The sequence below is a fragment of the Streptomyces chryseus genome, from assembly GCF_014650755.1.
Classification (GTDB): Bacteria; Actinomycetota; Actinomycetes; order Streptomycetales; family Streptomycetaceae; genus Streptomyces; species Streptomyces chryseus.
The window spans coordinates 57672-173014 of sequence record NZ_BMVO01000003.1; the positions used below are offsets into that span (position 1 = coordinate 57672).

Annotated in this window: 97 protein-coding genes, 1 pseudogene and 2 riboswitches (2 of these 100 cut by a window edge); of the genes and pseudogenes, 64 read left to right on the forward strand and 34 right to left on the reverse strand. The window is 71.3% G+C overall.

What is annotated here, in order from left to right; translation table 11 throughout:
• From IE185_RS06940 to IE185_RS06960, 5 genes are all read left to right on the forward strand, one after another.
• Positions 1–1195: the 3' portion of a L,D-transpeptidase gene (locus tag IE185_RS06940; protein WP_189714813.1), read on the forward strand. It extends 59 nt beyond the left edge of the window; the window shows 1195 of its 1254 coding nt (coding positions 60–1254); the start codon falls outside the window, past its left edge; its stop codon occupies positions 1193–1195.
• Between the two features lie 92 nt (positions 1196–1287).
• Positions 1288–2055 carry an enoyl-CoA hydratase/isomerase family protein gene (locus IE185_RS06945; RefSeq protein ID WP_138899269.1) on the forward strand — a complete coding sequence of 256 codons (768 nt, stop codon included), beginning with the start codon at positions 1288–1290 and terminating at the stop codon, positions 2053–2055.
• A gap of 248 nt (positions 2056–2303) precedes the next feature.
• Positions 2304–2831, forward strand: a complete 528-nt coding sequence (locus IE185_RS06950; protein WP_138899270.1) for an ATP-binding protein — start codon at positions 2304–2306, stop codon at positions 2829–2831.
• A 392-nt stretch (positions 2832–3223) separates the two neighbouring features.
• Entirely contained in the window at positions 3224–4000 is a 777-nt protein-coding gene (locus IE185_RS06955) for a polysaccharide deacetylase family protein (protein WP_189714815.1), read from the forward strand.
• A complete protein-coding gene (locus IE185_RS06960) occupies positions 3997–5181 on the forward strand; it encodes a YncE family protein (RefSeq protein ID WP_138896147.1) in 1185 nt (394 codons plus the stop codon). Before IE185_RS06955 ends, IE185_RS06960 begins: the two co-directional genes overlap by 4 nt.
• A gap of 53 nt (positions 5182–5234) precedes the next feature.
• On the opposite strand, the gene IE185_RS06965 is transcribed toward IE185_RS06960, so the two are convergent.
• Positions 5235–6404, reverse strand: a complete 1170-nt coding sequence (locus IE185_RS06965; protein ID WP_138896146.1) for a cytochrome P450 — start codon at positions 6402–6404, stop codon at positions 5235–5237.
• 425 nt (positions 6405–6829) lie between these two features.
• Positions 6830–7540: an N-acetyltransferase gene (locus tag IE185_RS06970; RefSeq protein ID WP_229843385.1), complete on the reverse strand. Its 711-nt coding sequence runs from the start codon at positions 7538–7540 to the stop codon at positions 6830–6832.
• A 121-nt stretch (positions 7541–7661) separates the two neighbouring features.
• Between IE185_RS06970 and IE185_RS06975 the strand changes: the two genes are divergently transcribed.
• The gene (locus tag IE185_RS06975) at positions 7662–7877 is read left to right on the forward strand and encodes an EF-hand domain-containing protein (protein WP_138896145.1); all 216 of its coding nucleotides are present in this window, start codon (positions 7662–7664) and stop codon (positions 7875–7877) included.
• Between the two features lie 30 nt (positions 7878–7907).
• Here the strand turns inward: IE185_RS06975 and IE185_RS06980 are convergent, their stop codons facing one another.
• Both IE185_RS06980 and IE185_RS06985 read right to left on the reverse strand, forming a co-directional pair.
• Complete coding sequence (locus IE185_RS06980) at positions 7908–8492, reverse strand: PadR family transcriptional regulator (protein ID WP_138896144.1); 585 nt, start codon at positions 8490–8492, stop codon at positions 7908–7910.
• A 26-nt stretch (positions 8493–8518) separates the two neighbouring features.
• On the reverse strand, positions 8519–10561 hold the full coding sequence (locus IE185_RS06985; RefSeq protein ID WP_138896143.1) for an NADPH-dependent 2,4-dienoyl-CoA reductase: 2043 nt from the start codon (positions 10559–10561) through the stop codon (positions 8519–8521).
• 172 nt (positions 10562–10733) lie between these two features.
• Between IE185_RS06985 and IE185_RS06990 the strand changes: the two are divergent.
• Positions 10734–12191: pseudogene (locus IE185_RS06990) on the forward strand (SulP family inorganic anion transporter); the annotation flags it as partial.
• A 42-nt stretch (positions 12192–12233) separates the two neighbouring features.
• Here the strand turns inward: IE185_RS06990 and IE185_RS06995 are convergent.
• From IE185_RS06995 to IE185_RS07010, 4 genes are all read right to left on the reverse strand, one after another.
• Positions 12234–13448 carry a serine hydrolase domain-containing protein gene (locus tag IE185_RS06995; RefSeq protein ID WP_138896141.1) on the reverse strand — a complete coding sequence of 405 codons (1215 nt, stop codon included), beginning with the start codon at positions 13446–13448 and terminating at the stop codon, positions 12234–12236.
• Between the two features lie 161 nt (positions 13449–13609).
• On the reverse strand, positions 13610–14185 hold the full coding sequence (locus IE185_RS07000) for a TerD family protein (protein WP_093798945.1): 576 nt from the start codon (positions 14183–14185) through the stop codon (positions 13610–13612).
• A gap of 100 nt (positions 14186–14285) precedes the next feature.
• Complete coding sequence (locus tag IE185_RS07005) at positions 14286–14756, reverse strand: GNAT family N-acetyltransferase (protein WP_138896140.1); 471 nt, start codon at positions 14754–14756, stop codon at positions 14286–14288.
• A gap of 65 nt (positions 14757–14821) precedes the next feature.
• Positions 14822–15454, reverse strand: coding sequence for a TetR/AcrR family transcriptional regulator (locus IE185_RS07010; RefSeq protein WP_138896139.1), 633 nt, complete (start codon positions 15452–15454; stop codon positions 14822–14824).
• A gap of 173 nt (positions 15455–15627) precedes the next feature.
• Between IE185_RS07010 and IE185_RS07015 the strand changes: the two genes are divergently transcribed.
• Together IE185_RS07015 and IE185_RS07020 are read left to right on the forward strand one after the other, a co-directional pair.
• Positions 15628–17166 (forward strand): APC family permease, encoded by a 1539-nt coding sequence (locus tag IE185_RS07015; RefSeq protein WP_189714817.1) that lies wholly within the window; start codon positions 15628–15630, stop codon positions 17164–17166.
• A gap of 89 nt (positions 17167–17255) precedes the next feature.
• Positions 17256–18395, forward strand: coding sequence for an agmatine deiminase family protein (locus IE185_RS07020; protein WP_138897844.1), 1140 nt, complete (start codon positions 17256–17258; stop codon positions 18393–18395).
• A gap of 83 nt (positions 18396–18478) precedes the next feature.
• On the opposite strand, the gene IE185_RS07025 is transcribed toward IE185_RS07020, so the two are convergent.
• The 4 genes from IE185_RS07025 to gcvT all read right to left on the reverse strand — a co-directional run bounded on the left by IE185_RS07025 (position 18479) and on the right by gcvT (position 22826).
• A complete protein-coding gene (locus IE185_RS07025) occupies positions 18479–19846 on the reverse strand; it encodes an L-serine ammonia-lyase (protein ID WP_138897843.1) in 1368 nt (455 codons plus the stop codon).
• 142 nt (positions 19847–19988) lie between these two features.
• A complete protein-coding gene (gene glyA, locus IE185_RS07030) occupies positions 19989–21251 on the reverse strand; it encodes a serine hydroxymethyltransferase (RefSeq protein ID WP_138897842.1) in 1263 nt (420 codons plus the stop codon).
• Positions 21252–21271: 20 nt separating this feature from the next.
• Complete coding sequence (gcvH, locus tag IE185_RS07035; RefSeq protein WP_138897841.1) at positions 21272–21652, reverse strand: glycine cleavage system protein GcvH; 381 nt, start codon at positions 21650–21652, stop codon at positions 21272–21274.
• Positions 21653–21710: 58 nt separating this feature from the next.
• Complete coding sequence (gcvT, locus tag IE185_RS07040) at positions 21711–22826, reverse strand: glycine cleavage system aminomethyltransferase GcvT (RefSeq protein ID WP_138897840.1); 1116 nt, start codon at positions 22824–22826, stop codon at positions 21711–21713.
• 35 nt (positions 22827–22861) lie between these two features.
• Positions 22862–22961: riboswitch (glycine riboswitch) on the reverse strand.
• A riboswitch (glycine riboswitch) is annotated at positions 22962–23059 on the reverse strand.
• 149 nt (positions 23060–23208) lie between these two features.
• On the opposite strand from gcvT, the gene IE185_RS07045 reads away from it, so the two are divergent.
• The 10 genes from IE185_RS07045 to IE185_RS07090 all read left to right on the forward strand — a co-directional run bounded on the left by IE185_RS07045 (position 23209) and on the right by IE185_RS07090 (position 33827).
• Complete coding sequence (locus IE185_RS07045; RefSeq protein ID WP_189714819.1) at positions 23209–23910, forward strand: AAA family ATPase; 702 nt, start codon at positions 23209–23211, stop codon at positions 23908–23910.
• 56 nt (positions 23911–23966) lie between these two features.
• A complete protein-coding gene (locus tag IE185_RS07050) occupies positions 23967–24740 on the forward strand; it encodes an enhanced serine sensitivity protein SseB (RefSeq protein ID WP_229843386.1) in 774 nt (257 codons plus the stop codon).
• 89 nt (positions 24741–24829) lie between these two features.
• A complete protein-coding gene (locus IE185_RS07055; RefSeq protein WP_189714821.1) occupies positions 24830–25630 on the forward strand; it encodes an enhanced serine sensitivity protein SseB C-terminal domain-containing protein in 801 nt (266 codons plus the stop codon).
• 380 nt (positions 25631–26010) lie between these two features.
• A complete protein-coding gene (locus tag IE185_RS07060; protein ID WP_138896755.1) occupies positions 26011–27009 on the forward strand; it encodes an ABC transporter permease in 999 nt (332 codons plus the stop codon).
• A gap of 112 nt (positions 27010–27121) precedes the next feature.
• The gene (locus IE185_RS07065; RefSeq protein ID WP_138896756.1) at positions 27122–28897 is read left to right on the forward strand and encodes an ABC transporter substrate-binding protein; all 1776 of its coding nucleotides are present in this window, start codon (positions 27122–27124) and stop codon (positions 28895–28897) included.
• Between the two features lie 116 nt (positions 28898–29013).
• The gene (locus IE185_RS07070) at positions 29014–30012 is read left to right on the forward strand and encodes an ABC transporter permease (protein ID WP_138896754.1); all 999 of its coding nucleotides are present in this window, start codon (positions 29014–29016) and stop codon (positions 30010–30012) included.
• A gap of 38 nt (positions 30013–30050) precedes the next feature.
• Positions 30051–31151 carry an ABC transporter ATP-binding protein gene (locus IE185_RS07075; protein ID WP_138896753.1) on the forward strand — a complete coding sequence of 367 codons (1101 nt, stop codon included), beginning with the start codon at positions 30051–30053 and terminating at the stop codon, positions 31149–31151.
• A gap of 20 nt (positions 31152–31171) precedes the next feature.
• The gene (locus tag IE185_RS07080) at positions 31172–32260 is read left to right on the forward strand and encodes an ABC transporter ATP-binding protein (RefSeq protein ID WP_167519048.1); all 1089 of its coding nucleotides are present in this window, start codon (positions 31172–31174) and stop codon (positions 32258–32260) included.
• A gap of 18 nt (positions 32261–32278) precedes the next feature.
• Positions 32279–32953 (forward strand): trimeric intracellular cation channel family protein, encoded by a 675-nt coding sequence (locus tag IE185_RS07085; protein ID WP_138896751.1) that lies wholly within the window; start codon positions 32279–32281, stop codon positions 32951–32953.
• A gap of 37 nt (positions 32954–32990) precedes the next feature.
• Positions 32991–33827 (forward strand): thioesterase family protein, encoded by an 837-nt coding sequence (locus IE185_RS07090; protein ID WP_138896750.1) that lies wholly within the window; start codon positions 32991–32993, stop codon positions 33825–33827.
• A gap of 79 nt (positions 33828–33906) precedes the next feature.
• On the opposite strand, the gene IE185_RS07095 is transcribed toward IE185_RS07090, so the two are convergent.
• On the reverse strand, positions 33907–34533 hold the full coding sequence (locus IE185_RS07095; RefSeq protein WP_138896749.1) for a TetR family transcriptional regulator: 627 nt from the start codon (positions 34531–34533) through the stop codon (positions 33907–33909).
• A gap of 98 nt (positions 34534–34631) precedes the next feature.
• Here IE185_RS07095 and IE185_RS07100 point away from each other — a divergent pair, with 98 nt between their 5' ends.
• The 3 genes from IE185_RS07100 to IE185_RS07110 all read left to right on the forward strand — a co-directional run bounded on the left by IE185_RS07100 (position 34632) and on the right by IE185_RS07110 (position 36319).
• Positions 34632–34796: a hypothetical protein gene (locus IE185_RS07100; protein WP_167518326.1), complete on the forward strand. Its 165-nt coding sequence runs from the start codon at positions 34632–34634 to the stop codon at positions 34794–34796.
• A gap of 7 nt (positions 34797–34803) precedes the next feature.
• Positions 34804–35076, forward strand: a complete 273-nt coding sequence (locus tag IE185_RS07105; RefSeq protein ID WP_138908524.1) for a DUF4190 domain-containing protein — start codon at positions 34804–34806, stop codon at positions 35074–35076.
• A 73-nt stretch (positions 35077–35149) separates the two neighbouring features.
• Positions 35150–36319, forward strand: coding sequence for a cysteine desulfurase family protein (locus IE185_RS07110; RefSeq protein ID WP_138898891.1), 1170 nt, complete (start codon positions 35150–35152; stop codon positions 36317–36319).
• Positions 36320–36331: 12 nt separating this feature from the next.
• Here the strand turns inward: IE185_RS07110 and IE185_RS07115 are convergent, their stop codons facing one another.
• Positions 36332–37000: an N-acetylmuramoyl-L-alanine amidase gene (locus IE185_RS07115; RefSeq protein WP_138898890.1), complete on the reverse strand. Its 669-nt coding sequence runs from the start codon at positions 36998–37000 to the stop codon at positions 36332–36334.
• 54 nt (positions 37001–37054) lie between these two features.
• On the opposite strand from IE185_RS07115, the gene mnmA reads away from it, so the two are divergent.
• A complete protein-coding gene (gene mnmA, locus IE185_RS07120; protein WP_138898889.1) occupies positions 37055–38179 on the forward strand; it encodes a tRNA 2-thiouridine(34) synthase MnmA in 1125 nt (374 codons plus the stop codon).
• A 379-nt stretch (positions 38180–38558) separates the two neighbouring features.
• Here mnmA and IE185_RS07125 read toward each other — a convergent pair whose 3' ends face one another.
• Positions 38559–39338 (reverse strand): alpha/beta fold hydrolase, encoded by a 780-nt coding sequence (locus IE185_RS07125; protein WP_138894628.1) that lies wholly within the window; start codon positions 39336–39338, stop codon positions 38559–38561.
• Between the two features lie 52 nt (positions 39339–39390).
• Positions 39391–39723, reverse strand: coding sequence for a DUF427 domain-containing protein (locus IE185_RS07130; protein WP_138894614.1), 333 nt, complete (start codon positions 39721–39723; stop codon positions 39391–39393).
• Between the two features lie 83 nt (positions 39724–39806).
• Between IE185_RS07130 and IE185_RS07135 the strand changes: the two genes are divergently transcribed.
• The 15 genes from IE185_RS07135 (at position 39807) to IE185_RS07205 (ending at position 59976) form a co-directional block, all read left to right on the forward strand.
• Positions 39807–40346 (forward strand): LOG family protein, encoded by a 540-nt coding sequence (locus IE185_RS07135; RefSeq protein WP_138894629.1) that lies wholly within the window; start codon positions 39807–39809, stop codon positions 40344–40346.
• 16 nt (positions 40347–40362) lie between these two features.
• A complete protein-coding gene (locus tag IE185_RS07140) occupies positions 40363–41052 on the forward strand; it encodes an SDR family oxidoreductase (RefSeq protein ID WP_138894615.1) in 690 nt (229 codons plus the stop codon).
• A complete protein-coding gene (locus IE185_RS07145; RefSeq protein WP_138894616.1) occupies positions 41049–42056 on the forward strand; it encodes a methionine synthase in 1008 nt (335 codons plus the stop codon). Before IE185_RS07140 ends, IE185_RS07145 begins: the two co-directional genes overlap by 4 nt.
• 33 nt (positions 42057–42089) lie before the next feature.
• Positions 42090–44273, forward strand: a complete 2184-nt coding sequence (ligA, locus tag IE185_RS07150; RefSeq protein ID WP_138894617.1) for an NAD-dependent DNA ligase LigA — start codon at positions 42090–42092, stop codon at positions 44271–44273.
• A gap of 294 nt (positions 44274–44567) precedes the next feature.
• Positions 44568–46703 carry a putative bifunctional diguanylate cyclase/phosphodiesterase gene (locus IE185_RS07155; protein WP_138894618.1) on the forward strand — a complete coding sequence of 712 codons (2136 nt, stop codon included), beginning with the start codon at positions 44568–44570 and terminating at the stop codon, positions 46701–46703.
• A 108-nt stretch (positions 46704–46811) separates the two neighbouring features.
• A complete protein-coding gene (gene gatC / locus IE185_RS07160; RefSeq protein WP_015036350.1) occupies positions 46812–47108 on the forward strand; it encodes an Asp-tRNA(Asn)/Glu-tRNA(Gln) amidotransferase subunit GatC in 297 nt (98 codons plus the stop codon).
• Positions 47109–47113: 5 nt separating this feature from the next.
• Complete coding sequence (gatA, locus tag IE185_RS07165; RefSeq protein WP_138894619.1) at positions 47114–48613, forward strand: Asp-tRNA(Asn)/Glu-tRNA(Gln) amidotransferase subunit GatA; 1500 nt, start codon at positions 47114–47116, stop codon at positions 48611–48613.
• 5 nt (positions 48614–48618) lie between these two features.
• Positions 48619–48852, forward strand: a complete 234-nt coding sequence (locus tag IE185_RS07170; RefSeq protein ID WP_138894630.1) for a hypothetical protein — start codon at positions 48619–48621, stop codon at positions 48850–48852.
• 16 nt (positions 48853–48868) lie between these two features.
• Positions 48869–50380 (forward strand): Asp-tRNA(Asn)/Glu-tRNA(Gln) amidotransferase subunit GatB, encoded by a 1512-nt coding sequence (gene gatB / locus IE185_RS07175; protein WP_138894620.1) that lies wholly within the window; start codon positions 48869–48871, stop codon positions 50378–50380.
• 243 nt (positions 50381–50623) lie between these two features.
• The gene (locus IE185_RS07180; protein WP_138894621.1) at positions 50624–52723 is read left to right on the forward strand and encodes a phosphocholine-specific phospholipase C; all 2100 of its coding nucleotides are present in this window, start codon (positions 50624–50626) and stop codon (positions 52721–52723) included.
• Between the two features lie 180 nt (positions 52724–52903).
• Positions 52904–55123: an MMPL family transporter gene (locus IE185_RS07185; protein WP_138894622.1), complete on the forward strand. Its 2220-nt coding sequence runs from the start codon at positions 52904–52906 to the stop codon at positions 55121–55123.
• Positions 55124–55138: 15 nt separating this feature from the next.
• Positions 55139–55696, forward strand: coding sequence for a GNAT family N-acetyltransferase (locus tag IE185_RS07190; protein ID WP_138894623.1), 558 nt, complete (start codon positions 55139–55141; stop codon positions 55694–55696).
• Positions 55697–55731: 35 nt separating this feature from the next.
• Positions 55732–56421 carry a hypothetical protein gene (locus IE185_RS07195; protein WP_138894624.1) on the forward strand — a complete coding sequence of 230 codons (690 nt, stop codon included), beginning with the start codon at positions 55732–55734 and terminating at the stop codon, positions 56419–56421.
• A 173-nt stretch (positions 56422–56594) separates the two neighbouring features.
• On the forward strand, positions 56595–56780 hold the full coding sequence (locus IE185_RS07200; protein ID WP_138894625.1) for a hypothetical protein: 186 nt from the start codon (positions 56595–56597) through the stop codon (positions 56778–56780).
• A 91-nt stretch (positions 56781–56871) separates the two neighbouring features.
• Positions 56872–59976 (forward strand): helix-turn-helix transcriptional regulator, encoded by a 3105-nt coding sequence (locus IE185_RS07205; RefSeq protein ID WP_138894631.1) that lies wholly within the window; start codon positions 56872–56874, stop codon positions 59974–59976.
• A 94-nt stretch (positions 59977–60070) separates the two neighbouring features.
• On the opposite strand, the gene IE185_RS07210 is transcribed toward IE185_RS07205, so the two are convergent.
• A complete protein-coding gene (locus IE185_RS07210; protein WP_189714823.1) occupies positions 60071–61258 on the reverse strand; it encodes a PQQ-dependent sugar dehydrogenase in 1188 nt (395 codons plus the stop codon).
• A 196-nt stretch (positions 61259–61454) separates the two neighbouring features.
• Positions 61455–62447, reverse strand: a complete 993-nt coding sequence (locus tag IE185_RS07215; protein WP_138906521.1) for an aldo/keto reductase — start codon at positions 62445–62447, stop codon at positions 61455–61457.
• 75 nt (positions 62448–62522) lie between these two features.
• Here IE185_RS07215 and IE185_RS07220 point away from each other — a divergent pair, with 75 nt between their 5' ends.
• From IE185_RS07220 to serA, 6 genes are all read left to right on the forward strand, one after another.
• On the forward strand, positions 62523–63461 hold the full coding sequence (locus IE185_RS07220; protein ID WP_138896393.1) for a 2-hydroxyacid dehydrogenase: 939 nt from the start codon (positions 62523–62525) through the stop codon (positions 63459–63461).
• A gap of 365 nt (positions 63462–63826) precedes the next feature.
• Positions 63827–66715: a putative bifunctional diguanylate cyclase/phosphodiesterase gene (locus IE185_RS07225; RefSeq protein ID WP_170198328.1), complete on the forward strand. Its 2889-nt coding sequence runs from the start codon at positions 63827–63829 to the stop codon at positions 66713–66715.
• 205 nt (positions 66716–66920) lie between these two features.
• Positions 66921–68780 carry an acetolactate synthase large subunit gene (locus IE185_RS07230; protein WP_138896395.1) on the forward strand — a complete coding sequence of 620 codons (1860 nt, stop codon included), beginning with the start codon at positions 66921–66923 and terminating at the stop codon, positions 68778–68780.
• A gap of 26 nt (positions 68781–68806) precedes the next feature.
• Positions 68807–69334, forward strand: coding sequence for an acetolactate synthase small subunit (gene ilvN / locus IE185_RS07235; RefSeq protein ID WP_138896396.1), 528 nt, complete (start codon positions 68807–68809; stop codon positions 69332–69334).
• A gap of 170 nt (positions 69335–69504) precedes the next feature.
• Positions 69505–70506 carry a ketol-acid reductoisomerase gene (gene ilvC, locus IE185_RS07240; RefSeq protein WP_138896397.1) on the forward strand — a complete coding sequence of 334 codons (1002 nt, stop codon included), beginning with the start codon at positions 69505–69507 and terminating at the stop codon, positions 70504–70506.
• A 240-nt stretch (positions 70507–70746) separates the two neighbouring features.
• On the forward strand, positions 70747–72339 hold the full coding sequence (gene serA, locus IE185_RS07245; protein WP_138896398.1) for a phosphoglycerate dehydrogenase: 1593 nt from the start codon (positions 70747–70749) through the stop codon (positions 72337–72339).
• Between the two features lie 151 nt (positions 72340–72490).
• On the opposite strand, the gene IE185_RS07250 is transcribed toward serA, so the two are convergent.
• A complete protein-coding gene (locus IE185_RS07250) occupies positions 72491–73645 on the reverse strand; it encodes a PucR family transcriptional regulator (protein WP_138906523.1) in 1155 nt (384 codons plus the stop codon).
• Between the two features lie 164 nt (positions 73646–73809).
• On the opposite strand from IE185_RS07250, the gene IE185_RS07255 reads away from it, so the two are divergent.
• Together IE185_RS07255 and pruA are read left to right on the forward strand one after the other, a co-directional pair.
• Positions 73810–74736 carry a proline dehydrogenase family protein gene (locus tag IE185_RS07255; RefSeq protein WP_138898843.1) on the forward strand — a complete coding sequence of 309 codons (927 nt, stop codon included), beginning with the start codon at positions 73810–73812 and terminating at the stop codon, positions 74734–74736.
• A 57-nt stretch (positions 74737–74793) separates the two neighbouring features.
• On the forward strand, positions 74794–76425 hold the full coding sequence (pruA, locus tag IE185_RS07260) for an L-glutamate gamma-semialdehyde dehydrogenase (RefSeq protein WP_138898842.1): 1632 nt from the start codon (positions 74794–74796) through the stop codon (positions 76423–76425).
• Between the two features lie 97 nt (positions 76426–76522).
• Here pruA and IE185_RS07265 read toward each other — a convergent pair whose 3' ends face one another.
• Complete coding sequence (locus IE185_RS07265; protein WP_138910029.1) at positions 76523–77362, reverse strand: DUF1206 domain-containing protein; 840 nt, start codon at positions 77360–77362, stop codon at positions 76523–76525.
• Between the two features lie 161 nt (positions 77363–77523).
• On the opposite strand from IE185_RS07265, the gene IE185_RS07270 reads away from it, so the two are divergent.
• From IE185_RS07270 to IE185_RS33615, 4 genes are all read left to right on the forward strand, one after another.
• Positions 77524–78579, forward strand: a complete 1056-nt coding sequence (locus tag IE185_RS07270) for a S1 family peptidase (RefSeq protein WP_138897390.1) — start codon at positions 77524–77526, stop codon at positions 78577–78579.
• Between the two features lie 54 nt (positions 78580–78633).
• Complete coding sequence (locus IE185_RS07275; RefSeq protein ID WP_138897389.1) at positions 78634–79173, forward strand: GNAT family N-acetyltransferase; 540 nt, start codon at positions 78634–78636, stop codon at positions 79171–79173.
• A gap of 186 nt (positions 79174–79359) precedes the next feature.
• A complete protein-coding gene (locus IE185_RS07280) occupies positions 79360–80556 on the forward strand; it encodes a GDSL-type esterase/lipase family protein (RefSeq protein WP_229843387.1) in 1197 nt (398 codons plus the stop codon).
• 240 nt (positions 80557–80796) lie between these two features.
• A complete protein-coding gene (locus tag IE185_RS33615; RefSeq protein ID WP_138897388.1) occupies positions 80797–80922 on the forward strand; it encodes a hypothetical protein in 126 nt (41 codons plus the stop codon).
• Between the two features lie 28 nt (positions 80923–80950).
• Here IE185_RS33615 and IE185_RS07285 read toward each other — a convergent pair whose 3' ends face one another.
• Positions 80951–82522, reverse strand: coding sequence for a purple acid phosphatase family protein (locus IE185_RS07285; protein WP_189714825.1), 1572 nt, complete (start codon positions 82520–82522; stop codon positions 80951–80953).
• A gap of 127 nt (positions 82523–82649) precedes the next feature.
• Between IE185_RS07285 and IE185_RS07290 the strand changes: the two genes are divergently transcribed.
• Entirely contained in the window at positions 82650–83693 is a 1044-nt protein-coding gene (locus IE185_RS07290) for a 3-isopropylmalate dehydrogenase (RefSeq protein WP_138897387.1), read from the forward strand.
• Between the two features lie 224 nt (positions 83694–83917).
• Positions 83918–85006, forward strand: coding sequence for a branched-chain amino acid aminotransferase (locus IE185_RS07295; RefSeq protein WP_138897386.1), 1089 nt, complete (start codon positions 83918–83920; stop codon positions 85004–85006).
• 58 nt (positions 85007–85064) lie between these two features.
• On the opposite strand, the gene IE185_RS07300 is transcribed toward IE185_RS07295, so the two are convergent.
• Both IE185_RS07300 and IE185_RS07305 read right to left on the reverse strand, forming a co-directional pair.
• Positions 85065–85451, reverse strand: a complete 387-nt coding sequence (locus IE185_RS07300; protein ID WP_189714827.1) for a hypothetical protein — start codon at positions 85449–85451, stop codon at positions 85065–85067.
• 32 nt (positions 85452–85483) lie between these two features.
• Positions 85484–86926 (reverse strand): cytosine permease, encoded by a 1443-nt coding sequence (locus IE185_RS07305; RefSeq protein ID WP_138896253.1) that lies wholly within the window; start codon positions 86924–86926, stop codon positions 85484–85486.
• 141 nt (positions 86927–87067) lie between these two features.
• Between IE185_RS07305 and ureA the strand changes: the two genes are divergently transcribed.
• From ureA to IE185_RS07335, 6 genes are all read left to right on the forward strand, one after another.
• Entirely contained in the window at positions 87068–87772 is a 705-nt protein-coding gene (gene ureA / locus IE185_RS07310; protein ID WP_138896252.1) for an urease subunit gamma, read from the forward strand.
• Complete coding sequence (locus IE185_RS07315; RefSeq protein ID WP_138896251.1) at positions 87769–89457, forward strand: urease subunit alpha; 1689 nt, start codon at positions 87769–87771, stop codon at positions 89455–89457. The genes ureA and IE185_RS07315 overlap by 4 nt, the downstream gene beginning before the upstream one ends.
• 9 nt (positions 89458–89466) lie before the next feature.
• A complete protein-coding gene (locus IE185_RS07320; RefSeq protein ID WP_138896250.1) occupies positions 89467–90498 on the forward strand; it encodes an agmatine deiminase family protein in 1032 nt (343 codons plus the stop codon).
• 43 nt (positions 90499–90541) lie between these two features.
• Positions 90542–91174, forward strand: coding sequence for a TetR/AcrR family transcriptional regulator (locus IE185_RS07325; RefSeq protein WP_138896249.1), 633 nt, complete (start codon positions 90542–90544; stop codon positions 91172–91174).
• 368 nt (positions 91175–91542) lie between these two features.
• Entirely contained in the window at positions 91543–93159 is a 1617-nt protein-coding gene (gene cimA / locus IE185_RS07330; RefSeq protein WP_138896248.1) for a citramalate synthase, read from the forward strand.
• A 115-nt stretch (positions 93160–93274) separates the two neighbouring features.
• Entirely contained in the window at positions 93275–94597 is a 1323-nt protein-coding gene (locus IE185_RS07335; RefSeq protein ID WP_138896247.1) for a hypothetical protein, read from the forward strand.
• Positions 94598–94852: 255 nt separating this feature from the next.
• Here IE185_RS07335 and IE185_RS07340 read toward each other — a convergent pair whose 3' ends face one another.
• On the reverse strand, positions 94853–95473 hold the full coding sequence (locus IE185_RS07340; protein ID WP_138896246.1) for a YceI family protein: 621 nt from the start codon (positions 95471–95473) through the stop codon (positions 94853–94855).
• 128 nt (positions 95474–95601) lie between these two features.
• Positions 95602–96828, reverse strand: coding sequence for a beta-1,3-glucanase family protein (locus IE185_RS07345; protein WP_189714829.1), 1227 nt, complete (start codon positions 96826–96828; stop codon positions 95602–95604).
• Between the two features lie 315 nt (positions 96829–97143).
• On the opposite strand from IE185_RS07345, the gene IE185_RS07350 reads away from it, so the two are divergent.
• From IE185_RS07350 to IE185_RS07360, 3 genes are all read left to right on the forward strand, one after another.
• Complete coding sequence (locus IE185_RS07350) at positions 97144–99534, forward strand: polysaccharide lyase 8 family protein (protein WP_189714830.1); 2391 nt, start codon at positions 97144–97146, stop codon at positions 99532–99534.
• A 164-nt stretch (positions 99535–99698) separates the two neighbouring features.
• The gene (locus IE185_RS07355) at positions 99699–101282 is read left to right on the forward strand and encodes an acyl-CoA carboxylase subunit beta (protein ID WP_138894014.1); all 1584 of its coding nucleotides are present in this window, start codon (positions 99699–99701) and stop codon (positions 101280–101282) included.
• A 25-nt stretch (positions 101283–101307) separates the two neighbouring features.
• Positions 101308–101502, forward strand: coding sequence for an acyl-CoA carboxylase subunit epsilon (locus IE185_RS07360; protein WP_138894013.1), 195 nt, complete (start codon positions 101308–101310; stop codon positions 101500–101502).
• 90 nt (positions 101503–101592) lie between these two features.
• On the opposite strand, the gene IE185_RS07365 is transcribed toward IE185_RS07360, so the two are convergent.
• The 8 genes from IE185_RS07365 to IE185_RS07400 form a co-directional block, all read right to left on the reverse strand.
• Positions 101593–102174 carry a GTP-binding protein gene (locus IE185_RS07365; RefSeq protein WP_028813754.1) on the reverse strand — a complete coding sequence of 194 codons (582 nt, stop codon included), beginning with the start codon at positions 102172–102174 and terminating at the stop codon, positions 101593–101595.
• Complete coding sequence (locus IE185_RS07370) at positions 102155–102709, reverse strand: DUF742 domain-containing protein (protein WP_138894012.1); 555 nt, start codon at positions 102707–102709, stop codon at positions 102155–102157. Before IE185_RS07370 ends, IE185_RS07365 begins: the two co-directional genes overlap by 20 nt.
• A 96-nt stretch (positions 102710–102805) precedes the next feature.
• Positions 102806–103219 (reverse strand): roadblock/LC7 domain-containing protein, encoded by a 414-nt coding sequence (locus IE185_RS07375; RefSeq protein ID WP_138894018.1) that lies wholly within the window; start codon positions 103217–103219, stop codon positions 102806–102808.
• Positions 103220–103229: 10 nt separating this feature from the next.
• A complete protein-coding gene (locus tag IE185_RS07380) occupies positions 103230–106397 on the reverse strand; it encodes a sensor histidine kinase (protein WP_138894011.1) in 3168 nt (1055 codons plus the stop codon).
• 351 nt (positions 106398–106748) lie between these two features.
• Positions 106749–107330, reverse strand: a complete 582-nt coding sequence (locus tag IE185_RS07385) for a GTP-binding protein (protein WP_138894010.1) — start codon at positions 107328–107330, stop codon at positions 106749–106751.
• Entirely contained in the window at positions 107311–107718 is a 408-nt protein-coding gene (locus IE185_RS07390) for a DUF742 domain-containing protein (protein ID WP_069926761.1), read from the reverse strand. The genes IE185_RS07385 and IE185_RS07390 overlap by 20 nt, the downstream gene beginning before the upstream one ends.
• Positions 107719–107831: 113 nt before the next feature.
• Positions 107832–108245, reverse strand: a complete 414-nt coding sequence (locus tag IE185_RS07395; protein ID WP_037649408.1) for a roadblock/LC7 domain-containing protein — start codon at positions 108243–108245, stop codon at positions 107832–107834.
• Positions 108246–108254: 9 nt separating this feature from the next.
• Complete coding sequence (locus IE185_RS07400; RefSeq protein ID WP_138894009.1) at positions 108255–112022, reverse strand: sensor histidine kinase; 3768 nt, start codon at positions 112020–112022, stop codon at positions 108255–108257.
• A gap of 572 nt (positions 112023–112594) precedes the next feature.
• Here IE185_RS07400 and IE185_RS07405 point away from each other — a divergent pair.
• The 3 genes from IE185_RS07405 (at position 112595) to gltX (ending at position 115135) form a co-directional block, all read left to right on the forward strand.
• A complete protein-coding gene (locus IE185_RS07405; protein WP_138894008.1) occupies positions 112595–112774 on the forward strand; it encodes a hypothetical protein in 180 nt (59 codons plus the stop codon).
• 95 nt (positions 112775–112869) lie between these two features.
• On the forward strand, positions 112870–113658 hold the full coding sequence (locus IE185_RS07410) for a fumarylacetoacetate hydrolase family protein (RefSeq protein WP_138894007.1): 789 nt from the start codon (positions 112870–112872) through the stop codon (positions 113656–113658).
• Positions 113651–115135 carry a glutamate--tRNA ligase gene (gltX, locus tag IE185_RS07415; RefSeq protein ID WP_138894006.1) on the forward strand — a complete coding sequence of 495 codons (1485 nt, stop codon included), beginning with the start codon at positions 113651–113653 and terminating at the stop codon, positions 115133–115135. The genes IE185_RS07410 and gltX overlap by 8 nt, the downstream gene beginning before the upstream one ends.
• Before the next feature lie 78 nt (positions 115136–115213).
• Here gltX and IE185_RS07420 read toward each other — a convergent pair whose 3' ends face one another.
• Positions 115214–115343 carry the final stretch of a hypothetical protein gene (locus IE185_RS07420; protein WP_189714832.1) on the reverse strand. It continues 764 nt past the right edge of the window, so 130 of the gene's 894 nt are visible here — the last part of the coding sequence; its start codon lies off the right edge, out of view; it ends in the stop codon at positions 115214–115216.

Sequence of the window (115343 nt, forward strand, 5' to 3'; positions counted from 1 at the left end):
CCGCGGGGGCCCGGGACTGCTGGCTCTGCTGCTGGGGGCGATGCTGCTGTTCGTCACGGCGTGCGCGGGAAGCGATTCCGGTGACGGCAAGGGCAAGAAGGACGGGGCGGGGAAGGCCGGCGACACCCAGGCGTCGCAGGCGGTGGTGACCATCGCGCCGAAGGACGACGCGAAGAACGTGGCCACCAGCGGGGCTCTGAAGATCGGCGCGGACAAGGGCAGGCTGACGTCCGTCAAGGTCGAGGACACCAAGGGCAACGAGGTCGAGGGCAAGATCACCGCGGACGGCACCTCCTGGGAGCCGGCGCACCACCTCGGCGCGGCCACCCGGTACAAGGTCCACGCGATCGCGAAAGACTCCGAGGGCCGCGAGTCCGCGAAGGACACCACCTTCACGACGCTCGTACCGAAGAACACGTTCGTCAGCTACTTCACGCCCGAGGACGGCTCCACCGTCGGCGTCGGCATGCCGGTCTCGCTGCGCTTCAGCCGTGGCATCACCGCGCCCGAGGACGTCGAGAAGGCCGTCAAGGTGACGGCCGAGCCGTCGGTGCCGATCGAGGGCCACTGGTTCGGCAACGACCGCCTCGACTTCCGTCCCGAGAAGTACTGGGCCGCGGGCACCAAGGTGACGCTGAAGCTGAACCTCGACGGCGTGGAGGGCCGGCCCGGCGTGTACGGCAAGCAGTCGAAGACGGTGAGGTTCACGGTCGGCCGCAGCCAGGTCAGCGTGGTGGACGCCAAGGCCTACACGATGACCGTCAAGCGCGACGGCAAGGTCTTCAAGACGATCCCGATCACCGCGGGCGCCCCGTCGACGACGACGTACAACGGCCAGATGGTCATCAGCGAGAAGTACAAGGTGACCCGCATGAACGGTGCCACCGTCGGCTTCGGCGGCGAGTACGACATCAAGGACGTACCGCACGCGATGCGCCTGTCGACCTCCGGCACCTTCATCCACGGCAACTACTGGGCGGGCGCCGGAACCTTCGGGTCGGCGAACGTCAGCCACGGGTGCGTGGGTCTGCGGGACGTGCGGGGCGGGTGGGACAAGGAAGCTCCGGCCGCCTGGTTCTTCAACAACTCGATCCTCGGTGACGTGGTCGTCGTGAAGAACTCCAACGACAAGCAGATCCAGCCCGACAACGGCCTCAACGGCTGGAACATGTCCTGGGCGGAGTGGAAGAAGTAGAAGTAACACACGCTGTACGGACGTACGGACCCGGTGCACTGTGATCGAGCGCACCGGGTCCGTTGTCGTTAACGCGGGCTAACCTCGCTCGTATGACTGTGAATCTCGAAGTCTCCGAGGGCGTCGGCACCATCCGGCTGGACCGCCCCCCGATGAACGCACTGGACATCGCCACCCAGGACCGGCTGCGCGAGCTCGCCGAGGAGGCGACCCGGCGCGACGACGTGCGCGCCGTGGTTCTCTACGGCGGCGAGAAGGTGTTCGCGGCCGGCGCGGACATCAAGGAGATGCAGGCGATGGACCACGCGGCGATGGTCGTACGCTCCCGGGCCCTCCAGGACTCCTTCACCGCCGTCGCCCGCATCCCCAAGCCCGTCGTCGCGGCGGTCACCGGTTACGCCCTGGGCGGCGGCTGCGAGCTCGCCCTGTGCGCCGACTTCCGCATCGCCGGCGACAACGCCAAGCTCGGCCAGCCCGAGATCCTCCTCGGCCTGATCCCCGGCGCGGGCGGCACGCAGCGGCTCGCGCGGCTGGTCGGCCCGTCCAAGGCCAAGGACCTCATCTTCACCGGACGTCACGTGCGCGCCGACGAGGCGCTGACGATCGGACTCGTCGACCGGGTCGTGCCGGCCGCCGAGGTGTACGAGCAGGCGCACGCCTGGGCCGCGAAGCTCGCCCAGGGCCCCGCGACGGCGCTGCGCGCGGCGAAGGAGTGCGTCGACGCGGGCCTCGAAACGGACCTGGACACCGGGCTCACCATCGAACGCAACTGGTTCGCCGGGCTGTTCGCCACCGAGGACCGCGAGCGCGGCATGCGCAGTTTCGTCGACGAGGGGCCCGGCAAGGCCAAGTTCCTCTGAGTCGAGGCAAGTTGGCGTGAATCCGGGGGGTCATCCTCTCGGGCGGATTAACGCCGCCTTAAGCCCGCCTGAAGCGAGCCTTGCTCCGGGCGCCGGGTGATCAGGCGTAAGCGCCACGTCACCGCAGGTCGCAGGGGGTGCGGCGGGGCATGTGCTGCCTCTGGCATATGTCAACCCGCACCCCTGAACGGGGTGGTCGCCAGGGACTGAATCCCCCGGAACGGCCCCGGGTGGCCTCCCGGGCGGCCATGATGGGGGGCATGGCGGGGCTGGAGGGTATGGAGCAACCGCGGCCGCGCGGCAGCGCGACGGCCGCGCGGTGGACGCCGGCGGTCGAGGACGAACAGGCGTTCAAAGCAGTGGAGTTGTTCGGGAATCCGGCAGACGAAGAAGTGCGTCTGCCGTCCCGTCCGGAGTCGGCGGCGACGGCGCGGCGGCTCACGCACTGCGTGGTGTTCCGCCAGTGGCAGCTCTCGCCGCAGACCGCGGAGTACGCGGTGCTGCTGGTCTCCGAGCTGGTGGGCAACGCGGTGCGGCACACCGGCGCTCGTGTCTTCGGGCTGCGCATGCTGCGCCGCAGGGGCTGGATGCGGATCGAGGTGCGCGACCCGTCGCGCGGTCTGCCCTGCCTGATGCCCGTGCACGAACTCGACACCAGCGGCCGAGGGCTCTTCCTCGTCGACAAGCTCTCCGACCGGTGGGGTGTGGACCTCCTGCCGCGCGGCAAGACCACCTGGTTCGAGATGCGGGTCAGCGACCGCACCTCCGAGCGCTAGGCGTCGCACCTGCCGAGCGGCATGCACAGAAGCCCCCTGTGGCCGGGGTGCGGCACGTCGGGGGCTTCTGTGGAGCGCCGTGGAACGGGGGGGTGTGATCCACGGCCGCTTGTGATGACGACCTGGCCCGGGTCAATGGGGGTCGTGGCACCGACTATGGCAGACAGGTGAGCACGGTGCCAAAAGACCACACCGGGACAATGTGTCGCAGAGTGGCAGATTGCATTGATGAATCACAGGTGAACTGTGCCACCTGCCTGGTAATGAGTGCATAGATATGAAGTGAGCTGCGTGATTCATTAGCGGGGGTCCCTGGGTGGCCCTCCAGGCCGGGCGACCCGCTCGGCCGCGAATTGGCTCAATCGTTACCTTTTGCTCGCATTACCCCTTAAATGGGGCGCGTGACTCAGACATGCCGCCGCAGCGTGCTGCGGGCCGGAGCCGGAGCGGCCGGGGCGGCCGTCGCGGGAGCGCTCGCCACCGGCTGCGACGCCGGCTCCGGGTCACCCGCCGCCGCCTCGTCCGCGCCGCCCCGCCCGGCTCCCGCCCCCCACCGCTTCGCAGGGCTGCCCGTCCAGATCACCCACGGCCCGCGCGACCGGCCCCGGGTCGCGCTCACCTTCCACGGTCAGGGCGACCCGGCCACCGCCCGCGCCGTACTCGCCGAGGCCGAGCGGCGCGGCGCCCGCGTCACCGTCCTCGCGGTCGGCGCATGGCTCGACGCCCACCCCGCGCTCGCCCGCCGGATCCTCGACGGCGGCCACGAACTCGGCAACCACACCCAGCGCCACCTCGCCATCTCCGCCATGGGGGAGCGGGAGGCGTACACCGAGATCACCGGCTGCGCGGACCGGCTGCGCCGGCTCACCGGATCCATCGGCACCTGGTTCCGGCCCTCGCGAAGCCAGTACGCCACACCGCTCGTGCAGCGGCTGGCGCGCCGTGCCGGATACCCGCACGTCCTCTCGTACGACGTCGACTCGCTCGACTTCACCTCGCCCGGCGCCCCGGCCGTCACCCGCACCGTCACCGGGGAGATCCGCAACGGATCCGTGGTGAGCCTGCACTTCGGCTACGCGGACACGGTCGCCGCGCTGCCCGCCCTCCTCGACGAACTCGACCGCCGCGGCCTGCGCGCGGTGACGACCACGGAGCTGCTGACCCGATGACGACGATCATTCGACGCACGACCGCGCTGCTCGCCGGCGCCCTCCTGGCCGCCCTCGCCGGTTGCGGCGGCCCCGACGACAAGAGCTCCGCCGAGGCGCGCGGCACCGAGGGCGCCGCGCCGCCCGGCGAGGTGAGGAACACCGCGCCGGCGGGGCTGCCGGGCATGCCGCCGGTGCTCGACCCCAAGGACGTGTACGCCGCCGACCGGCCGAACAAGCTGTCACCGGTGGTCAAGAACTTCCCGTCCCGGGTCTACGTCCCCAACACCAACTCCAACACGGTGTCGGTGATCGACCCCAAGACGTACAAGGTCGTCAAGACGATCCCGGTCGGCGTCCAGCCGCAGCACGTCGTCCCGTCCTGGGACCTGAAGACGCTGTGGGTCAACAACAACCGCGGCCACACCCTCACACCGATCAACCCGGCCACCGGCGCGGTGGGCAAACCGGTGGAGGTGCACGACCCGTACAACCTCTACTTCACGCCCAACGGCAGGTACGCCGTCGTCATGGCGTCGATGGACCGCGAACTGGTCTTCCGCGACCCGCACACCATGGACCGCGTCAAGACAGTGCCGGTGTCCTGCGCGGGCGTCAACCACGCCGACTTCTCCGCCGACGGCCGGTACTTCGTCGTCTCCTGCGAGTTCTCCGGCGAACTGCTCAAGGTCGACACCGAGAAGATGGAGGTCGTCGGCCAGCAGAAGCTCCCGTTCGAGGGCGCGATGCCGCAGGACGTGAAGATCTCGCCCGACGGCAGGACGATCTACATCGCCGACATGATGGCGCACGGCATGTGGGTGCTGGACGGCGAGAAGTTCACCACCCCCGAGCTGCTGCCGACGGGCAAGGGCTGCCACGGCCTCTACGTCTCCCGCGACTCCAAGGAGATGTACGTGTCCAACCGGGGCGAGGGCTCGATCTCCGTCTTCGACTTCACCCGGAACAAGCTGACGAAGAAGTGGCACCTGCCCGACGGCGGCAGCCCCGACATGGGCGGTGTCTCGGCCGACGGCAAGGTGCTGTGGCTGTCAGGCCGTTACGACTCGGAGGTGTACGCCGTCGACACCACCACCGGCAAGCAGCTCGCCCGTATCCCGGTCGGTGGCGGTCCGCACGGCCTCGCGGTCTACCCGCAGCCGGGCCGCTACTCCCTGGGGCACACCGGCATCTTCCGCTGACGCGTGGTCCGGGCGGGCGCACCGCGGCTCCGCCCGGAGCCCCGCCCGGCTTCCTACCAGAGCACCGGCAATCGCTCCGGCAACCGCTTGATGAGCCCCGTGCGCCACACCAGTCGCTCCTCCGGCACCGCGAGCCCCAGCCGCGGCATCCGTTCCAGCAGCGCCGTCAGCGCGGTCCGGGCGTGCGCGCGGCCCAGCGCCGACGCCGGGCAGAGGTGCCGGCCGCCGCCGAAGGCGAGGTGCGGGTTGTACGCCCGGTTCAGGTGCAGGATCTCGGGGTGCTCGAAGACCTCGGCGTCGAAGGTGGCGCCCTCGACGAGGACCAGGACCAGCTCCCCCTTGCGTACGAGCACGTCACCGAGGTGGACGTCGGCGAGCGCGAGGCGGGTCGGCCCGTCGCCGACCGACAGGTTCCCGCGCAGCAGTTCGTCGACGGCGCGGGCCATCCGGTCCGGACGGTCTTTCAGGTACGCGGTCAACTGCGGCCGTCGCAGGAGCGCGAGCATCGCGCGCGCCAGGAACGCCGACGTGGACACGGCGCCGGCGCCGAACAGCGAGGCGGCGACGGTGGCGAGCATCTCGTCCGTCAGATGCGAGGACCGCGGGTCCTCCCGCAGCGCGGCCAGCTCACCCAGCAGCCCCGAGCGCTCGGACGCGGGAGCGTTCAGCCGCTCCACCATGTAGCCGACGTCCTTGTACCAGTTGAGCTGGGAGCCCTCGAAGGGCTGCGCGCTGGTCATGAAGGCGACGTCCAGGCTCGCCATGAGGCGCGGCCAGTCCTCGAACGGCACCCCGAGGATCTTGCAGTGCAGGGCCGCCGAGAAGGGGTCGGCGAATCCCGCCCGCAGGTCCACCGGCGGCCCCCAGGCCATCAGGTCGTCGATGAGCCGGTCGGCCGTGATGCGCAGCCAGCCGTGCATTCCCTTGCCGGTGCGCGGGTTGAGCGCCTTCATCACCGCCCCGCGCAGTCCGGCGCCCGCGTCGCCGCCGGCCCGGGGGGCGACCGTGTGCGCGTACGGCCCCGGGGCGGCCGTGCCCCCGAGGGCGAACCGCTCGTCCTCCAGCACCTTCCTGGCCAGTGGACAGCTGGTGACCAGCCAGGCCATGTCACCGCTCAGGGTGCGCACGCGGGCCACCGGCTGCTGCCCGCGAAGCCAGGAGCCCTCTTCGGGAACCACGTCGCCCCGCCGCGAGAGCGGGAAATCAAGCAGCCTGTCGCTCATCGTCCGCGGTCCTTTCCGTAGGCATCGTGCGGCAGCTCGTACACGGCGTGTGCGGAGGATGCGCGGAGGCGGCCCGGCACCCGCGCCGGCGGGCCCGGTGGTCCGGCCGTCTCCACCCCGGCCAGAACGCGCCGGCGGACCGCTCTGAGCCTCTTGGCGGCGAGGCGGGCGCAGTGCTCGGGGGTTCGGCGGATGCGCCGGGCACGGAAGTCGCTCGTGAATGCGTCAGTCGTGAAGTCCACTGAAAGAACGCCCTCGGCGCCGCTAGTCCCGGGGAGCCCTGTGCTCCTGGTGTGGCGGCGACGCCATGAAGTTATCGCCCGGCGGCGGAGAGTGACGAAGTGGCCTCCGGTATTGGCCGGAACTGGGCACTCCGGGGCGGGAAACACGCTGTTCCCACGCGGGAGAAGTTCTGTCGTGAAGTACTAGGGGGCCACCATCAGCGCTTCCGAGCCCACCGGCCGGTACCCCGCCCCCTGGAAGGTGCGTACGCTGCGGGCGTTGCCCGGCGGCTGCTGCGCCCAGACCACCGGGCCCGGCGTCAGATGGCGGGCCGCCCGCGCGAGCCGCCGCCCCAGGCCCCGGCCGCGTGCCGGCTCGTCGACCTCGATCGCCGCCTCCCAGCGGCCGGCGACCCCCCGGCCGAGGATCAGTACGCCGCCGTCCGCCGCCCAGACCCGGACCTCGTGCCGGAACCGCATGGCCCGGGCCACCCTCGGGTGCTCCGGGTCGTCGAGGGCGCGCAGCTCGATCTCCGGGGCGCCCGGCAGGGCGTCGGCGTACGTCAGCAGGTCGATGGTGTCGTTCATCCTGCGGCCCGCGCGCCGCATCAGGGGCATGAGGAAGGCCGGGTTCATCGAAGCGGCCAGCGGATCGCACCGGGTGGCGGCCAGGGTGGACCGTACCCAGTCCGGGTCCTCGTCCGTGAAGACCACCGAGTGCGCGGTGAAGGCGAGGACGCCCGCGTCCCGGGCGTTCGGCTGCGGGACGACGGTGGTCGAGCCGTCCGCCGGGGGGAACTCGCCGCGCGCCGCCGCGGCCAGGATCCGTGCCAGCGCGCCGCTGTCGGTGGATCCGGTCGCGCCGGTCGGGTCGCTCGCGCCGGTCGGGCCGGCCGGATCGGTCAGGTCGCTCATGCCGAGATCCAAGCACCGCCGGGGCGGGCCCCCGCGGGCGGGTCCCCGGGCGCCTGCCGTGTCCGGCGGCCGGACCGATAATCTGTGCGGGTTCTGATCAGCACCAGAAGGGGTGGGTCCAGTGGCGGACATCGAGGCGGCGCGCAAGGCGTTCGAGCGGTACGACCTCAACGGGGACGGGACGATCTCGGCGGTCGAGTACAAGAGCGTCATGGCGCAGCTCGGTGACCCCTATGTCACCGAGACGGTGGCTCAGGCCGTGATCAACTCCCACGACGGCGACGGTGACGGCAAGCTCACCTTCGACGAGTTCTGGGCGTCCCAGAACAAGGGCTGACGCCGGCCGTACGGGCCCGGCGACCGCGGCTCAGGCCGTGGCCGCCGGGCCCGTACGCGCATCCGCCGCCGCACCGGCGCCCAGGTCCGCGAGCTCCGCCCGCGCCGTCTCCAGCCAGCCGATCCAGAACCGCTCCAGGTCGATGCCGGCCCGCAGGACGAGGTGCCGCAGCCGGTCGACCTCGCTCTTGCCGCCCTCGCCGAAGTCCCGTTCCTCGATCGCCCGGTACTCCGCCAACTGTGCCCGGTGCAGGGCCAGATGGCGCCGTACCTCCGCCTCCAGCCCCTCCGTTCCCACCACTCCCGCCGCGCGCAGGCGCAGCAGGAGGGCGTCACGGATGGGCTTGGGGTCCTCGATCCTCGCCACCCAGGCGGCCAGTTCGTCGCGCCCCGCCGGCAGGACCTCGTACTCCTTCTTCTGCCCGCGCGTCGGCTGCCGCGGCCCCGGCAGCGCCCGGATCGCCCCGGACTCCTCCAGCTTTCCCAGCTCGCGGTAGATCTGCTGGTGCGTCGCGGACCAGAAGTACCCGATGGACTTGTCGAACCTGCGGGTCAGCTCCAGCCCGGACGACGGCTTTTCGAGCAGTGCGGTGAGGATGGCGTACGGGAGGGACATGAACGCATCCTAAGGAGGGCCGGGCCTCACAGGGCGGCCGCGAGTTCCGTTCCCTGCCGGATCGCGCGCTTGGCGTCCAGTTCGGCCGCGACATCCGCGCCGCCGATGAGGTGCACGGGCAGCCCGGCGGCGAGCAGAGTGTCGTACAGCTCGCGGCGCGGCTCCTGCCCGGTGCACAGCACCACCGTGTCGACGGGGATCAGCCGCTGCTCGCCGTCGACCGTGACGTGCAGTCCCTCGTCGTCGATGCGGTCGTACGCCGCGCCCGCGACCATCGTGACGCCGCGGTGCTTGAGCTCGGTGCGGTGGATCCAGCCGGTGGTCTTGCCGAGTCCGGCGCCGACCTTGGTGGCCTTGCGCTGGATCAGGTGGACGGTGCGGGTCTGGGGGGCGCGGACCGGGGTCCGCAGGCCGCCGCGCGCGCCGTACTCCATGTCGACGCCCCACTGGGCGAAGAAGACCTCGGGGCTGAGGCTCGCCGCGTCGTCGGCGCCCGTGGACGTGTCCGTGAGGAACTCGGCCACGTCGAAGCCGATGCCGCCCGCTCCGATGACCGCGACGCGGTCGCCCGCCTTCGCCTCGTCGCGCAGGAGGTCGAGGTAGCTGATGACGCTCGGGTGGTCGATGCCCTCGATCTGCGGGATACGCGGGGTGACGCCGGTGGCCAGCACGATCTCGTCGTAGCCGGCGGCGGTGAGGGACTCGGCGGTGGCGGGGGTGCCCAGACGCAGCTCGACGCCGTGCTCGTCGAGCTGGTTGCGGAAGTACCGCAGCGTCTCGTTGAACTCCTCCTTGCCCGGCACCTTGCGCGCGATGTTGAGCTGGCCGCCGATCACGTCGGAGGCGTCGTACAGCGTCACACTGTGGCCGCGCTCGGCCGCCGTCACCGCGCAGGCGAGCCCGGCGGGTCCGGCGCCGACGACGGCGACGCGCTTGCCGCGGCGGGTGGGGGAGAGGACCAGCTCGGTCTCGTGGCAGGCGCGCGGGTTGACCAGGCAGGAGGTGATGAGCCCGCTGAAGGTGTGGTCGAGGCAGGCCTGGTTGCAGCCGATGCAGGTGTTGATGGAGTCGGCGCGGCCGGCCTCGGCCTTGGCGACGAAGTCGGGGTCGGCGAGGAAGGGACGGGCGAGCGAGACCAGGTCCGCGCAGCCTTCGGCGAGCAGTTCCTCGGCCAGTTCGGGGGTGTTGATGCGGTTGGTCGTCACCAGCGGGATGGTCACCGAGCCCATGACGCGCTTGGTCACCCAGGCGTACGCGCCGCGCGGCACGGATGTCGCGATGGTGGGGATGCGGGCCTCGTGCCAGCCGATGCCCGTGTTGATGATCGTCGCGCCGGCCGCCTCGATCGCCCGGGCGAGCGTGATGACCTCGTCGAGCGAGGAGCCGCCGGGGACCAGGTCGAGCATCGAGAGCCGGTAGATGAGGATGAAGTCCGGGCCCACGCGCTCGCGCACCCGGCGGACGATCTCGACGGGGAAGCGCATGCGGTTCTCGTACGAGCCGCCCCACCGGTCGTCGCGGTGGTTGGTGTGGGCGGCGATGAACTCGTTGATCAGGTAGCCCTCGGACCCCATGATCTCCACGCCGTCGTACCCCGCCGACTTGGCCAGGTCCGCCGCGCGGACGAAGTCCTCGACGGTCTCCTCGACCTCGGCGTCGGTCAGCGCGTTCGGGGTGTACGGGCTGATGGGGGCCTGAATAGCGCTGGGCGCCACGAGGTCGGGGTGGTAGGCGTACCGCCCGAAGTGCAGGATCTGCATGCAGATCCGGCCGCCCTCGCGGTGTACGGCGTCGGTGACCTGTCGGTGCTGCGCGGCCTCCTCGGCGTTGGTCAGCTTGGCGCCGCCGGGGTAGGGACGGCCGCGGTCGTTGGGGGCGATGCCGCCGGTGACCATGAGACCGACGCCGCCCCGGGCGCGGGTCGCGTAGAACTCGGCCATCCGCTCGAAGCCGCGCTCGGCCTCTTCGAGTCCGACGTGCATGGAACCCATCAGCACGCGGTTGGGGAGGGTCGTGAAGCCCAGGTCGAGGGGGCTGAGCAGGTGCGGGTACGCAGTCGTCGGACTCATGCCGCAATGTGTAGTCGACCCGGGGCGCCTTGTGCAACAAGTTGCATAAAGAATGCCGTGTTAGTTGGACGACACCCGGGGCTCGTACAGTTGACCGGCCGGCCCACAGTGCCGGTCCCCCCTCCGCGTACAACAGGCTCAGGTTCCTCTTGCCCACCCTTGCGATGTCCCGCCGGCCTGGCTCTCGCCCAAGGTCTTCCGCACCGAGTTCCTGGCCGGCCTGGTGGTCGCGCTGGCGCTGATCCCCGAGGCGATCTCGTTCTCCGTCATCGCCGGGGTCGATCCGAGCGTCGGTCTCTTCGCCTCCGTCACCATGGCCGTCACCATCGCGTTCGTCGGCGGGCGGCCGGCGATGATCTCGGCCGCCACCGGCGCGGTGGCGCTGGTCATCGCCCCGCTCAACCGGGAACACGGCCTCGGGTACCTGATCGCCTGCGTCATCCTCGCGGGCGTCTTCCAGATCGTCCTGGGCGCGCTCGGCGTGGCCCGACTGATGCGGTTCGTTCCCCGCTCGGTGATGGTCGGCTTCGTCAACTCGCTCGCCATCCTGGTCTTCATGGCGCAGGTCCCGGAACTCACCGGCGTGCCGTGGGCGGTGTATCCGCTGGTGGTCACGGGCCTCGTGCTGATGGTCCTGTTCCCGAGGATCACCAGGGCGGTGCCGGCTCCGCTGGTCTCCATCGTCATCCTGACGACGGTGACGCTGGCCGCCGGGATCGCCGTACCGGACGTGGGGGACAAGGGCGACCTGCCGTCCTCCCTGCCGGTCCCCGGGCTTCCGGACGTGCCCTTCACACCGGAGACGCTGAAGATCGTCGCTCCGTACGCGCTGGCGATGGCACTGGTGGGCCTCATGGAGTCGCTGATGACGGCCAAGCTCGTCGACGACATCACCGACACGCACTCCAGCAAGACCCGCGAGTCGATCGGCCAGGGCGTCGCCAACATCGTCACCGGGTTCCTCGGGGGCATGGGCGGCTGCGCGATGATCGGCCAGACCATGATCAACGTCAAGGCGTCGGGGGCCCGCACCCGGCTGTCGACGTTCCTCGCCGGCGTCCTGCTGCTCGTGCTGTGCATCGTCTTCGGGCCGGTCGTCTCGGACATCCCGATGGCGGCCCTGGTCGCGGTGATGATCCTGGTCTCGGCGGCCACCTTCGACTGGCACTCCGTCGCGCCGAAGACGCTCCGGCGGATGCCGCTGGGCGAGACCGTCGTCATGGCCGTCACCGTGCTGTGCGTGGTGGTGTCGCACAACCTCGCCGTCGGAGTGGTCGTCGGTTCCGTCACCGCGATGGTCATCTTCGCCAAGCGGGTCGCGCACCTGGTCGACGTCACGGCGGTCGCCGACGAGGACGGCGGGCGGGTCGTCTACACCGTCACCGGTGAGCTGTTCTTCGCCTCGTCCAATGAACTGGTCGAGCAGTTCGACTGCGGCCGCGGCGGCCCGCCGCACGTCGTCATCGACCTGGCGGCCGCGCACATCTGGGACGCCTCGTCCGTCGCCGCGCTCGACGCCGTCACCACGAAGTACGAGCACCGGGGCCGGACCGTGGAGATCGTCGGCCTGAACCGGTACAGCGCCCGGATGCACGGCGCTCTCAGCGGTGAGCTCGGCGGCGGTCACTGACTGCCGTCACCGACGGCGGTCACCGATCAGCGTCCACGCTGCTCACAGAGCGCTGTAGACCGCTTCCACCAGCGCCATCTTGCGCGGGTCGTCGGCGATGTTCGGACCCATCCGGTTCATCACGTACCCCATGCCGAGACCCGCCTCGGGGTCCGCGAGACCGCACGAACCGCCGAAGCCGTCGTGGCCGAACGCCCGCGGGTTCGGCCCGTACGAGCCGCGCGGGCCGCTCAGCCACAGGCCGAGCCCGATCTCCGTGTCGTGCCCGAACCCCGTGCCGAGCACCAGGTCCCGGCAGCTGCCCTGGCCCTCACGGGCCCGCTCGGCGGCCTCGGGGGAGAGCACGCGGTGCTCGCCCGCGCGGCCGCCGGTGGCGTAGATCCCGTACAGGGCGGCCACCGCGCGGGCCGTGCCGTGACCGTTGGCGGCCGGGATCTCGGCGGCCCGCCACTCGGGGGTGTTGGCCTGGGCCGCGCCGGGGCCGGGGTTGAGCAGGGCCGCGAGCGCGACCGGTTCCAGGGCGGCGAAGAGCGCCGCCTGTTCGCTGGTGGGCTCGGCCCGGGGGTGCACGAGCTCGGCGGCCCGCCCGGCCTCCCGCTCCGGCAGTCCCACGGTGAAGTCGATTGCGAGCGGCCCGGTGACCTCCTGGCGCAGGAACGCGCCGGGGAGCAGGCCCGTGACGCGTCGGACCACCTCGCCGACGAGGAAGCCGTACGTGATCGCGTGGTAGCCGGAGCGGGTGCCCGGCTCCCACCACGGCTCGGTCGCCGCCAGGCGCGCGCACGTCAGCTCCCAGTCGTAGAGCTCGGCGAAGGTGTGCGGCTCGCGCAGACCCGCGAGCCCGGCCCGGTGCGACAGGAGGTGGCGTACGGCAACGGCCTCCTTGCCGGCGGCCGCGAACTCCGGCCAGTACGACGCCACCGGGGCGTCGAGGTCCAGCAGCCCCCGGTCGGCCAGCAGATGGGCGCAGAGCGCCGTCGGGCCCTTGGTCGTCGACCAGACGTTGACCACGGTGTCCCGCTCCCACGGCCGGCTGCGGGCGGCGTCGGCCCAGCCGCCCCACAGGTCGACCACGGTCTCGCCGCCGGCCAGGACGGTGACGGCCGCGCCCAGCTCGCCGCGCTCCCTGAAGTTCTGCTCGAACGCGTCGCGCACGGCGGCGAACCGGTCGTCGCAGTGGCCGTGGATCCGCGGCGCGGGCTGGGGCGTGGTGTGCGGATCAGGCTGGTGCGCGGGCTGGGGCGTGGGCTGGCTCATCGGGCCCTCCGGTCGCGGTCGTCGACGTACTGAGGAACGTACCGACTGGTCGGCCTGGCGGGAAGGCGGCGCACACGCCGAGCCGGCGCGGCGGGGCCGCGCAGGGCGAACCGGGCTGTCCCGGCCGGGCGCGCCGGCCCGGACAGCCCTGCGGCGGCTCGTCAGATGTTGACGCCGAAGTCCGTCGCGATACCGCGCAGACCCGAGGCGTAGCCCTGGCCGACGGCGCGGAACTTCCACTCCGCGCCGTTGCGGTACAGCTCGCCGAAGACCATGGCGGTCTCGGTCGAGGCGTCCTCGGAGAGGTCGTACCGCGCGAGCTCGTTGTTGTCCGCCTGGTTGACGACCCGGATGAAGGCGTTGCGGACCTGGCCGAAGCTCTGGCCGCGGCTCTCGCCCTCGTGGATCGAGACCGGGAAGACGATCTTGTCGACCTCGGCGGGCACCGTCGAGAGGCTCACCTTGATCTGCTCGTCGTCGCCCTCGCCCTCACCGGTGAGGTTGTCACCGGTGTGCTCGACGGAGCCGTCGGGGCTCTTGAGGTTGTTGAAGAAGACGAAGTGCTGGTCGGACACGACCTTGTTGTTGACATCGAGCAGCAGGGCGCTGGCATCGAGGTCGAAGTCGGTCCCGGTCGTGCTGCGTACGTCCCAGCCCAGGCCCACCGTGACAGCGGTCAGGCCGGGGGCCTCCTTGGAGAGCGAGACGTTGCCGCCCTTGGAGAGACTGACACCCATGAAGATCCCTGCTCAATCCGGCGCGGGCCGCGCCCTTTGACGATCTCTTTGCCCAACCCGCCAACGCTTGCGCGCCCCGCTCAGTTCCCGCCCGTTGCCGTCAGTCCTCCGAATGGCCGACCGGGAGAACGAGTTCCGGCCGGTCCCACATCACGGCGGGCGGGTTGGCGCGCTCGGTACCGGTCCGCTCGCCGCCCACGCTGAGGTAGAACCCCTCGGCGGGCGGGTGCGCGACCACGCGCACGCCGGTGATCCCCGCCTCGCGCGCCTGCTCCCGCAGGTGCGCCACGAGCAGCCGGCCGATGCCGAGTCCCTGCGCCGAGTCGGCGACGAACATCAGGTCGAGCTCCGGCGGCTCCAGCACGAGGGAGTAGAAGCCCAGAGGCCGGTCGTCCGCGGCGTCGACCGCCACGAAGACCCGGTGCGCCTCGATGTAGTCAGGTCCCACCCGGTATCCGGCGACCATCGAGGCGTACGGGCCCTCGTATGCGCGCGAGCTCCGCACGAGCCGGGTGAGCCGCTTCGCGTCCCGCGCGGTGGCCCGCCGGATGCGGGTAATGCGTGATGCCATATGGAGAGTATTACTCACCGCATGCCTGCGGGGGATACGGCCTCCGCCGCGCCTCGGGCCGGGGGCTACGGCGCGAGCTGGGCCGCGAGGCCGTCGAGGAGGAGGCGCAGGCCCGTCTCGAAACCGCGGTCGTCCAGGGCGGCCAGGCCTCCCGGGCGCGCGTCCGACGACTCGAGGGAGTCGGCGAGCGCCGGATGGGCGGGGCGGTAGCCGTCCGGCGCGCGGGTGAAGCCCGCCGCGAAGGTCTCCAGGGCGGAGCCGAGGACCAGGTAGTCGAGGGCGGCTGCCGCCTCGGCCGCCCGGTCCGGGGTGCAGCCCGCCCGTACCAGCGCCGCGAGCAGGGCGTCGTACCCCCGCAGGGCCTGCTCGGCCTCGACCCGGCGGCGGGCGACCAGGGCGATCACGTTCGGGTAGCGCAGGTAGACGCGGCGGTAGCCGCGGGCGTACTCGGCGAGACCTTCGCGCCAGCGCGGGTCCTGGAGCGGGCGGAGGTCGATCTCCTCGTTGATGAGCTCGGAGGCGGCGTCCAGGAGGTCGTCCTTGGAGGCGACGTGGTGGTAGAGCGAGGCGCCGCGCACGCCGAGGCGCTCGGCGAGCGACCGCATCTTCAGCGCCTGCGGCCCTTCCTCGTCGATCAGCTCCAGCGCGGCACGCGCGATGATCGCGCGGCTCAGCAGCGGCCGGCTCGGTCGGGCCATGGTGGCGCTCCCCCTCCATCGGCGGTCAGGTTACCCGTCAGCAGGGGCTTCACAAGCGGACAGGGGCGCGTTACCGTCCCCGCAGCCCGTAAACCTAACAAGGTTAGATTTAGGTCGGCAGCGTGCGATGCCGGCCGTACCCTCTGCCTGCCGATGCCCTGTGAGGTGCCCCGATGTCTCAACCCCCTTCCCCCGGCCCGGCCCCCGCCCCGCAGGACACCGACGCCGCCCGGCTCAACGACCTCGGATACCAGCAGGAGCTGCGGCGCAGCCTCGGCATCCTGGGGAACATCTCCATGGGCTTCGCCGTGGTCTCGCCGGTGGTCGCGCTGTACGCGGTGTCCATGGTCGCCACGACGATCGCCGGACCCGCCTGGGTGTGGGCGCTGCCGGTCGTCCTGCTCGGCCAGTGCCTGGTGGTCAACGTCTACTCCGAGCTGGCGTCCCAGTGGCCGCTGACCGGCGGCCCGTACCAGTGGGGACGGCGGCTCCTCGGGCCGTCCTTCGGCTGGCTGAGCGGCTGGGTGTGGCAGTTCGCCGTGATGTTCGGCAACACCACCGTGGCCTACCTCGCCGCGCCCTGGGTCTTTGCCCTCGTCGGGGTCACGCCCACGCCCGGGACGATGGTGGCGGTCGCCGCCGGCATCCTGCTGGCCTGCATGCTGGTCAACGCCTTCGGCATCAGGATCCTGAGCTGGTTCGTGACGCTGGGCATCGCCGCCGAGGCGGTCGCCTCGGTGCTCGTCGGCTTCGCCCTGCTGCTGTTCTTCCGCGAGCACGGCTTCGCGCTGTTCACCGCGACGCTCGGGGCCGAGGAGCTGTCCGGCGGCTCCACCGCCATGGCCTTCCTCGCCGTACTCGCCGTCGCCGGCTGGGGCTTCATCGGCTTCGACGCCTGCGTTTCGACGGCCGAGGAGACCAAGGACGCCGGGCGCCAGGTGCCGCGCGCCATGTGGTGGGCGCTGCTCAGCGTCGGCGTCGTCGTGATCCTCAACGCCATGGCGGTCGCCCTCGCCCACCCCGACCCGGCGGCTGTGGTGGCGGGGAAGGACCTCGACCCCGTGACCACCGCCGTGATCTCGTCGTTCGGCTCCTGGTCCGACAAGCCCTTCGTGTGCGTCGTACTGATCGGCTTCCTCGCCTGCGCCATGGCGTCCCAGGGCGGCGCCGCCCGCGGGGTGTACTCCCTGGCCCGCGACGGCGTCTTCCCGTTCTCCCGGTACGTACGGAAGGTCAACCGGCGCCAGGCCCCGATCGGCGGCCTGATCGCCTCCACCGTGGTCAGCAGCTCCGCCCTGCTGCTGGGCCTGGACGCCACGGCGATCGGCAGTCTGATCGCCTTCGGCACGGCGGCCACGTTCCTGCCCTTCTTCCTGGTCTCGCTGGCCGCGCTCGTCGCCCGGCTGCGCGGCACGTGGGTGCCGTCCGGCCACATCCGCCTGGGGCGCGGGGGCACCTTTCTCAACGTGCTCGCGGTGCTGTGGACCGCCTTCGAGGTGGCCAACGTCTGCTGGCCCCGCGCGGTCCTCGCCCCGCCCGGCGCCCCCTGGTACCAGGTGTGGGCCGGACTGCTGGGCACCGGCGTCGTCATCACCGCCGGCCTCGTGTACCTGCTCGTCCGGCGCCCGCAGGACAAGCTCCGCGCCGCCGAGCGGACCGCCGCGGAGCCGGACCCGGAGCGTGCCGCGGAGCTCGCACCCGAGCCCTCCTGAACCGGCGCCCCGCCCCGCTGCCCCCTCCGAGCCCCTCCCAGCCCCCCTGTCCCATCCGATCCACGAGCTGTTCCACGAGGAGAGTTGCCATGAACGTGAACCCGCCCCGCATGTCCAGGCGAGGGTTCGGCGCGGCCGCGCTGACCACCCTGGCCGCCACGGCGGCGGCCAGCGCGATCGGCGGCCGCGCCGTCGCCGCACCGGCCGCCCCGCGGACGGAGGAGCAGTACACCGCGCCCGCCGAATGGGAGCCGCACTCCGGCTGCGTCATGGCGTGGCCGTGGGACCGGACGATCGGCTGGGGCGGACTGCTGCCCGACGTGCAGGCCGAGATCGCGGGCATCGCCCGTCACATCGCCCGGTTCGAACCGGTCACCATGGTCGCGGAACCCGGCCAGGCGGCGGAAGCGCGCCGTCAGTGCGGCGGCACGGTCACCGTCGTCGAGTACCCCGTCAACGACTGCTGGACCCGCGACACCGGGCCGGTCTTCGCCCTGAACGCGACCCGGACGAAGAAGACCGGGCTCGACTTCGGCTTCAACGGCTGGGGCGGGAAGTTCCCGTACGACAAGGACGACTTCCTGCCGGTCGGCGTCTGCCAGTACCTCGGGGTCCCGCGCACGGACGTGGCCATGATCCTGGAGGGCGGGGCCGTCATCGCCGACGGCCAGGGCACCCTGATCACCACGGAGGAGTGCCTGCTGCACCCCAACCGCAACCCCGGCATGACCCGCGCCCAGATCGAGGCGACTCTGCTGGCCGCGTACGGCGCCACCAAGGTCATCTGGCTCCCGTACGGTCTCCACCACGACGACGTCACCAACGGCCACGTCGATCTGGTCGCCGCCTACCTCGGCCCGGCCAGGCTCCTCGTGCACGTCCAGCCCGACGCGAGCCACCCCAACCACGCCCGGACGGCGGCCAACGCCTCGGTGCTCCGGGGAGCCACCGACGCCCGCGGCCGACGCTTCCAGCTGGTGGAACTGCACCACCAGCCCCAGTTCCGGCACGGCGGGCGGCTGGTGGAGACGTTCAGTTACACCAACTACTACGAGACGTCCGGCAGCGTGGTCGTCCCGGTCGCCGGCGAACCCGCCGACACCCTGGCGCTCGCCCAGTTCCGCACGCTGTTCCCGGGACGCGAAGTGGTCGCCGCCCCGGCGCGCACGCTCGCCTTCGGCGGCGGCGGGGTCCACTGCGTCACCCAGCACGTCCCCCACGCGGGCTGAACACGGCCCCGGGCCGGGCGGCCTCCCGCCGCTCCGGCGGGGCCGCCCGGCCCGGGGCCGTCAGCGCTGGGGTCCGTGCGCGGTCAGCACTCGATGATGTTGACGGCCAGACCGCCGCGCGCGGTCTCCTTGTACTTCACCGACATGTCCGCGCCGGTCTCCTTCATGGTCTTGATGACCTTGTCGAGGGAGACCTTGTGGCTGCCGTCGCCGCGCATCGCCATCCGCGCCGCGGTGACGGCCTTGACCGCCGCCATGCCGTTGCGCTCGATGCACGGGATCTGGACCAGTCCGCCGACCGGGTCGCAGGTCAGGCCCAGGTTGTGCTCCATGCCGATCTCGGCCGCGTTCTCGACCTGCTCGGGGGTGCCGCCGAGGACCTCGGCGAGCGCGCCGGCCGCCATCGAACAGGCCGAGCCGACCTCGCCCTGGCAGCCGACCTCGGCACCGGAGATGGAGGCGTTCTCCTTGAAGAGCATGCCGATCGCGCCCGCGGAGAGCAGGAAGCGGACCACGCCCTCCTCGTCCGCGCCGGGCACGAAGTTCATGTAGTAGTGCAGGACGGCCGGGATGATGCCGGCGGCGCCGTTCGTCGGGGCGGTGACGACGCGGCCGCCCGCGGCGTTCTCCTCGTTGACCGCCATCGCGTAGAGCGTGATCCACTCCATCGCGAGCGCCAGCGGGTCGCCCTCGGAGCGCAGCTTGCGGGCGGTGTTCGCGGCGCGGCGGCGGACCTTCAGGCCGCCCGGCAGGATGCCCTCTTGGGACATGCCGCGCGCGACGCAGTCCTGCATGGCCCGCCAGATCTCCAACAGCCCCTCGCGGATCTCGGGCTCCGTGCGCCAGGCCTTCTCGTTCTCCAGCATCAGGGCGGAGATCGACAGGCCGGTCTCCTTGGCCATGCGCAGCAGCTCGTCACCGGTGCGGAAGGGGTACTTCAGTACGGTGTCGTCGAGCTTGATCCGGTCCTCGCCGACCGCGTCCTCGTCCACGACGAAGCCGCCGCCCACCGAGTAGTACGTCTTCTCCAGCAGCGGGGCGCCCTCGGCGTCGTACGCCCACAGGGTCATGCCGTTGGCGTGGTACGGCAGGGCCTTGCGGCGGTGCAGGACCAGGTCCTCGTCGAAGTCGAAGCCGATCTCGTGCGCGCCGAGCAGGCTGATGCGCTTGGCCGCCTTGATCCGCTCGAACTCCTCGTCGGCGGTCTCGACGTCCACGGTGCGCGGGGAGTTGCCCGCCAGGCCGAGCAGCACGGCCTTGGGGGTGCCGTGGCCGTGCCCGGTGGCGCCGAGCGAACCGAACAGCTCGGCCCGTACGGACGCGGTGTGGGCCAGCAGACCGTCGTTCTTCAGGCGTCCCACGAACAGGCGGGCGGCGCGCATAGGGCCGACCGTGTGGGAGCTGGACGGGCCGATGCCGATCGAGAACAGGTCGAAGACCGAGATGGCCACGGGGGAACTCCTAAGGGGTGGGGAAGACGCCGTTGTCTGCCGGGGTGGTGCAGATGATCAAGGCGGGGCGACACGGTGCGGGGCACCGCACTCACTGTTCAGTGTGCGCGGTGCCCCGGTGTTCAGTCTGTGTCGTACGTAACTACTTCAGACCAGGGTAAAGCGGGTGCTTGCCGGCCAGTGCCGTCACCCGGGCCGAAAGGGCCCCGGCGTCGTACGACGGCTTCAGCGCCTCGGCGATGATGTCCGCCACCTCGGCGAAGTCCTCGGCCTGGAAACCGCGCGTGGCCAGGGCCGGCGTACCGATCCGCAGACCCGAGGTGACCATCGGGGGGCGCGGGTCGTTCGGGATGGCGTTGCGGTTGACCGTGATGCCCAGACCGTGCAGGCGGTCCTCGGCCTGCTGGCCGTCGAGCTCGGAGTTCCGCAGGTCGACCAGGACCAGGTGGACGTCCGTGCCGCCGGTGAGGACGGACACGCCGTGCTCGGTGACGTCCGCCCGTACCAGGCGCTCGGCCAGGATGCGGGCGCCGTCCAGGGTGCGCTGCTGGCGCTCCTTGAACTCCTCGCTCGCGGCGACCTTGAAGGAGACGGCCTTCGCGGCGATGACGTGCTCCAGCGGGCCGCCCTGCTGACCGGGGAAGACCGCCGAGTTGATCTTCTTGGCGAGTTCGGCGGTGGAGAGGATCACTCCGCCGCGCGGGCCGCCGAGGGTCTTGTGCGTGGTCGTGGTGACGACGTGGGCGTGCGGCACCGGGTTGGGGTGCAGACCCGCGGCGACCAGACCGGCGAAGTGCGCCATGTCGACCATGAGGTACGCGCCGACCTCGTCCGCGATGCGGCGGAAGGCGGCGAAGTCCAGCTGACGCGGGTACGCCGACCAGCCGGCCACGATCAGCTTCGGCTTGGACTCCTTGGCGAGGCGCTCGACCTCGGCCATGTCGACCTCGCCGGTGGCGTCGTCCACGTGGTACGCGACCACGTTGTAGAGCTTGCCGGAGAAGTTGATCTTCATGCCGTGGGTCAGGTGACCGCCGTGGGCCAGGTTCAGACCCATGATGGTGTCGCCGGGCTTGAGCAGCGCGAACATCGCGGCGGCGTTGGCCTGGGCGCCCGAGTGGGGCTGCACGTTCGCGTGCTCGGCGCCGAAGAGCGCCTTGATGCGGTCGATGGCGATCTGCTCGACCACGTCGACGTGCTCGCAGCCGCCGTAGTACCGGCGGCCCGGGTAGCCCTCGGCGTACTTGTTGGTCAGTACGGAGCCCTGGGCCTCCATGACGGCGACCGGAGCGAAGTTCTCCGAGGCGATCATCTCGAGGGTGGACTGCTGGCGGAGCAGCTCGGCGTCGACGGCGGCGGCGACGTCCGGGTCGAGCTCGTGCAGGGGAGTGTTGAGAAGCGTCATCACGGTCCCGTTCGAGGGTCTTAGTTGCCGGAGGAGAAGGCGTCGTACTCGTCGGCGGAGAGCAGGTCGGCCGGCTCCTCCGCGACGCGCACCTTGAAGAGCCAGCCGCCCTCGAAGGGGGCGGAGTTCACCAGCGACGGGTCGTCCACGACGTCCTGGTTGGACTCGACGATCTCGCCGGAGACCGGGGAGTACAGGTCGCTGACCGACTTGGTCGACTCCAGCTCGCCGCAGGACTCGCCCGCGCTCACCGTGTCGCCGACCGCCGGGAGCTGGGCGTAGACGACGTCACCGAGCGCGTTGGCCGCGAACTCCGTGATGCCGACCGTCGCGACGCCGTCCTCGGCGGTCGACAGCCACTCGTGCTCCTTGCTGTACCGCAGCTGCTGGGGGTTGCTCATGACCTGAATTCTCCTGTACGCGGGGGAGTGCTGGTGAACGGGGAGGTTGTGCGGGGGGTCACTTCTGACGCTTGTAGAACGGCAGCGCGACGACCTCGTACGGCTCATGCGTACCGCGAATGTCGACGCCGACACCGGAGGCGCCGGGGGCGGCGTGCGCCGCGTCGACGTACGCCATGGCGATCGGCCGGCCCAGCGTCGGGGAGGGGGCGCCGGAGGTGACCCCGCCGATCACCTCGCCGCCCGCGACGACGGGGAAACCGGCGCGCGGGACGCGGCGGCCCTCGGCGATCAGGCCGACGAGCTTGCGCGGCGGGGCGCTCTCGGCGCGCTCGGCGGCGGCCTCCAGCGCGGCGCGGCCGACGAAGTCGCCCTCCTTCTCGAACTTCACGACCCGGCCAAGACCCGCGTCGAACGGCGTCAGGGCGGTGGTCAGCTCGTGCCCGTACAGCGGCATGCCGGCTTCGAGGCGCAGGGTGTCGCGGCAGGAGAGGCCGGCCGGTACGAGCCCGGCGTCCTTGCCCGCCTCGGTCAGTGCCTGCCACAGCTTCTCGGCGTCGGCCGGCGCGACGAACAGCTCGAAGCCGTCCTCGCCGGTGTACCCGGTACGGGCGATCAGCGCCGGGACGCCGGCGACGGTGCCGGGCAGGCCGGCGTAGTACTTCAGCCCGTCCAGGTCGGCGTCGGTGACGGACTTCAGGATGCCGGGGGACTCGGGGCCCTGGACGGCGATCAGGGCGTACGCGTCACGGTCGTCCCGTACGACGGCGTCGAAGCCGGCGGCGCGCTCGGTGATGGCGTCGAGGACGATCTGCGCGTTGCCGGCGTTGGCGACGACCATGTACTCGGTCTCGCCCAGGCGGTAGACGATCAGGTCGTCGACGATCCCGCCGTCCTCCTGGCAGATCATCGTGTAGCGGGCGCGGCCGAGCCCGATGGTGCCGATGTTGCCGACGAGGGCGTAATCGAGGGCGTCCACGGCCTGCGGGCCGGTGACGGTGATCTCGCCCATGTGGGAGAGGTCGAAGAGGCCCGCCCGGGTGCGTACGGCGTTGTGCTCGTCGCGCTCGCTGGCGTACCGCAGCGGCATGTCCCAGCCCGCGAAGTCGGTCATGGTCGCGCCCAGCGCACGATGAGTGGCGTCGAGGGCGGTGTGACGGGGGACATTGCTCATGTGTGGGGCTCCCAGGGCATGACAGGCGAGGACAATCCTCCCCATCTGTCATCGGAACCTGAGAGGTTCACCGGGAGAGTCCCGGCTTGCACCTTGGGTGGAGCCGCGACGAAGCGGCCCGCTTTTCAGATCTGCCTCGCCCGCGCGGTACGGGGCCTGAGAGATTCAAGGGAGGAACTTGCTCCTTCGGCGTCCTGGGCACAGAGTGCTTCGGACTCTCCCGCGCGGATTCAAGCGGCCGGTATGCAGTTGGCGCGCACATCATTGCACGTGGGCGCCGCCCCGACAGCACCTGGGCGGATCCCGAAATGGACTTGTGGCGCATTACCTTTTCTTTACACTTTGTGGGGAAGGGTGGGGGACACCCGACAGGGGGAAGACGATGACGTTGCAGCAGCCCGGTGTGTACGCGACGACGGCGGGGGCCGCGCACCGCGCGGTGCCCGCACAACAGGCCGTGCCGGTCAGGACGGCCGCCCGGCCCGTGCCCGTGGTGCGTGATCTGCGCGAGCGCGCGGGACGCGGCCCGCGCACCCTCGCCTTCGCGACCGGTGACACGGTGGTCGTGTCCGGCCTGCCGGGCAGCGGCAAGAGCACCCTGATCCGGCGTACGGCGAGCGCGGTGGCGCACCGGATCGACTCGCAGGACGTGCGCGAGCGCTGGGAGGCGGCGATGCCCCGCCTGCTGCCGTACGCCCTGTACCGGCCGCTGGTGCGCGTGGCGCACTACGCGGGCCTGTGGCGCGCCCTGCGCTCGGGCGACGGGGTCGTGGTGCACGACTGCGGTACGCAGACCTGGGTGCGGCGCTGGCTGGCGCGCGACGCCCGGCGCCGGGGCGTCGCGCTGCACCTGGTGCTGCTCGACGTGACGGCGGACGTGGCGCGGGCCGGCCAGCAGGAGCGCGGCCGCGGGGTCTCCGGTTACGCCTTCGCCCGGCACCGGCGGGCGGTGGGCCGGCTGGTGCGGGACGCGGAGGCGGGGCGGCTGCCGGTGGGCTGCGCGTCGGCGGTGCTGCTGGACCGGGACGCGGCGGGTGCGCTCAAGGTGATCGACTTTCCGGCCCCGGCCCCGGCGGGCCCCTAGGGACGGATGGCGGACAGCCCCGCAGGACACCCCGCGCACCGCGTTAAAGTCGTCCCGTGGACTACCCCGACTTCCCCATATCCGTTCCGCCGCACGGCGGCAGCGGCTGGCCCGGCAACGAGCTCGAAGAGGTACTGGGCGCCTCGCTCGGCCACCCCGCCGCGGGCGGCCGCATCGTCGAGGCGCTCGGGCGCAGCCAGGTCTGGGTGCCGCTGCCGAACGGCGGCGGGCCCGACTCCCCGAACCTCGACCTGCCCACGGTGCAGATCAACGGCGAGGCGTACGTCCCCGTCTACAGCTCCGAGGAGCAGCTGCGCCACTGCACCGGGCCCCACATGTCCTTCACCGTCGCGCCCGCCCGGGAGTTCGCCCGCGGCCTGCCGCCGCAGCTCGGCATCGCGGTGAACCCGGACGGCGCGGTCGGCGTGCCGCTGCCGCCGGCCGCCGTCGCCGAGCTCTGCCGGGCCGGCCGTACGCCGCTGGACGGACCGGCCAGTGGGGGCAGGGTCCGGCTCTTCGAGCCGGACTGGCAGGAGGAGCCGGTCGACTTCCTCGCGGCCGCCGCCGGGGAGTTCCAGGAGAGCGGAGTGGTCGTGAGCGCCCGCCGCGCCCTCGCGAGCGTCGAGGGCGCACCCCCGAGCCTGTTCGTCGGCGTACAGCTGTCGAACGCGGAGGGCGCCGACCCCAACGCACCGATGGACGCCCTCGGCCGGGCCCTCGGACGCGTCCAGGTGCCCTGGGAGGTCAACCTGATCCTGCTCGACGTGACGCGGGACCCGGTCGCCGGCTGGATGCTCGAAAAGGTGCGGCCGTTCTACACGCGCGCCTGACTCGTGCCCGACCCGTGCTCAGCGCCGGTGCTGCCGCTTAAGCTTGACCGACAACCGACACGGTGGATCGAAGAGGGGCGGGACCCAGGGTGAGCGCGTCAGGCACTGCGGCGGCCGGGCAGGTCGAGCACATGCTGCGCCAGGTGACACCCGGGCGCTACGACGCGTACGAGGCACTCCTGCGCGCCCTCGCCGACCCGGCGGGCGGCAAGCTGTGGATGCTGCTCTGGCACGGCCAGGCGGGGTCCCCCGACGCCCAGTACGGAAACATGGACGTCGACGGCCTCGGCTACGCGCCGTGCGTCACCTCCGCGCAGGAGCTGGCCGCGAGCGGCTGGAGCCGGGCGTACGAAGTGGTGTCCGCCCACGACGTCGCGCGGGCGCTCTTCCCCGACCGCTGGGGGATCTGGCTCAACCCGCACGCCCACGGCGGCGGCGTCGGCATCCCCTGGCTGGACCTGCGGCGTATCGCGACCGGTCTCGACCGGATGCCCGCCGGACCGCTGCGGCTGTCCGAACCGGCCGTCGAGATCCCCCAGTTCTACGCCCTGCTCACGCAGAACGCCCACCGGACCCCCGCCGTCCGCGCGCTGCGCCGCGCCTGGGTGCAGCCGGCGCTCGGCGCGCCGTACCTGGCCGTCGGACTCGATCTGTACGACACGAGCCAGCAGTCCGTCGACGCCGTGCGCGCCATGATGCAGCAGTCGATCGGCGTGGTCCCCGAAGGGCTGCCCGTGTCCACCGTCGCGATGTCCGACGAGTACGACCCCGTGTCCATGTGGCTGCGCGCGAACGCCCGCCCGTTCTACGACCGCGAGGCCCACGCGCCCGCCGCCCCCACCTCCGCCCCGCAGGGCGGCTACGGCTACCCGGCGCCGCGCGCCTACTGAGGCGACCTCGCCATACGGCGTACATAGCCCAATTCGACGGCCCATGAGGGCCGTTGGGCGGCATGTCCGGTCTGGTGCATTGGGCCGCTTCTGATCCGCTCAGCAGATCGCGGCGTCCGGATAACGGAAGGCCACAGGCCACATCACGGTTGCGCATCCATTGCCCGCCAGGGCTGGCGGGTGATCGCGCGCTCATTGAAGACTCCCGCAACAAGGAACGTCGGTCCTGTGTACGACCCGCCTTCCCCGTGTCAACTGTGTTTGTCCGAGCACCTTCTGCACGTTTCCGCACCACTTGCACCTGCGATGCGAACAAGCCGCCACAGCGGCAGGCGCGGGCCGACCACCCGTCGGCCGAGCCGAGAGGGGTCCCCACCACGATGACGGCACCACTGCACGACACGAGCGCGGCAGAGACCGCCGCCGTTGACGTAGCGGCCGATGTTCCGGCGAAAGCCATCGAAGGCCGCTCGCCCTGGAAGATCGCATGGGTGCGTCTGAAGCGCGACAAGGTCGCGCTGGCCGGCGGCGTCGTCGTGTTGTTCCTGATCCTGGTCGCGGTGTTCGCGCCCTTGATCGTCAGCGCGCTCGGCCACCCGCCGAACGACTTCCACGAGGACAAGATCGACCCGCTGTTCGGTACGCCGATCGGCAGCTGGGGCGGCATGAGCTCCGACTTCCTGCTGGGAGTCGAACCGGTCAACGGCCGCGACGTGTTCAGCCGCCTCGTCTACGGCGCCCGGATCTCGCTGCTGGTCGCCTTCCTCGCGGCCCTCTTCGCCGTCGCCCTCGGCACGGTCTTCGGGATCATCGCCGGATACTTCGGCGGCTGGGTCGACGCGGCGATCAGCCGGGTGATGGACGTACTGCTGGCCTTCCCGCAGCTGCTCTTCATCATCGCGCTGGTCTCGGTCCTGCCCAACTCCCTCTGGGGGTTCAGCGGTTCGGGTGTGCGCATCGGCGCCCTGATCGTCGTGATCGGCTTCTTCGGATGGCCGTACGTGGGCCGGATCGTCCGCGGCCAGACGCTCTCCCTCAGGGAACGCGAGTACGTCGAGGCGGCGCGCAGCCTCGGCGCGGGCCGCGCGTACATCCTCTTCAAGGAGCTCCTGCCGAACCTGGTCGCCCCGATCACCGTCTACACGACGCTGATGATCCCGACCAACGTCCTCAGCGAGGCCGCCCTCAGCTTCCTGGGCGCCGGAGTCAAGCCGCCCACCGCCTCCTGGGGGCAGATGCTCTCCAAGGCCAAGGAGTACTACGAGGCGGACCCGATGTTCATGATCGCGCCCGGCGTGGCCATCTTCGTCACGGTTCTGGCCTTCAACCTCTTCGGCGACGGCGTGCGTGACGCGCTGGACCCGAAGGGCTCCCGCTGACCGTTCGTCCCGTACCACCGCACGTTCCCACCGCGCCGCCCCTGCCGATGTGTCAGGAGGCCACCCAAACCGCCGGTTCCGCAACGGACCGGCACTCTTACGGAGGTTGCTGATCGTGACAGCCAACAGTTCTTCCAGGCGACGGCTCGCCGCAAGCGCGGCGCTCGTCGTCGCCGCGCTCGTCGGAACCGCGGCCTGCGGTGGCGGCGGCAAGGACGAGACCGAGGGCAAGGGCAAGGCCCCTGGCTTCAACGCGGCCGTCGGCAAGATCGCGAACGCCTCGGACAAGAAGGGCGGCACGATCAAGTTCATCGGTACGCAGGATGCCGACTCCTGGGACCCGCAGCGCGGTTACTACGGCTTCATGTGGGACTTCGCGCGCTACTACACGCGCCAGCTGATCACCTTCAAGCCGGCCGCCGGCACCGAGTCCACCGAGCTCGTCGCCGACATGGCGACCGACACGGGCAAGGTCTCCGCGGACAAGAAGACGTACACCTTCACGCTGAAGGACGGCGTGGCCTGGGAGGACGGCAAGCCCGTCACCTCCAAGGACATCAAGTACGGCATCGAGCGCATCTGGGCGCAGGACAAGATCTCCGGCGGTCCGATCTACCTGCAGCAGGTCCTGGACCCGAAGAAGGAGTACAAGGGCCCGTACAAGGACAAGTCGGCCGACAAGCTCGGCCTGAAGGCCATCGAGACGCCGGACGACAAGACCATTGTCTTCAAGCTCCCGAAGCCCAACGGCGACTTCCTCCAGATGCTGGCCATGCCGGCCGCCACGCCCGTCCGCCAGGACAAGGACACGGTCGAGAAGTACGGCCTGAAGCCCTTCTCCAACGGCCCGTACAAGATCGACTCCTACACCCCCAACAAGGGCATGGAGCTGAGCCGCAACCCCAACTGGAAGCAGGACACCGACACCGTCCGCAAGGCGCTGCCGGACAAGGTCTCGCTCAAGCTCATCACCAACGCCGACGACATGGACAACCGCCTGATCGAGGGCGACTTCGACGTCGACATCAACGCCACCGGCATCAGCCCGGCCGGCCGTACCAAGGCGCTGCGCGACCACAAGGCCAACGTCGACAACCCGCAGACCGGCTTCATCCGGTACGCGGTGTTCCCGCAGACGGTCAAGCCGCTCGACAACGTCCACTGCCGCAAGGCGCTCATCTACGGCGCCGACCACAAGTCGCTGCAGACCGCGCGCGGCGGACCGATGGCGGGCGGCGACATCGCCACCAACATGCTGCCGCCGAGCATCAAGGGCTCCGACCCGAAGTACGACCCGTACAACGTCCTGAAGGACACCAAGGGCAACGTCGCCAAGGCCAAGGAGGAGCTCAAGGCCTGCGGCAAGCCGAACGGCTTCAAGACCACCATCGCGGTCCGCAACAACAAGCCGCAGGAGATCGCCACCGCCGAGTCGATGCAGGAGTCGCTGCGCAAGATCGGCGTCGAGGTGCAGATCGACCAGTACGACGGTGCGCAGACCTCCGGCATCATCGGCGCTCCCAAGAACGTCGAGAAGAAGAACTACGGCATCATCATTATGGGCTGGGGTGCTGACTTCCCGTCCGGTCAGGGCTTCTCGCAGCCGCTGGTCGACAGCCGCTTCATCCTCGACAGCGGCAACAACAACTTCTCGATGATGAAGGACAAGTCGATCGACGCCCTGTTCGACAAGGCGCTGCTCGAGACGGACCCGGACAAGGCCGCCGAGTTCTACAAGCAGATCAACGAGAAGGTCTCCGAGGCCGCGGTCTACCTGCCCTTCACCTTCGAGAAGAACGTGATCTGGCGCAGCTCGCGGCTGACCAACGTCTACACGGCCGACTCCTACAACGGCCGCTACGACTACGCCTCCCTCGGCGTCAAGTGACCGTCCGTTCGCTCCGCCGGCACACCCGCCGCTAAGCCCGAAGGGCAGGTGATGGCCGCGTGCGGCGGCCCGGGGATCCCCCACCGGATCCCCGGGCCGCCGCCGGGCCGACCGTAGTGCTCGCATACCTCATCAGGCGGCTGACCGCCGTCGTCGTGATGCTGCTCGTGGTCACTCTCGTGACCTTCGGCATCTTCTACGTCATCCCGAAACTGACCGGCAGCGACCCCGCCGCGATGTTCATCGGCAAGCAGGCGGACCCAGGCGCGGTCGAAGGCGTCCGGGAGAAGCTCGGGCTCGGCGATCCGATCCTGGTGCAGTTCTGGAACTTCATCAGCGGAATCTTCGTCGGCCGCGACTACACCGGCGGCGGCTCGTCGTTCCACTGCGACGCCCCGTGCTTCGGCTACTCCTTCCGTACGGAGCAGGAGATCTGGCCGGTACTCACCGAGCGGCTCCCCGTGACGCTGTCCCTGGCGGCCGGCGCGTGCGTGCTGTGGGTCGTCGTCGGTGTCACCACCGGCATCATCTCCGCCCTCAAGCGCGGTACGGCGATCGACCGTACGGCCATGACCATCGCCCTCGCCGGTGTGTCGCTGCCGATCTACTTCACCGCGCTGCTCTCCCTGGCGATCTTCCGGACCCAGCTCGGCTGGTTCGACGCCGAGTACGTGGACATCGCGTCGGATCCGCTCGGCTGGTTCAGCGGCCTGGTGCTGCCGTGGGTGACCCTCGCCTTCCTGTACGCCGCGATGTACGCCCGGCTCACCCGCGCCACCATGCTGGAGGTCCTGGGCGAGGACTACATCCGTACCGCCCGCGCCAAGGGCCTGAGCGAACCGGTCGTCGTCGGGAAGCACGCGCTGCGCTCGACGATGACGCCGATCCTCACCATCCTCGGCATGGACCTCGGCGCCCTGGTCGGCGGCGCGATCCTCACCGAGACCGCCTTCAGCCTCCCGGGCCTCGGCCAGGCGGCGGTCAAGGCGATCGGCGACTTCGACCTTCCGCTCATCCTGGGTGTCACGCTCATCGCCGCCGCCGCCGTGGTGCTCGCGAACCTCGTCGTGGACATCCTGTACTCCGTGATCGACCCCCGAGTGAGGCTCTCGTGACCACTGTGCCTGTCCCGGGGGAGGCCCCCGGAGCCCCCTTGACGAAGACCGGCGCGGTCGGGGAGCCCGTACGCGCCGGCTCCCCGCAGGCGGACGCCTTCCTCGACGTACGCGACCTCAAGGTGCACTTCCCCACCGACGACGGCCTCGTCAAGTCGGTGGACGGCCTCTCCTTCAAGCTGGAGAAGGGCAAGACCCTCGGCATCGTGGGCGAGTCCGGCTCCGGCAAGTCGGTCACCTCGCTCGGCATCATGGGCCTGCACACCGTCGGCCAGTACGGCCGGCGCAAGGCCCGGATCTCCGGCGAGATCTGGCTGGACGGCACGGACCTGCTGTCCGCCGACCCCGACGAGGTGCGCAAGCTGCGCGGCCGCGAGATCTCGATGATCTTCCAGGACCCGCTGTCCGCGCTGCACCCGTACTACACGATCGGCCACCAGATCGTGGAGGCGTACCGCATCCACAACAAGGTCGACAAGAAGACCGCCAAGCGGCGGGCGATCGAGATGCTCGACCGGGTCGGCATCCCGCAGCCCGACAAGCGCTTCGACGGCTACCCGCACGAGTTCTCCGGCGGCATGCGCCAGCGCGCCATGATCGCGATGGCGCTCGTCAACAACCCCGAGCTGCTGATCGCGGACGAGCCGACCACCGCCCTGGACGTCACCGTCCAGGCGCAGATCCTCGACCTGATCCGGGACCTGCAGAAGGAGTTCGGCTCGGCGGTCATCGTCATCACGCACGACCTGGGCGTCGTCGCCGAGCTGGCCGACGACATCCTCGTGATGTACGGCGGCCGGTGCGTCGAGCGCGGCCCCGCCGAGCAGGTCTTCTACGAGCCCCAGCACCCGTACACCTGGGGCCTGCTGGGCTCGATGCCGCGCATCGACCGTGACCAGACCGACCGCCTCATCCCGGTCAAGGGCTCCCCGCCCAGCCTGATCAACATCCCGAGCGGCTGCGCCTTCCACCCGCGCTGCCCCTACGCGGACGTCCCCAAGGGCGGCATCACCCGTACCGAGCGGCCGGAACTCAAGCTGCTGCCCGGCAAGGAATCCGAACGGCACTTCTCCGCCTGCCACATGGCGGCCGAGGACCGGACGCGGATCTGGACCGAAGAGATTGCGCCGAAGCTGTGAGCGAGACGAAGGATCCCGACGTGACGATCCCGGAGCAGGCGTCGTCCTCGCCGCTGTCGCCCTCGACCGAGCCCCTGCTCAAGGTCAGCGGTCTGGTGAAGCACTTCCCCATCAAGAAGGGCGTGCTGCAGCGCCAGGTCGGCGCGGTTCAGGCCGTCGACGGCCTCGACTTCGACGTACGCCCGGGGGAGACCCTCGGCGTGGTCGGTGAGTCGGGCTGCGGCAAGTCGACGATGGGCCGGCTGATCACCCGGCTGCTGGAGCCGACCAGCGGGAAGATCGAGTTCGAGGGCCAGGACATCACCCACCTGGGCACCGCCCGGATGCGTCCGCTGCGCCGCGACGTACAGATGATCTTCCAGGACCCGTACTCCTCGCTGAACCCGCGCCACACGGTCGGCACGATCATCAGCGCGCCCTTCAAGCTGCAGAACATCACGCCCGAGGGCGGGGTGAAGCGGGAGGTCCAGCGGCTTTTGGAGCTGGTGGGGCTCAACCCCGAGCACTACAACCGCTATCCGCACGAGTTCTCCGGCGGCCAGCGCCAGCGCATCGGCATCGCGCGGGCGCTCGCCCTCAAGCCGAAGCTGGTCGTCGCCGACGAGCCGGTGTCGGCGCTGGACGTGTCGATCCAGGCGCAGGTGGTGAACCTGCTGGACGACCTCCAGGACGAGCTCGGTCTCACGTACGTGATCATCGCGCACGACCTGTCGGTCATCCGGCACGTCTCGGACCGCATCGCCGTGATGTACCTCGGCAAGATCGTCGAGCTGGCGGACCGCAAGGCGCTGTACGAGGCGCCGATGCACCCGTACACGAAGGCGCTCCTGTCGGCCGTCCCGGTGCCCGACCCGCGCAGCAAGCACAAGCGCGAGCGGATCCTGCTCAAGGGCGACGTCCCCTCGCCGATCTCGCCGCCCACGGGCTGCCGCTTCCACACGCGGTGCTGGAAGGCCACGGAGATCTGCACGACGCGGGAGCCGGCGCTGACCACGCTCAAGACCGGCCACCAGGTGGCCTGCCACCACCCGGAGAACGCGCCCGACCAGGCGCCGGAATCCGGTCCCGCGGCCGGGTCCGCGAGCGCGGGGGACATCGGCAAGGCCTAGAACCGGCACAATTGCCCGGTGTTCCAGGAACTCTTCACGCCCTCCGTCCAGCATTCGCTCGACCTCGTCGGGATCTTCGTCTTCGCGATCTCCGGCGCGCTGCTCGCCGTGCGCAAGAACTTCGACGTCTTCGGCATCGCGGTGCTCGCGGAGGTCACCGCGCTGGGCGGAGGGCTGTTGCGTGACCTGATCATCGGCGCCGTGCCGCCGGCCGCCTTCACCGACCTCGGCTACTTCACCACACCGCTGATCGCGGCGGCCCTCGTCTTCTTCCTGCACCCCGAGGTGGAGCGCATCCAGGGCGCCGTGAACGCCTTCGACGCGGCCGGCCTCGGGCTGTTCTGCGTGACGGGCACCACCAAGGCGTACGAGTACGGGCTGGGCCTGACCGCTTCGGCCGCCCTGGGCCTGGCGACCGCGGTCGGCGGCGGCGTACTGCGCGACGTGCTCGCCAACGAGGTGCCCTCGCTGCTGCGCTGGGACCGCGATCTGTACGCCGTCCCCGCGATCGTCGGCGCCTCCATGGTGGCGCTGTGCATCCGCTTCGACGCGCTGAACGCGGTGACCAGCGGCATCGCCGTCGTGACCGCCTTCGTGCTGCGGTTGCTGGCGATGCGCTTCCACTGGCGGGCGCCGCGTGCCTGGCACCGGAGCTCGGCGAAGGCCGAGGGGGAATCCGAGTCCAGCACTTAGCTACCGCTTAGTAACGTCCCGGTGTACCGTGCATGCCATGGCACAGGCATGCATCGGGGACAGTGAGTTCGACCGCGACACCGCCCTCACGGAGCGGACGCCCGGCGTCTACGACGCGGAGCTCTCCGCCGGCTGGACGATCATCCAGGCCGTCAACGGCGGCTACCTCCTCGCCCTCCTCGGCCGGGCGCTCGGTGACGCCCTGCCGCATCCCGACCCCTTCACGGTTTCGGCGCACTATCTGACGCCGTCCGTGCCCGGCAAGGCGGTGATCCGGACGCAGGCCGTCCGTACCGGACGCACCCTCTCCACCGGCCAGGCCTCCCTCTTCCAGTACGCCGACGACGGCACCGAGGTCGAGCGGATCCGCGTCCTCGCCTCCTACGGCGACCTCGACGCCCTGCCCGACGACGTCCGCACGACGGCGAAGCCGCCGGTCATGCCCCCGTACGAGCAGTGCCTGGGCGCCGAAGCCGGACCCGCCGCCATCCCGGGCAGCTCGGCCATCACCGAGCGGCTGAACATCCGCCTCGACCCCGCCACCGTCGGCTGGGCCGTGGGCGCGCCCTCCGGCCGGGGCGAGATGCGCGGCTGGTTCGGACTCGCCGACGGCCGTGACGCCGACCCGCTCTCGCTGCTGCTCACCGTCGACGCCCTGCCGCCGACCTCGTTCGAGCTGGGGCTGAAGGGCTGGACGCCGACCGTCGAGCTCACCACCCACGTACGCTGCCGGCCCGCCCCGGGCCCGCTGCGCGTCTCCATCACCACCCGCAACCTCGCGGGCGGCTTCCTGGAGGAGGACGCGGAGGTCTGGGACAGCGCGGACCGTCTCGTCGCCCAGTCCCGGCAGCTCGCGCGGGCGCCGCGCGGCTGAACTTCCCGCGCGGCCCGTATCACGGACCGTCGTCCTCCCGGACGGCCGTCCGGGTGCGTGCGGAGTCCCGTCCGCCGGCTCAGTCCAGCCAGTGGCGGCGGCCGAGCCCGATCAGGCGCAGCTGGCGGCGGGCCAGGGAAGCGGCTGCCTCGACGCGTTCCTCGCCGTACGGTCCGGCCTCCAGGAACGCGGACGCGGTCATCACCATGTGGTCGACATGGACGTGCGCGAGCATCCGTACGTCGTCCTCGCTCCACCGCGCGCAGTCCGGCTGGGTGCCGAGCCAGGCCGCCACCTCCTCGGCGAACAGGCCGAGTTGCCCGCCGATCGCGGCGCGCACCCGCTCCACCCCGCCGTGCCGTTCACGGGTGACGAAGCGGACGTGGGCGGGGTAGGCCCGCACGTGACGGGCGATGAGGCCCACCGCGCCGTCGATGCGCACGGCGCTGTCGCCGGTTTCGGCGAGGGTCGCGCGGAGCACCGCGTGCAGGCCGCCGAGCGCCTCCTCGACCAGTGCCACGCCCAGATCCGCCGTGTCCCGGAAGTGCCGGTAGAAGGCGGTGGGGGCGACGCCGGCGGCGCGCGTGACCTCGCGCAGGCCGAGGCTGCTCAGGCTCTGGTGCTCCAGCAGGACGAGCGCCGCCTCCATGAGGGCCTGGCGGGTCCTCTGCTTCTGGGCCTGGCGGGCGCCAAGGATGTGACTCATGACATTCAGTAAACAACCGTTCCCTGATTGCGGGGGAACCATGGGGGCACTCTAGACTGAGTAGTCAGTGAACAGTCGTACTCCCAGGAGGGGTTCACGTGTTCGTCCTCGTAGCGGCTCTGCTGTTGCTCGGGGTGCTGATGGGCTCGGTCGCCCATGTGCCGGCCCCGGTGTCCCTCGTCGCCGCCGCGCTCATCGGCGTCTGGCTTCTCGTCTTCGCCGCCCGTGAGCGTCACTCGCGACGTACGACCCGAAGGAGCTGAACGCGCCATGGAGTTCACCGCGTCCGCACGCGCCCGGACCGGCACGCGGGACGCCGACGGCATGGCCGTCGCCTCGTTCGTGCTCGGACTCGTCGGGCTGCTCGTCCTCAACATCTTCCTCGGCCCCGTCTCGATCGTCCTGGCGTCCCTGGCCCTGCGCCGGGGCACCGAGCGGCGGGGCCGGGCGCTGCTCGGCCTCGGCCTCGGGGTGGCCGACCTGCTGGTCCTCGCCGTGCTCGCGTCCGCCGACGACACCGTGTCCTGGACCTTCGGCGGCTGAGGGGGCGCCGTGGGGACGGCGGGAGAGGGCGTGAGCGGAGGGCGGCCCACGGGCTCGTAGAATCGAGTGCACCATGGCTTACCTCGACCACGCCGCGACCACCCCGATGCTTCCGGAAGCGGTCGGGGCGATGACCGCCCACCTCGCCGTCACCGGCAACGCGTCGTCCCTGCACGCCGCCGGCCGACGCGCGCGGCGCACCGTCGAGGAGGCCCGCGAGACGCTCGCCGAGTCCCTCGGCGCCCGCCCCAGCGAGGTGGTCTTCACCGCCGGCGGAACCGAGGCGGACAACCTCGCCGTCAAGGGCCTGTACTGGGCGCGGCGCGACGCCGATCCGCGCCGAACCCGCGTCCTGGCCAGCCCCGTCGAGCACCACGCGGTGCTGGACGCCGTCCACTGGCTGGGCGAGCACGAGGGCGCGACGGTCGAGTACCTGCCGGTCGACGCATACGGCAGAGTCCACCCGGCGGCGCTGCGCGAGGCCATCGCGCGCGAGCCCTCGGATGTCGCCATGGCCACCGTCATGTGGGCCAACAACGAGATCGGCACCGTCATGCCGGTCCGTGAACTCGCCGACGTGGCAGCCGAGTTCGGCGTACCGCTGCACGCCGACGCGGTGCAGGCGTTCGGTCAGCTCGACGTGGACTTCGCCGCCTCGGGACTCGCCGCGATGACCGTCTCCGGGCACAAGATCGGCGGCCCGTACGGCATCGGCGCGCTGCTGCTCGGCCGTGAGTACACCCCCGTACCCGTCCTGCACGGGGGCGGTCAGGAGCGGCACGTGCGCTCCGGCACGCTCGACGTCCCGGCCGTCGCCGCCTTCGCGGTGGCCGGCCGGATCGCGGCCGAGCAGCGCGAGTGGTTCGCGCGTGAGATCGGCGGGCTGCGCGACGAACTGGTGGCCGCCGTACGGGCGGCCGTCCCCACGGCGGTCCTCGGCGGCGACCCTTCCCCGGGCGGCCGGCTGCCGGCCAACGCCCACTTCACCTTCCCCGGCTGCGAGGGCGACTCGCTGCTCCTGCTGCTCGACGCGCAGGGCATCGAGTGCTCCACCGGCTCCGCCTGCACGGCCGGAGTGGCCCAGCCGAGCCACGTCCTGCTGGCCACCGGGACCGACCCCGACCTGGCCCGCGGCACCCTGCGCTTCTCGCTCGGGCACACCTCGACCGCCGACGACGTGGCCGCCGTGGCGGAGGCGATCGGGCCGGCCGTCGAGCGGGCCCGTACGGCGGGGCTCGTCTGACCCGCTGAAGGACTACGCCCGGGCGGGCGGCCGGCCCTCCAGCTCCGCGCGTACGAGCCGGAGGTAGCGGGCCCAGTTCCAGTGCGGGCCGGGGTCGGTGTGGTCGGTGCCCGGGACCTCGACGTGGCCGATGATGTGCTCCCGGTCGGCGGGTATCCCGTACCGCCGGCAGATGCCGGCCGCGAGGCGGGCCGACGAGCGGTACATGACGTCCGTGAAGTCCTCCGGCCGGTCGACGAAGCCCTCGTGCTCGATGCCGACGCTGCGTTCGTTGAACGAGCGGTTCCCCGCGTGGTACGCGACGTCCAGCTCCCTGGCCATCTGCGTGATGTGGCCGTCCTTCGCGCGCACGATGTAGTGCGCGGCGGCCGCGTGCAGCGGGTTCTTGAAGACGCGCACGGCCGACGCGAAGCTGCCCTGCGTCACGTGGATCACGATCCGGTCGATCGTGTAGTCGGCCGGGCGGTCCGCGGTCCGCAGATTCGCGGCCGACGCCGCCACCCACCGGGCGCCCTTGTGATCCACCTCTCCCTCCGTGCGCTGCTTGTCGATACCCGGCACGAGCCACCACATCCGGGCCAGCTCATCGCCGTACACAGCGGCCGTACCGCCCACCAGGGCCGCTCCACCCCCGATGAACAGCGCGCGTCTGCTCACCCTTGCCGCCTTCTTCTGCTCCATGAGCCCTTTAACGCTTTCGGCCCTGTCGGTGGTTCCGTCTACCCTGGTGGAGCTATGACTGAGACCCCGCGCCGCCTCCGTGTCCTCGCCGCCATGTCCGGCGGGGTCGACTCCGCCGTTGCCGCCGCCCGAGCCGCCGAGGCCGGGCACGACGTGACCGGCGTGCACCTCGCCCTGTCCGCGAACCCGCAGTCGTTCCGTACCGGCGCGCGCGGCTGCTGCACGATCGAGGACTCGCGCGACGCCCGCCGGGCCGCCGACGTCATCGGTATCCCCTTCTACGTCTGGGACCTCGCCGAGCGCTTCCGCGAGGACGTCGTCGAGGACTTCGTCGCGGAGTACGAGGCCGGGCGCACCCCGAACCCCTGCCTGCGCTGCAACGAGAAGATCAAGTTCGCGGCGCTGCTCGACAAGGCGCTGGCCCTGGGCTTCGACGCGGTCGCCACCGGCCACTACGCGACGGTCGTCCTGAACGAGGACGGCAGCCGTGAGCTGCACCGCGCCTCCGACATGGCCAAGGACCAGTCGTACGTCCTCGGGGTCCTCGACGAGCGGCAGCTCGCCCACGCGATGTTCCCGCTCGGCGACACCCTCACCACCAAGGAGGAGATCCGGGCGGAGGCGGAGCGCCGGGGGCTCGCGGTCGCGAAGAAGCCCGACAGCCACGACATCTGCTTCATCGCGGACGGCGACACCCAGGGTTTCCTGGCGAACCGGCTCGGCGGCAAGGCGGAGGGCGACATCCTCGACGAGTCGGGCGCCAAGCTCGGCACCCACGACGGGGCCTTCGGCTTCACCATCGGCCAGCGCAAGGGGCTGCGCATCGGCCACCCCGCCGCCGACGGCAAGCCGCGCTACGTCCTGGACATCTCCCCGGTGGACAACACGGTGACGGTGGGCCCGGCCGAGGCACTCGACGTCACCTCCCTGACCGCGATCAAGCCCCGCTGGTGCGGCACGGCCCCGGCCGGCAGCGGCACGTACACCGCCCAGCTGCGCGCGCACGGCGGCGAGACGCCGGTGACGGCGGAGCTGGTCGACGGCGAGCTGCGCGTCACCTTCGACGAGCCGGTGCGCGGCGTCGCCCCCGGCCAGGCGATCGTCCTGTACGACGGCACCCGCGTGGTCGGCTCGGCGACGATCGCCACGACGGCGCGGGCGACGGCCGCCCTGGCCTGACGCCCCAGGGGGAGCCCGGAGCGGGCCCGCCCTACATCCATGACGAATCTTGCCCCCCCAGGGTGATGGCACGCCGGGCCGGCAGCAGGATGTTCCCCGACACCGCGAGTGCGGCCGTTCCGGTCGGCACGACCGCGACCAGCGGCAGGAACGTCACGAGAAAGCTGCGCCGCGACCGGGCCGGGCGCGACGCGCGCCTGATGCCCGGCCGAGGTACTTCGACCGTCTGTCTTCCCCCACCGCCACGGACGGCTCCCCCGCCGACCCCGGCTCACGTCACCCCCGGTCTCGCGGCTGTGGATGACAACGCGCACAACCTCCGGCCAACGCGCGGCGATCTGCATGACGCCCAGTCAGCAGCGTCGCTGCGCGCAGGACTTCACTCCGCGAAGAATCCCCGCAGCACCGGAGCCAGTACGTGCGGTGCCACGTCGTGGACCTGGCCCGTCAGCGTGCGGTGGCGGCCGCGCGGCACCGCTTCCGCGACCCGCCGGGCCGCCTCCCGCATCGCCGGGGGGCTCGCCCCGCCGTCGACGACGAGCACCGGCTGTCTCACCGACCCCAGCCGCTCCACCGGCACCGTGCCGTCGCCCGTCACCGCGTCGTCGTACGCCAGAGTCGGCGCCACCGCCTCCAGCTCCGGCCACATCGGCGAGCCGCGCAGGTGCGCGACCACCTCGGGCTTCATGCCCGTCGTCGACAGGAAGAGCTCGGCGGCGCCCCCGAGGTCACCCGCCGCGAGCAGCTCCCCGAGCCGCGGGGTGTACCGCGCCCCGGCCGCCCTGTCCGCCGGACCGGCCGCCGTGAAGGGCGGTTCGTACACGCCGATCCGCTCGAACGGCACGCCGCTCGCCGCCGCCTCCAGGACCAGTGCCCCGCCGGACGACATGCCGTACGCCGACACGGGTCCGTCCTGGTCGTCGACCAGGGCCGCCAGATCCTCGACCTCGCGCGCGACCGCGTACGGGGCGGTGTCCCCGCTGCCGCCGCGGCCGCGCCTGTCGTACGTGACGACGCCGAAGCGCGGCGCGAGCAGCGCCGCCAGCGGCGCCTCGGCGGCGCCGGTGACGAACGCGCCGCCCACCAGGATCAACGGCGGCCCGTCGCCGAGCCGTTCACAGGCGAGGGGCGTGCCGTCACGGGACACCACTTTGGTCATGAGGTGCTGACCGCGCGGCGTCCCGGAACTCATCGCTCCCGGGAGAAGAATCTCACCGCGAACCGACGACCTCCGTCTCGTAGAAGCAGAAGTGCCCCTTCGCAGCGGCCACTTCCGGCTTCGGGTCCAGGTAGGCCCACACCAGGTCCGCCGCGCCCGGCACCGACCAGTACGAGGCGTACCCCTTGAAGGGGCAGTGGGTGCGCTTGTCCGAAGGCGTCAGGAGGTCGGTCCTGACGTCGTCGGGCGGCAGGTAGTAGCGCACCGGCAGACCCGTCTCGCGCAGCAGCAGCGGACGGCGGCTCTCCGCCAGCACCCGCCCCCCGTACGTGACGCGCACATGCTCGGTTCCCTGCTCGACGGTGATGCGGTGTCCTGCGGTCACGGGCGGCTCTCTCCTCGGTCGGTGGGGTGCGACGGCCGTCTCCCTCTCCAGCGTCCGCGCGGCGTAGGTTCTTCCCCATGGCACTGAACATCTGCGTCTTCCTCTCCGCCGCCGACCTCGACGAGCGCTACACCCGCCCCGCCCGGGAATTCGGTGAACTGATCGGCAAGGGCGGCCACACCCTGGTGTGGGGCGGCTCGGAGGCCGGGCTGATGAAGGTCGTCGCGGACGGCGTGCAGGAGGCCGGCGGGCGGCTCGTCGGCGTGTCGGTGGAGTTCCTGCACAGCGTGGCGCGGGAGAACGCCGACGAGATGCTGATCGCCAAGGACCTCGCCGAGCGCAAGGCGCTGCTGCTCGCCAAGTCCGACGCGCTCGTCGTCATGGTCGGCGGCACCGGCACCCTGGACGAGGCCACCGAGATACTGGAGCTGAAGAAGCACGGTCTGCACGACAAGCCGGTGGTGCTGCTGAACACGGCGGGCTTCTACGACGGCCTCAAGCTCCAGTTCCAGCGGATGGAGGCGGAGGGCTTCTTGCCCGTACCCCTCACCGACCTGGTGTTCTTCGCCGAGGACGGCGTCGCGGCACTCGCCTACCTTGAGGAGTCGACCGGCGTCCAGTGATGCGAGCATGGGCGCTATGGCTACACATGTGATCACCGGAGCGGGGTCGGGCATCGGCGCGGCCGTCGCCCGCCGCCTGCACGAGCGCGGCGACGAAGTCGTCCTGATGGCCCGCGACGCGGGCCGCGCCAAGCAGCTCGCGGACGTCCTCCCCGGCGCCCGTACGCTCGTCGGCGACCTCGCCAACCCCGACCGGCTCTCCTGGGCGTTCTCGCACCAGCCGATGCCGGAGCGGGTCGACTCGCTGCTGCACATCGCGGGCGTCGTCGACCTCGGCCGCATCGGCGACCTGGGCACCAAGACCTGGCACAGCCAGCTCAACGTGAACCTGGTCTCCCCCGCCGAGCTGACCCGGCTCTTCCTGCCCCAACTGCGCCAGGACAAGGGCCATGTGGTCTTCGTCAACTCCGGCGCGGGGCTGACCGCGCACGCCGAATGGGGCCCGTACGCCGCGAGCAAGCACGGCCTGAAGGCGCTCGCCGACTCACTGCGCCACGAGGAGCACGGCAACGGCGTGCGCGTCACCTCCGTCTACCCGGGACGCACCGCCAGCGCCATGCAGGAGAAGGTCCACCAGCAGGAGGGCAAGGAGTACGACCCGTCCCGCTGGATCGACCCCGAGTCGGTCGCGACGACGATCCTGATGGCGCTCGACCTCCCGCGCGACGCCGAGGTCAACGACCTGACCGTGCGGCCGGGCCGATGAGCGCGCCGCAGTCCGAGTACGCCTGGGGCCCGGCGACCGGCGTCGGGTCCATGCCCGGCGGGGACGCCCGGGAGGCCGCCAGGACCGTCACCGGCAGCTTCGAGGACTTCCCGTACCTGGCGGAGCTGCCGGCGCGCGGCCCCGGCGCCGACATGATCGGCCGGACCGCCGGAATGCTCGTCGAGATGTACGTCCACCTCGAACCCAGCGGCTGGCGCTTCAGCGACCGGCCGGGGCGCGACACCCGGCGCGCCCGGTCCTGGCTGGGCGAGGACCTCGACGCGCTGGAGGAGTTCACCCAGGGGTACACGGGGCCGCTGAAGGTGCAGGCCGTCGGGCCGTGGACGCTGGCGGCGTCGCTGGAGCTGCGCGGCGGCGAGGCGGCGCTCGGCGATCCGGGCGCCGTCCGGGACCTCGCGGGTTCGCTGGCCGAGGGGCTGCGGTCCCATCTCGCCGAGGTGCGGCGGCGGGTGCCCGGGGCGCAGGTCGTGCTCCAGCTGGACGAGCCGTCGCTGACGGCCGTGCTGCGCGGGCAGGTCAGGTCGGCGAGCGGGTACCGGACGTACCGGGCGGTGGACCGCCAGGTCGTCGAGGGGACGCTGCGCGAGGTGATGGGGGCGGCCGACGGGCCGGTCGTCGTCCACTCCTGCGCACCGGACGTGCCGTTCGCGCTGCTGCGCCGGGCCGGTGCCTCGGGGGTCTCGTTCGACTTCTCCCTGCTCACCGAGCGTGACGAGGAGTCGATCGGCGAGGCGGTCGAGGCCGGTACGCGGCTGTTCGCCGGAATCGTGCCGGGCACCGACACGGCATTGTCGGACCCGGCCGGTAGCGTCATGGGTGTCAGGACGCTGTGGCGCAGGCTGGGGCTGAATCCGGGGACTCTGGCCGAGTCCTTGGTGATCACCCCGTCGTGCGGGCTCGCGGGGGCTTCGCCCGCGTACGCGCGCGCCGCGCTCGCGCACTGCGCCAGGGCGGCGAGATCGCTCGCGGACAACCCTGAGTAACGGGGACGGGATCGGAAACGGGAGGACAGGACGATGGCTGGCGAACAGCAGGCGGCGGTACCCGCGGAGGCACGGGAGCGGCACGCACAGCTCGCTGAGCAGGTCGAGGAGCACCGCTTCCGGTACTACGTGAAGGACCAGCCGGTCATCAGCGACGCGGAGTTCGACCAGCTGCTGCGGACGCTGGAGGCGCTGGAGGACGAGTACCCCGAGCTGCGGACGCCCGATTCGCCGACCCAGAAGGTCGCCGGGGCGTACGAGACGGAGTTCGGCGCGGTCCAGCACCGCGAGCGCATGCTCTCCCTCGACAACGCCTTCGACGACCTGGAGCTCGCGGCCTGGGGCGAGCGCGTCGCGAACGAGCTGGGGGCCGTGCCGTACCACCTGCTGTGCGAGCTGAAGGTGGACGGCCTCGCGGTCAACCTGACGTACGAGAAGGGCCGGCTCACCCGGGCCGCGACGCGCGGCGACGGGCGCACGGGCGAGGACATCACGCCCAACGTCCGCACGATCGCCGGCATCCCGGACCGTCTGCGGGGCGACCGGATCCCGGACCTGGTCGAGATCCGCGGCGAGGTCTACTTCCCGATGGAGAAGTTCCAGGAGCTGAACGCCCGTCTGGTGGCCGCCGAGGAGAAGCCGTTCGCCAACCCGCGCAACGCGGCGGCCGGTTCGCTGCGGCAGAAGGACCCCAAGGTCACCGCGAGCCGCCCGCTGCACATGGTGGTGCACGGCGTCGGCGCACGCGAGGGCTTCGAGATCGACCGCCTGTCGCAGGCGTACGAGCTGCTGCGCGAGTGGGGCCTGCCGGTCGCGCGGCACAACAGGGTGGTGAACGACCTCGCGGGCGTGCGGGAGTTCATCGCGTACTTCGGTGAGAACCGGCACTCCGTGGAGCACGAGATCGACGGCGTCGTCGTCAAGCTCGACGAGATCCGGCTCCAGGGCCGGCTCGGCTCCACCTCGCGGGCGCCGCGCTGGGCCATCGCCTGGAAGTACGCGCCGGAGGAGGTCAACACCAAGCTGGTCAACATCCGTGTCGGCGTGGGGCGCACGGGACGCGTGACGCCCTACGCGCAGGTGGAGCCGGTGACGGTGGCCGGCTCCGAGGTCGAGTTCGCCACCCTGCACAACCAGGAAGTGGTGAAGGCCAAGGGCGTGCGCATCGGGGACACGGTGGTGCTGCGCAAGGCCGGCGACGTCATCCCGGAGATCCTGGGGCCCGTCGCGGACCTGCGGGACGGCAGCGAGCGGGAGTTCGTGATGCCGTCCGAGTGCCCCGAGTGCGGTACGCCGTTGCGGCCGATGAAGGAGGCCGACATCGACCTGCGCTGCCCCAACGCCCGTTCCTGCCCGGCCCAGTTGCGGGAGCGGCTCTTCTACCTGGCGGGCCGCAAGTCCCTCGACATCGAGAACTTCGGGTACGTCGCGGCGGCCGCGCTCACCCGCCCGCTGGAGCCGGCCCAGCCGCCGCTGCGCGACGAGGGCGACCTGTTCGACCTGAAGGTCGAGCAGCTGCTGCCCATCAAGTCGTACGTCCTGGACCAGGATTCCGGGCTGCCCAAGCGCGACCCGAAGACCGGCGAGGAGAAGATCGTCACCTTCTTCGCCAACCAGGAGGGCGAGCCGAAGAAGAACACCCTCGCCATGCTGGAGAACATCGCGGCTGCGAAGCAGCGACCGCTGGCCCGCGTCATCACCGGCCTCTCCATCCGCCACGTGGGGCCGGTCGCGGCGGAGGCGCTGGCCCGCGAGTTCCGCTCGCTGGACCGGATCGAGCAGGCGACGGAGGCGGAACTGGCCGCCGTGGAGGGGGTCGGACCCACCATCGCCGCCTCGCTCAAACAGTGGTTCGAAGAGGACTGGCACCGGGAGATCCTGCGCAAGTGGCGGGCGGCCGGAGTCCGGGCGGAGGAGGAGGGCGCCGGCGAGGAGCAGGGGCCGCGCCCGCTGGAGGGACTCACGGTCGTGGTGACCGGGACCCTGCAGAACTACACCAGGGATGGCGCAAAAGAGGCGCTCCAGAGCCTCGGCGCAAAAGTGACCGGATCTGTTTCAAAGAAGACCGGATTTGTGGTGGTGGGCGACAGTCCTGGTTCGAAGTACGACAAGGCCATGCAGTTGAAGGTGCCCGTCCTGAACGAAGAAGGATTTGCCGTCCTTTTGGCGGAGGGTCCGGACGCGGCGCGTGAAGCGGCTGTGCCGACCGAGGAGTAGGGGTGCCGCAGGGCGGGGAAAGGGGCGGTGAGAGGGGTTGGAACCGCCGCCGGGATCACCCGTTCAGCGCATAGCAGACGGACGCGGGTGGCTGGGTCGCATTCGGGCAAGAGCGGTGGACCGCTGCCCCGAAGAGCCTTCTGCGGCCTACTGTTGAGATGTGCGCCTGCCGTGCACGGCTGCAACGCGGTGCCCCCTGCTCGCACGGAGCCCGGGGAAGGGATTTCAGTCGTGGACGGCATGACAACGGGGCCAGCGCTTGGCACGGGCACCGCCGGCTGTGAGAGGGACGGAATGAAACCGACCGAGAGTGCCGACCCGGCCTCACGGCTGCGGCGGTGGGCAGGCGCCCCCAGGGCGCTGCCCACCGCCGTCGTGACAGTGGCCGCCCTCGTCCTTGCCACCGGGATCTTCCGCGCCGTGACCGGGGATCGCGCCCTGTTCCCCGACAGCACGGTCGGCTGGTCCCTCGCCCTCCTCACCGCCGTCATCGTCGGCCACCTGGTCGCGCTCGGCCGCGACCGGTGGTGGGGCGGCACCGGCTCGGGCGCCGCGCTCACCCTGGCCGTCCTGCTGCTGTACGGCTGGGTGCCCGCCGGCCTGGTCAGCCTGGCCGTCGTGGTGCTCGTCGGGATGGCCCGCCGGCACCGCTGGAAGCAGGGCCTGCTGCACGGCGCGGTCGACATCCTCGGCATCGGCGCGGCGGCGATCGTCCTGGCCGTGTTCGGCGACGTACCGACCGTCGAGCGTCCCTGGAACCCGCTGGAGTGGGGCATAGAGACGGTCCCGGAGGTCGTGCTGGCCGCCGTCGCGTACCTGGCCCTCACCCGGCTGCTGCTCTGGTACGCGCTGGCCCCGCGCGGCGGGCGGCTGCCGTCCGTCGCCCGGACGGCCCTGTACCGGCAGGGGCTCGTCGCGGTGGCGCTGCTCGGGATCGCCCCCCTGATCTGCGTGACCGCGGTGGCGCTGCCCGTCCTGCTGCCGCTGTTCTCCGTACCGCTCATCGCGCTCGACTCCACGCTGTGGATCGCCCGGGCCAGGGCGGAGGAGCAGCTGAGGGACCCGCTGACCGGGCTGCCGAACCGGCACTGGCTGCTGCAGCGGGCCCGCCCGGTGCTGGAGGAGGCGGAGAGCGTCGGGACCAGGTCCGCGCTCGTACTGATAGACCTCGACCGCTTCCGGGCGGTCAACGACACGCTCGGCCACCTGGCGGGCGACCGGCTGCTGCTCCAGATAGCGGACCGGCTGCGGCTGGCCCTGCCGCGCGGGGCGGAGGCCGCGCGGCTCGGCGGTGACGAGTTCGCGGTACTGCTGCCGACCGCGGACTCCACGACCAGCGCGCAGCGCGTCGCCCGGCACCTGGTGGCCGCGCTCTCCTCGCCGCTGGACCTGGACGGCCTGACGCTCGTCCTGGAGGCCAGCGCGGGCGTCGCCGTCTTCCCCGACCACGCGCTGGACGCGGAAGGGCTGCTGCGCCGGGCGGACGTGGCGATGTATCAGGCCAAGCGGGACCGTACGGGCGTGGAGGTCTACGAGTCCAAGCGGGACAGCAACACCCCCGACCGGCTCGGCCTGCTGGGGGACCTGCGGCGGGCGCTGGACGCCGGCGAGGTCGAGCTCCACTACCAGCCGAAGGTCCGCTTCGACGGACAGGTCGCCGGCCTGGAGGCGCTGGTGCGGTGGGTGCACCCGGAGCGCGGCCGGGTCCCTCCCGACGAGTTCATCGCCATCGCCGAGTCGTCGGGCCTGATGCCGCACCTGACGGAGTACGTCCTGGAGACCGCGCTCGCGCAGGTCGCGCGCTGGCGCAAGCAGGGGCTGAACACCCCCGTCGCGGTCAACGTCTCGCCGCGCGACGTGCACACGCCCGGCTTCGCGGGCGCGGTCGCGGCCCGGCTGGCCCGGCACGGGGTCCCGGCCGGCTCCCTGCAGCTGGAGATAACGGAGCACGTGCTCCTGGAGGACCCGCAGCGGGCGGCGGACACCCTGGCCGGCCTGACCGGCCACGGCGTGAAGATGTCCCTGGACGACTTCGGCACCGGCTACTCGTCCCTGGTCCACCTGCGCCGGCTCCCGGTGAGCGAGCTCAAGATCGACCGGTCCTTCGTGGCCCGGCTGGCGGTCGACAACGAGGACGCCGAGATCGTCCGCTGCACGGTCGACCTCGCCCACTCGCTCGGCCTGCTGGTCGTGGCCGAGGGCGTCGAGGACGACGAGACGTGGGAGCGCCTGCGCGACCTGGGCTGCGACGCGGTCCAGGGATGGCTGGTGGCGGCGGCGATGCCGCCGGACGAGGCGACGGCGTGGCTGCTCGCGCGGGGCGAGCGGGGCTGGCACCGGCAGGTGGACCTGGACCGGGTCGCCGCCGCGGCGGCCCTGGAAGAGGCGCAGCACCAGACCCCGTCGCCGTCCGGCCAGCCGGTGAAGTAGCGCACGGGGAGCGTACGAGGGCTTCGGCGGGGAACCGTTTCGTGGGCAGGGGCCCGAGCCCCATAGGATTGGGCCAAAATCCACACACTCACCCCTGAGGATCGCTGCATGCCTGGCATCACGCGCGAGGAGGTCGCCCACCTCGCACGGCTGGCGCGTCTGGAGCTGAAGGGCGAAGAGCTCGATCACTTCGCCGGTCAGCTCGACGACATCATCGGCGCGGTCGCCCGCGTCTCCGAGGTCGCCGACCAAGACGTACCGCCGACCTCCCACCCGCTGCCGCTGACGAACGTCATGCGCGCGGACGAGGTCCGTCCGTCGCTCACCCCGGAGCAGGCCCTCTCCGGCGCCCCCGCCCAGGAGCAGCAGCGTTTCAAGGTGCCGCAGATCCTGGGGGAGGACTAATCACCATGACCGACGCCCACATCATCAGGCTCACCGCCGCCGAGACCGCCGCGAAGATCGCTTCGGGCGAACTCACGGCCGTCGAGGTGACCGAGGCCCACCTGGCCCGGATCGACGCGGTCGACGAGAAGGTGCACGCCTTCCTGCACGTCGACCGCGCGGGCGCGCTGGCCCAGGCCCGCGCCGTCGACGCGAAGAGGGAGAACGGCGAGAAGCTCGGCCCGCTGGCCGGCGTCCCGCTCGCGCTGAAGGACATCTTCACCACCGAGGGCATCCCGACCACCGTCGGCTCGAAGATCCTCGAAGGCTGGATCCCGCCGTACGACGCGACGCTGACCAAGAAGCTGAAGGCGGCCGACGTCGTCATCCTCGGCAAGACCAACATGGACGAGTTCGCCATGGGGTCCTCCACGGAGAACAGCGCGTACGGCCCGACCGGCAACCCCTGGGACCTGACGAAGATCCCCGGCGGCTCCGGAGGCGGCTCCTCCGCCGCCCTCGCGTCGTTCGAGGCGCCGCTCGCGATCGGCACGGACACCGGCGGCTCCATCCGCCAGCCCGCCGCCGTCACCGGCACCGTCGGCGTCAAGCCGACGTACGGCGGCGTCTCCCGGTACGGCATGGTCGCGTTCTCGTCCTCCCTCGACCAGGGCGGCCCCTGTGCCCGTACGGTCCTGGACGCCGCGCTCCTGCACGAGGTCATCGCCGGGCACGACCCGCTCGACTCGACCTCCATCGACGCCCCGGTCCCGCCGGTCGTCGAGGCGGCCCGCAACGGCTCGGTCGCCGGCATGCGCGTCGGCGTCGTCAAGCAGTTCCGCGGCGAGGGCTACCAGGCCGGTGTCCTGCAGCGCTTCGACGAGTCCGTCGAGCTGATGCGCGGACTGGGCGCCGAGATCGTCGAGCTGGACTGCCCGTCCTTCGACCTGGGCCTGTCCGCGTACTACCTCATCGCCCCGTCGGAGTGCTCCTCCAACCTGGCCCGCTTCGACGCCATGCGCTACGGCCTGCGGGTCGGCGACGACGGCACGAAGTCCGCCGAGGAGGTCACCGCCCTCACCCGTGAGGCCGGCTTCGGCGACGAGGTCAAGCGCCGCATCATCCTCGGTACGTACGCGCTCAGTTCCGGCTACTACGACGCGTACTACGGCTCGGCGCAGAAGGTCCGTACGCTCATCACGCAGGACTTCGAGAAGGCGTTCGAGAAGGTCGACGTGATCGTCTCGCCGACGACGCCCACCACCGCCTTCCCGATCGGCGAGCGCGCCGACGACCCGATGGCGATGTACCTCGCGGACCTGTGCACGATCCCGACCAACCTGGCCGGCAACGCCGCCATGTCGCTGCCCTGCGGCCTGGCTCCCGAGGACGGCATGCCGGTCGGTCTCCAGATCATCGCCCCCGCCATGAAGGACGACCGTCTTTACAAGGTCGGCGCCGCCGTAGAGGCAGCCTTCGTGGAAAAGTGGGGCCACCCGCTGCTTGAGGAGGCACCGTCGCTGTGAGCCCCATGCCCATCAAGGCCAAGGGATTCAAGAATTCCAAGGCTGCTACGTACCTGTCGATCGGCTCCACCGCCTTCGGCGCCATCAGCGTCGTCAAGCAGGCCCGTATGGCCCGCAAGGACAATGACACGCTGCGTCTCGTCGACGCCGCTGTCTCCGCCGCCGCCATCGTCACCGGCCTCGCTCTGCTCTACCGCGAGCTGAAGAAGCTCGGCGACGACGACGTCCTGCTGGGCTGAGAGGGAAAGTTTCACCGTGACCGTCACTGATTTGGTGTCGTACGAGGACGCGCTCGCGTCCTACGACCCCGTCATGGGCCTGGAGGTCCATGTCGAGCTCGGCACAAAGACGAAGATGTTCTGCGGCTGCTCCACGGAGCTCAAGCAGGACGCCAACAGCCAGACCTGCCCCACCTGCCTGGGTCTGCCCGGCTCGCTGCCGGTCGTCAACGCGATCGGCGTCGAGTCGGCCGTCAAGATCGGCCTCGCGCTCAACTGCGAGATCGCCGAGTGGTGCCGCTTCGCCCGGAAGAACTACTTCTATCCGGACATGCCGAAGAACTTCCAGACCTCCCAGTACGACGAGCCGATCGCCTTCAACGGCTATCTGGACGTCCAGCTGGAGGACGGCGAGATCTTCCGCGTGCAGATCGAGCGCGCCCACATGGAGGAGGACACCGGCAAGTCGCTGCACGTCGGCGGCGCGACGGGCCGTATCCACGGCGCGTCCCACTCCCTCCTGGACTACAACCGCGCCGGCATCCCGCTCATCGAGATCGTCACCAAGCCGATCGAGGGCGCGGGCACGCGTGCCCCCGAGGTCGCGAAGGCGTACGTCGCCGAGCTCCGCGAGCTCATCAAGGCGCTCGGCGTCTCCGAGGCGCGCATGGAGCAGGGCCAGATGCGCTGCGACGTGAACCTCTCGCTGCGGCCGCACGGCCGTGAGGAGTTCGGTACGCGCTCCGAGACGAAGAACGTCAACTCCCTCCGTTCCGTGGAGCGCGCGGCCCGCTTCGAGATCCAGCGGCACGCCGCTGTGCTCAACTCCGGCGGCACGATCGTGCAGGAGACCCGGCACTTCCACGAGGAGGACGGCTCCACCACGGCCGGCCGCATCAAGGACAACGCCGAGGACTACCGGTACTTCCCGGAGCCCGACCTGGTGCCTGTCGCCCCCGCGCGCGAGTGGGTCGAGGAGCTCCGCAAGGGGCTGCCCGAGCTGCCGCGGGTACGCCGCAACCGCCTCCGCGAGGAGTGGGGCGTCAGCGAGCACGACATGCAGTCGATGCTGAACGCCGGGGCGATCGACCCGATCGTCGCCACGATCGAGGCGGGCGCGGACGCCGCTTCGGCGCGCAAGTGGTGGATGGGCGAGCTGGCCCGCAACGCCAACGAGTCCGGCCGTGACCTCGCGTCGCTGCCGATCACGCCGGAGCAGGTCGCCCGCGTCACCGCCCTGGTGAAGGAGGGCTCCCTCAACGACAAGCTGGCCCGCCAGGTCATCGAGGGCGTCCTCGCGGGCGAGGGCGGCCCGGACGACGTCGTCGAGAAGCGCGGCCTGAAGGTCGTCTCGGACGAGGGCGCGCTGTCCACGGCCGTCGACGAGGCCATCGCCGCCAACGCCGGCATCGCGGACAAGATCCGCAGCGGCAAGGTCGCCGCGGCCGGCGCGCTGGTCGGCGCGGTCATGAAGGCCACGCGCGGCCAGGCCGACGCGGCGCGGGTGCGCGAGCTGATCCTGGAGAAGCTCGGCGTCACCGAGGGCTGACGCCCGTACGCCCGACACGCCCGAGGGGCGGCGCACCGGAACCTTCCGGGGCGCCGCCCCTCCGGCGTGCGGGGGCCGCTCGCGCGTGGCCGGAAGGCGCTTGGACTCTTGGCGCCTTGTCTTGGACGTTCACGCCGGAGTCGTCGCCGGGTCTTCTCGCCGCCACCCGGCCTCACTACCGTCCCAGACGTACCACTCAATGGATCACAGGCGGACCATTGGCTGTCGACTGGGAGGTCGAGCGTGTCACCGGACATTTCGCGCAGAAGGATGCTCGCGCTGGGCACAGGCGCCGTCGGCGCCGCCGCGGCCGGATCGCTGCTTCCACCCTCGTTGCAGGCGGCGATAGCCGCCGAACCGCCCTCCGGCGGTCTGAGAGCGGTCAAGCACGTCGTCGTCCTCATGCAGGAGAACCGGTCCTTCGACCACTACTTCGGCACCCTGCGCGGCGTACGCGGCTTCGGTGACCGCAATGCCGTGGAGCTGCCCTCCGGCAAGCCGGTCTTCGAGCAGCCCGGCCCGCTGCGCTCCGTCCTGCCCTTCCCGGTACGGGACGCGGCCGAGGCGCAGAAGAGGGACCTGCAGTACATCGGCGACCTCGACCACTCGTGGGGCGGCGGCGCCAAGGCGTGGAACCAGGGCTGGATGGACGGCTGGGTGTCGGCCAAGACCGCCGCCACCATGGCCTACTACGACCGCCGCGACCTGCCGCTGCACTACGAGCTCGCGGACACCTTCACCATCTGCGACGCCTACCATTCGTCGATCCATACCTCGACGAGCCCGAACCGCAACCACCTGTGGAGCGGCTGGACCGGCCACGAGGCCGACGGCAGCCGCGCCGTCACCAACGCGGCGTACGCCGAGGGCACCCACCCCGGCTACCCGTGGCCGACGTACGCCGAGCGGCTGGAGAAGGCGGGCCGGTCCTGGAAGACGTACCAGGAGTGGGAGAACTTCACCGACAACAACGTCGAGTTCTTCACGGCGTTCAAGGCGATCGCCCGCAAGGCGCTCGCGAAGGCTCCCGGCGGCTTCACGTACATGGAGGCGTTCTACGCCAAGGTGCGGGAGACGGCCGACGCCGCCGAGCGCGAGCGGCTGCTCGCCGCGCTGGAGGAGGGCGTGGCGACGCTGACCCGCGCCGAGCGGTCGCTGTTCGAGCGCGGCCTGCGGCGGGTCCCGACCGGAGGGCTCGCCGACGACTTCCGGGCCGACGTGGCGGCGGGGAAGCTGCCCGCGGTGTCCTACCTGGTGCCCTCGGCGGTCGACTCCGAGCACCCCGGCTCCTCGTCGCCGATCGCCAGCGCCTCGCTGGTCTACAAGGTGCTCGACGCGCTCGGCGCGCACCCGGAGGTCTGGCGGCACACCGTCGTGCTGATCAACTACGACGAGAACGACGGCTTCTTCGACCACGTGCCGCCGCCCGTGCCGCCCGCCGACCACACCGACGAGCGGTACCAGGGACGGCCGACCGGGCTCGGCATCCGGGTCCCGATGCTGGTCGTCTCGCCGTGGACGGTCGGCGGGTACGTCTGCTCCGAGGTCTTCGACCACACGTCGGTGATCCGCTTCCTGGAGCGGTGGACGGGCATCGAGGAGCCCAACATCACGCCGTGGCGGCGCGCGGTCGTGGGCGATCTGACCTCCGCGTTCGACTTCGGGCGCGGGCGCCGGCAGCCGCCGGTGGAGCAGCCGGGCGCGGTCCCGCCGTTCACGGGGCGCTGGCGGCCGGTACCGCCGCTGGAGCAGCACATGCCCGTACAGGAGGAGGGGACGCGCCCCGCGCGCCCGCTGCCGTACCAGCCGGACGCCCACGGGAAGGTCGAAGACGGCGTCTTCGAGGTCGAGCTCAGCAACACGGGGCGCGCGAGCGCGCACTTCGCGCTCTACCCCTACGCCGGCGAGTTCGCCATTCCGCAGCACCGGGACGTAAGGGGCACGGCGCGATGGGCCGTACCCCTTACGCGGGACGCCTACCGCTTCACCGTCACCGGGCCGAACGGCTTCCGCCGCGAGTTCGCCGGTACGCGCACGGGGGCCGCCGAAGTGTCCTCGCACCTCGACGTGGGCGACCGCGACCTGCACCTGACCCTCGCCAACCGGGGCAAGGAGCCGCTGACCTTCACCGTGACGACGCTCGCCTACGCGGACGAGGCCGACCTCGACGACGGGCGGCCCCGCCGGATCACCGTGAAGCCGGGCCGCAGCCGCACCGTGGTGCACTCCGCCGCGGACGCCCACGGGTGGTACGACTTGGCGATCACCGTTACGGGTGACGATGCTTTCCGCCGACGCCTCATGGGGCACATTGAGAACGGGCGCGCGAGCGTCTCAGGCTGACAGACCGGGTGGTTTGCGGGAGCCCGGGAGCAGTGCCCCGGCTCCCGCCACTCCTGTGATGATGCACACGAAAGGGACAAAGGATCACGTTTGGCTGTCAAGGTAGCTGAGCGTAGGTCCTGAGTTCTTTGCGGGTTTGGTCCCGGTGAAGATCCACGAACCACCCAGGGAGCAAATCCGTTGGCAGCGATCGCCCGGTGGTGCGTCAAGCACCGTTTCGCCTCAGTCCTGCTCTGGCTTCTCGCGCTCGGCGTGGTCGCGGGAGCCGCCGGAGTCGCCGGTTCGGCGTACTCCAACGACTACGAGGTGCCCGGCACGGAGTCGGGACGCGCCACCGCCCTCCTCGACGAGGCGTTCGACGGCGGGGGAGGCGACGGCAACACCGTCGTCTGGCACACCGCGGGCCGCACCACCGTCCAGGCCGCCGGAGTCGAGCAGTCCATGACGCGGACGCTGGACGCCGTCGAGGACCTGCCCGGCGTGGAGTCCGTCGTCAGCCCGTACGACCGCGAGGGCGCCGCCCAGATCAGCAAGGACGGGCACACCGCCTACGCCACCGTCACCTTCGACGCGCAGTCCGACGACGTCCTCCAGAAGCAGGCCGAGGCGCTCGTCAAGACCGCCAAGAGCGCTCAGACCGGCCAGCTCCAGGTGGAGCTCGGCGGCGGCGCCGTGGCCCTCACCGAGGCTCCCACCTCGCACCTCAGCGAACTCGTCGGCGTGGTGGTCGCGGCCGTCGTCCTCTTCGTCGCCTTCGGCTCGCTCGCGGCCAGCCTGCTCCCGATCGCGACCGCCCTGGTCAGCGTCGGCACGGCGTACGCGGGCACCGTCCTCCTCGGCCACGTCATGACGGTCGCCGACTTCGCGCCGATGCTCGGCATGCTCGTCGGGCTCGGCGTCGGCATCGACTACGCCCTGTTCATCGTCACCCGGCACCGCAAGGGGCTGCGCAGCGGCCTGTCCGTGACCGAGTCGGCCACGAACGCCGTCGCCACCACCGGCCGCGCCGTCGTCTTCGCCGGCGCTACGGTCTGCATCGCCCTGCTGGGCATGCTGATACTGCGCCTGTCGTTCCTCAACGGCGTCGCGATCGCCGCGTCGCTGACCGTCCTGCTCACCGTCGCCGCCTCGGTGACCCTGCTGCCCGCCCTGCTCTCCCTCATCGGCTTGAGGGCGCTGAGCCGCCGCGAGCGCAGGCAGCTCGCCGAGCACGGCCCGAAGCCCGAGCTGCCCACCGGGTTCGCGGCCCGCTGGTCCGCCTTCGTGGAGCGCCACCCCAAGCTGCTCGGCGCCGTCGCCGCCGTCGTCATGCTGGTCCTCGCGCTGCCCACGCTGGGCCTGCACCTGGGCACGTCCGACCAGGGCAACAACCCGGCGTCCTCCACGACCCGCTCGGCGTACGACCTGATCGCCGACGGCTTCGGTCCCGGCAGCAACGGTCCGCTGACCCTCGTCGCCGAGGTCCACGGAGCCGACGACCGCGCCGCCATGGACGCCCTCGCCGGCACCGTGCGCGGCACCGACGGTGTCGCCTCCGTCAGCCCGGTGGCGTACGGCGCCGACGGCGGGACGGCCGCCCTCACCGTCGTACCGCAGTCGTCGCCGCAGTCGCAGGAGACCAGCGACCTGGTCGACCGGCTGCGCGAGAGCGTCCTGCCGCAGGCCGAGCGGGGCACGACCCTTGAGGTGTACGTCGGCGGGATCACCGCCGGGTACGACGACTTCGCCGAGGTCATCGTCGACAAGCTGCCGCTCTTCGTGGGCGTCGTGATCGCGCTGGGCTGCGTCCTGCTGCTGCTCGCCTTCCGCAGCGTCGGCATTCCGCTCAAGGCCGCCCTGATGAACGTGCTCGCCGTCGCCTCCTCCTTCGGCGTCGTCGTGGCCGTCTTCCAGTGGGGATGGGGCAGCGAACTGCTCGGGCTCGGCAGCGCGGGGCCGATCGAACCGTTCCTGCCGGTGATCATGGTGTCGGTGCTCTTCGGGCTCTCGATGGACTACCAGGTCTTCCTCGTCAGCCGGATGTACGAGGAATGGCTGGAGACCGGCGACAACCGGCGGGCGGTGCGGGTCGGTCTGGCCGAGACCAGCCGCGTGATCAACTCGGCTGCCGTGATCATGATCTCGGTCTTCCTGGCGTTCGTGCTCAGCGGCGACCGGGTGATCGCGATGTTCGGCATCGCGCTCGCCGCCGCCGTGGCCCTGGACGCGTTCGTCCTCCGTACGCTCCTGGTCCCCGCCCTGATGCACATGCTCGGCGGCGCGAACTGGTGGCTGCCGCGCCGGCTGGGCCGGTGGCTGCCGCGGATCAGCATCGAACCCGCCGAAGCCCTGCCCGCCCATGACAAGATCAAGGTCCAGCGCACGGGCGACCCGGAGGAGTCCCAGCAGCTCGTGCGATAACCGGCGAGGAGCGGGATGTTCGCGATACACCTGGGCGGCGGCGACGAGAACGCGGTGCTGCGCCCCCTGGAGCCCTGGCACGCCGAGGAGTACTTCGCCCACATCGACCGCGGACGCGAGTACATCGGCCGGTTCATCGGGCTCGCGGCGGCCGCCGAGGACCTCGACGCGGCGCGGGCCTTCCTCCAGTCGTACGCGGACAAGCAGGCGGCCGACGCCGGGCGGATCTACGGCATCTGGCTCGACGGCACGCTGGTCGGCGGAGTCCTCTTCCGCCTCTTCGACGCGAAGGCCGGCACCTGCGAGGTCGGCTGCTGGCTGGAGGAGTCCGCGGTCGGCCGGGGCCTGGTCACCCGCGCGGCGCGGGTACTGATCGACTGGGCGGTGGAGGAGCGGGGGGTCCACCGGGTCGAGTGGCTGGTCTCCTCCGGGAACACCGCCAGCATCAACGTGGCGAAGCGGCTGGGGATGACCCGGGACGGTGTACGGCGCGAGGCGCACGCGTACCGGGGGGTGCGGCACGACCAGGAGATCTGGTCGGTGCTGGCACCGGAGTGGCGCGAGAGCCGTTAAGAGAGCTCTCAGAAACCGCGCCTAGCGTGCGGCGTATGACAGCTGCAGCCCGAACCCGGTCCGACGAGAACAAGGGCGACGAGATCGCCGCACAAGACACCACGAAGGCCGCCGGCCAGGAGGCCCCCGCCGGCGGCCGGGCGGCCGCGGACAGCGTCGTGGTGGTCGGCAAGGACGACCACCACGACGCCGAGGCCGTTGCCGACGCCGCGGAGGCCGACGCGGAGGCCGGCGCCGCCCACGACGACGAGGCCGACGACGACGCGGACCTCCTCGACGAGGCACCGGCCGCCTCCTCGTCCGGCGTCGGCGCGGGCGCCGCCGCCGTGGTCTCCACGGTGCTCGGCTTCGCCGCCCTCACCGGGACCTGGACCAGCCGCGTCGCCGCCGAGCGCCAGACGCTCATCGGCCAGCTCGGCGCCCAGCAGACCGACAGCCCCGCCGACCAGGTCGCCGCGCTCTACGGCAACGGCTGGCACATGACCGCCCTCGTCAACGGCGGCTTCGCGCTCCTCGCCCTGGTCGTGGCGGCCGTGGTGCTGGTCCGCCCGTCCTTCGGCACGCCCGGCGCGGGCATCCGGCCCGCGTGGGTCAGCTCCTTCGCGTGGGCGGGCTTCGCCCTCGGCGTCCTCGGGCTGCTCGTGTCGGCCGGAATGTACTTCGACCTCTTCGCCGCGATGCCCACGCCGCCCGCCGCTCCCACGGGCGCCGGAGCGGGCCAGTAAGGCAGCCGCGCCAGGGGCCTTAGGGACGTACGCACCTTCGCGCGTACGTCCCTAAGGCCCTTCGTGCCGTCAAGATGCGGCAGTCTCCCGATGCGGCGGGGGCCCCTGGGAAACGAGAGTGGAGTCATCGCGGAAGCGAGACCGACGAAGACCCACCTCACCGGGAGAACACCATGTTCGAGCACGAGATCCAGCAGCAGCACGCGGCCGAGCTCAGGCGCGTCGCCGCCGGCGAGCGCCTCGCACGGCAGGCCGCCAAGGCCCGCAAGGCCCGCCGCCGCGCCGCCCGCTCCTCCGGGCAGAACGCTTCGGAGGGGCCGGTGAGTTCGCTGCGCAACCGCTTCGCACGGGCCGCCTGACGCGGCCCGACGGCTGACCGAAGGATCCACGATGACGGTCGTGACCTTGAGAGATTCACTGGTCGCCCCCACGATGTCGGACCCCTGTGCGATGCTCGGCGATGTGGAAACCAGGTCTGTCAGCCCCGTGTTCGTCGGTCGCGCCGGCGAACTCGCCCAGCTCACCGATGCGCTCGCCCGCGCCACCGCGGGCGAGTCGCAGGCGTTGCTCGTGGGCGGTGAGGCCGGAGTCGGCAAGACCCGCCTCGTCGAGGAGTTCTTCGCCGCCGCCTGCGAGGCCGGCGCCGTCGTCGTGGTGGGCGGCTGCGTGGAGATCGGCGCCGACGGCCTGCCCTTCGCGCCGTTCTCCACCGCGCTGCGCGCCCTGCGGCGCAGGATGCCCGACGAGGTCGCCGCCGCGGCCGAGGGCCAGGAGGGCGAACTGGCGCGGCTGCTGCCCGAGCTGGGCGAGACCACCCGCGACCAGCACAACGAGGACGGCATGACGCGCCTCTTCGAGCTGACCGTCCGTCTCCTGGAGCGCATCACCGCCGACCGTACGGTGGTGCTCGCCCTGGAGGACCTGCACTGGGCCGACACCTCCACCCGGCACCTCCTCGCGTACCTCTTCCGCACCCTGCGGCGCGGCCGCCTCGTCGTCATCGGCACCTACCGCGCGGACGACATCCACCGCCGCCATCCGCTGCGCCCCCTCCTCGCCGAACTCGACCGGCTCCGCACGGTCCGGCGCATCGAGCTGCCCCGCTTCAACCGGGCCGAAGTGCACCGCCAGTTGGCCGGAATCCTCGCCGCCGAGCCGGACGCGGCGCTGGCCGAAGAGGTCTTCACCCGCTCCGACGGCAACGCCTTCTTCGTCGAGGAACTGGCCTCCTGCATGGGGACCGGCTGCGCCACGGGCCTCAGCGACTCCCTGCGCGACCTGCTCCTCGTCCGCGTCGAAACGCTGCCCGACGACGCCCAGAAGGTCGCCAGAATCGTCGCCGAAGGCGGCTCCACCGTCGAGTACCGGCTGCTGCTCGCCGTCGCGCGACTGCCCGAGGACGACCTGATCGAGGCCCTGCGGGCCGCCGTGGGCGCCAATCTGCTGCTCGCGACACCGGACGGCGACGGGTACCGCTTCCGGCACTCCCTGGTGCGCGAGGCACTCAGCGACGACCTGCTCCCCGGCGAGCGCTCCCGCCTCAACCGGCGGTACGCCGAAGCGCTGGAGGCCGACCCCGCACTGGTGCGGGCCGAGGAGTACACCACGCGCCTCGCCAGCTACTGGTACGCGGCGCACGACGCCGCCAAGGCGCTTCCCGCCGTCCTGAAGGCCTCCGTCGAGGCACGCGGCCGCCACGCGTACGCCGACCAGCTCAGCCTCCTCGAACGCGCGATGGAGCTGTGGGACGACGCCCCCGAGGCCGTCCGCGCGGTGCTGCGGCCCCTGGACTACGCCGAGGTCTACCCGCCGTGCGGCTGCGACCCCGCCACGACGCCGCTGCGCTACCTCGACCTCATGGCGGAAGCCACGGTCGCCGGCCGGTTCGGCGGCGAGCGCGAACGGGCCCTGAAGATCGCCAAGAAGGCGCTGAGACTGCTCGACGGCGAAGGCGACGCGCTGCGCGAGGCGTGGTTCTGGGTGCAGCGCTGCAAGCTCATATCCAGCCTCGGCCGGGGCGACGGCTGGGCCGAACTCGCCCGCGCACGCGATCTCGTGCGCGGTCTGCCGCCGTCCGCCGTCCACGCCGAGGTCCTCGCGTACGTCGCGGGCTGGGGCATGCTCCACGAGCCGGGCCCGGAAAGCCTGGTCTCCGCCGAACAGGCCGTGGAGTACGCGCGCATGGTCGGCGCCCGCGACACCGAACTGTCCGCCCTGACCACCCTCGGCGGCCTCACCGTCGACTCGGGCGACATAGAGGGCGGCCTGGCCACGCTGTACGCCGTCAAGGAGCAGGCCGTCGCCCAGCGCATGGCCAGCGTCGCGGGCCGCATCCATGTGAACCTCCCCTCGGCCCTGGAGTCGGTGGGACGCTCCCGGGAAGCGGTGGAGATCGCCGAGGAAGGCGTCGCCTTCTCCCGCAAGTACGGCCTCGCCGACGTCGAGGCCTGGGTCCGCGGGAACCTCGCCGAGTCGCTCGTCTCCCTCGGGCGCTGGAGCGAGGCCGTGGAGCACGCCGTCGACATCGAACGGGCCTCGGCGCCCAGCCCCAAGCCGCGCGGGGCCGCCGCCTGGATACAGGCCGACGTGGCGCGCGCCCGCGGCGAACTGACCGCGGCCGACGAGCGGCTGGCCGCCGCCCGCGCCTACTTCGGCAGCCACGACCCGATGCCCCAGCACGACCTCCCGCTGCACCGCGTCCAGCTGGCCCTCGCCGCCGCCCGGGGCCGCATCCTGGACGTCCGCGCCGAGTTCGCCCGGGCCGCGGCGGCCGGCTTCCCCCTGGGGACCCACCGTTACGCCTGGGCCCTCCTCGTCGAAGCCGCCGTCGCGGAGGCGGACGCACGCGGCCTGCCCGCCGCGCGCGAGGGCCGCGCCGAAGCCCTGGAGCTGATCCGGACCGGCGCCAAGCGGCTGGCCACCCCGGTGCCGCTCTGGCACGCGTACGAACGCTGGGTGAGAGCCGAACTGCGCCGGGCCGAGGGCCGCGTCACCCCGGACGACTGGGCGGGCGTGGTCACGGGGTTCGAGACACTGGAGCGCCCGTACGACCTGGCCCGCACCCGGCTGCGCTGGGCGGAGTCCCTGCTGGCCGCCTCGACCACCGCCGACGTGGCCGCCGGGCCGCAGGCCGGTGCGCCGAGCCCGCGCGAGCTGAACGCCGACGAGCGCGAGCGGGCCGCCGAGCTGCTCCGGCTGGCCCGCGCGGCGGCGGACCACCTGGGCGCCCGTCCCCTCGGCGAGAGCGTCGCTCTGCTGGCCCAGCGCGCCCGGCTCTCGCTGACCCAGGCCCCCGAAGTCCCCGTGCTCACGGCGAGCCCGGCCGCGTCGCTCGGCCTGACCCCCCGTGAACAGGACGTACTGCGCCTGGTCGCGGCCGGACGCAGCAACCGGCAGATAGCCGAGGAGCTGTACATCTCGCCCAAGACGGCGAGCGTGCACGTCTCCAACATCCTGGCCAAGCTCGGCGTCTCCGGCCGGGGCGAAGCCGCCGCCGTGGCCCATCGCCTGCACCTGTTCCCCGACCTTCAGGACGAGTCCCTGGCCACGGCCTGACCTGCACGCCGCGCGCCGCCGAGCGGCCCGCCCCGGCCTTCGGCGCGCCCCGCCGCGCGCCGGGCCCGCCGGCGGCGGACGCCTGGGCGGCCGGTTACTTCACCTCCAGGTCCAGGATGCGGTCGTCGCCCGCCTCCGGGGTGCCGCGCGTGTCCGTCTCGCTGGTGACCAGCCAGAGCTTGTCGCCGCCCGCCGCCACGACCGTCCGCAGCCGGCCGTACTTCTGTGCCAGGAACGACTCCGGGTCGGTCACCGTCTTCGTGCCGTCCAGCGGAATCCGCCACAGCCGCTCGCCGCGCAGGCCCGCCATCCAGATGGACCCGGCGGCGTACGCGATGCCGCTCGGCGAGGCCTCGGACGTCTTCCACTGCGCGACCGGGTCGACGTACCCCTCCTCGCCGCCCCTGCCCTCGACCTCGGGCCAGCCGTAGTTGCCGCCGGGGCGGATCAGGTTCAGCTCGTCCCAGGTGTTCTGGCCGAACTCGGCCGCCCACAGCCGCTTCTCGCTGTCCCAGGCCAGCCCCTGCACATTGCGGTGCCCGTACGAGTAGACGACCGAGTCGGCCTCCGGATTGCCGTGCACCGGTTCGCCGTCCGGGGTCATCCGCAGGATCTTGCCGCCCAGCGACTTCTTGTCCTGCGCCAGCCCCGTCTCCCCGGTCTCGCCCGTTCCGGCGTAGAGCATCTTGTCCGGGCCGAAGGCGATCCGTCCGCCGTTGTGGACCGTGCCCTTGGGGATGCCGCGCAAGATGGTGTCCGGCGCCCCCAGTTGCTGCCCGGCGGGCTTCTTCTCGTCGTACAGCATGCGGGCGATGCGGTTGTCGGACTCGGTGGTGAAGTACGCGTAGACCATGTGGTCCGAGGCGAAGCCGGGCGACACGGCCAGGCCCATGAGGCCGCCCTCCCCGGCCGGCGCGACCCCGGCCACCGTGCCGATCCGGGTCTTCTCACCGCTCTCGCCGTCGACCCGGGTGATGGTGCCCTCGTCGCGCGAGGAGACCAGCAGATCGCCGTCGGGCAGCGCGGCGAGCCCCCAGGGCGACTTGAGGCCCTCGGTGAGCGTGCCCGCCACCTCGACCGAGCCCTTCGCGGGCGGCGGCTCGGCGCGCGCTCCGGCGCCCGGCCCGGACGCGTCCCCGGACGGCGACGCACTGGCGCCGTTCGTGCCGCCCGTGGCCGTCGGGGCCGGCGCGTTCCCGTCCCCGCCGGAGCATCCCGCGGTGAGCAGGAGAACGGCGGCAGCCAACACAGCTGTCACAGCAGGACGTTGCACGGTGGGCATCCCTTCGACGGCCGGCACTCGTCGCCGGCGGCGGCTCTCACTCTTCATACACCGCTCGCCGGTCCCGGGTTCCGTTCTGGATCAGCCGGGTCGCGGGTCGTCCCGGCCGGGAGGAGCGTCGCCCCGGGGTAGAGGTGCTGTTCCTCGTCCGTCCCACGCGGCCCCGGGGGATCAGCCGGTCGCGGATCGCCCCCCGTCAGTCCCACGACCCCCGCGCCGGCGGCAGGCTCGCGATCTCCGCCAGGTCCCGCGGCGTCAGCCGCAGCGCCGCCGCACCCGCGTTCTGCACCGCCCACCGCTCGCGCTTGGTCCCCGGCACCGGCACCACGTGGCGGCCGCGCCCCAGGACCCATGCCAGCGCCACCTGCGCCGGACTCGCGCCGTGGCGCTCGGCGACCCGGCGCAGCCCCGCCACCACGGGCTGGTTCGCCGCCATCATCTCCGCGGTGAAGCGCGGATGCCTCGCCCGTACGTCGTCCGGCTCGAAACCCTGCCCCGGCTTGAGCGTCCCCGTCAGGAACCCGTTGCCCAGCGGCATGGCGGCCACGAAGCCGATGCCCCTCGCCTCGCACCACGGCAGCAGCGCCGTCAGCGCCTCCGGCGACCACACCGACAGCTCGGCCTCCACGGCGCTCACCGGAAAGACCTGCTGCACCCGCTCCAGCTGGCGAATCGTTTCGTCATGCATCCGCGACCCCGGCCGCCGCGACGCCCGGGCCCCCACCGCGCAGACCCCGAGCGCCCGCACCTTCCCGGCCCGCACGAGGTCCGCCATCGCGCCCCAGGTCTCCTCGACCGGCACCTCCGGATCGGGCCGGTGCAACTGGTAGAGGTCGATCACATCGGTCTGCAGCCGCCGCAGCGAAGCGTCACAGGCCCGCCGTACGTACCCCGGACGCCCATTGGCGACGATGTGCTGATCGCCGACCAGCAGCCCGCACTTGGTCGAGACGAAGGCATCGGCGCGCCGCTCCTTGAGCACCCGCCCCAGCAGCAGCTCATTGGTGAAGGGCCCGTACATGTCGGCCGTGTCGAGCAGGCTGGACCCCGCGTCGAGCGCCGCGTGCACGGTACGCAACGACCGGTCCCCGCGCTGCTGCGAGCCGGTGTAAGCCCAGCTCATCGGCATGCACCCCAGTCCGATCGCACCCACTTCGAGCGCTGCCGCACCGATTGTCCTGCGCTCCAACTCCCCGTACCCCTCCCTCTGCCGCTCCCCAAACTAACCTCTGCGCTCCGCCGCCCTTCGCATAGCCTCGTGGCCATGACTTCAGACGTATGGCTGCCGGTCCCCGCCCTCGGCACGGAGGGCCTCCCGGACGGCTTCACCTACCGTTTCTGGGACGGTGGCCAGGACTTTCCCGCCGATCCCGCCGACTGCGCCTTCTATGTCGTCCCGTACATGAAGGGCCCCGAGGTCGCGGTGCGCCCGCTCGCCGCCATGACCTCCGTTCGCGCGGTCCAGACGCTCTCCGCCGGCATCGACCACGTCGAGCCGGGCCTCGCCGACCTGCATTCCGGGGTGCACCTGTGCAACGCCCGGGGCGTCCACGAGGCCAGCACCGCCGAGCTGACCCTCGCCCTCGTCCTCGCGTCGCTGCGCGGCATCCCCGGCTTCGTGCGCGGTCAGGACCAGGAGGAGTGGCGGGCCGGTTTCTATCCCGCGCTCGCCGACAAGTCCGTCCTGATAGTCGGGTACGGCTCCATCGGGGCGGCCATCGAGGACCGGCTCACGCCGTTCGAATGTGCGCGGGTGGCGCGCGTCGCGCGCTCTGCCCGTACAACGGAGCGCGGTCCGGTGCACCCATTGGCCGACCTGCCCGGACTGCTGCCCTCCGCCGACGTCGTCATTCTCTCCACCCCGCTGACGGAGGCGACCCAGGGCCTGGCGAACGGCGACTTCCTGTCGCGCATGAAGGACGGAGCACTGCTGGTCAACGTGGCGCGCGGCCCCGTCGTGGACACCAAGGCACTGCTCGCCGAGCTCGAATCGGGCCGCCTGCGCGCCGCCCTCGACGTCACCGACCCCGAGCCGCTGCCCGCCGGCCACCCGCTGTGGCACGCTCCGAACCTCCTCATCAGCCCTCATGTGGGCGGCAGTACGTCGGCGTTCATGCCGCGCGCCAAGCGCCTCATGGCCGATCAGCTCACCCGCTTCGCCGCCGGCGACCCCCTGCGCAACATCGTGCTCACCACCCCCTGAGCGGTTTGGAGCGGATCAAGAACGGACACACTCCGAAGCCACCCGAATGCGCGGCGTGCCGACAGCCCCTCAGCTCGTTACGGAGAGTAGAGGGAGTGTGTCCCTGAGTGACGGGATTGGTGTATCGTCCGGACCAAGGGGCTGCGCCGCGCATTGTCACGGCGCTGGGGAGCGACCGGACTGTGAGGGGGGCGACGGGCGATGCACGGCGAATGGACCAAGGATCCGACGCGGCGGGGCCACCGGCGACAACCTCCGCACGGCCGGCGCGAAAGGCACGGTGCCGGCGGTCCGCTGGGCGGGCCGGACCCGCGACCGTTCCCGGCCGCCCAGGCGCCCGCGGCGCCGCGCGTCAGGGCGGCCCGGTGAGTGCGCCGGGAGCACTCCTCGCCCGGCAGCAGGCGTCCGGCGGCGGGGGGAGCCTGATCCCGCAGCTCGGCCTCGCGCTGGTCTGCGGTGCCTATGCCGTCGGTTCGGCCCTCGGCTGGGGCTCCACGCAAGTGGCACTGATCATGGGCGACTTCGGCCTCGCCGCCGCCGCCCTGGTCGCCGCCGTCTCCTGCTTCCTCTACGCACGCGCGCGTGAGAGCCGCTTTCGCCCCGCGTGGCTGCTGTTCGGCATCTCCTCCGCGATGGCGGCCTGCGGGAACGCGGTGTGGGGCTGGTACGAGGTGGTGCTCCAGCGGGAGGTCCCCTCGCCCTCGTTCGCCGACCTCTTCTTCCTCTGCTTCGGTCCGCCCGCCATCGTCGGCCTGCTGGTCCTCGCCAAGCGCCCCGTCACGCGCGCCGGCTGGGTCTGCCTGGCCCTCGACTCCTGGCTGATCGGCGGATCGCTGCTCACGCTCTCCTGGAGCCTCGCGCTCGCGCACACCGCGCACTTCGAGGCGGAGAGCACGGCCCACGCCGCACTGTCCCTCGCCTACCCGCTGCTCGACATCGCGCTGGTCAGCATGGTGCTCGCGCTGCACTTCCGGCGCTCCAACGCCAACCGCACGGCGATCAACACCGCGATCGCGGCCCTCGCCACGACCGTGCTGTGCGACGCGCTGTTCACCTCGCCCCTGCTGCGCGAGAGCTACCGCTCGGGCCAGCTCCTCGACGCGGGCTGGTTCGCCGGCTCGCTGCTCCTCGCCTACGCGCCGTGGGGCGCGCGCCGGGCGGAGCAGTGGGGGGAGGGTGCTCCGTACCACTGGGGCCACCGCAATCCGGGCAGCCGCCCCATCGGCGGCTCCCTGGCCGCCCTCACGCCGTACCTCGCCGCCGCCGTCTGCACGCTCGGCATCCTCTACAACGTCATCGAGGGCCGCCGGGTCGACCGGGTCGTGGTCTTCACCGGCTGCACGGTCGTGCTCGCTCTCGTCGTGCGCCAGGGCATCATGCTCGTCGACAACATCTCCCTCACCCAGGAACTGGCGCAGAAGGAGAACCACTTCCGCTCCCTGGTGCAGGGATCGAGCGACGTCATCATGATCGCCGCCCCCACCGGCATATTGCGTTACGTCAGCCCCGCCGCCTCCGGCGTCTACGGACGCGAGGCCGAAGAGCTGATCGGATCCGAGCTCGCCTCGCTGATCCACGCCGAGGACCTGGGCAGGGTCGTCCACGAAGTGCGCCGCTTCCTGGCCGCGCCCCCCGCCGAGGAGCCGACCACCCGCATCGAGTGCCGCTTCAAGTCCGGCACGGGGGAGTGGCTCAACGTCGAGTCGACCGTCAACCGGCACCAGGGCGGACTGATCTTCAACAGCCGGGACGTGACCGAGCGGGTCCGCCTCCAGGCCCAGCTCCAGCACAACGCCGAGCACGACCCGCTCACCGACCTGCCCAACCGGGCGCTGTTCACCGCCCGGGTACGCCAGGCCCTGAGCGGCCGCCGCGTCGGCGACCCCGGCACGGCCGTGCTCTTCATCGACCTCGACGGCTTCAAAGCGGTCAACGACACCATCGGCCACCAGGCCGGCGACGAGCTGCTGATCCAGGCGGCCCGCCGCCTCCAGGACTCCGTCCGCGCGGGTGACACCGCGGCCCGGCTCGGCGGCGACGAGTTCGCCGCCCTGATCGTCGGCGAGGGCTCCAGGGACCAGGCCGCGCGCGAGTGCCAGGTCCACGAGATCGCCGACCGGCTGCGCCTCACCCTGTCCCAGCCGTACCGCATCGGCAGCAACGACGTACGCGTCGCCGCCTCCATCGGCGTCGCCTTCGCCGAGCCCGGCATCAGCCCCACCGACCTCATGCGCAACGCCGACCTCGCCATGTACCGGGCCAAGGCGGGCGGCAAGGACCGGGTCGAGCTGTACGCGCCGCAGATGCAGGCCGACGTGGTCCGCAGGACGGAGCTGGCCACCCGGCTGCGCACCGCGCTCCACGACGGCGAGTTCGCGCTGCTCCACCAGCCGGTGGTGAGCCTGACCACCGGCCAGGTGGCCTCCGTCGCCGCTCAGGCCCGCTGGCGCTCCACCCAGGGCATCCTCTTCACCCCCGCCGAGTTCCTGCGGGTGACCGACAACGGCGACGCCCAGGAGGGTGCCCGCATGGCCGAGCTCGGCCGCTGGCTGCTCGAAGAGGCGGTCGAGCAGGCGGCGGAGCGCAACCGGGCGGGCCACGAGGTGCCCGTGACGGTCCGGCTCTCCGCCCGCAGGCTGGTGGACAAGTCCCTGCCGCGCGGCTCCATCGAGGCCCTCCTGACCCGGTACGGACTGCCCTCCGGCTCGCTGATCATCGAGCTGGCCGACAGCGACCCGCGGATCTCGTTCGAGGAGCTGGAGCGGCGCCTGGTGGCACTGCGCAGACTCGGCGTGCGGATCGCGCTTGACGGGTTCGGCAGCGGGTACGCCGCCATCAACGCGCTGCGCCGGCTCCCCATCGACGTACTGAAGCTGGACCGGGGGCTGGTCGAGGGCGTCGTCGAGTCCGCCCGGCTGCACAAGATCACCAGCGGTCTGCTGCGGATCGCGTGCGATCTGGGGATGCAGTCCGTGGCCGAGGGCGTGGACGTGCCGGAGCAGGTGACGGCCCTGCGGGCCATGGGGTGCACGCACGGGCAGGGCATGGCCTTCTCGGGCCCGCTCGACGAGTACCGGCTGCGGCGGGCACTGGTGCGCGGGGAGTTCCCCCTGCCGGGCGGGGCAGCGCTGCCGGTCCTGGCCGGCGGGCCCGGTGGATCACTTCCCGTACGTCATGTGGGCGCGAACGGAAGCGAAACGATCACACACCCTCCAATGCGCTCAAATAGTGAGACGCCCGTCCCACCTACTTGACAGGCACTGGCCGCCGGAGGGAGGGTCAGTGTCATGCGCACCCGAATTCTCGTACTTGGAAAGCGCGTCGGCTGAAGCAGAGCACGCACCTGCGGCTCTGCACACCCCACCGGCGCGCTCCCCTCGCTTGCCTCACGGCACGGGGGGTTTTTTGTTGCACTGGCACTCCCCAAACCCTCGCAAAACCCTCAGCTTCGAGAAGAGAATGCCGATGACCGAGCAGGCCTCCGGGGCCCACCATCCGCAGCCGCGGCCCCGCAACGGCGGACACCACGCCACCACTGTCGAGCACGTGACGGGCGCCCAGTCGCTCATCCGCTCCCTCGAGGAAGTGGGAGCCGACACGGTATTCGGCATTCCCGGCGGCGCCATCCTGCCGGCGTACGACCCGCTGATGGACTCCACGAAGGTCCGCCACGTCCTGGTCCGCCACGAGCAGGGCGCCGGTCACGCGGCGACCGGTTACGCGCAGGCCACCGGCAAGGTCGGCGTGTGCATGGCCACTTCGGGGCCCGGCGCCACGAACCTCGTCACGCCGATCGCCGACGCCCACATGGACTCCGTCCCCCTGGTCGCGATCACCGGCCAGGTCGCCTCCAAGGCGATCGGCACGGACGCCTTCCAGGAGGCGGACATCGTCGGCATCACGATGCCGATCACCAAGCACAACTTCCTGGTCACCAAGGCCGAGGACATCCCGCGCACCATCGCCGAGGCGTTCCACATCGCCTCGACGGGACGCCCCGGCCCGGTCCTGGTCGACATCGCCAAGGACGCCCTCCAGGCGAAGACCACCTTCAGCTGGCCGCCCAGTCAGGACCTGCCCGGCTACCGCCCGGTCACCAAGCCGCACGCCAAGCAGATCCGCGAGGCCGCGAAGCTGATCGTCCAGGCCAAGCGCCCCGTCCTGTACGTCGGCGGCGGCGTCATGAAGGCGAACGCCACCGCGGAGCTGAAGGTCCTCGCCGAGCTCACCGGCGCCCCCGTCACCACCACCCTGATGGCGCTGGGCTCCTTCCCCGACAGCCACCCGCTGCACGTGGGAATGCCGGGCATGCACGGTGCGGTCACCGCCGTCACCGCGCTGCAGCGGGCCGACCTGATCGTCGCCCTCGGAGCCCGCTTCGACGACCGCGTCACCGGCAAGCTGGACAGCTTCGCGCCGTACGCCAAGATCGTCCACGCCGACATCGACCCGGCGGAGATCGGCAAGAACCGTGCTGCGGACGTGCCGATCGTCGGCGACGCCCGTGAGGTCATCGCCGACCTCGTCCAGGCCGTCCAGGCCGAGCACACCGAGGGCAACACCGGCGACTACGCCGCCTGGTGGAACGACCTCAGCCGCTGGCGCGACACCTACCCGCTGGGCTACGACCTGCCGGAGAACGGCCAGCTCTCCCCGCAGCAGGTCATCCAGCGCATCGGCCAGCTCGCCCCCGAGGGCACCATCTACGCCGCGGGCGTCGGCCAGCACCAGATGTGGGCCTCGCACTTCATCCAGTACGAGCAGCCCGCCACCTGGCTGAACTCCGGCGGCGCGGGGACGATGGGGTACGCCGTCCCGGCCGCGATGGGCGCCAAGGCCGGCATGCCGGACCGTACGGTCTGGGCCATCGACGGCGACGGCTGCTTCCAGATGACCAACCAGGAACTGACCACCTGCGCGCTCAACAACATCCCGATCAAGGTCGCCGTCATCAACAACGGCGCGCTCGGGATGGTCCGCCAGTGGCAGACCCTCTTCTACAACCAGCGCTACTCCAACACCGTGCTGCACAGCGGCCCGGACGCCGACGGCAGGCAGCCGAGCGCCGGCACCCGGATCCCGGACTTCGTGAAGCTGTCCGAGGCGATGGGCTGCCACGCGATCCGCTGTGAGGACCCGGCCGATCTCGACAGGGTCATCGCCGAGGCCAACGCCATCAACGACCGCCCGGTCGTGGTCGACTTCATCGTGCACGAGGACGCCATGGTCTGGCCGATGGTGGCCGCCGGCACCTCGAACGACGAGGTCATGGCCGCCCGCGGGGTGCGCCCCGACTTCGGCGACAACGAAGACGACTGAGCAGACGAGAGAGAGACTTCAAGCCCATGTCCAAGCACACCCTCTCCGTCCTGGTCGAGAACAAGCCGGGCGTCCTCGCGCGGATCACGGCCCTGTTCTCCCGCCGCGGGTTCAACATCGACTCCCTCGCGGTCGGCACCACCGAGCACCCCGAGATCTCGCGCATCACCATCGTGGTCAACGTGATCGAGGCGCTGCCGCTCGAACAGGTGACGAAGCAGCTGAACAAGCTCGTCAACGTACTGAAGATCGTCGAACTCGAGCCGGCCGCCGCGATCCAGCGTGAGCTCGTCCTCGTGAAGGTGCGCGCCGACAACGAGACGCGCTCGCAGATCGTCGAAATCGTCCAGCTGTTCCGCGCCAAGACGGTCGACGTCTCCCCGGAGGCCGTGACCATCGAGGCGACGGGCGGCGCCGACAAGCTCGAAGCGATGCTCAAGATGCTGGAGCAGTTCGGCATCAAGGAGCTCGTCCAGTCCGGCACGATCGCCATAGGGCGCGGCTCCCGGTCGATCACCGACCGCAGCCTGCGGGCCCTCGACCGATCGGCCTGACCGCGCACCGGTCCCGCTGCTCGCACGGCGCCGTTTCGTCTGCTCGCACGGCGCTGTGTCGTCTGCTCGCATAGCGCTGTGTCGTCTGCTCGCATAGCGAGACCCGAACACTTTCATTCCGCACCCCGCCGTACGGTGGGAAGCACAACCAGCACACAAGGAGAATCCCAGTGGCCGAGCTGTTCTACGACGACGATGCCGACCTGTCCATCATCCAGGGCCGCAAGGTCGCGGTGATCGGTTACGGCAGCCAGGGCCACGCCCACGCGCTGTCGCTCCGTGACTCGGGTGTCGACGTCCGCGTCGGTCTGCACGAGGGCTCCAAGTCCAAGGCGAAGGCCGAGGAGCAGGGCCTGCGCGTGGTCACTCCTGCGCAGGCCGCCGAAGAGGCCGACGTCATCATGATCCTGATCCCGGACCCGATCCAGGCCCAGGTCTACGAGGAGTCCGTCAAGGACAACCTCAAGGACGGCGACGCGCTGTTCTTCGCCCACGGCTTCAACGTCCGCTTCGGCTTCATCAAGGCCCCGGCCGGCGTCGACGTCGCCCTGGTCGCCCCGAAGGGCCCGGGCCACCTGGTCCGCCGTCAGTACGAGGAAGGCCGCGGCGTTCCGGCGATCGCCGCCGTCGAGCAGGACGCGACCGGCAACGCCTTCGCGCTGGCGCTCTCGTACGCCAAGGCCATCGGCGGCACCCGCGCCGGCGTCATCAAGACGACGTTCACCGAGGAGACCGAGACCGACCTGTTCGGTGAGCAGGCCGTGCTCTGCGGCGGTGCGTCGGCGCTGGTCAAGGCGGGCTTCGAGACCCTGGTCGAGGCCGGCTACCAGCCGGAGATCGCGTACTTCGAGTGCCTCCACGAGCTGAAGCTGATCGTGGACCTCATGTACGAGGGCGGCCTGGAGAAGATGCGCTGGTCGGTCTCCGAGACCGCCGAGTGGGGCGACTACATCACCGGCCCGCGCGTGGTCACCGACCAGACCAAGGCCGAGATGAAGAAGGTCCTCGCCGAGATCCAGGACGGCACGTTCGCCAAGAACTGGATGGACGAGTACCACGGCGGTCTGAAGAAGTACAACGAGTACAAGACGCAGGACTCCGAGCACCTGCTGGAGACCACCGGCAAGGAGCTCCGCAAGCTCATGAGCTGGGTCGACAACGACGAGGCGTAAGCCTCCGGCACGGGGGGCCGCGGCGTACCGCCGCGGCCCTTCGCGCACACCTGGACAGAACGTCCAGCCACGGACGGGTGATCCTTCCGTCGAGGCGGAAGACCAGCTGTCCAGCGCCACTAGACTGCTTCCTACATACACGCGTCAGGCCCACAGCGTCGTGCGTCTTCCACGCGGCTAGCCCCTCCACCGCCTGCGGCCGTCGGGACGGCCGTCCGCAAAGGACCAGTGAGGACTCACGTGAGCTCGAAACCTGTCGTACTCATCGCTGAAGAGCTGTCGCCCGCCACCGTCGACGCCCTGGGACCGGACTTCGAGATCCGGCACTGCAACGGCGCCGACCGGGCAGAGCTCCTGCCGGCCATCGCCGACGTGGACGCGATCCTCGTCCGCTCCGCCACCAAGGTCGACGCGGAGGCCATCGCGGCCGCCAGGAAGCTGCGCGTCGTCGCCCGCGCCGGTGTCGGCCTCGACAACGTCGACGTCTCCTCCGCCACCAAGGCCGGCGTCATGGTCGTCAACGCGCCGACGTCCAACATCGTCACCGCCGCCGAGCTCGCCTGCGGCCTGCTCGTCGCCACCGCGCGCAACATCCCGCAGGCCAACACCGCCCTGAAGAACGGCGAGTGGAAGCGCTCCAAGTACACCGGCGTGGAGCTGAGCGAGAAGACCCTCGGCGTCGTCGGCCTCGGCCGCATCGGTGTCCTGGTCGCGCAGCGCATGTCCGCCTTCGGCATGAAGATCGTCGCGTACGACCCCTACGTGCAGCCCGCGCGCGCCGCGCAGATGGGTGTCAAGCTCCTCTCGCTCGACGAGCTGCTGGAGGTCGCCGACTTCATCACGGTGCACCTGCCCAAGACGCCCGAGACGCTCGGCCTCATCGGCGACGAGGCGCTGCACAAGGTCAAGCCGTCCGTGCGCATCGTCAACGCCGCGCGCGGCGGGATCGTCGACGAGGCGGCGCTGTACTCCGCGCTCAAGGAGGGCCGGGTCGCCGGCGCCGGCCTCGACGTGTACGCGAAGGAGCCCTGCACCGACTCCCCGCTGTTCGAGCTCGACCAGGTCGTCTGCACGCCGCACCTCGGCGCCTCCACCGACGAGGCCCAGGAGAAGGCGGGCATCGCGGTCGCCAGGTCCGTGCGCCTCGCCCTCGCCGGTGAGCTCGTGCCGGACGCGGTCAACGTCCAGGGCGGTGTCATCGCCGAGGACGTACGCCCCGGTCTGCCGCTCGCCGAGAAGCTCGGCCGGATGTTCACCGCGCTCGCGGGCGAGGTCGCGGTGCGGCTCGACGTCGAGGTGTACGGCGAGATCACGCAGTACGACGTCAAGGTGCTCGAACTCTCCGCGCTCAAGGGCGTCTTCGAGGACGTCGTCGACGAGACGGTGAGCTACGTGAACGCGCCGCTGTTCGCGCAGGAGCGCGGCGTCGAGGTCCGCCTGACGACGAGCTCGGAGTCCCCGGACCACAAGAACGTCGTCACCGTGCGCGGCACGCTCTCCGGCGGCGACGAGGTCTCGGTATCGGGCACGCTCGCGGGCCCGAAGCACCTCCAGAAGATCGTCGGCATCGGCGAGCACGACATCGACCTGACGCTGGCCGACCACATGGTCGTCCTGCGCTACCAGGACCGGCCCGGTGTCGTCGGCACGGTCGGCCGCATCCTCGGTGAGGGCGGTCTGAACATCGCCGGCATGCAGGTCTCGCGTGCCGACCAGGGCGGCGAGGCGCTGGCCGTGCTGTCCGTGGACGACACGGTCCCGCCGACGGTGCTCACCGAGATCGCCGAGGAGATCGGCGCGTCCTCGGCCCGCTTCGTGAACCTGGCCGACTGACGCACCGCGCGCAGCTCCACCCCGTGCCCGGGACGCACGGACCGCTCGTACACACCGGTACGAGCGGTCCGCGTCCCGGGCACGGTGCTGTCCACCGGAGACCGGCGGTCCGCAGTCGCCGTACAGCGACGGCCGCCGGCGAGCGCGCGGGCTACAGGCGGGCGGCCTTGAGCGACATGTGCAGCAGCAGCCGGTCCTCACCGTTGTGCAGGTCGAGACCGGTGAGCTGTTCCACGCGGGACAGGCGGTAGTAGAGCGTCTGGCGGTGGATGTTCAGGGCGCCGGCGGTGCGGCCCGCCTGGCCGGCGCAGTCCAGGAACGCCTCCGCCGTGCGGGCCAGTTCGGCGTGCGCGGGTTCGAGCAGGGGGCGTACGACGGGGTCCACCGGGTGGCCGGGCCCGCTGTCGGGGAGCGCGGCCAGCAGACGGTACGGACCGATCCCCGACCACTCGGCGACCGGGCCGAGGTGCGGCCGGGCCAGGGCGGCCCGGGCGGCCGCCGAGGCCTCACGCCAGGCGCCCGGCAGGTCGTCCAGTGCCGTGACCGGGTCGCCGATGCCGACGACCGGGCCCGGCGCGGTGAGCAGAGCGGCGGCCGCGTGGTGGGCGGGGGGGAGGTCGGCCTTCGTACGGATGCGGATCAGGGCGGCGAGGCGCGGGCCGGCCGGACCGGGCACCGGGAGCAGGCACAGCGCGGCCGCGCCCGGGACCTTGCGCACGCCCGGCACGGCCCCGGCCCACGGGGCGACGCACAGCAGGGCGTACGGACCCGAGTCGCCCAGCGCCGCACCCAGCGAGGCCAGCGCGGCGGACCGGCTGTCGGCTGACTCCGAGGTGAGCAGGGTCAGCAGGTGGGGGCCGAGGTCGGCGCGGGCACGGGCCTCGTCCGCCAGCAGCTCTCCGATCCGCGCGCAGACCGCCATCGCCGCGTCCGGCACCGGCCCGGGCGGACCGTCGGCCTCCTCCAGGAGCCAGACGTAACCGTGGACGACACCCCGGTGCCGTACGGGCAGGCAGAGCCGGCCGCGCAGTACGCCGGCCGCCGGGTCGGCGGGGATGTGCACCGGGCCCTGCGCCGTCGCGATGCCGAACTTCTCGAACCAGGCGCGGACCTCGGCCGTCGAGCGGCGGGTCAGGATCGAGCGGGTACGGACCGGGTCCAGGGTCGTCTCGTCGAAACCGCTGCCGCTGTCGTGCGCGCCGAACGCGATCAGCCGGAAGTCGCGGTCCTCCAGCGTGGCCGGAGCGCCGAGCACCGCCGAGATCTCGTCGACCAGATCCTGGTAATCGCCTTTCACGCTTTCCATTCTCGCACCCCTTCAGACATCTGTATGAGATACGGGACACGGATGCGTGACAGCTGTCGATGGCCGCCTGCCGGGGCGATCCTTAGATTTCACGGTGGTTATCCGTGCCGTAGCCCCATCCCCAGGCCACGGCCCCCTTCAAGCCTTATCCGTGGAGGTGCCCCGTGCTGGGTCCCGTGATCCTCGCCGCTTCGCGCAGCGACAAGATGCGCCGCTTCGTGTCGGCCGCCCCGGGCACCAAACAGGTCGTCGGCCGGTTCATCGCCGGTGAGACCGTCGAGCAGGTCGTCCCGATCGTCCAGGACGCCGCCGACAAGGGCCTGGAGGTCACGCTGGACGTCGTGGGCGAGGACATCACCACCCGCGAGCAGGCCTTCGCCGCCCGGGACGCGTACCTGGAGCTGATCGAGCACCTCAAGGGGCTGGGGCTCGGCGAGCGGGCCGAGATGTCCGTCAAGCTGTCGATGTTCGGCCAGGCCCTGGACGGCGGCCACGAGCTGGCGCTCGCCAACGTCCGCCCGGTCGTCGAGGCGGCGGCCGAGATCGGCACCACGGTCACGCTCGACGCCGAGGACCACACCACCCTCGACTCGATGTTCGCCATCCACGAGGAGCTGCGGAAGGACCACCCGCAGACCGGCTGCGTCATCCAGGCGTACCTTTTCCGCACCGAGGACGACGCGCGCCGCCTGGCAGCGGCCGGCAGCCGCGTCCGTATCGTCAAGGGCGCCTACAAGGAGCCCGCCACCGTCGCGTTCCAGGACAGGGCCGAGATCGACAAGGCGTACGTCCGGATCCTGAAGATCCTCATGGCGGGCGACGGCTACCCGATGATCGGGTCCCACGACCCGCGCCTGATCGCGGTCAGCCAGGAGCTCGCGCGGCGCGCCGGGCGCAAACTGGATGAGTACGAATTCCAGATGCTCTACGGGATCCGCAGCGAAGAGCACGTGCGGCTCGCGGCGGAGGGCCACCGGATGCGTGTGTACACCGCGTACGGCACCGACTGGTACGGCTACTTCATGCGACGCCTCGCGGAGAAGCCGGCCAACCTGCTGTTCTTCGTCCGCTCGATGATCACCAAGAACTGACCCAGGCTGACCCTAGGGCCGAGCCCTTCCACCCCTCACAAAGGAGTCAAGGAACTCATGGACGCTGTGACCCAGGTCCCCGCCCCGGTCAACGAGCCGGTGCGCACCTACGCCCCGGGCTCGCCGGAGCGCGCACGCCTCGAAGTCAAGCTGAAGGAGCTTGCCGAGAACCCCGTCGACCTCCCGATGACGATCAACGGTGAGAAGCGGATGGGTGGCGGCGAGCGTTTCGACGTCGTACAGCCGCACAACCACAAGGCCGTCCTGGGTACCGCCGCGCACGCCACGCAGCAGGACGCGCGGGACGCCATCGACGCCGCCCTGGCCGCCGCGCCGGCGTGGCGCGCGATGTCCTTCGACGACCGCGCCGCGATCATCCTGCGCGCCGCCGAGCTGCTGTCGGGCCCGTGGCGCGAGACGCTGGCCGCCTCGACCATGCTCGGCCAGTCCAAGACCGTCCAGCAGGCCGAGATCGACACCCCGTGCGAGCTCGTCGACTTCTGGCGCTTCAACGTCAAGTACGCCCGTGACCTGCTCGCCGAGCAGCCGCCGGCGAACTCCCCGGGCGTGTGGAACCGGCTGGACCACCGTCCGCTGGAAGGTTTCGTCTACGCGATCACGCCCTTCAACTTCACCGCCATCGCGGGCAACCTGCCGACCGCTCCCGCCCTGATGGGCAACGTCGTGGTCTGGAAGCCGTCCCCGACGCAGACGCATGCCGCCGTGCTGCTGATGCGGCTGCTGGAGGAGGCCGGGCTGCCCAAGGGCGTCATCAACCTCGTCACCGGCGACGGCATCGAGGTCTCCGAGGTCGCCCTCAACCACCGCGACCTGGCCGGCATCCACTTCACCGGCTCGACCAAGACCTTCCAGTACCTGTGGAAGACGGTCGGCAACAACATCGAGAAGTACCGCACGTACCCGCGTCTCGTCGGTGAGACGGGCGGCAAGGACTTCGTCGTCGCGCACCCGAGCGCCGACCGTGCCGTGCTGAAGACCGCGCTGACCCGTGGCTCGTTCGAGTTCCAGGGGCAGAAGTGCTCCGCGTCCTCGCGTGCGTACGTCCCGGCCTCGATCTGGAACGACGGCTTCAAGGAGGAGTTCGCGGCCGAGGTCGACGCCATCACCATGGGCGACGTCACCGACCTGTCGAACTTCATCGGCGCCGTCATCGACGAGCGCTCGTTCGCCAAGAACAAGGCCGCGATCGACCGCGCCGCCGCCGACCCGACCTGCACGATCGTCGCGGGCGGCACGTACGACGACTCGGTCGGCTACTTCGTCCGCCCGACGGTCATCGCCTGCACGGACCCTTCGAGCGAGGTCTTCACGACCGAGTACTTCGGCCCGATCCTCGCGGTCCACGTCTACGAGGACGAGAAGTACGACGCCATGCTGGAGCAGATGGAGTCGGCGTCCGACTACGCGCTGACCGGCGCCGTCATCTCCGGTGACCGCGCGGCCGCCGCGTACACGATGGACAAGCTCCGCTATGCGGCGGGCAACTTCTACATCAACGACAAGTCGACCGGCGCCGTCGTCGGCCAGCAGCCCTTCGGCGGCGGCCGCGCGTCCGGCACGAACGACAAGGCCGGCGCGCCCCAGAACCTCCAGCGCTGGACCCTGACCCGGGCCATCAAGGAGACCCTGGTCCCGCCGACCGACTACACCTACCCGCACCAGGGCTGACCGCCCCCGGCGCGCGGCCCCGGCCGCGCGCCCCGCGAGACCCCGCCCCCGTCCCGGCCCCCACGCCGGACGGGGGCGGTTCCACGTCCGCCCGGGCTCAGATCTTGCGCCAGCGGGCCATGGCGAAGGAGAAGAGGCCGAACGCCGCCAGGCCGACGGCTATCAGGGCCAGCAGCCACGGGCCCGCCGGGGTGTCGGCGAAGGACCGGAGGGTGTCGTCGATGCCCTTGGCCTCGTCCGGCTGGTAGTCGACCGCCGCCTTGACCGCGAAGCCGCCCAGTACGGCGAAGACCGCGCCGCGCGCGATGCCGCCGGCCACGCCCGTGATGTCGACGGCCTTGCCGGTCCGGCCCCGCAGCGCGGGCGCCTTCAGGTGCTTGTGGTACTTGCGCAGGGCCGCGCGGCCCGCGATCCACAGCCCGGTGACCGCGATGGCCAGGCCGCCGATGCCCACGAGCCACTGGCCGCCCGGCAGTTCCATGGCCCGGGCCGTGACGTCCTCGGACTGGTCGTCGCTCGACCCGCTGCCGCTGCCACTGGCACCGGCGGCGAAGGACAGTACGGAATAGGACACGAAGGCGTAGAAGACGAAGCGCGCCAGGGAGAACAGGCGCTTGCGCGGCTTGTGGCCGTCGGCGCCCGCCGCGCCGAAGCACGCCTCGGACAGCCGCCACAGCGCCATGCCGGCCAGCGCGATCCCCAGCGCCCAGAGCAGGTACTGGCCGAGCGGTTGCGCGGCCACCTCCGCGAGCGCCCCGCCCCGGTCCGCCTCCTGGCCGCCGTCGCCGAGCGCGATCCGCAGGGCCAGTACGCCGATCAGCAGGTACAGCACGCCGCGTGCCACGAATCCCCAGCGTGCGGCGGCCTCCATGGCCGAACTGTCCGACGCCTGGCGCGCGGTGCGTCTGCCGCGACGGGTGAGTGCCCAAGTGCCCATGTCTCGCCTCCTTCGTCGCAGTCCATGTGCCCCGAAGCGGGCGGGGAAACCGGCGGGGGCCGGGGGCGGGCCCACGCGGTCTTGTGATATGGCGATGAACATGTCAAGTTCCTCAGCGGTGTTCCCGTTCCCCGCGGGGACTCGACCGAGGAGATCCCCCCATGAGACGCATCCTCCGCACCCGCACGGCTCTGACCGCCTTACTGGCCGCCGGAGCACTCGGCCTCGGCGCCGCCCCGGCCGACGCCGGGACCGCCGCCGAAGCCGCCGTCGGCACCGCGACGTACGCCCTCGACACCGCGCTCTCGGCGCGCCTCGGCGACGACACCGCCGGCAGCTACCTCGACCGCCGCACCGGCGCTCTCGTCGTCACCGTCACCAGCGACCGCGCCGCCGAGCAGGTCCGGGCGGCCGGCGCCGTGGCGAAGCGCGTGGCGCGCGGGGCCGCGCGGCTGGAGGCGGCCATGGCGGCTCTGGAGTCCGGAGCGAAGATCACCGGTACGTCGTGGGGTATCGACCCGAGGACCAACCAGGTCAGCGTCGAGGCCGACCGGTCCGTCGGCGCCCGGGAGCTGGCCCGGCTGAGGAAGGTCGCCGCCGCCCAGGACGGGGCGGTGCGCATCACCCGCGTACCGGGGACGTTCCAGCGGGAGGTGGCGGGTGGCGACGCGATCTACGGCGGCGGGTACCGCTGTTCGGCCGCCTTCAACGTCTCGAAGGGGACGGCGCGTTACTTCGTGACGGCCGGCCACTGCACCAACAGCGCCGCCAACTGGTCGGCCACGTCCGGCGGCCCGGTGATCGGCGTCCGTGAGGGGACCAGCTTCCCGACCAACGACTACGGCATCGTCCGCTACACCGACGGGTCGGCGCCCGCGGGCAACGTGAACCTCCACAACGGCAGTTACCAGGACATCGCGTCCGCCGCGAACGCCGTGGTCGGCCAGGCCCTGAGGAAGAGCGGCTCGACCACCAAGGTCACCAGCGGCACGGTCACCGCCGTGAACGTCACCGTCAACTACGGCGACGGTCCCGTCTACGGCATGGTGCGCACCACCGCCTGCTCGGCCGGCGGTGACAGCGGCGGCGCCCACTTCGCCGGAAGCGTCGCGCTCGGCATCCACTCGGGCAGCTCCGGCTGCACGGGCACCAGTGGCTCCGCCATCCACCAGCCGGTACGCGAAGCCCTGTCGGCGTACGGCGTGAATGTGTACTGAGTACGACCGGCCGCCACCTCCCGCGTGGGGTGGCGGCCCTGCGAGAGTGCGGGCATGAAGCACACGCGCCCCGCCCGCACCGTCCACACCGCCGACCTCGTCCCCGCCGCGCTCGACGAGATCCGCGCGCTCCTCGACGCCGCCTTCGACGGCGACTTCGGCGAGGACGACTGGGACCACACCGTCGGCGGCATGCACGCCCTCGTCCACGACGAGCACGGCCTGGCCGCCCACGGCAGTGTCGTCCAGCGCCGGGTCCTGCACGCCGGCAGGTCGTTGCGCGTCGGTTACGTCGAAGGGGTGGCCGTACGGGCGGACCGGCGCAGGGAGGGGCTCGGCGGCCTGGTCATGGAGGCGCTGGAAGGAGTGATCGACCGGGCGTACGTCCTGGGCGCCCTCTCGGCGTCCGACGACGGGGCCGCCCTCTACGCCGCGCGGGGCTGGGCGGTGTGGCCGGGGCGGCTCGCCGCGCTGGGTCCGGACGGCGTCGTACCGCTGCCGGACGAGGAGGGCTCGACGTACGTGCGCGCGGTGGGCGGGCTCGACGCGTCGCAGGCCCTGCTCTTCGACTGGCGCGGCGGCGACCTGCTCTGAGCGGCCGGCCGCTCCCGTCCGGCGGCGGCCGGGGCGCGGGACGTCGTGGCCCGGACACGCCGTGACGTAAAAGAAACCCGCACGTACCTAGCGGTAACAAACGGCGGCGTGCCAGATTTCCGCATGCCACCGGCCGGCGGCTTCCCTCACCGATACGCCCCAGTGGCTCAGCGCAGGAGTTCCGCCGTGTCCGGATTCCGCTTCACGCATACGCTCAGACCCACCCTCGACCGTTCTCGCGCCCGGCGCCTGGCCGCGGCCGCGCTCAGCCTTCCCCTGGCCTTCGGCGCCGTACTGACGGCCGGGGCCGCCCCCTCGGCCGCGAGTCCCACCACCGGCCCCACCGCCATCGTGTCCATGGGCGACAGCTACATCTCGGGCGAGGCGGGCCGCTGGCGCGGCAACAGCCTCACCAACAGCGGCAGCCGCGACGGCTCCGACCGCGCGTGGACGGGCAGCGGCTACGACCCGGCCGCCGTATACGGTCCGACGGCCGCGAACGGCTGCCACCGGTCCGACTCGGCCGAGGTGCGCAGCGCCACCGGCACCACCCAGGCGCTGATCAACATCGCCTGCTCGGGAGCCACCACCCGGAACGTCTTCCGCGCCGCGAACGGCGGTGTCGCGTTCAAGGGCGAGGCCCCGCAGGCCGACCAGCTCGCGGGCATCGCCGCGGCGAACAACGTGAAGGTCGTCGCGCTGTCGGTCGGCGGCAACGACCTCGGCTTCGCCGACATCATCACCACCTGCGCGACGGACTACATGGTCTGGTACGCGTACTGCCACGACGACCAGCAGGCCGTCGTGGACGCGAAGATCGACACGGCGATGGCGAACGTGGGCAAGGCCGTCGACGAGATCCGCGCGGTGATGTCCGCCGGGGGCTACGCCGCTTCGGCCTACCGGATCGTCCTCCAGTCGTACCCCTCGCCGATCCCGAGGGCCGCCGAGAACCGCTACCCGGAGAGCGGCTGGAGCCGGGTCGGCACGGGCGGCTGCCCGTTCTGGGACAGGGACTCCGACTGGGCGCGCGACTCGCTCGTGCCCCAGATCGCGAACCGTCTCAAGGGCGTGGCCGCCGCCAAGGGAGCGCAGTTCCTGGATCTGCGCGACATGCTCCAGGGGCGCGAGGTGTGCGCCCGGCAGAGCAGGCTGGTCAGCGCCACCCAGCCGGCGTCCGCCGCCGCCAGCGAGTGGGCGCGCTGGATCGACAGCGACTCCACGCAGGGGCCGGTGCAGGAGTCCATGCACCCCAATCACTACGGCCAGCTCGCCCAGGGCCGCTGTCTCGCCCTGATGTACGCGGCTGCGACGGGCGGCGCCCACACCTGCCGCAACACGGTGGGCGCGGACGCCTCGAAGATGTATCTCACGGCTTCCTGAGCACGGTGACGGCCGCGCCTCTCCGGGGCGCGGCCATGATCGCGTCTCAGATAGTAGGAAGTCCGAGTAATTGTGGAGACAGACAGTCCGGCCTCGCTTAGCTTGGAAGAAGCCGAACGTCTCGCTCCATCAGCGAACGGCGGTCGCGAGCCCGTGCCTCATGCAGGTAACCCCTGCGGCATCTGCTCCCCGCCCATTCCGGCGCCCTGAAATCATTCTGATCTCAAGGAGTCGATCATCATGGCCGAGACCGCCCGCCGCGTCCGCCGCGCCCCCCGTTCCAACGACACCGACCGCAAGCAGGCCGTCGCCGCCCTCCAGCGGGCGCTGGACCGCCGCGACAACGGCGGCGCCACCGGCCACTGAGCCGCCGGCGGCGCCACCGCGGTCCTGCTCAGCGGCCGCGCCGGATCTCGAAGTAGTCGACGCGCTCCCCGGATTCGGCGAGCGCGGAGACCTTCAGCCTCGGCGACGTACCGGCCTCGGCCTCCACCGCGAGGAACGAGAAGCCGGTGTACCGCACCCGCGACCACTCCACCGTGTCCGGGTCCGGGAGCCGCGCCTTCGTCCAGTGGAAGCTGACGATGTGCTCGTGGTCGTGGACATGGCCCTCGTAGCTGTCCTTCACGCCGAGCCCGAACCCGTACAGGTCCTTGCCCGCCCCGCCCGCGGTGACGTAGACGATCCCGTCCCGCGTCGGGTCGGTCGAGGCGCCGACCGGCACCGGCTTGCCGACCTCACCGCCCTTGATGGCGTCGGTGCGCTCGTACACGTGGTTGTGCCCGTTGATCACCAGGTCGACCTGGTGCTTGGTGAACAGCGCCAGCCACGCGTCGCGCACGCCGCCGTCCGAGGCGTGGGTGGACGTCGAGTACACGCAGTGGTGGAAGAAGACGACGACGAAGTCGATGCCGGCCTGCCGCCGCAGCTCGCCGAGCCGCTTGTCGAGCCAGGCGCTCTGCGCGCCGTCCGTGTAGCCCCTGTTCGCGGGGATCTCGTACGACACGTCGTTCGCGTCCAGCGCCACGACGCCGACATTGCCGTACGTGAAGGAGTAGATGCCCGGGGCGTTGGCCGCGTCCGGCCCGTTGTCGGGCAGCGACCAGCGGGCCGACTGGCCGCCGTAGCCGTTGGGGGAGTACCAGGCCTCCATGTCGTGGTTGCCGGTGGTCACCATCCACGGGACCCGTGACGCCACGCTCTCGGTCTGCGCGAGGAACTGGTCCCACACCCGCGCGTCGTAGGTGTCCGACTCCCTGCCGTGCCCGCTGCTGTCCGCGTAGCAGATGTCACCGGCGTGCAGATGGAACGACGGGTTCTGGCCGAGGATCAACTGGTCGTTGGCGAGCGCGTCGTAGCTGACGCCCTGGTCACCGAAGGCCGTGAAGACGAAGGTCTCCGGCGAGGCGGGCGCCGTACGGAAGGAGCCGATCGTCGCCAGCCGTGAGGCGTCGGCCGGGTCGAACCCGTCGTGCCCGACGCCGTAGTAGTACGTCGTCCCGGGCTTCAGCCCGTCGAGCCCCACGTGCAGATAGAACTGGTCGACCGCGGGCAGTTTCCGCGACAGCGACGGCGTGTGCAGATCGCGCACCTCCGCCTCGATCTTCCGGCTCAGTTCCCACGGCTTGAGGCCCACCCGTACGTACGGGCTCCTCACCGCAAAGGGCACCTGCCACGAGACGCGCATCTGCGTCTTCGGGTCGGCGCCGAAGGCGAGATGGCGGCCGAAGGGCGCGACGAGCGACCCGTCCACGCGTGCGGTGACGGAGGAGGGCAGCAGGGTGGGGGAGGAGGCGGAGTACGCCGGACTCGCGCCGCCGAGCAGGGCGGCCCCGCCCACGGTGGCGGCGGACGAGGTGATCATCCTGCGACGGGAGAGTTTCGTCCGCAGATACTCGTGCTGCTCCGGCATGCTCATGCGGCGCGCGATCTGCTCGGGGATACCGGTGCGGGGGGTGTCGGCCATGAAGAAGAACTTCCCAGTAGCACCCAACTCCGGCCAGTCCTGCGGGTGAACAGAATCTGTCGAGATTCTGCGTCCGAATGGCGGACGCCCGGTGTCAGGGGGTGGGACGCGGGAGTAGGGTGCCGACATGTCTCGCAGCATCAATCTCGCAGTGGTCCCCGGTGACGGCATCGGCCAGGAGGTCGTGGCCCAGGGCCTCAAGGTCCTCAACGCCGTCCTCCCCCAGGATGTGAAGCTGCAGACCAAGGAGTACGACCTCGGCGCGCAGCGCTGGCACCGCACCGGAGAGACCCTCCCGGACGCGGAGCTCGACTCCCTCAAGCGGCACGACGCCATCCTGCTCGGCGCGATCGGCGACCCGTCCGTGCCGTCCGGCGTCCTGGAGCGCGGGCTGCTGCTCAAGCTGCGGTTCGCCTTCGACCACTTCATCAACCTGCGGCCGTCCAAGCTGTTCCCGAACACCGCCACCCCGCTCGCCGGCCGCCCCGACATCGACTTCGTCGTTGTGCGCGAGGGCACCGAGGGCCCGTACACCGGCAACGGCGGCTCGATCCGCACCGGTACGGAGCACGAGGTCGCGACCGAGGTCAGCCTGAACACGGCGTACGGCGTCGAGCGCGTCGTCCGTGACGCGTACGAGCGGGCCAAGGCCCGTCCGCGCAAGAAGCTGACGCTGGTCCACAAGAACAACGTCCTGGTCCACGCCGGCCACATGTGGAAGAACATCTTCGACAAGGTCGGCCAGGAGTACCCCGAGGTCACCACCGACTACCTGCACGTCGACGCCGCGACGATCTTCTTCGTCACGCAGCCGGAGCGCTTCGACGTCATCGTCACCGACAACCTCTTCGGCGACATCCTCACCGACCTCGCCGCCGCCGTCACCGGCGGCATCGGCCTGGCGGCCTCCGGCAACATCAACCCGACGGGCGCCTTCCCGTCGATGTTCGAGCCCGTCCACGGCTCCGCGCCCGACATCGCGGGCCAGGGCAAGGCCGACCCGACGGCCACGATCCTCTCCGTCGCCCTCCTCCTGCGCCACCTCGGCTTCGAGACCGAGGCCGGCCGCATCGAGGCGGCCGTCTCCGCCGACCTCGCGGAGCGCGACGGCGGCACGGTCCGTACGACGGACGAGATCGGCGACGCGCTCGCGGTACGCGTAGCGGGCTGACCCGACGGACTCCTCCCACAGCCGCCGGGTCACAGACACCCGGCGGCTGTGTTTTGCCGCGGCCGGGTGGGACCATCATTCCTGGGCCGCACTCCACGCCGTTTCATGCACGCACTCCCACGGGCGATAATCGAACGTGGGGCCGCGGTATGAGGGGAAGCTCGGACGTCCTACTAAGGCGTGAGCGCGGTCCACCACACACAAACGGTGAAGGACACGCACTCATGACGACGCCCACGATCGAGCTCAAGCCCTCCTCGCACCCGCTGTCCGACGCGGAGCGCGAGGCGATCCTGGCCAACCCCGGATTCGGCCGCCACTTCACCGACCACATGGTGACCATCCGGTGGACCGAAGGCCGTGGCTGGCACGACGCGCAGCTCGTGCCGTACGCGCCGCTGTCCATCGACCCGGCGAACATGACTCTGCACTACGCGCAGGAGATCTTCGAGGGCCTCAAGGCGTACCGCCGTCCCGACGGCTCGGTCGCCACCTTCCGCCCCGACGCCAACGCCAAGCGCTTCCAGACCTCCGCGCGCCGCCTCGCGATGCCGGAGCTGCCGGTCGAGACCTTCATCGCGGCGTGCGACGCGCTGGTCCAGCAGGACAAGGCGTGGGTTCCGCCGCACGGCGGCGAGGAGTCCCTCTACCTGCGCCCGTTCATGATCGCCAACGAGGTCGGGCTCGGCGTGCGGCCGGCCAACGAGTACCTCTTCATCGTCATCGCGTCGCCCGCCGGCGCCTACTTCCCCGGCGGCGTGCAGCCGGTCTCGGTCTGGCTGTCCGAGAACTACGTGCGCGCCGTCCCCGGCGGCATGGGCTTCGCCAAGACCGGCGGCAACTACGCGGCCTCGCTGCTCGCCTTCGCCGAGGCGGCGGAGAAGGGCTGCGACCAGGTGGTCTGGCTGGACGCGCTGGAGCACAAGTGGGTCGAGGAGATGGGCGGCATGAACCTGTACTTCGTGTACGGCGACAAGATCGTCACCCCCGCCCTCACCGGATCGCTCCTCGCGGGGATCACCCGTGACTCGCTACTCCAGCTCGCCCGCGACCTCGGCTACGAGGCGGAGGAGGGCCGGATCTCCACGGAGGCGTGGAAGCGCGACACGGAGAACGGCACGCTGACCGAGGTCTTCGCCTGCGGCACTGCCGCCGTGATCACGCCCGTCGGCTCGGTGAAGTCCGAGGGCGCGGAGTGGGTCCAGGGCGACGGCAAGCCGGGCAAGGTCACGATGGAGCTGCGCAAGCGACTGCTCGCCATCCAGACCGGCACCGCCGAGGACGTCCACGGCTGGACGCACGACCTGGCCTGACCCCGCTCGTACGCGCACGAGGCCGCGCCCGGCATCCCGCCGGTCGCGGCCTCACGCGTCACGGCGCCGGACGGGCCGGCTCCGGCGAATGCCGGCGCACGCGCGGGTCATCCCCGGCCCGCCTCCACCGCCGCCTCCACCGCCGGCAGCCGCTCGTCCGCTCCCCGCGGCCGCCGACCAGGTGCAGGCCCATCGGCAGGCGGCCCGCACGGCGGGTCCGTACGCACGGCGACGGCAGCCCCGCGTGGCTCCAGGGCAGGCACATGACCGAGCTGCCGGTGGTGGCGAGGCCGCGCGGCCCCGGGCCGGTCGCGCCCGGGGTGATCCACAGGTCGACGCCATGGGCGCTCGCCGCCGACGCGATGCGGCCTCGGAAGGCTTCGCGCTCCCGCACCGCCCGCTCGTACTCCTCAGCTGTGGCCGCGTCGCGGCCGTGGCTGTCCATGGGCGCCGCGCTATGCGGCGGGCGGCCGGCGTCTAGGCCACAGCGGGCGTCTCGGTCTCGGCCTCGGCGAGGGGCTCGGCGGCGGGGTGCGCGGCCGTCCCGGCCTTCGCCGTCAGTGCCGCGTACGCGACTCCGCCCGCCAGGCCCGAGAGGATGAAGCTGCAGTCCACGCCGCCGGTGAGGGCCAGCAGCGGACCCTCGTACACCGTCGTCGAGACCGCCGCGAGGCCGACCGCCGCGCCCAGCGCCCAGGAGACGGTGGCCTGGATGTTCCAGCCCGAGCGGTACCAGTAGATCCCGCCCTTGGCGCGGCGGTTGAAGACCTGGAGGGCGTCCGCGTCGTACTGGCCGCCGCAGCGCGCGTACCCGATCAGGGAGATCACGGCCCACGGTGTGCCGATGGCCGTCAGGAGCAGGACGAACGACGTCATCGCGGACTGCACGGACCAGGCGAAGGAGCCGACGAAGACGAACGCGGTGGCGACGGCGGCGGCGATCACGGTGGCCCGGGTGCGCGTCGCACGCGGCAGGATCGCGTCGAGGTCGAGGCCCATCGAGTACAGCATCAGGCCGGCGTTGCCGACCGACCCGGCGGAGGCCGCCAGCAGCAGCGGCGCCAGGTACCAGAAGGGCGCGGCCTCGACGAGCGGTCCCGCGTAGTCGAGACCGGCGCGGGCGGCGAGGGCGGTGTACGTGCCGAACAGCTGGGGGACCAGCAGGCCCAGGAGCAGGCCCAGACAGGTCGCCCACAGGACCTTGCGCGAGGTGTGGCGGCGCGGCGAGATGTAGCGCGTGTAGTCGCCGAGCAGGGTGATGAAGGCGACCGGGCCGCTCAGTCCGGCGGCGACGGCGGCGAGCAGCCAGGTGGGCCAGAAGGAGCCGAGGAGGTACGGCGTGTCCGGCGGCGCGGCGGTGGTGAAGTCGCCCGCGTAGGCGTACACGCCGGCCAGCAGCAGGAGCACCATGCCGACGGACAGCACCTTGCTGAGCCTCAGCAGCAGCCTGTAGCCGTACACCGCGGCGACGACGGTGGCGCCCGCGAGCACGGTGTACATCACGGCGCGGGAGGCCCCGCCGTCCGGCAGGCCGGTGAGCCGGGAGAGGGCCCCGACCATCACGTCGCCGCCGATCCACAGCGTGAGCGCCGTATAACCGAGCGAGAGCAGCAGGCCGACGACCGAACCGACGAGCCGGCCGCGTACGCCGAACTGGGCGCCGCTTGAGGTCGAGAGGTTGGTGGCCGTGCGCAGCGAGATCAGCGCGAGCGGTGCGGTGACCGCGATTCCGGCCAGGGTGCCGACGAGGATCGAGGTCACCGAGGGCCACAGGCCCAGGCCGAAGGACGGCGGCAGCCATCCGAAGACGACGACGCCGAGGCAGAGGTTCGAGCCGAGAAGGAGGGAGACGAGGTCGCGCGGCCCGCTGGTGCGCTCCTCGTCGGGGATGGTGTCGACTCCGCGCTGTTCTATCGGCATGGCTGGGTCCTCCCGGTCCGCCGGACAACAAAGTTTTGAGTGCTGTTCAATGTGACTTGCCTCAAGGTGACGCGTCAATGTTTCCGACGCGTGAATCTCATGGTTAGAGTGAAGTTCTAAACTTCTTGGAGGTGTGGCGGCGTGCGACTGACCCCGACGGAACGCGACCGGCTGCTGCTGTTCGGAGCCGCCGAGCTGGCGCGTGCGCGCCGGGCGCGCGGGCTGCGGCTCAACGTGCCCGAGGCGACCGCGCTCATCGCGGACACGGTCTGCGAGGCGGCCCGCGACGGGCGGCGGCTCGCGGAGGCGATCGAGGCGGCGCGGTCCGTGCTCGGCCCCGACGACGTGCTGCCGGGCGTGGCCGATGTGGTGACCGAGGTGCATGTGGAGGCGGTCTTCGACGACGGCTCGCGGCTCGCGGTGGTGTCGTCCCCGATCGGCGGCGGCGCGACCCTGGGCGACGACGCCCCGGGCGCGGTCCTGCCCGGCCCCGCCGACGCGGAGCCGGAGCCGGCGGTGCGGCTGACCGTACGCAACACGGCGGCCGTCCCCGTCAGCGTCACGTCCCACTTCCACTTCTTCGAGGCGAACCCCCGCCTCGACTTCGACCGCTCGGCGGCGTACGGCATGCGCCTGTGTGTGCCCGCCGGGTCCTCCGTCCGCTTCGACGCGGGCGGCGAGGCCGAGATCGGCCTGGTCCCGATCGGCGGCGCCCGGGTCGCGATCGGCTTCGCGGGCCTGGTCGACGGCCCGCTGGACGCGCCCGGCGCGAAGGAAGAGGCCCTGCGCAGGGCCGCGGCCTGCGGCTACCTGGGAGCACGGCCCGAAGGAGGAGCTGAGGCATGAGCATCGATCCGCACGAGTACGCCGCCGTCCACGGCCCGCGCGCCGGGGACCGGGTCAGGCTCGGCGACTCCGGGCTGACCGTGCGCGTCGAGTCCGACGCGCAGAAGCCGGGCGAGGAGTTCCTCGCGGGCTTCGGCAAGACGGCCCGCGACGGGCTGCACCTCAAGGCCGCCGCCGTGCGCGAGACCTGTGACGTGGTGATCAGCAACGTGCTGGTCATCGACGTGGCGCAGGGCATCCGCAAGGTGTCGATCGGCATCAAGGAAGGCCGGATCCACGCCATCGGGCGGGCCGGCAATCCGGACACCCTAGACGGCGTCGACGTCGTCGTCGGCACCGGTACGTCGATCGTCTCCGGCGAGGGCCTGATCGCGACGGCCGGCTCCGTCGACACGCACGTCCACCTGCTCTCGCCGCGCATCATGGAGGCCTCGCTCGCCTCCGGCGTGACGACGATCATCGGCCAGGAGTTCGGCCCGGTCTGGGGCGTCGGCGTGAACTCGCCCTGGGCCCTGCGCCACGCCTTCGGCGCCTTCGACGCCTGGCCCGTCAACATCGGCTTCCTCGCGCGCGGCTCGTCCTCCGACGCCGCCCCGCTCGTCGAGGCGCTCGCCGAGGGCGGCGCGTCCGGCTTCAAGGTCCACGAGGACATGGGCGCGCACACCCGCGCCCTGGACACCGCGCTGCGGGTCGCCGAGGAGCACGACGTACAGGTCGCCCTGCACAGCGACGGCCTCAACGAGTGCCTCTCCGTCGAGGACACCCTCTCCGTGCTCGAAGGCCGTACGATCCACGCCTTCCACATCGAGGGCTGCGGTGGCGGGCACGTCCCCAACGTCCTCAAGATGGCCGGCGTACGCAACGTCATCGGCTCGTCCACCAACCCCACCCTCCCCTTCGGGCGGGACGCGGTCGCCGAGCACTACGGGATGATCGTCTCCGTCCACGACCTGAAGACCGACCTGCCCGGCGACGCCGCCATGGCGCGCGACCGCATCCGCGCCGGGACGATGGGCGCCGAGGACGTGCTGCACGACCTGGGCGCCATCGGCATCACCTCGTCCGACGCGCAAGGGATGGGGCGCGCGGGCGAGACCGTGCGCCGTACCTTCCAGATGGCCGGGAAGATGAAGGCCGAGCTGGGCCCGATGGAGGGCGACGGCCCGGACGACGACAACGCCCGCGTCCTGCGCTACATGGCGAAGCTGACCATCAACCCGGCCATCGCCCACGGTCTCGCCCACGAGATCGGGTCGATCGAGGTCGGCAAGATGGCCGACATCGTGCTGTGGCGGCCGCAGTACTTCGGCGCGAAGCCGCAGATGGTCCTGAAGTCGGGCTTCCCGGCGTACGGCGTCACCGGCGACCCCAACGCGGCGACCGACACCTGCGAACCGCTGGTCCTCGGACCGCTGTTCGGTGCGCACGGCGCGACGCCCGCCGACATCTCGGTGGCCTTCGTCGCACAGGCCGCCCTCGACCAGGGCAACGACCTGATGCCGACGCGCCGGCGCCGCGTCGCCGTACGCGGCACGCGCGGCATCGGCCCCGCCGACCTGCGCCTGAACTCCCGCATCGGACAGGTGGGGGTGGACGGACACAGCGGACTGGTCACGCTCGACGGCGACCCGCTGCGCTCGGAACCCGCCGACTCCGTCTCCCTCAACCGTCTCTACTTCCTGTAAGGACCCCCCATGACCTACCGCATGCCCGCCGAATGGACCCCGCACGAGCGCACCTGGATGGCGTGGCCCGGCCCCAACGTCACCTTCTCCAACCAGGAGGAGCTGGCCGCCTCCCGCGCCGCGTGGGCGGGCGTCGCCCGCGCGGTACGCGCCTACGAGCCGGTCACCGTGGTCTGCGGTCCCGGACAGGCGCAGGGCGCCCGTGAGCTGCTCGGCCCGGACATCGAGCTGGTCGAGCGCGAGCTCGACGACGCGTGGATGCGCGACATCGGCCCGACGTTCGTCAAGGACGACGAGACGGGTGAACTGGCCGCCGTGGACTGGGTGTTCAACGGCTGGGGCGCCCAGGACTGGGCCACCTGGGAGCACGACTCCAAGATCGCCGGCGCGATCGCCGATCTCACGGGTGTCCCCGTGCTCTCCTCCCCGCTCGTCAACGAGGGCGGCGGCATCCACGTCGACGGCGAGGGCACGGTCCTGCTCACCGAGACCGTCCAGCTCGGCCCCGAGCGCAACCCGGGGTGGACGCGTGAACAGGTCGAGGCGGAGATCCACGCCAAGCTCGGCACCACCAAGGCGATCTGGCTGCCGCGCGGCCTGACCACCGACTACCCGCCGCACGGCTTCGGCACCCTCGGCCACATCGACATCGTCGCCGCGTTCGCCGCGCCCGGTGTCGTCCTGGCCCACACCCAGCCGGACCCGTCACACCCCGACCACGAGCCGTGCAAGGCCAACGTCGAGCTGCTGCGCGCCCAGACGGACGCCAAGGGCCGCCCGCTCAAGGTGATCGAGGTGCCCGCGCCCGCCAAGGTCCAGGTCGACGGCGACTGGGTCGACTACTCGTACATCAACCACTACCTGTGCAACGGCGGCGTGGTCCTGTGCGCCTTCGACGACCCGCGCGACGAGGAGGCGGCCGAGATCTTCCGCGGCCTCTTCCCCGACCGTACGGTCACGCTGGTCGACGCCCGCGAGATCTTCGCGGGCGGCGGCGGCATCCACTGCATCACCCAGCAGCAGCCCGCGACGCACAGGTGATCGGGCAGATCGGGTAAAACATACGAGTGAATGTGAACGCCTCATGACCGGGTCCGGTGCTGATTCCGGGGCCGCCAAGCCGCCGTCCCGCCGTCGCAACGCCGCCCCGCCCCGTGAGACGGTGCTCGCCGCCGCCATGTCGAGCATCGCCGAGCACGGGCTGGAGCGGCTGACCATGGCCGGGCTCGGTCGTGAGGTCGGAATGAGCAGTGGCCACCTGCTCTACTACTTCCGCAGCAAGGACGAACTGCTCCTCCAGACGCTCGAATGGAGCGAGGAGCAGCTGGGCATGGACCGCAGGGCCGCGCTCGCCCGCCAGGTCCCGGTCCGCGAGCGCCTCGACGCGTACGTCGACCTGTACGTGCCGGCGGGGCCGCGCGATCCGCACTGGGCGCTGTGGCTCGAACTCTGGAACCGTTCGCACGCCGTCGACGAGGAGGCGCGGTCCCGGCTCCTCGACATCGAGCTGTCCTGGCACCGTGACCTGGTGGCCCTGCTCGTCGAGGGCGCCTCGCGCTCCGAACTGCGCACGGTGGTGGACGCCGACCGTTTCGCGACCCGGATACGGGCGCTGCTCGACGGCTTCAGCACACATGTGGCGATGGGGCTGCCCGGTTCGGAGCGGACCCAGGTCCTCGCCCAGATCGGCGAGTTCCTCGACGAGACGCTCCACTGAGGCCGGGCGCGCGTACCGACGTGAAGCCGGGCGGGCCGGACCACCGGACCGACCGTCACGACGTGGGCGCGCGACGGGCGGACCTGCCCGCCCGCATCGTGAGACGGGAGTACCACGCCACGGCGAACGTGCCAGACTGCCCTCGTGTTCTCGTTCGCCGTGATTATGGGCAGCAGGCGCGCCGGTCCCCAGTGACCGCTCCCGTACGACCACGTACGGCGCGGCCACCGTGCCCCAGACCCGCGCGCAGACCTCTCGCACCCGCGAGAGGTTTTTTCGTTTCCCGGCCCCATCACGGCCGGGGCGAGGCGCGCGATGATGGGGGCAAGTGGAGCCAGTCCTTCCACTCGACAGGAGTCCAGAAAGCCATGACCACTTCAGGCCCCGACGACAGCTTCTCCGACGACAGCTTCCACGTCTTCGACACCACGCTGCGCGACGGCGCCCAGCGCGAAGGCATCAATCTGACGGTCGCCGACAAGCTGACCATCGCCCGGCACCTGGACGACTTCGGCGTGGGCTTCATCGAGGGCGGCTGGCCCGGCGCCAACCCGCGCGACACCGAGTTCTTCGCCCGCGCGAAGGCCGAGATCACGTTCAAGAACGCGCAGCTCGTGGCCTTCGGCGCCACCCGCCGCCCCGGCGCGAGGGCACAGGACGACCCGCAGGTCGCGGCCCTCCTGGACTCCGGCGCACCCGTCGTCACCCTGGTCGCCAAGTCCCACGACCGCCATGTGGAACTGGCCCTGCGCACGACGCTCGACGAGAACGTCGCGATGGTCCGCGACACGGTCTCCCACCTCCGCGCCCAGGGCCGCCGCGTCTTCGTCGACTGCGAGCACTTCTTCGACGGTTACCGCGCCAACCCCGAGTACGCGAAGTCGGTCGTACGGGCGGCCTCGGAGGCCGGAGCCGACGTCGTCATCCTCTGCGACACCAACGGCGGCATGCTCCCCGCCCAGATCCAGGCCGTCGTCGCCACCGTCCTCGCCGACACCGGCGCGCGCCTGGGCATCCACGCCCAGGACGACACGGGCTGCGCGGTCGCCAACACCCTCGCCGCCGTCGACGCGGGCGCCACCCACGTCCAGTGCACCGCCAACGGCTACGGCGAGCGGGTCGGCAACGCCAACCTCTTCCCGGTGGTCGCGGCCCTGGAGCTGAAGTACGGCAAGCAGGTGCTCCCGCCGGGCGCGCTCGCCGAGATGACCCGCATCTCGCACGCCATCGCCGAGGTCGTCAACCTGACGCCCTCCACCCACCAGCCGTACGTCGGCGTCTCCGCCTTCGCGCACAAGGCCGGCCTGCACGCCTCCGCGATCAAGGTCGACCCCGACCTCTACCAGCACATCGACCCGGGCCTGGTCGGCAACCACATCCGGATGCTGGTCTCCGACATGGCGGGCCGCGCCTCCATCGAGCTCAAGGGCAAGGAGCTGGGTGTCGACCTCGGCAACGACCGCGAGCTGGTCGGCCGCGTCGTCGCCCGTGTCAAGGAGCGGGAGCTCAAGGGCTACACCTACGAGGCGGCCGACGCCTCCTTCGAGCTGCTGCTGCGCGCGGAAGCCGAGGGCCGCGCCCTCAGCTACTTCCGTACGGAGTCGTGGCGGGCCATCGTCGAGGACCGCCCCGACGGAACCCACGCCAATGAGGCCACCGTGAAGCTGTGGGCCAAGGGCGAGCGGATCGTCGCCACGGCGGAGGGCAACGGCCCGGTCAACGCCCTGGACCGGGCCCTGCGCGTCGGCCTGGAGCGGATCTACCCGCCGCTCGCCAAGCTGGAACTGCTCGACTACAAGGTCCGCATCCTGGAGGGCACGCACGGCACCGAGTCCACCACCCGCGTACTGATCACCACCGGCGACGGCGAGGGCGACTGGTCCACGGTCGGAGTCGGCGAGAACGTCATCGCCGCCTCCTGGCAGGCCCTGGAGGACGCGTACACGTACGGCCTGCTGAAGGCGGGCGTCGCGCCCGCGGAGTAGTCGGCGGCGGGAGGGGCGCGGGTGGCGCGCCGGCCGGGGCACCCCGCCGGTCCGCCGGTCGCGCTTCCGCAAACACATCTGTCCTAAAATGCACCCTTTCGGGTAGCTTTTAGATATGAGGACACGACCGTTCTCCACCCTGTCAGGGCTGCTGCTCTCGGTGGCGGCCGCCGTACTCGCCATGGCGCCGGGCGCGCAGGCGGCCACGGGACTCGACGCGGCGGCGGACGCGCTGCGCCAGGGGCCGGTGTACGTCGATCAACGCGCGGGCGACCAGTTGCCGCCGCGTGAGGCGGACGCGCTGGAGCAGAAGATCCTCGACGCCGACAAGCCCGTCTTCGTCGCGGTGCTCCCGCAGAACGAACAGTTCCCGCCGGACGGCCTGCTCGCCGACCTGCGGACCAAGACGGGCATCACCGGGGTGTACGCCGTCCGGCTCGGCGACGGGTTCGACGCGGGCGCCGACCCCGCCGTGATGTCGCGTCAGGCGGTAGGCAACCTCACCGCCTCCGTGGAGCCCGCGGGCGGCAGCGACGCCGTCACCCAGCTGAACACCTTCGTCGACGACGCCCTCCAACAGGCGCGGGGCGACGCCCCGGGCACCTGGGAAGGCGCGCAGAGCGGGCCGTCCTCCGTCGTCGGTCTGGTGACGTTCGGCGTGGTGCTGGTCGCCGGAGCCGCCGGTGTCCTCCTCGTGGCGAACCGCGGCCGCAGGCGCCGGGCGGAGCGCGAGCGGGCCGCGCTGGAGAAGGTGCGCGTGGTGGTCGACGAGGACATCACCGCCTTCGGCGAGACCCTGGAGCGCCTGGACTTCCATCCCGGCGAACCGGGCGCCGACGACGCGATGCGGGCCGACTACGAGCGTGCCCTGGACGCGTACGAGAAGGCCAAATCGGCCATGGCCAGGGCGACGAAGGCCGACGAGGCCCGCGGGGTCACCAACGCGCTGGAGGACGGCCGCTTCTCGCTCGCCGTGCTCGCCGCGCGCCGGGAGGGCGCCCCGCTTCCGGAACGCCGGCCGCCGTGCTTCTTCGACCCGCGCCACGGACCCTCCACGACCGACGTCGACTGGGCTCCGGCGGGCGGCCACACGCGCCTGGTGCCGGTGTGCGCGGCGGACGCCACCCGGCTGTCCGAGGGGCAGGACCCGATGTCCCGCACCGTCGAGACGGCGGACGGCCGCCGTCCGTACTGGGAGGCGGGCCCGGCGTACGCCCCGTGGATCGGAGGCTACTACGGCGGCGGCATCCTGCCCGGCCTGCTGATGGGCACCATGCTCGGCTCGATGCTCTCCACCCCGGCCTACGCGGACCCGGGCGCCGGCGGCTACGAGGGCGGCGACTTCTCCGGGGGCGACTTCAACTCCGGGGACTTCGGCGGCGGAGGCGACTTCGGCGGTGGCTTCGGGGGCGGCGACGTCGGCGGCGGCGGCTTCTAGGCCGCCGTGGCCGTCCGGGGCCGGCGCCCACGGGTACCGTCCGGGCGGCCCCGGACACAAGCAGTCCCCGGTAGTCCGTCCCGTTCCCGCGAGGCCCAGCCGTCGCTGGGTACTCCGGGGCCGGGGGGATCTGCCGGGGGCCTGGCCAGAACCTGCGAGTGGGTCGTCACGCAAGTCGGTGAACGTCTCCGCCGACCGTGCGGCTCGCTCCGGTTTTCCGGTGTATATGGAATTGTCCTCCCGATTCCTCCCGAGTCAAGAGGTCGCGGCGCTCTTCACGGCGGAGATGTCGAAGGTCAGCTTGATCTTGTCGCTGACCAGCACGCCACCCGTCTCCAGGGCCGCGTTCCACGTCAGGCCCCAGTCGGAGCGCAGGATGTCGGCCTTGCCCTCGAACCCGACGCGCTCGTTGCCGAACGGGTCCGTGGCCGAGCCGTTGAACTCCAGGTCGATGGAGAGCGGCCGCGTGACGCCCTTGATGGTCAGGTCGCCGGTGATCCGGTAGTCGGTGCCGCCCAGCGCCTCGGCCGAGGTGGAGCGGAAGGTCATCAGCGGAAACTGCTCGGCGTCGAAGAAGTCCGCGCTGCGCAGGTGGTTGTCCCGGTCGGCGCTGCCGGTGTCGATCGAGCCGATCTTCACGTCGATCGAGGCGGTGGAGGCGGCCGGGTTCGCGCCGTCGAGCACCAGCGTGCCCGCGTAGTCCGGGAAGGAGCCGCGGACGTTGGTGACCATGGCGTGCCGGGCGGTGAAGCCGATGCTGCTGTGCGCCGGGTCGATGCTGTACTCGCCGGTCAGGGCGGCCAGCGCCGGGTCGACGGCGGCCGGGGTGGTGGGGACGGCGGTCGTGGTGGCGGTGCCGCGGCTGAAGAGACCCATGATGACGAACTCCTTCGAAGTTGGTTGAACCTTCAACGAGAACGACTGTAGACCCATTCCGTTCAAGTTTCAACAAGTGCGCGGAAGGGGCCTGTGGAAGCCCTCAGCCGCGGCGCGATCCGCCCCGGCTACGACCCGACCGTCAGCGTGAAGCGACGCGGGTTGCCGTCGTGGGCGGCGCCCGAGACGTCCGGCCGGCCGTCCGGACGGACGTCGTCGTACGGGAAGGCGTAGCCGATCGGCGTGTGCGCGTGGACCACGCGTGCCCAGTGATTGGTCGACGGGTCGCGGTAGTAGTCGGTGGGTGCCGGGCCGTTCGGCTGGTCGGGGTGGGTGAGCAGAGTCGTGCGGTTGAAGCCCGCCGCCAGCCGGGCGAGCAGCGCCTTGCGGTCGTCCGGGTCGCCCGGGTTGTTGGTGAACGGCCCGTGGTTGCAGGTGAAGACGTCCTTCGAGGTGGGCTTGGTGAAGCTGTGGCCGCCGGTGAAGTTCAGGACGCCCCCGCTGACCCGGCCCACGCGCACGCCGCGCCCACCCTGGAGGTCGATCCGCAGGTCGGTGGTGCGGTACTTCTCCCAGACGCGGTCGATGTACCCGGTGAAGGCGTCGCGCAGCGGCATCTGGCCGGGGCGGTCGAAGTGCGGCGCCATGAGGTTCTGCGGGGAGATCACCCGCAGGACCGAGCCGTTCGCGGCGCGGACCACCAGCTTGTCCCACGGCCTCCCGTCCCGGGCGGCCTGCGCCACGAGCGCGTCGGCCGTCTTCTGCAGCGCGCCGGCCGGCAGGGGGGCGACAGTGTGGGTGGCGTCGCCGGTGAGGGTGAGGCCGATGGGGAGAGCGGTCACCAGGTCGACATAGCTGATGTTGGCGTAGAGCTGCTGCGGGTTGAAGGTGAACTCCGCGAACGACCAGGTGCGGCCGTAATTGGCGTCGGTGGAGGTCGCGAAGGCGGGCTCGACCAGGGCGGGGCCCGGGTTCACGAAGAAGTCCAGCTTGCCGTCGCGTACGAAGTAGACCCGGGCGCCGAACATCTGAGGCAGCGTCAGCACCACTGGCCCCGCGCCTGCCGGACGCAGCGGAATGGCGCAGTCGACAGGGAGCGGGGTCTGGGGCGCGGCGGGGGACTGCGGGTAGTACACGCCCCCGCCGGGGCGCAGCAGCACCCAGCGGCCGGTGCCCTGCTCGTGACCGGTGACGTACGCGTGGACCGTTCCCGGCAGCGACTTGTTCGCCAGGGCCAGTTCGCAGGTGGTGGGTGCGGCGGCGGCCTGCGGGCTGAGAGCGCTTCCCCAGGCGGGGGAGGAGAGCACTGTCGTGGCCGCGGTGGCGCCTGCGAGGAAGATGCGACGGGTAAGCATAAGGTGAACTCCTGTTGTTGTGGGGGGAGTTCAACTGTCCGCGACCGCCGGGACGGGCGTCAAGGCTTGTGCCTGAGAGCGCTCTCAGGCTCTGCGCCGGGACCGGTGGCCGGCGCCCCGCCCGCACGACGCCCCCATCGCCGCAGGGTGCAGGGGCGGCGCCGCAAGCCACCCGCGCCCCCTTCCCCGCACTCCGCGCCAATCGCCGGGCGCAAGCGCTTTCCATCAAGTGCCGCACAGCCATTGAACGGGCGCGGAGCCCCGTGCTAGACCAGCGGGCACAGGTCTACACCACCCCAGCCCCCGGAGGTCCACGTGCCGCCCGCATCCCCCTGGTCCCGCCGCGCCTTCCTCGCCACCGCCGCGGCCGCCACCTCCGCCACCGCACTCGGCCTCCCCACGCCCGCCCAGGCAGCCCCCGCCCGCGCCGCCCTCGCCCAAGCCGGCCCCGCCGCCGACGAATTCGACGTGCTGCGCCTGCGGTGGGTCGAACTCTCCCTCGGCTCGGGATTCGACCCGGCCGCCGAGCCCTACGCCTCGCGCCTCAAGGAGACCGGCCGCCTCGCCACCGGCTTCCGCGCCACCATGGCCCCCGCTGACGCCTCCCTGTGGCCCGGCCACCCCTTCGACCCGCCCGCCGGCATAACCCAGAGCTACAGCCGCCTGTGGACCATGACCCAGGCCTACCTCCAGCCCGGCACGGGCCTCACCGCCGACGCCGGCCTCCTCGCCGACGTCCTCCGCGGCCTCGACCACCTCTCCGCCCGCGTCTACAACCCCTCCACCACCCGCTACGGCAACTGGTGGGAGTGGCAGATCGGCAGTCCCCGGCTCCTCATGGACATCGCAGCCGCCCTCCACGACCGGCTCACCGACGCCCAGCGCCAAGCCGCCTGCGCCGCCGTCGACCACTTCGTCCCCGACGCCGTCCTGAGGAACTACTCCGGCACCAGCACCGGCGCCAACCGCGTCGACCTCTGCCGCTCCGTCGCGCTGCGCGGCGTCCTCGGCCGCGCCCCGGCCAAGGTCGCTCTCGCCCGTGACGCCCTGTCGCCCGTCTTCCCATACGTGACCAAGGGAGACGGACTGTACGTCGACGGCTCCTTCGTCCAGCACACCTGGGTCGCCTACTCCGGCACGTACGGCCAGGTCATGCTCGACGGGCTGGGCCGGCTCTTCACCCTCCTCGAGGGCTCCACCTGGGCCGTCACCGACCCGAACCGCCAGATCATCCTCGACTCGGTCGAGAACGCGTACGCGCCCCTCATCTACAACGGCCTGATGATGGACAGCGTCAACGGCCGCGCCATCAGCCGCGGCTACCTCAGGAGCGACGACCGCAAGGTCATGCGCAGCGACCACTTCCACGGCCAGGGACTCATCGCCGCCGTCCCGCTGCTCGCCGGCGGCGCGTCCGCGGCCGAGCGGGAGCGCTGGACCGCGATCGTCAAGGGCTGGATCGAACGCGACCGTACGACGCCCCTGCTCACCGCGCCCCAGTTCAACGTCGCCGACCTCTCCCGGCTGCACGCCGTCGCCGCCTCGCCCGTGCCCGCCGCCCCCGAGCCCGTCGCGCACAAGCTCTTCGCCTCCATGGACCGGGCCGTGCACCGCCGCCCCGGCTGGGCGGCCGGGATCTCGATGGCCTCGGAGCGGATCTCGTACTACGAGTGCGGCAACGGCGAGAACCCGCGCGGCTGGCACACCGGGGCGGGAATGCTCTACTGGTGGCCGGGGGAGCGGGAGAACGATCAGTACACCAACTGGTTCTGGCCGACCGTCGACTTCTACCGGTTGCCCGGCACCACCGTGTCCACCCGGCGGCTCGCCGACCGGGCGGGCGGCGAATGGGGCGCCCCCAAGCCCGCCGTGCGGTGGGTCGGCGGTGCGACCGACGGCGAGTTCGCCGCCGTCGGCCAGCACCTCAAGGGCCTCGGCTCCACCCTCGAAGCCCGCAAGTCGTGGTTCTGCGTGGCCGACGCCCTCGTCTGCCTCGGCGCCGGCATCACCTCCACCGACGGCGTACCCGCCGAGACGATCGTCGACAACCGCATGCTGGGAGAAGCCGGTACGAACACTCTCACCGTCGACGACGGGCGCGCCGCCCCCCGCTGGGCCCACCTCGAAGGCCACGGCGGCTGGGTCTTCCCCGCAGCGGCCGGCGCGGACCTGAAGACGCTGCGGGAGGACCGCACCGGTTCCTGGAGCGACATCAACACCACCAGCACCACCGAACGCCGTACCCGCCGCTACCAGACCCTCTGGCTCGACCACGGCATCGATCCGGTCGACGCCGGCTACGCCTACCTCCTCATGCCCGGCGCCTCCCGCCGCACCGTCGCCGCCCGCGCGGCCGACACCGGCTGGCTGAGGACGCTCGCCAACACCAGCGCCGTCCAGGCGGTGGCGATCCGCTCCCTGGGCGTCACGGCCGCCAACTTCTGGCAGCCGGGCACGGTGGAACGGCTGACCGTGTCGGCCCCGGCGAGTGTGCTCGTACGGAAGAAGCGCCGCACCGCGACCCTCGCCGTCAGCGAGCCGCCGCGCACCGGGCAGCCGCTGGAGGTCACGTGGGCGCACCGAGGCGCCCGCGTCGTCTCGAAGGACCCCTCCGTCGAGGTGCTGTCCACCGGCCGTACCCTGAGGCTTCGCGTCACGCCGGGAACGGCCGGCGCGAGCCACCGCTGTGAGGTGGCTCTCAGCTGACCGCGCGCCACGTCCTTGTCGGACCTCCACAACGGCCGACGGCTCTGAGCTGGTAGTTAGGCTGCATAGCCGGATGGTTCTGTTCAGTGGTGACAGGAGAACGGGCCGGAGACTGTGAAGAGTCGACGGCCTGTTTTTCTTGTACTCCTCCGTAGGGTCGGTACATGACCGTTTTGGACGAGACGCCGAGCGAGCCCACCGACGCCCGTGGCCGGGTGGCCGAACTGCTCGCGCTGCGCGAGCAGGCCCGCCGCGGCCCCAGTGAGCGGGCGACCGAAGCCCAGCACGCCAAGGGCAAGCTGACCGCCCGTGAGCGCATCGAGCTGTTGCTCGACCCGGGTACGTTCAAGGAGGTCGAGCAGCTGCGCCGGCACCGGGCGACCGGATTCGGCCTGGAGGCCAAGAAGCCGTACACCGACGGTGTCATCACCGGCTGGGGCACGGTGGAGGGCCGTACGGTCTTCGTCTACGCCCACGACTTCCGCATCTTCGGCGGCGCGCTGGGCGAGGCCCACGCCACGAAGATCCACAAGATCATGGACATGGCCATCTCGGCCGGCGCCCCGCTGGTCTCCCTGAACGACGGCGCCGGCGCCCGTATCCAGGAGGGCGTCTCGGCGCTCGCCGGCTACGGCGGCATCTTCCAGCGCAACACCCGCGCCTCCGGTGTCATCCCGCAGATCTCGGTGATGCTCGGCCCGTGCGCGGGCGGCGCGGCGTACAGCCCGGCCCTCACGGACTTCGTCTTCATGGTCCGCGAGACCTCGCAGATGTTCATCACGGGCCCGGACGTCGTCCGCGCCGTGACCGGTGAGGAGATCACCCAGAACGGCCTCGGCGGCGCCGACGTGCACGCCGAGACCTCGGGCGTCGCGCACTTCGCGTACGACGACGAGGAGACCTGCATCGCCGAGGTCCGCTACCTGATCTCGATGCTGCCGTCCAACAACCGCGAGAACCCGCCCACCGTCGAGTCCGAGGACCCCGAGGACCGTCGCTCCGACGTGCTCCTCGACCTCGTCCCGGCCGACGGCAACCGCCCGTACGACATGCGCAAGGTCATCGAGGAGCTCGTCGACGACGGCGACTTCCTGGAGATCCACGAGCGCTGGGCCACCAACATCATCTGCACCCTGGCCCGCCTCGGCGGCCAGGTCGTCGGCATCGTGGCCAACCAGCCGCAGTCGCTGGCCGGTGTCCTCGACATCGAGGCCAGCGAGAAGGCCGCGCGTTTCGTCCAGATGTGCGACGCCTTCAACATCCCGATCGTCACCCTGTTGGACGTCCCCGGGTTCCTGCCGGGCGTCGACCAGGAGCACGGTGGGATCATCCGCCACGGCGCCAAGCTGCTGTACGCCTACTGCAACGCCACCGTGCCCCGGATCTCCCTGATCCTGCGGAAGGCCTACGGAGGTGCGTACATCGTCATGGACTCCCAGTCCATCGGTGCCGACCTCACCTACGCCTGGCCCACCAACGAGATCGCGGTGATGGGCGCCGAGGGCGCGGCGAACGTCATCTTCCGCAAGCAGATCGCCGACGCCGACGACCCCGAGGCCATGCGCGCCCGCATGGTCAAGGAGTACAAGGCCGAGCTGATGCACCCCTACTACGCCGCGGAGCGCGGCCTGGTCGACGACGTCATCGACCCGGCCGAGACGCGCGAGGTGCTGATCGCCTCCCTCGCCATGCTCCGCAGCAAGCACGCCGACCTGCCGTCGCGCAAGCACGGCAACCCCCCGCAGTAATCCTGCGACGAAGAGGAGAACCTCAGTGAACGAGTCTTTGCTGCGCGTCGAGAAGGGCCACGCCGAGCCCGAGGAACTGGCCGCGATCACCGCGGTATTGATGGCCCGCGCCGCGAACCGCTCCGACGAGGCCCCGGCCCACCACGGCCGCTCCACGGCCGGCTGGCGCCGCCTGGAGCGCACCCCGGGCTTCCGCGCCCCGCACAGCTGGCAGGGTTGAGCCCCACCGCCTTTCCCGGCACGTACGACGAAGGCCCCCGTCCACTCTCGCGAGTGGCGGGGGCCTTTCTCGTACGCGTGCTCCGTACGCCTACCGCAGCCGCGCCATCAGGGCGTGCTCGACCAGCGTGATCAGCGCGCTCTTGGCGTCCGCGCGGTGGCGGGCGTCGGTGGTGAGGATCGGGGTGTCGGGACCGATCTGCAGGGCCTCGCGCACCTCGTCCGGGTTGTACGGCTGGTGTCCGTCGAAGCCGTTGAGGGCGATGACGAACGGCAGTCCGCTGTTCTCGAAGTAGTCGACGGCGGGGAAGCAGTCGGCGAGCCTCCTCGTGTCGACCAGGACGACGGCGCCGATGGCACCGCGTACGAGGTCGTCCCACATGAACCAGAAGCGGTCCTGACCGGGCGTACCGAAGAGGTACAGGATCAGGTCCTGGTCCAGGGTGATGCGGCCGAAGTCCATGGCCACCGTGGTGGTGGTCTTGTCTCCGGTGTGGGTGAGGTCGTCGATGCCCGCCGAAGCGGACGTCATGACGGCCTCGGTGCGCAGCGGGTTGATCTCCGAGACGGCTCCGACGAACGTGGTCTTGCCCACGCCGAAACCGCCCGCCACCACGATCTTCGCGGAGGTTGTGGAGCGGGCTGCTCCGCTGCTAGAGCTTGCGAAGTCCACTGAGCACCCTTTCGAGCAGTGTCACGTCTGGCTGACCGCCGGCGGACTCGTCGCCGCCGGGCTGGTGAATGGCTACAAGTCCGGCCTCGGCCAGGTCGGCGACGAGGATCCGGGCCACCCCGAGGGGGATGGTGAGAAGTGCGGAGATCTCGGCGACCGACTTGATCTCCCGGCACAGATGGCAGATCCGCTGGTGCTCGGGCAGCTGCCCTTGCAGACGTGACGGGTCCGCCGTGGTGCTGACCAGTGCCTCGATGGCGAGCTGGTAACGCGGCCTGGTGCGGCCACCGGTCATGGCGTACGGCCGGACCAGCGGGTTGTGGTTCGCCTGCGAGGCGGCGGGCGCGGGGGCCCGCCGCGACTGCGCCGGCTGGACCCGCTGCTGAGGCTGCCGCTGGTGCGGAGGCTGCTGCTCGTACTGCTGCGGCCGGCTCGGCGCGGAGGGGAAGTTGAACCTGTTGTGCGAGGTGTCACCCTGATTCTGACCCTGGCCGTAAGGCCAGTTGGCCGAAGAACCGTCCGGGGGTGTTGCCACGTTTCCTCCTCCGACTGCCGGGCGCCCGATTGCTTGCTGAGGTGCCACGTTCCCGAACATTAAAGCCCGTGGACACCAAAGCGCACTCTTTGTCTGCTAGTTGAGAAGACTTCCTTGCAGCTCGGCGCGCAGGTCCGGAGTGAGGACACTGCCGGCCCGGTCCACCAGGAGAGCCATCTCGTAACCCACGAGACCGATGTCGGCCTCCGGGTGGGCGAGCACGGCCAGCGAGGAGCCGTCCGAGATCGACATGAGGAAGAGGAACCCGCGCTCCATCTCCACCACGGTCTGGTTGACCGCGCCGCCCTCGAAGATCCGGGACGCACCCGCCGTCAGCGAGGTGAGTCCGGAGGCCACCGCTGACAGCTGGTCGGCGCGGTCCCGGGGGAAGCCCTCGGACATCGCCAGCAGGAGTCCGTCGGCGGAGACCACCACCGTGTGGGACACCCCGGGGGTGTTGTCCACGAAGTTGGTGATCAACCAGTTCAGATTCTGCGCCGCCTGGCTCATCGGGCTCACACTAACGCTCCTGGTTGTAGGTGTTGCCATGGCCACCGTTCTGATCGTAGGTGGCCGCCGTGTTCGTGTCCGTTCCCGCATTGCGACCCTGCTGGACACCCCGGCGCAGGTTGCTCAGCCTGCCCCGGACGTCCTCGGGAGCGCGGGAGACCTGTGGGCCGCCCTGCGGGGTCTGCTCCGCGGTTCCCTCGACCAGGTTGGCCTTGGGTACCCGCCGGGGAAGACCGGAGGAGGTGACTCCGCCCGCCTTGGGCTCACGGAGCTTCTCCGCCCGCTGCCAGCGCTCGTCGTTCGACGAACGCCAGTCGTCGGTGCTGCCCTTCCCTGCCCCGTCCTGCTGCGGCGCGTCGTGCTGCGGCTGCTGGGCGACGACCGGCTGCTGCGTCACGTCCTGCCCGACGGAGTCCCCACCGGGCTGCCAGTGCTGCTGGCCGCCACGGCGCGGGAGACCGGCGTCGGTCACCTCGTGGCCGGGGGCCGGGGCGGAACCCGGACGGTCGAAGCCTACGCGCTCCCGGTCGTTCGCGGGAGCGCCCGGCGCAGATTCCGCTTCCGACCCGAACTCCGGTTCGTACGCTCCCTGATAAGAGCCCTGATCCGGCCAGTTCCCCTGGTGGGAGGCAGAATCGTACGAGTCTTCGTACGTCGCCTGCGGTGCCGCCTGGTCCTGGTAATCGGAGTCCGGATACGTCTGGTACGCCGGGTAGTCGTCGTACCCGCCCTGGTCGTACGCCGGCTGCTGGGGCTGCTCGTACTGCTGCTGCGGGTCCCCGTACGACTGCTGCGGGTCGTCGTACGACGCCTGCTGCGCCTCGTCGCGGAACAGCGGGCGGTCGCCGGTGGCCTGGGCCTCCAGCTGGGCGCGCCGCTCCTCGCGGAGCAGCGAGCGGCCCACCGGGTCCAGCTGCGCTTCGTCGCCCTCGTTGCCGTAGCGCGAGTCGTCGAAGCCCAGCTCGGCCGCGGTGCGCATCGGAGCGCTCTCGTACACCTGCTGCTCGGGAATGATCGAGGAGACGGTGAAGTCGTCGTGCGGGAGCTGCTCGCCGCCACCACCGTGGGTGATGGCGTCCGGCAGCATGACGAGCGACGTCGTACCGGCCTGCTCGCCCGAGGGGCGGAGCTGGACGCGGATGCTGTGCCGGTCCGCGAGGCGGCCGACCACGAACAGGCCCATGCGCTGCGAGACGGCGGCGTCCACGGTCGGCGGGTTCGCCAGCTTGTGGTTGATGTCCGCGAAGTCCTCGGCGGTGAGGCCGATGCCCTTGTCGTGGATCTCGATCATGACGCGGCCGTCGGGCAGCCGGGTCGCGGTGACGCGGACCTTCGTCTGCGGCGAGGAGAACGTGGTGGCGTTCTCCAGGAGCTCGGCGAGCAGGTGCACGAGGTCGGTCACGGCCTGGCCGTGGATCTCCGACTCCGGTACGCCGCTGAGCTCGATGCGCTCGTAGCTCTCCACCTCGGAGGAGGCGGCGCGCAGCACGTCGACGAGCGGGACCGGCTGGTTCCAGCGGCGGCCCGGCTCCTCGCCGGCGAGGACGAGGAGGTTCTCGCCGTTGCGGCGCATACGGGTCGCGAGGTGGTCCAGCTTGAAGAGGTTCTCCAGCTGGTCCGGGTCGGCCTCGTTGTTCTCCAGATCGGTGATCAGCGTCAGCTGGCCCTCGATCAGGGACTGGTTGCGGCGCGAGAGGTTCGTGAAGATCGCGTTGACGTTGCCCCGGAGCATGGCCTGCTCGGCGGCGAGCCGGACGGCCTCGCGGTGTACCTGGTCGAAGGCGCGGGCGACCTCGCCGATCTCGTCGTGCGACGTGATCGGGATCGGCTCGACACGGGTGTCGACGCGGCCCGGCTCCGTACGGGAGAGCTGGTCGACCAGCATCGGCAGGCGCTGCTCGGCGATGCCGAAGGCGGCGGTCCGCAGCCGGCTCATCGCGCTGCTCATCTGGCGCGCCATGAGACCGGCCATGATGACCGAGGCCAGCAGGGCGATGACGACGATCAGACCGTTGACGATGGCGTCGGTCTTGGCGTCGGAGGAGATCGTCGCCGCCTCTTCCACCGCCTTGTCGACGAGGTCCTGCTCGATCTCCGTGTAGCCGTCGAACTTGGCGGTGGAAGCGGCCATCCACACCTCGGGCGTGATGCCCTGGGCCTTCAGGCCGGACGGCTTGCCCTGGCCGATCGCCTCGGCCATGCCGTCCAGGATCGAGCCGCCCTTGCTCGGCGGCGCCTTGAAGGGGACGCCGGCCTGCTGGGCCTGCTGCTTGGCGGCGGCGAGCTTCTTGGCGCCGTCCTCCGCCTTGCCCTTCATGATGCGCTCGAGCTTGTCGGTGTCCGCCTGCGTACCGCCGGAGACGTACTCGCCGAGGGCGATCTGCTCCAGGTAGTTGTACGAGTTGAACGCGACCGTCTGCTTCGCGAGCTTCTCCGGGTCGGCGCTCGGGCGGACCAGGAGGTGCACGCCGATGGAACGCTGGAGCGACGTGGCGGCCTTGGCGAGTTGGACGGCGTAGACCGTACGGCCGTAGGAGGTGATGTTGCCGGTGCCCAGGCCCAGCTCGTTCGACAGCTCCATCAGGTAGTGATGGATTTGGACGTAGCCCTCTTCGGTCTTCACCGGGTCGAGGGCCTCGCTGTACGCGGCCTTGCGGAGCGCGGCGAGCTTCGGCTCCTCCTTGGCGAAGAGGCCGAGGCGGCGTTCGAGGCCCTGCTTCTCCGGGATGTCCCCGGTGGCCTCGCGGAAGTTCGCCGCGGCCTCGTCGGTCGCGGCGTACGCCTCGGCGACCTCGGGGGCCTTGCGCTTGCCCTTCAGGAGCGGGTCGGCGGTCAGGTCGCGCTCGTTGAGCAGCGCCTGGCCGTACTCCGAGGCGGCGCGGACGAGGACCGCGGTCTTCTCGGCGTCCTGCGCCTCGCGCCAGGTGTCGATCGACCCCTTGACCTGGAAGCCGCCCATGACCAGGCCGACAGCCACGGGTATGAGAAGGATCGCGTTCAGCCTGGTGGGCACGCGCCAGTTGCGCGGCGAGAACTTGCTGCTGCTGCCGCCACTGCCACCGCTGCCCTTGGGCGCGGCGGCGGGCGAGGTCGCGGGCGACGTCGCTGTGCGCGGCGGCGGGGTGAAGTTGCCCCGCGCCTGCTGCTGTGCGGAGCTCGTCTTGCTGCTACGCCTCACTCGACCAACAACCTCTCGGCGCCGGCACCTACGGTGTGCCGTTTTTCTCGTTCAGGGCCGTACTACTCGGGAGTTCGACGAATTCCAGCACGGGGAGCGGCTGCGTTCCAAACAGGGGGAACCCGCCATTCCGAGTGTTGTAAGCCTCAGATAAAACGGTCAAAAAGAGCGAGCCCCGCCAAAAGGCGGGGCCGATGTGAGCGCAGCGGCACCACGCGGTCGCTTGCGGTGGTGACGGCGGCGCAATTCTCTTTCGAAACGTTATGAACACAGGGGCGGAGAGTGTCAAAGGACACAGTCCGCCCCTGAATCGTCGCCTGGACGGCTACGACAACTGCCGTATACGAGGGACTACTTGAGACGTGCCATGAGCGCGTGCTCCACGAGCGTGATCAAACCGCTCTTGGCGTCGGCGCGGTGGCGGGCGTCGGTGGTGATGATCGGGGTGCCGGGACCGATCTGCAGGGCCTCGCGCACCTCGTCGGGCGTGTACGGCTGGTGCCCCTCGAAGCCGTTGAGCGCGATGACGAACGGCAGCCCGCTGTTCTCGAAGTAGTCGACCGCGGGGAAGCAGTCGGCGAGACGGCGGGTGTCCACCAGCACGATCGCGCCGATCGCGCCGCGCACGAGGTCGTCCCACATGAACCAGAAGCGGTCCTGACCGGGCGTACCGAAGAGGTACAGGATCAGGTCCTGGTCCAGGGTGATGCGGCCGAAGTCCATGGCGACGGTCGTCGTCGACTTGCCACCGGTGTGGGTGAGGTCGTCGATGCCCGCCGAGGCGGACGTCATGACGGCCTCGGTGCGCAGCGGGTCGATCTCGGAGACCGCGCCCACGAACGTGGTCTTGCCGACGCCGAAGCCGCCCGCCACCACGATCTTCGCCGAGGTGGTGGAGCGGGCCGCTCCGCTGCTAGAGCTTCCGAAGTCCACTGAGCACCCTTTCCAGCAGCGTGACGTCCGGCGTGCCGCCGGCCTCTCCGTTGCCCGGCTGGTGGATCGCCACCATGCCGGCCTCCGCCAGGTCGGCGACGAGGATCCGCGCGACGCCCAGCGGCATCGACAGCAGCGCCGAGACCTCGGCCACCGACTTGACCTCGCGGCACAGGTGGCAGATGCGCTGGTGCTCGGGCAGCAGCGAGGAGAGGTGCGCCGGGTCGGCGGTGGTGCTGACCAGCGCCTCGATGGCGAGCTGGTAGCGCGGCCGGGTCCGGCCGCCGGTCATCGCGTACGGACGTACCAGCGGCTGGTCGCCTTCGTGATCGTACGACGCGTCGAGGCGCGCTCCGTACGGATCATGAGAGGCGGGGGGCGGGGTCATGGATCGATCCTCCGGGCATGACGACAGGGGATGGGCCTGCCGTCTGACGGGGCCGGGGTGGGGGGCTGTGCGCGGCCTTGGGTCTGTTCTCGGCAATACCTGGGGTGCGCTGCCTAGTGGAGAAGGCTCCCCTGGAGCTCCGCGCGGAGGTCCGGGGTCAGAACGCTGCCGGCCCGGTCGACCAGCAGCGCCATCTCGTAACCGACGAGGCCGATGTCGCAGTCGGGGTGTGCGAGCACGGCGAGGGAGGAACCGTCGGAGACGGACATGAGGAAGAGGAAACCGCGCTCCATCTCGACGACGGTCTGGGTCACAGCCCCGCCCTCGAAAATCCGGGAAGCCCCCGCGGTCAGCGAGGTCAGGCCGGAGGCCACGGCCGCCAGCTGGTCGGCGCGATCACGCGGGAAACCTTCGGACATCGCCAGAAGGAGTCCGTCGGCGGAGACCACCACCGTGTGGGACACCCCTGGGGTGTTGTCCACGAAATTGGTGATCAACCAGTTCAGATTCTGCGCCGCCTGGCTCATCGGACTCAACTAACGCTCCTGCTGGTGAGTGGGGTCAATGTTGAAACTCCCGGTCGACGAGCCGCTGCCGGCCTGCCGACCCTGCTGGATACCCCGACGAAGATTGGTCAGCCGTCCGCGCACGTCGTCAGGCGCACGCGAGACCTGCGGACCGGTCTGGTGGTTCTGCTGCTGCGCTGTACCCGGCACCAGATTGGCGCGCGGGACGCGACGCGGCAGACCCGAGGTCGTGACACCGCCGGCTGCGGGCTTCTTGACCCGCTCGGCCTGCTTTACGAGTTCGTCGTTCGGCGAGGTGCGCCAGGCGGCGCCGTTGGTGGCGTTCGTACCGTTGGTGGTGCTGCTCGCGGCACCCGTGTCACGCGCCTGGGCGCGCTGCGGCATCGGAGGGATGGCGGAGGGCGCGGCAGGAGACTGCTGCGCGGGCCGCCCGGACTGCTGCTGGTGCTGCTGGGGCGCGGCCGCCTGCTGCTCGGCCTGCTGCTGCTGGAACCAGTTCGATTCCAGCGTGTCGAACAGCGGCGTACGTCCGTCCCCGGGGCCGTGTGCGGGCGGCAGCTCGTGCTGCTGCGGCTGGGGAGGCAGGCTCGCGGCGGGCTGACGCGGCGCGCCGCCGCCGGGGGTGCCGTCGTTGTCGCGGCCGTGCCGGCGCGGGGCCGGTGCGAGGGCCTGCGGACCGGCCTGGTGGTGGCCCGGCTGGTTCTGGCCGCCCTGGTCCTGGCCGGACTGGGGGCGGGCCGGGCGCCTGCCCTGGCCCTGCGGCTGGACCGGCCCGCCGTACGCACCGGCCGGGTTGGCCTGCTGCGGGGCGTTGAAGTCCGGCCGGGGGAGCTGCGCGGTGGACGCGGGGTCCAGGGGGCCGGGCAGCTCGGGCCGCTGGTACTGGCCGGCCGGGCCGTTGCCCTGCGGAACGTTGCCGTGGGGGGCGTTGTTCTGCGGGGCGTTGCCCGCGGGCCGGGCGAACTGGCCCGGCGACGCGGGGTCCTGCGGACCGCGCCGGCCGGGGCGCTCGTACTGACCGGTGGACGCGGGGCCCACCGGACCGCGCACGTCGGAACGCTCGAACACACCGGTGGAGGCGGACGCGTCCGGCGCGTCGAAGTTCGGGCGCTCGAACTCGGCGGTGGCGCCGGGATTCTGCCGGGAGGCCAGGTCCGCTTCCTCGTGGCCGCGGGGCTGGTCGGCGCCCCAGCTGGCGGCCTGCGGCCGCGCCGGGCGCTGCTGGCCCGGGTTGCCGGGCAGCTCGGCGCGAGCGCCGCCCCGGTTCTGCTGCTGCGGCTGCTGCGGCTGCTGCGGCATACGGCCCTGATCGCCCTGGGCGGGGCCGTTCTTCTGGAAGGCGTTGGGGCGTGCGTCGGGACGCTCACGGTTCCCGGCCTGCCGGGAACCGCCGAAGGCACCGGAGAGACCGCCGCCCTGACCCGCGCCGGGCTGCTGCCCCTGCGCGGGGGCGCCGTCGCGGCCGGGCAGCGCGGCGCGCTGCCCGGAGCCCGCGACCTGACCGCGCGCGCCACCGGGACCGGCGGGCAGCCGGCCCGCCGGAGCGGCTCCGCCGCCGACCGCACCCGGACCGGCCGGCATGCGCGCACCGGGGCCGGAGGGCACCTGGGCCTGAGCGGCGGCGCCGGTCTTGGCCGGGGCCTTCTTGCCGCCCTGGGCGACGTCGACGGGCAGCATGACCAGCGCGGTCGTGCCACCGGAGTCGGACGGGCGCAGCTGGATGCGGATGCCGTGCCGCAGGGACAGGCGGCCGACCACGAACAGACCCATGCGGCGCGAGACCGAGACGTCCACGGTGGGCGGCGAGGCGAGCCGCTCGTTGATCGCCGCGAGGTCCTCGGGCGAGAGGCCGATGCCCGTGTCGTGGATCTCGACGAGCACCCGCCCGTCGGGCAGCGCGTGACCGGTGACCCGGACCTTGGTCTGCGGGGAGGAGAAGGAGGTCGCGTTCTCGAGCAGCTCGGCGAGCAGGTGCACGAGGTCGTTGACGACGCGGCCGGCGACCTCGGTGCCGGGCACCGAGGACAGTTCGATGCGCTCGTACTGCTCCACCTCGGACGCGGCGGCACGCAGCACGTCGACGAGCGGCACGGGCCGGGTCCAGCGGCGGCCGGGCTCTTCACCGGCGAGAACGAGGAGGTTCTCACCGTTACGGCGCATGCGGGTCGCGAGGTGGTCGAGCTTGAACAGCGAGGACAGCTGGTCCGGGTCGGCCTCGCGCGACTCCAGCTCGGAGATGAGCGAGAGCTGACGCTGGATGAGGCCCTGCGAACGGCGCGAGAGGTTGGTGAACATCGCGTTGACGTTGCCTCGCAGCAGCGCCTGCTCGGCGGCCAGTCGGACCGCCTCGCGGTGCACGTCGTCGAAGGCCGCGGCCACCTGGCCGATCTCGTCGCGCGAGTGGACACCGACGGACTCCACGGACGTGTCGACGTCCTGCGGGTCGGCCTCGGAGAGCTGCTTGACGAGCTCGGGCAGACGTTCCTGGGCGACCCGGGTCGCGGTGTCCTGGAGGCGGCGCAGCGAGCGGATCATGGAGCGGGCCACGACGAACGCGCCGACCAGCGAGACGCCGAGGACGAGCAGGATCAGGACACCGTTGAGGATGGCGTCCCGCTGCGACTCGTTGCGCAGCTCACGGGCCTTCTGCTCCATCTCGTTGAGAAGCGTGGCCTCGATCCGCTTCATCGCCTGGAGCTTGGTGGTGTCGGCGTCGATCCAGTCCATGTACGAGCGCTCTTGCTCGCTCTTGAGCCGGTCCGGCGTCTGCAGCACGCGGTCCGCGTACTTGTTGGCGGCCTCGATCGTGGCGTCGTTGCCGCTCTCCAGGGAGGCGGTGAGCTGCTCGTTGTCGCCGACGTAGACCTGGTCGAACTGCTTGAGCGCGGCGGCCTCGCTGTCCTGCGCGGACTTGGCGTAGAGGCGGTCGTTCTCGGTGAGCGTGCCGACCTCGCGGTCGTTCGCCGGCAGCGAGGCGGCGATGATCGCGCGCTGGATGGACGCGTACTCCTTGGCGGAGGAGAACGCCGACAGGGCGCGCGTCCGCTTGATCATCTCCGGGTTGGAGGTGGCCTGCGCCATGTCCTGGGAGAGGCTCAGCAGCGAGGTGATCAGCTGGCTGTAGTTGTTGACCGTCTGCGAGTTGGTCGTCTTCTTCTGGTACGCGCCCTCGCGGATCTGGCGGATCGAGTTCAGGCGCATGGCGATCTGGGTGAGGCTGCCCCGGATGCTCTGCAGGCTCTCGTCACCGTTGGGCTTGACCTGCTGGGTGCCCTCGATGAAGGCGTCCTTGGCCCGGTCGGTCTTCTCGCGGGGGCCCTTGACCTTGAAGTCGGCCGGGCTGGTGCCGTTGGCGAGCGGACCGGCCGACCGGTCGCGCTCCTCCTGGAGCGCGAGGGCGAGCTCGGTCGCCTGCTTGGTCATGTCGGTCAGCAGCTGCATGTGCTCCAGCTGCTCCATGTCGTTCATGGACTCGTTGATACGCAGACCACCCAGGGTGGTCGCCGCGACCACCGGGAGGGCCAGCAGGGAGACCAGACGGGTACTGATGCGCCAGTTGCGCAGGGCTATTCGAGAGCCCGTGGAACCGGGTTCCTTGGCCCTCGGGGCAGCCGCCTGCTCACCGCCGCCCTTGGCCCCGCCGTGCGCGGCACGATCGCCGCCGCCGACCGGGGCCGGTGCGTGATTTTGGGCGTGCTGGGGTGCGGATCCGCGGTCTGTCCCGCGCGGCTCCTGCTCCGCCGCAGCGCTGCCATCCCTCTTGAAACGTCCCTGCACTAGCGTCGCAACCTCTGGACCAGGCGTTCCCCCGCGCGAACGGCGGAACGGTGTCGAGTCTTGGGGTACCGAGCGGCCCCATGGGTGGTCGTGAGTGACCGGCGCTTCTCCCTTTCCCGCCGCCACTCGGCGCTGCGTTGCGCCCTGCGCGCCGGCTGGAATCTCGCGGCGGTCCGGGGAATTCCAGCACAGTGCAGGATCTCCAACAAGGCCCGCGTGTCGCCCCGCGGGCCCGGTGACGCCATGTGAGTGACGGGTCACCTGGTGTAGAAACCGTTCGGGCTGAAAAGGGGCAAAGGTGAGCGAGTCACTTAGGGGTAGGGGGTGTCCCAGTCCTGATGATCAGGAGCGGAATGGCCGCTTCAGTGGCGCAATGTCCGTTTCCCGCAACGATGGGCGCCGCCCGATATGGCCGGTTTGACCGTCATCTCGTGAGGAAACTCACACGGCATTCCCGAGTGCTTCACATCTTCGGCGGGGATCCGGATGTTTAGCCTGACGCTTTACAGGGATGGCGAATCCGACAATCACCGCGCCCGGCGGGCGCCCGTACCGACAGGCCTGAACAGCAGATGAAGACCACGACCGCGTCGATGTTCCGCAGCACCGCGAACCCCCGCCGCACCACGCTGGTGCACCTTGCGGACGCCGCCGAACTGCGCGAGCCCGAGCGGCCCCAGCACGCCGCCGACCTCCCCTCGGAGACCGCCAACCCGCGCCGGACCATCCTCATGGAAGCCCCCGCCGCGTAGCCGGGCACGGCGCCGACACGGGAGGCGGGACGCCTCGGCCGCGTTAGCCTGAGGCGTTCAGTCTCCAGCCAGCAAGTAAGGGGCGGCAGCATCCCGTGCGTATCGCCAGGTTCTCCATCGACGGCAACGTGGCCTTCGGCGCGATCAGCGCGGCCGCCGGCGAACGCGGTCCCGACGACCTCGTCCTCGACATCATCAAGGGCATCCCGTACGCCGACTTCGAGCTCTCCGGCGTCAAGGTCCCGCTGAGCAAGGTGCGCCTCCTGCCGCCCGTGCTCCCCAGCAAGGTCGTGGCCATCGGCCGCAACTACGCGGAGCACGCGGCGGAACTGGGCAACGAGGTCCCCGACCTCCCCCTCACCTTCTTCAAGCCGTCCACCTCGGTGACCGGCCCCGGTGACGACATCGCGTACCCCTCCTTCTCCAGCGAGCTGCACCACGAGGCGGAACTCGCCGTGGTCATCGGCCGCATGTGCCGCGAGGTCCCGCGCGAGCGCGCCAAGGACGTCATCTTCGGCTACACCTGCGCCAACGACATCACCGCACGCGACGTCCAGCAGCGCGAGAAGCAGTGGGCCAGGGCCAAGGGCTTCGACACCTCGTGCCCGCTCGGCCCCTGGGTGGAGACCGACCTCGACCCCGCCGACCTGGCCATTCAGTGCACGGTCAACGGAGTGCAGCGCCAGCTGGGGCGTACGAGCGACATGATCCGCTCCGTCGAGGACCTGATCGTGCACATCTCCGAGGCCATGACGCTGCTCCCGGGCGACGTCATCCTCACGGGGACCCCGGCCGGAGTCGGACCCCTGAACGTCGGCGACGAAGTCGCCGTCACCATCGAAGGCATCGGCACTCTCACCAACAAGGTGATCAAGCGTGGATAGCGCAACCCCGTCTCCCGTCCGAGTACGTTTCTGTCCCTCGCCGACCGGCAACCCCCACGTGGGCCTGGTCCGCACCGCCCTGTTCAACTGGGCCTTCGCCCGGCACAACGGCGGCACGATGGTCTTCCGCATCGAGGACACCGACGCCGCCCGCGACTCCGAGGAGTCGTACAACCAGCTGCTGGACTCGCTGCGCTGGCTGGGCCTCGACTGGGACGAGGGCCCCGAGGCCGGCGGCCCGCACGCCCCGTACCGCCAGTCCCAGCGGATGGACATCTACAAGGACGTCGCCCAGAAGCTGATGGCGGGCGGCTACGCGTACGAGTGCTTCTGCACCGCCCTGGAGCTGGAGGTCCGCCGCGACGCGGCCCGCGCCGCCGGCAAGCCCTCGGGTTACGACGGCACCTGCCGCAACCTGAGCGCCGACCGCGTCGAGCGGTACAAGGCCGAGGGCCGCGAGGCCATCGTGCGCTTCCGGATGCCCGACGAGCCGATCACCTTCACGGACCTGGTCCGCGGCGAGCTGACCTTCAACCCGGACAACGTCCCGGACTACGGCATCGTCCGCGCCAGCGGAGCCCCGCTCTACACGCTCGTCAACCCGGTTGACGACGCGCTGATGGAGATCACCCACGTCCTGCGCGGCGAGGACCTGCTGTCCTCCACCCCCCGCCAGATCGCGCTCTACAAGGCGCTGATCGAGCTGGGCGTCGCCAAGGAGATCCCGCAGTTCGGGCACCTCCCGTACGTCATGGGCGAGGGCAACAAGAAGCTCTCCAAGCGCGACCCCGAGGCGTCCCTCAACCTCTACCGCGAGCGCGGCTTCCTCCGGGAGGGCCTGCTGAACTACTTGTCCCTCCTGGGCTGGTCGATCGCCGAGGACCGCGACATCTTCACGATCGAGGAGATGGTGGCGGCCTTCGACATCAAGGACGTCAACGCCAACCCGGCGCGCTTCGACCTGAAGAAGTGCGAGCACATCAACGCCGAGCACCTGCGCAAGCTCTCGGTCGACGACTTCATCGCCGCCTGCGAGCCGTGGCTGAAGGCGCCGTACGCGAACTGGAAGCCGGAGTCCTTCGACCGGGCGGCCTTCGAGCGGATCGCCCCGCACGCCCAGACCCGCGTGACGGTCCTCTCCGACATCACCGCCAACGTCGACTTCCTGTTCCTCGACGAGCCGGTCGAGGACGAGGCGTCCTGGGCGAAGGCGATGAAGGGCGAGCCCGTACCGCTGCTCACCACCGCCCGCGCCAAGCTCGAAGCGGCCGACTGGACCAGCCCGGAGTCCCTCAAGGAGGCCGTCCTGGCCGCCGGCGAGGAGCACGGCCTGAAGCTCGGCAAGGCCCAGGCCCCGGTCCGCGTGGCGGTCACCGGCCGCACCGTCGGCCTGCCGCTCTTCGAGTCCCTGGAGATCCTGGGCAAGGAGAAGACCCTGGCCCGCATCGACGCGGCCCTGGCGAAGCTGGCCGGCTAGTCGCCCCGCAGCGCACGCGAGGCCCGGATCCCCCAAAGGTGGGTCCGGGCCTCGTATGTTCCGGGTGGGGGAGCGGGCTCAGCCCTCGGCGAGGATCTTCCGGGCCGCCGCGACCTTCTTCTGGTGCAGATCGCGGAGCTTGCGGAGCGCCGCGGCGTCCTCGGCGATCATCGTCTTCTGGATTCCCGACTCCGCGGTGAACCACACG

Excerpts from the sequence above, each read along its gene's own strand:
- IE185_RS06945 (WP_138899269.1), top strand. The coding sequence starts at position 1,288 with ATGACTGTGAATCTCGAAGTCTCCGAGGGCGTCGGCACCATCCGGCTG.
- IE185_RS06950 (WP_138899270.1), top strand. The coding sequence starts at position 2,304 with ATGATGGGGGGCATGGCGGGGCTGGAGGGTATGGAGCAACCGCGGCCG.
- IE185_RS06955 (WP_189714815.1), top strand. The coding sequence starts at position 3,224 with ATGGGGCGCGTGACTCAGACATGCCGCCGCAGCGTGCTGCGGGCCGGA.
- IE185_RS06960 (WP_138896147.1), top strand. The coding sequence starts at position 3,997 with ATGACGACGATCATTCGACGCACGACCGCGCTGCTCGCCGGCGCCCTC.
- IE185_RS06965 (WP_138896146.1), bottom strand. The coding sequence starts at position 6,404 with ATGAGCGACAGGCTGCTTGATTTCCCGCTCTCGCGGCGGGGCGACGTG.
- IE185_RS06970 (WP_229843385.1), bottom strand. The coding sequence starts at position 7,540 with ATGAGCGACCTGACCGATCCGGCCGGCCCGACCGGCGCGAGCGACCCG.
- IE185_RS06980 (WP_138896144.1), bottom strand. The coding sequence starts at position 8,492 with ATGTCCCTCCCGTACGCCATCCTCACCGCACTGCTCGAAAAGCCGTCG.
- IE185_RS06985 (WP_138896143.1), bottom strand. The coding sequence starts at position 10,561 with ATGAGTCCGACGACTGCGTACCCGCACCTGCTCAGCCCCCTCGACCTG.
- IE185_RS06995 (WP_138896141.1), bottom strand. The coding sequence starts at position 13,448 with ATGAGCCAGCCCACGCCCCAGCCCGCGCACCAGCCTGATCCGCACACC.
- IE185_RS07000 (WP_093798945.1), bottom strand. The coding sequence starts at position 14,185 with ATGGGTGTCAGTCTCTCCAAGGGCGGCAACGTCTCGCTCTCCAAGGAG.
- IE185_RS07005 (WP_138896140.1), bottom strand. The coding sequence starts at position 14,756 with ATGGCATCACGCATTACCCGCATCCGGCGGGCCACCGCGCGGGACGCG.
- IE185_RS07010 (WP_138896139.1), bottom strand. The coding sequence starts at position 15,454 with ATGGCCCGACCGAGCCGGCCGCTGCTGAGCCGCGCGATCATCGCGCGT.
- IE185_RS07015 (WP_189714817.1), top strand. The coding sequence starts at position 15,628 with ATGTCTCAACCCCCTTCCCCCGGCCCGGCCCCCGCCCCGCAGGACACC.
- IE185_RS07020 (WP_138897844.1), top strand. The coding sequence starts at position 17,256 with ATGAACGTGAACCCGCCCCGCATGTCCAGGCGAGGGTTCGGCGCGGCC.
- glyA (WP_138897842.1), bottom strand. The coding sequence starts at position 21,251 with ATGACGCTTCTCAACACTCCCCTGCACGAGCTCGACCCGGACGTCGCC.
- gcvH (WP_138897841.1), bottom strand. The coding sequence starts at position 21,652 with ATGAGCAACCCCCAGCAGCTGCGGTACAGCAAGGAGCACGAGTGGCTG.
- gcvT (WP_138897840.1), bottom strand. The coding sequence starts at position 22,826 with ATGAGCAATGTCCCCCGTCACACCGCCCTCGACGCCACTCATCGTGCG.
- IE185_RS07045 (WP_189714819.1), top strand. The coding sequence starts at position 23,209 with ATGACGTTGCAGCAGCCCGGTGTGTACGCGACGACGGCGGGGGCCGCG.
- IE185_RS07060 (WP_138896755.1), top strand. The coding sequence starts at position 26,011 with ATGACGGCACCACTGCACGACACGAGCGCGGCAGAGACCGCCGCCGTT.
- IE185_RS07090 (WP_138896750.1), top strand. The coding sequence starts at position 32,991 with ATGGCACAGGCATGCATCGGGGACAGTGAGTTCGACCGCGACACCGCC.
- IE185_RS07095 (WP_138896749.1), bottom strand. The coding sequence starts at position 34,533 with ATGAGTCACATCCTTGGCGCCCGCCAGGCCCAGAAGCAGAGGACCCGC.
- IE185_RS07105 (WP_138908524.1), top strand. The coding sequence starts at position 34,804 with ATGGAGTTCACCGCGTCCGCACGCGCCCGGACCGGCACGCGGGACGCC.
- IE185_RS07110 (WP_138898891.1), top strand. The coding sequence starts at position 35,150 with ATGGCTTACCTCGACCACGCCGCGACCACCCCGATGCTTCCGGAAGCG.
- IE185_RS07115 (WP_138898890.1), bottom strand. The coding sequence starts at position 37,000 with ATGGAGCAGAAGAAGGCGGCAAGGGTGAGCAGACGCGCGCTGTTCATC.
- mnmA (WP_138898889.1), top strand. The coding sequence starts at position 37,055 with ATGACTGAGACCCCGCGCCGCCTCCGTGTCCTCGCCGCCATGTCCGGC.
- IE185_RS07125 (WP_138894628.1), bottom strand. The coding sequence starts at position 39,338 with ATGACCAAAGTGGTGTCCCGTGACGGCACGCCCCTCGCCTGTGAACGG.
- IE185_RS07140 (WP_138894615.1), top strand. The coding sequence starts at position 40,363 with ATGGCTACACATGTGATCACCGGAGCGGGGTCGGGCATCGGCGCGGCC.
- IE185_RS07145 (WP_138894616.1), top strand. The coding sequence starts at position 41,049 with ATGAGCGCGCCGCAGTCCGAGTACGCCTGGGGCCCGGCGACCGGCGTC.
- ligA (WP_138894617.1), top strand. The coding sequence starts at position 42,090 with ATGGCTGGCGAACAGCAGGCGGCGGTACCCGCGGAGGCACGGGAGCGG.
- IE185_RS07155 (WP_138894618.1), top strand. The coding sequence starts at position 44,568 with ATGAAACCGACCGAGAGTGCCGACCCGGCCTCACGGCTGCGGCGGTGG.
- gatC (WP_015036350.1), top strand. The coding sequence starts at position 46,812 with ATGCCTGGCATCACGCGCGAGGAGGTCGCCCACCTCGCACGGCTGGCG.
- gatA (WP_138894619.1), top strand. The coding sequence starts at position 47,114 with ATGACCGACGCCCACATCATCAGGCTCACCGCCGCCGAGACCGCCGCG.
- IE185_RS07170 (WP_138894630.1), top strand. The coding sequence starts at position 48,619 with ATGCCCATCAAGGCCAAGGGATTCAAGAATTCCAAGGCTGCTACGTAC.
- IE185_RS07190 (WP_138894623.1), top strand. The coding sequence starts at position 55,139 with ATGTTCGCGATACACCTGGGCGGCGGCGACGAGAACGCGGTGCTGCGC.
- IE185_RS07195 (WP_138894624.1), top strand. The coding sequence starts at position 55,732 with ATGACAGCTGCAGCCCGAACCCGGTCCGACGAGAACAAGGGCGACGAG.
- IE185_RS07200 (WP_138894625.1), top strand. The coding sequence starts at position 56,595 with ATGTTCGAGCACGAGATCCAGCAGCAGCACGCGGCCGAGCTCAGGCGC.
- IE185_RS07205 (WP_138894631.1), top strand. The coding sequence starts at position 56,872 with ATGCTCGGCGATGTGGAAACCAGGTCTGTCAGCCCCGTGTTCGTCGGT.
- IE185_RS07210 (WP_189714823.1), bottom strand. The coding sequence starts at position 61,258 with ATGCCCACCGTGCAACGTCCTGCTGTGACAGCTGTGTTGGCTGCCGCC.
- IE185_RS07220 (WP_138896393.1), top strand. The coding sequence starts at position 62,523 with ATGACTTCAGACGTATGGCTGCCGGTCCCCGCCCTCGGCACGGAGGGC.
- IE185_RS07230 (WP_138896395.1), top strand. The coding sequence starts at position 66,921 with ATGCCGATGACCGAGCAGGCCTCCGGGGCCCACCATCCGCAGCCGCGG.
- ilvN (WP_138896396.1), top strand. The coding sequence starts at position 68,807 with ATGTCCAAGCACACCCTCTCCGTCCTGGTCGAGAACAAGCCGGGCGTC.
- IE185_RS07250 (WP_138906523.1), bottom strand. The coding sequence starts at position 73,645 with ATGGAAAGCGTGAAAGGCGATTACCAGGATCTGGTCGACGAGATCTCG.
- pruA (WP_138898842.1), top strand. The coding sequence starts at position 74,794 with ATGGACGCTGTGACCCAGGTCCCCGCCCCGGTCAACGAGCCGGTGCGC.
- IE185_RS07265 (WP_138910029.1), bottom strand. The coding sequence starts at position 77,362 with ATGGGCACTTGGGCACTCACCCGTCGCGGCAGACGCACCGCGCGCCAG.
- IE185_RS07270 (WP_138897390.1), top strand. The coding sequence starts at position 77,524 with ATGAGACGCATCCTCCGCACCCGCACGGCTCTGACCGCCTTACTGGCC.
- IE185_RS07275 (WP_138897389.1), top strand. The coding sequence starts at position 78,634 with ATGAAGCACACGCGCCCCGCCCGCACCGTCCACACCGCCGACCTCGTC.
- IE185_RS33615 (WP_138897388.1), top strand. The coding sequence starts at position 80,797 with ATGGCCGAGACCGCCCGCCGCGTCCGCCGCGCCCCCCGTTCCAACGAC.
- IE185_RS07285 (WP_189714825.1), bottom strand. The coding sequence starts at position 82,522 with ATGGCCGACACCCCCCGCACCGGTATCCCCGAGCAGATCGCGCGCCGC.
- IE185_RS07290 (WP_138897387.1), top strand. The coding sequence starts at position 82,650 with ATGTCTCGCAGCATCAATCTCGCAGTGGTCCCCGGTGACGGCATCGGC.
- IE185_RS07295 (WP_138897386.1), top strand. The coding sequence starts at position 83,918 with ATGACGACGCCCACGATCGAGCTCAAGCCCTCCTCGCACCCGCTGTCC.
- IE185_RS07300 (WP_189714827.1), bottom strand. The coding sequence starts at position 85,451 with ATGGACAGCCACGGCCGCGACGCGGCCACAGCTGAGGAGTACGAGCGG.
- IE185_RS07305 (WP_138896253.1), bottom strand. The coding sequence starts at position 86,926 with ATGCCGATAGAACAGCGCGGAGTCGACACCATCCCCGACGAGGAGCGC.
- IE185_RS07315 (WP_138896251.1), top strand. The coding sequence starts at position 87,769 with ATGAGCATCGATCCGCACGAGTACGCCGCCGTCCACGGCCCGCGCGCC.
- IE185_RS07320 (WP_138896250.1), top strand. The coding sequence starts at position 89,467 with ATGACCTACCGCATGCCCGCCGAATGGACCCCGCACGAGCGCACCTGG.
- IE185_RS07325 (WP_138896249.1), top strand. The coding sequence starts at position 90,542 with ATGACCGGGTCCGGTGCTGATTCCGGGGCCGCCAAGCCGCCGTCCCGC.
- cimA (WP_138896248.1), top strand. The coding sequence starts at position 91,543 with ATGACCACTTCAGGCCCCGACGACAGCTTCTCCGACGACAGCTTCCAC.
- IE185_RS07335 (WP_138896247.1), top strand. The coding sequence starts at position 93,275 with ATGAGGACACGACCGTTCTCCACCCTGTCAGGGCTGCTGCTCTCGGTG.
- IE185_RS07340 (WP_138896246.1), bottom strand. The coding sequence starts at position 95,473 with ATGGGTCTCTTCAGCCGCGGCACCGCCACCACGACCGCCGTCCCCACC.
- IE185_RS07345 (WP_189714829.1), bottom strand. The coding sequence starts at position 96,828 with ATGCTTACCCGTCGCATCTTCCTCGCAGGCGCCACCGCGGCCACGACA.
- IE185_RS07355 (WP_138894014.1), top strand. The coding sequence starts at position 99,699 with ATGACCGTTTTGGACGAGACGCCGAGCGAGCCCACCGACGCCCGTGGC.
- IE185_RS07375 (WP_138894018.1), bottom strand. The coding sequence starts at position 103,219 with ATGAGCCAGGCGGCGCAGAATCTGAACTGGTTGATCACCAACTTCGTG.
- IE185_RS07390 (WP_069926761.1), bottom strand. The coding sequence starts at position 107,718 with ATGACCCCGCCCCCCGCCTCTCATGATCCGTACGGAGCGCGCCTCGAC.
- IE185_RS07395 (WP_037649408.1), bottom strand. The coding sequence starts at position 108,245 with ATGAGCCAGGCGGCGCAGAATCTGAACTGGTTGATCACCAATTTCGTG.
- IE185_RS07405 (WP_138894008.1), top strand. The coding sequence starts at position 112,595 with ATGAAGACCACGACCGCGTCGATGTTCCGCAGCACCGCGAACCCCCGC.